Origin of the sequence: Duganella sp. (assembly GCF_039595735.1) — a bacterium.
Classification (GTDB): Bacteria; Pseudomonadota; Gammaproteobacteria; order Burkholderiales; family Burkholderiaceae_D; genus Rugamonas.
Window position 1 is genome coordinate 788,797 of sequence record NZ_JBCNLB010000001.1, and the last position, 114,298, is coordinate 903,094.

The window sequence follows — 114,298 nt, forward strand, 5'->3', positions numbered from 1 at the left end:
GCGATCGAGATCTGGGTCGACAGGCGCGCGCCCTTGGTGCCGATCGGGTCCTTGATGACCTGCACCGTCAGCACCTGGCCGTCAAACAGGATTTTCTCGATCGGCGTGGGAACGGCGTTGCTGCCGCCGTCATGCGGCCGGGCTTCCCAGATGTCGGCCACGTGCAGGAAGGCCGCACGTTCCAGGCCGATGTCGATAAAGGCCGACTGCATGCCCGGCAGCACGCGCACCACTTTGCCGGAATAGACGTTGCCGGCCAGCCCGCGCGTGAGGGTGCGTTCGATGTGGAGTTCCTGCACGGCGCCCTGCACGATGAGGGCGACGCGGGTTTCCTGCGGCGTGATATTGATCAGGATATCTTCATTCATGCCCCGATCATACACGGGCCTCAAGGGAGCGGCAAACCCGCCTGACGCAACAGTTGCACGGTTTCGTAGATGGGCAGGCCCATGATGCCGGAATGGCTGCCGGAGATGTGCTCGATGAACTGCGCCGCCGGCCCCTGGATGCCGTAGCCGCCGGCCTTGTCGTACGGCTCGGCCGAGGCGCAATACGCCGCAATCGCCGCCGGCGACAGCACGCCAAAGCGCACGTCCGACACCTGCGTGACCTGGCCCGCGAAGTCGGCCGAAGCGACCGCGATGGAAGTCAGCACCTGATGCGTGCGGCCCGACAGCTGCTGCAGCATGGCGCTGGCTTCGGCCGGATTGGCCGGCTTGCCCAGGATGGCGCCATCGATGGTGACGGTGGTGTCGGCCGACAGCACGGGACGCGGCGCCATGCGGCGCCTGGTCACCAGGTCGGAGGCAAATTTGGCTTTTTCCAGCGCCACGCGGGCGACATAGTCGAGCGGCGCTTCGCCGGGCAGCACTTCTTCGGTGACGTCCGGGCCGCGCGGGCCATCGCTGCGCAACAGCAGCAGTTCAAAGTCGATCCCGACCTGGCGCAGCAGCTCGCGCCGCCGCGGGCTTTTCGAGGCGAGGTAAATCTTCTTGTCGACCGGTTTCATATGATTGTTGTTAGACGCGGTGATAAGGGTGGTTCTGGGTAATGGTCCAGGCACGGTACAGCTGTTCGGCCAGCATCACCCGCACCATACCATGCGGCAGGGTCATGCTGGAAATCCGTATCAAACCTTCCGCGCGCGCCTTCAGCGCCGGATCGAGGCCGTCGGCGCCGCCGATCAGGAACGCCGTGTCGCGGCCATCCTGCTGCCACGCCTCCAGCTGCTGCGACAGGCCCACCGAGGTGAGGTCCTTGCCGCGTTCATCGAGGGCGATGATGCGCACCGATTTCGGCAGCGCCGCCTCGATGCGCTCGCGTTCCAGCGCCATCGCGGTGGCGGCGGTCTTGCTGCCGGAACGCTCGACCGGCTTGATTTCCTTCAGCACGATCTTCAGTTCCGGCGGCATGCGCTTCACATACTCGGCATAGCCGGTTTCGATCCAGGCCGGCATCTTGTGGCCGACCGCAGCGATGATCAGCTGCATACGGGATTACTCAGCCGCTTTTTTGATGCGCTTGATGACGGTCTTGACCGGGGCTTCTTCGGCCTTCGGCTTGGCGGCGCGTGGCTTCGGTGCAGCCTTCAGGGCCTTGACGGCGGCCACGGTGGCCTTCGGCGCGGCGACCTTCACCTTCTTGCCGGCTGGGACGGCGGCCGGTTTGTCGGCGGCGGCTTTTTTCACAGCAGGGGCTTTCTTGGCGGCGGCTGGCTTGCGGGCGGCGGTCTTCTTCTCGACCACGGCTTCGGCGGCCACCGCTTTCTTGCCGGCGGCCAGGTGGCTGCTGATCTTCTTCGGTTCGGCTTCTTCCGCTTCCTTGGTGCCCTTGCGCTTGGCGGCGCCCAGTTTCACCGGCTTGTCGCCCCAGATCTCTTCCAGGCGGTAGTAAGCGCGGATCGGCGCCTGCATGATGTGGACAATGATGTCACCCAGGTCGACCAGCACCCATTCACCGGTGTCCTCGCCTTCCATGCCGTAGACTTCACCGCCGGCTTCCTTGACCTTGTCGCGCACCGAGGCGGCCAGCGCCTTGGTCTGACGGTTGGAGGTACCGGAAGCAATCGCGATGCGGTCGAACAGGCTGGTGAGGTGGGTCGTGTCAAACAGGACGATATCTTGGGCCTTAACGTCTTCGAGGGCGTCAACGACCAGGGTTTGCAGTTTTTTGATGTCCATTAGCTTTTGTATAAATGGTGTTGTTCAATATAGTCTAGCACTAGCGGCGGGATAAGCGAGTTTGCCTGCTCCCCCCGTTGTAATGCCGCACGTATCTGGGTGGCGGAGATATCCACCGCGAAGTCCTGTGCCAGATAAGTCAGACCATGCGGCGTGTTGCGGATTTGTTCAGACGTTCCCAAACGGCGGGAAAACGCCTCGGCCACTGCCGGCGGCAAGTCGGCGGTGGCAATGTCATAGCCGGGGCGGGCCGCTACGCAGATATGTGCGTAGTCGAACAGCGCCTGCCATTGATGCCAGGTGTCGAGCCGCTGCAGCTGGTCGGCGCCCATCAGGAAGGCCACCGAGGCTTGCGGCCCCAATTCGTCGCGCACATTGCGCAGCGTATCGATGGTGTAGGTCGGCAGCCCCTGGGCGCCGCGCGCGATTTCCTGCATGTCCACCGCCACGCTGAACGGCTGGCCGGCAAAGGCCAGCGCCACCATGTCGGCGCGCTGCTGCGACGAGGCTTTCAGCGAGGCTTTCTGCCACGGCAGTCCGGTCGGGATCACGCGCAACTGGTCAACTTGCAGCAGATTGGCGAAGTATTCGCCCAACGCGACATGACCTAGATGCACCGGATCGTAGCTGCCTCCCAGCAGTGCGATGCGGTAGGCCATCGTCACGCGGCGAGCCAGTCGCGATGCGGCAGGAAGTCGGCATACAGCGCCGCTTCCGGCGAGCCGTCCTCCGGCTCCCAGCGATAGCGCCATTTGACGATGGGCGGCATCGACATCAGGATCGCTTCGGTGCGGCCGCCGGACTGCAGGCCAAACAGCGTGCCGCGGTCGAATACCAGATTGAATTCGACATAGCGGCCGCGCCGGTAAGCCTGGAAGTCGCGTTCGCGCTCGCCGTACGGCGTGTCCTTGCGCGACTTCAGGATGGGCAGGTAAGCCTTGAGGAAGGCGTCGCCGACGCTTTGCGTCATGGCGAAGCTTTGCTCGAAGCTTTCGGCGTTGTAGTCATCAAAGAAGATGCCGCCAACGCCGCGCGCTTCCTGGCGGTGCTTCAGGTAGAAATACTCGTCGCACCATTTTTTAAATCGGCCATGCAGGTCCGCGCCAAACGGGGCGAGGGCGTCATGGCAGGTCTGGTGGAAGTGTTTGACGTCTTCCTTGTCGCCGTAATACGGCGTCAGGTCCATGCCGCCGCCGAACCACCATACCGGCTCGCCGGCCGCGTTGGTGGTGCTGAAGAAGCGCACGTTCATGTGCACGGTCGGCGCGTAAGGATTGCGCGGATGGATCACCAGCGAAACGCCCATGGCTTCCCATGGATTGCCGCCGATGTCCGGGCGGTGCGCCGACGCCGATGGCGGCAGCCTGGCGCCCAGCACGTGCGAGAAGTTCACTCCGCCGCGCTCGATCACATTGCCTTCTTCGACCAGGCGCGAAATCCCGCCGCCGCCTTCGGCGCGCTGCCACTCATCGCGCAGGAAGGCTTTGCCGTCAACGGCTTCCAACGCTTGCACGATGTTGTTCTGCAGGTCGAGCAGCCAGGCTTTGACTGCTGCGGGATTCGGTGCGGACGACATCTTAGTGTTTCAGACCGCGCCAGCCGATATCACGGCGGCACTGCATGCCTTCAAAGCTGATCTGGTCGACCGCTTCGTAAGCTTGTTTCTGCGCCAGCTTGATGCTGTCGCCCAGGCCGACCACGCACAGCACGCGGCCGCCGGTCACCTGCAGCTGGCCGTTCACGTCGGCGGTGCCGGCGTGGAAGGTCACCGATTCCGGCGTTTCGGCCGGGATGCCTTCGATCACGGCGCCTTTCAGCGGGGCGTCCGGATAGCCGGCGGCGGCCAGCACCACGCCCACGGCGGTGCGGCGGTCCCATTCCAGTTCCACCTGATCCAGCGTGCCGTTGACGGCGTGTTCCATCACGTTCACCAGATCGGTCTTCAGGCGCGACATGATAGGCTGGGTTTCAGGATCGCCCATGCGGCAGTTGAATTCCAGCGTGCGCGGATTGCCCTGGGCGTCGATCATCAGGCCGGCGTACAGGAAGCCGGTGAAGACAATGCCGTCCTTGGCCATGCCGGCGATGGTCGGGTTGATGATCTCGCGCATCACGCGGGCGTGCATGGCAGGCGTCACGATCGGGGCCGGCGAGTAGGCGCCCATGCCGCCGGTGTTCGGGCCTTCGTCGTTGTCTTTCAGGCGCTTGTGATCCTGGCTGGTGGCCAGCGGCAGGATGTTTTTGCCGTCGCACATGACGATGAAGCTGGCCTCTTCGCCGGCCAGGAATTCTTCGATCACGATGCGCGCGCCGGCGTCGCCGAAGCGGTTATCGGCCAGCATGTCGTCCACCGCGCGGTGCGCTTCTTCCAGCGACATGGCGACCACCACGCCTTTGCCGGCGGCCAGGCCGTCGGCCTTGATGACGATCGGCGCGCCGTTGGCGTCGATGTAGGCGTGGGCTTGCGCCACGTCCGAGAAGGTCTGGTATTTGGCAGTCGGGATGCCGTGGCGCTGCATGAAGGCCTTGGCGAAGTCCTTCGACGATTCCAGCTGCGCCGCTTCCTTGGTCGGGCCGAATACTTTCAGGCCGCGCGCGCGGAACAGGTTGACGATGCCGCCGGCCAGCGGGGTCTCAGGACCCACCACGGTCAGGCTGATGCCTTCGCTCTCGACGAAGTTGGCCAGCTCGTGCAGGTCGGTGATGTTGACGTTGACCAGGCGCGCGTCGCGCGCGGTGCCGCCGTTACCCGGGGCCACGTACACCATCTGAATGCGCTCGGATTGCGCCAGTTTCCATGCCAGCGCGTGTTCACGGCCGCCGGAGCCGACTACCAAAATTTTCATAAGTCCTCAGTCTTCGATTTCTACGTTCGAATACACTTCCTGCACGTCGTCCAGTGCTTCCAGCGCGTCCAGCAGTTTTTGCATCTTGATCGCGTTGTCGCCGGTGACGGAAGTGACGGCGTCCGGCTTCATGATGATCTCGGCCACTTCGGCCTTGAAGCCCTTGGCTTCCAGTGCGTCTTTCACGCCGGCGAAATCGTGCGGGCCGCAGATGACTTCAATGCCGCCTTCTTCGTCGGTGACCACGTCTTCGGCGCCGGCTTCCAGCGCGGCTTCCATCAGCGCGTCCTCATTGGTGCCCGGTGCGAACAGGAACTGGCCGCAGTGCTTGAACATGAAGGCCACCGAGCCTTCGGTGCCCATGTTGCCGCCGTTTTTGTTGAAGGCGTTGCGGACTTCGGCCACGGTGCGCACGCGATTGTCGGTCATGCAGTCGACGATGATGGCCGCGCCGCCGATGCCATAGCCTTCGTAGCGGACTTCCTCGTAGTTGGCGCCATCCTCGCCGCCGGTGCCGCGGGTGATCGCGCGCTGCACGTTATCCTTCGGCATATTGGCGTCGGCCGCCTTGTCCATGGCCAGGCGCAGGCGCGGATTGGCCGTCGGGTCGCCGCCGCCCATGCGGGCAGCCACGGTGATTTCCTTGATCAGGCGCGTCCAGATTTTGCCGCGTTTCGCGTCGGTTGCTGCCTTTTTGTGCTTAATGTTGGCCCATTTGCTGTGTCCAGCCATGTTCGGTCTTCCTTCGGCGGTATTTCGTTTGGTGATCGGTGGTGTGCGGTGAGGGCGGTATTCTAGCATAAGAGGCTAGCCAGAAACCGTCGCCCCGGCCCCACGGTTCCGCTAGAGGCCGCGCTCCACTTTTTGTAGGGATGCTGTCATATCCTGCTGCTAGGGTTGACTTTTTTGACACTATTTTGCAGCGGGAGTGAACATGGATCGTCGGCAGTTTCTGAAATTCGGCAGCTTTATCACGGTATCGGTGGCTTCGGGCGCGGGCCTGAGCGCCTGCGGCGGCAGCGATGGCGCCCCGGGCAGCGCGCTGCCGCCGGCCAGCGGCGCGTGGAAGTTCCCGCAAAGCGTGGCCTCGGGCGATCCGCGCGCCGACAGCATCCTGCTGTGGACCCGCGCCGTGCCGGCATCGGCCGATAATGTGGCGGCGGTGGCCGCCGGCGCCGATGCTTCGATCCGTTTGGTTGTGACGTCGGCCGACAACAGCAAGGCGCTGGGCAGCAACGCGGCGCTGAGCGGTACCACCGTGGCCGACGTCACCCTGCCGCTGCAGGCGCAGTACGACAACACCGTACGTCACAAGCTGACCGGTTTGTCGGCTGCCACCACCTACTACTATCAGTTCATTGCCGGCGACAACCGCTCCAACGTCGGCCGCTTCAAGACCGCGCCGGGCGCCGACGCGGACGTGGCGCAGCTGCAATTCGTCTACATGACCTGCCAGGACTGGAGCGTCAACCACTGGGGCGCGATGACCACCATCGCCGCCGAGAACCTGGATTTCATCGTCCACCTGGGCGACTACATCTACGAGACCGTGGGCGAGGACTTCCAGCTGGGCGCAGTGGAAAGCCGGCACGATGCGCTGGTGCTGCCGGACGGCGTGTTCAAGAACGGCACCTCGGGCGCGAAGTACGCCAACACGCTGGCCGACTACCGCTACCTGTACAAGAAGTACCGCACCGACGCGCGCCTGCAGGCGCTGCATGAACGCTTCGCCTTCATCGCCATCTGGGACGATCACGAGTTTTCGGACGATGCGTGGCAGGATGCGCAGACCTACGACGGCTCGTTCAACGCCGACGGCTCGGATCTGCACCAGACCGCGCGCCGCCGCAACGCCAATCAGGCCTGGTTTGAATTCATGCCGGCCGATGTTTCGCTGGAAGCGGCCAACACCACCTTCCAGAACATCAAGATCTACCGCGACTTCCAGTTCGGGAAGCTGATGCAGCTGGTGATGACGGACGAGCGCCTGTACCGCTCCGACCACGTGATTCCTGAATCGTCGGTCAATCCGGCCACCGGCAAGCCGCTGGGGCGCATCGGCTCGCGCTACCTGGTGCCGCAGGATCTGTTCAACAGCGTGGAGGCGCAGAAGATGGCCGGCGCCAAGACCATCGGCCTCGATCCGCTGACCACCGCCACCATCCTTGGCAACCCCCAGCGCCAGTGGTGGATGGACAAGATGAAGTCCGCCACCGCGACCTGGAAAGTGTGGGGCAACGAAGTGTCGCTGCTGCGCATGGGCCTCAACGGCGTGGACGCCGTGGCGACCTTGCTGGCGTTGGCCGCCGTCCCGACGCTGGCGGCGTCGGTCGGCAGCACGGCGGCTGCGGCGGGCGCCAACTTCGCCGTGGCCGGTGCGATTGTGGCCGGCGCTACGGCCGGCGCATCAGCCGCCATCGCGCAGGCCGGCGCCACGGCCATTGCCACCACCGCTGCGGGCGGCGGCGCGGCGGACGCGCAGGCTGCGGCGGGCATCAAAGCCGGCCTGACGGCGGCGCAAGCGGCGATCGCGGTGGCCACGCTGACAAAAGTCGGCGCGGCGGCGGGTGCAGGGCAGAGCGGCGCGGCGCTGGCCGCCGTGGCGGCACAAACCATCGCCTTCGGCTACATCAAACCGGACGTGCAGGCCAGGAAAAGCGAATCGGCCTTCGTGGCGGCGTCTGGCAAGAAGGAAGCGCTGGCGGCGTTCTTCACGCGCTTCCTGCTCAACTGCGACCAGTGGGACGGCTACAACAGCGAGCGCAAAGCGCTGATGTCGCACCTGAAGACCAACAACGTCAGCAACGTGGTGGCGATTACCGGCGATATCCACTCCTTCTTCGCCGGCACGGTGAATGATGATTTTGACGCGGCCGGCGGCGGCACGCCGGTGATGGTGGATCTGGTCTCGGCCGGCATCAGCTCCGACTCGTTCTTCAGCTACCTGCGCGACGCGGCGGCCCTGCTGGGCGACATCGGCACGCTGGTGTCCTACCCGCTGGCGGTGCCGGTGCCGGGTATGGGCACGGTCAACCTGAGCTTCAACCTGCTGGACTACACCATGGGCAAAGCCGCGCCGACGCTGGCCTCGCTGGCCGAGCAAACCCGCGTGCAGCTGCGCGGCGCGCTGGCGGCCAAAGGCGTACCCGAGGCGCAACTGGAAGCGACGGTCGGCGCCGTCCTGACCGGCCTGCAGGCCAACAGCGACTTCAACACCAGCCTGCTGGCCCTGGCGCAGCAACTGGCCGGTCTGGGCAACAATCCCTGGCTCAAGCACCTGAACACCGATGCCCAAGGCTACACGCTGGTCACGCTCACCCCCGGCAAGCTGACCGCCCAGTTCCGCCAGGTGAACAAACTGGTCGCCGGTGCAGTCCCCGCCACCATCGTAGCCCGCACCGCCACCGCCACGGTGTCGGCCGGTACGCCATCCGTGACCATCAGCTGACTTTTACCCCGTACGCGACGTTGGCTCACCAGCGCCGCGTCATAAGGGGTTGACACCGCAGGGGGCAGACCCTGCTTTGCCGGGGGAGGGCTCAGCAGCCATTCGCTTTTGCCCGTACAATCTCGGGTATGGACAAAAGCACCACACCAACGCGTGCCGCCTTTCTGAGCGGCCTCGGGATCGCCATCGGCGGTTCGGTTTTGTTTTCCACCAAGGCCATCGTCGCCAAGCTGCTGTACCGCTACCATATCGATGCCGTCACCCTGATCGCGTTCCGCATGCTGTTCTCGCTGCCGGTGTTTGCCGCCGTCGCCCTGTGGAAGATGCGCACCGCGGCGCCGCTCACCACCAACGACCGCTGGCGCATCCTCGGCCTCGGCCTGGTCGGCTACTACCTGTCCAGCTTTCTCGATTTCCTCGGCCTGCAATACATCTCGGTCGGCCTGGAACGCCTGATCCTGTTCCTGACGCCCACCTTTGTGCTGCTGATCAGCTCCACCTTCCTCAAACAGCACATCAGCCGCAAGCAGTGGATGGCGCTGCTCATTTCCTACCTCGGCATCGTGCTGGTGTTCGTGCACGATCTGCAGGGCGGCAGCAATGTCGTGCTCGGCGCCGCGCTGGTCACCGGCTCGGCCGCCGCCTATGCCGCCTATCTGCTGCTGTCCGGCGAAATGGTAAAACGATTAGGCTCAATACGGCTGGTGTCGTACGCCATGTGCGTCTCCACCGTCGCCTGCGTGGGCCAGTTCTTCCTGCTGCGGCCAGCCTCCGGCTTGCTGCAGCCGCTGCCGGTGTATGGCCTGTCGCTGGTCAACGGCATCCTGTGCACGGTGGCGCCGGTGTTCATGACCATGATCGCGGTCGAGCGCATTGGCGCCGGCACGGCCTCGCAGGCTGGTATGATCGGCCCCGTTTCAACGCTGTTTTTGGGCGCGCTGCTGCTGGGCGAGCCCGTCACCTCCTGGCAGCTGGGCGGCACCGCCCTGGTCCTGTCAGGGATTTATCTGCTGTCCAAAAAATAGGATCAAGACATGAAGACCCGCATTGCCCTGATTGCTCACGATAAGAAAAAAGACGACATGATCGCCCTGGCCAGCGAATACAAGGCCTACCTCTCGACCTGCCAGCTGGTCGCCACCGGCACCACCGGCGGCCGCTTGATCAATGAAGTGGGCCTGACGGTCGACCGCAAGCACTCAGGCCCGTTCGGCGGCGATTTGCAGATCGGCTCCCTGCTGGTGGAAGGCGAAATCGACGTGGTGATCTTCCTGCGCGACCCGATGACCCCGCAGCCGCACGAACCGGACATCAACGCCCTGGTCCGCGCCTGCGACGTGCACAATACGCCGTGCGCGACCAACGTGGCGTCGGCACATCTGGTACTGTCTCAGCTTCAGCAACGCGCAGCCCAATAAAGGAGAACGACGATGGTCAAGGCGATCCGCATGAGCCGCACAGGCGGCCCCGAGGTGATGGAACTGGTGGAGGTGGACCTGCCGCCGCCCGGCCCCGGGGAAGTGCGGATGCGCCATGCAGCCATCGGCCTCAATTACATCGACGTCTACCACCGCACCGGCCTGTATCCGCAACCACTGCCCGGCGCACTGGGCGTGGAAGGCGCCGGCGTGGTGGAAGAGGTGGGCGAGGGCGTGACCGGGTTCCAGCCCGGCGACCGGGTGGCCTACGGCGGCCGTCCGCTCGGCGCCTACGCGGAAGCGCGCAACATCCCGGCCTCGCAAATCCTGCTGCTGCCCAAGCAGATTGAATTCGACACCGCCGCCGCCATGATGCTGCAAGGCCTGACGGTGCAATACCTGTTCCACCGCACCGTGCCGCTGAAAGCCGGCGACACCGTGCTGTTCCACGCCGCCGCCGGCGGTGTCGGCCTGATCGCCTGCCAGTGGGCGCGGGTGATGGGCGTGAACCTGATCGGCACCGTGGGCTCGGACGAGAAAGCCGCGCTGGCGATTGAAAACGGCGCCACCCACGTCATCAACTACAACAAGGAAAACTTCACCGAGCGGGTGAAGCAACTGACCGATGGCAAAGGCGTTTCGGTGGTGTACGACTCGATCGGCAAGGACACTTTCACCGGCTCGCTCGACTGCCTGCAGCCGCTGGGCATGATGGTCAGCTTCGGCAATGCCTCCGGCCCGGTGCCGCCGTTCGGCCTGAACGAACTGGCCAGCCGCGGCTCGCTGTTCATCACCCGGCCTTCGCTGATGGCCTACATGGCCAAGCGGGAAGACCTGGAGGCGTCGGCCAAGTCGCTGTTCGGGGTGGTCAGCAGCGGCGAGGTCAAGATCGACATCCGCCAGCGCTACGCCCTGGCAGACGTGCGGCAGGCTCACATCGACCTCGAAGCGCGCAAGACCACCGGCTCCAGCATTCTGCTGCCATGAACGAGCCGCGGGATTACGACGCCGAGGAGCGCGAGGACGGGGATTTTTCCGACATGCTGAGCGAGATGCGCATCCTGCTGCCGGGGGCGCAGATGCTGTCGGCGTTCCTGGTGATCCTGCCGTTCAACTCGGGCTTCTCGCAGATTGTGCATCTGGAAAAGCAGCTGTTCCTGGCCACCTTTTTCTTTGCGCTGACCAGCCTGGTACTGCTGAGCGCGCCGGCCATTCAGCATCGCCTGATGCGCCCGCTGAAAGACCGCGTGCGCTTCAAGCGCGTAGCCACGCGCCAGATCGTCGCCGGCGCGTTTTCGCTGGCGATCGCCCTGGTGCTGGGAACCTTGCTGGTGATTTCGGAGGTGTTTGGCACCACCATCGGCCTGATCATGGCGGTGGTGATGGCGGTGTTGATCCTGTGCGCTTGGTGGCTGCTGCCGATGTGGCTGAAGCGCGCCATGCGTGATTCCGGCGAAAGCAGGGATCCTTAGAAAGCACGCGTTAACATGCGTGCCGGCGTTCTATGGATTCCGGCCTGCGCCGGAATGACGGTCAGTTGGCTTTGGGGGCGGGGGCGGCGGCCTGCATCGTTTCCGTCTTCGGCTCGATGGTGATGTCGATGGTGCGCGGCACGCCGTTCTGGCCGGGGAAGCCGGTGAACGCGCTTTGCACCAGGGCTGGCATCACATGCGGCGTGGCTTGCACGCTGCTGGTGTTTTGCACGGTGACGTCATACAGCTTGCGACCGGAGGTGCTGTTGATGGTCACGCGCAACTGGCGCTGATACTGATGCTTGACGCGCTCTTCCACGCGAGTCGGGCCATAGAAGAATGGATCGTAGAAGAACGGACGATAGGCCCAGCGCGAGTAGCCCCAGCCATAACGACCATAGTAACGGCCATAGTACGGACCACCCCAGTACGGACCCATGAACGGGTCTTCCGTCTGCAGCACCCGCACCGGATGATCAATGGTGAAGAACTTCATACCAACCAGCAATTTCGGCTGTTGGTTGTCGCTCACCTGGTGGAAGCCCAGCTTGCTCAGCTCATTGGCGACCAGCACCTGGTAGTTGCGGTATTCCAGCGTATCGTCGGCGCCTTGCGGTGCTTCAAACGCGTAAGCCTTGTCCTGAATATCGGCCGGCCAGTCGTTGAAGGCGGTCACGTTGCTGCTGATGGTGGTGGCGCAGCCGCTCAGCAGCAGAACAGCGGCTGTGGCCAGGGTGGCGAGATATTTCATGATGACCTCTCAGGTAAGACGGTATTTTCCAGAGCTAAGTTTAGGATGCTCACTTGGACCTTGCATGATTATTACAGAATGTTACCGCATCGTGGAAAGCGGCAACTTACAAGTCGGTAACACTGGCCGAAATGACAATTCCGCGCCTCGGCCGACGCCGGTATTGGTAAAATAAGCCTTTGCCTCCGTCCACTCAGAGCCGACCAATGCGCACAGACAGCAGCCCCACGACGATATACCGCAAAGATTACACCCCGCCTGCCTACTTGGTGGACACCGTAGAACTGGGCTTCGACCTGGCCCCGGCGCGCACCGTGGTGGCCAACCGCATCACGCTGCGCCAGAATCCGGACGCCGCCAGCCACGACATCGTGCTGCACGGCGAAGAGATCGAGCTGGTGCAGTTGCGCCTGAACGGCCAGCAGCTGGGCGAGGGCGACTACGAGCTCAGCCACGCCACCCTGACCATCCGCAACACACCGGCCGAGGTGGTGCTGGAAATCGAAACCACCTGCGCACCGGTGGAAAACACCACGCTGTCCGGCCTCTACGTTTCCAACGGCAATTTCTTCACCCAGTGCGAAGCCGAAGGCTTCCGCCGCATCACCTTCTTCCCGGATCGCCCGGATGTGATGGCCAAGTACACCGTGATGCTGCGCGCCGACAAGGCCGCCTATCCGGTGCTGCTGTCCAACGGCAACCTGGTGGAGCAGGGCGACCTCGGTGACGGCCGCCACTACGCCAAGTGGGAAGATCCGTTCAAGAAACCTTCCTACCTGTTTGCATTGGTAGCTGCCAAATTGGTGTGCCAGGAGGAGAATTTCAAGCTGGCCGATGGCCGCGACGTGCTGCTGCAGGTGTGGGTGGAAGAGGGCAACCTCGACAAGACCGACTACGCCATGCAGTCGCTCAAGAATTCGATCCGCTGGGACGAGCAGCGCTTTGGCCTGGAGCTGGACCTGGACCGCTTCATGATCGTTGCCGTGGGCGACTTCAACATGGGCGCGATGGAAAACAAGGGCTTGAACATCTTCAACACCAAGTTTGTGCTGGCCAATCCACGCACCGCCACCGACATCGACTACGCCGGCATTGAAGCCGTGGTCGGCCACGAATACTTCCACAACTGGACCGGCAACCGCGTCACCTGCCGCGACTGGTTCCAGCTGTCGCTGAAAGAAGGCCTGACCGTGTTCCGCGACCAGGAATTCAGCGCCGACATGATCGGCACCGACAGCGGCCGCGCCGTCACCCGCATTGACCAGGTGCGCACCCTGCGCCAGGCCCAGTTCCCGGAAGACGCCGGCCCGATGTCGCACCCGGTGCGGCCCGACTCCTTCGTCGAGATCAACAACTTCTACACAGTGACCGTGTACGAAAAAGGCGCGGAAGTGGTGCGCATGTACCAGACCCTGCTGGGCCGTGACGGCTTCCGCAAAGGCATGGACCTGTACTTCGACCGCCACGACGGCCAGGCCGTCACCTGCGACGACTTCCGCGCCGCCATGGCCGACGCCAACGGCCGCGACCTGACCCAGTTCGAACGCTGGTACTCGCAAGCCGGCACGCCGGTGGTGACCGCGCGCACCCGCTACGACGCCGTCAAGCGCAACTTCGACATCATCCTGTCGCAGCGCGGCCAGCCGGAGCAGCAGCCGTTCCACATCCCGGTGGCGGTGGGCCTGCTGGGCGCCAACGGCAAGGATCTGCCGCTGACGCTGGAAAACGGCAAGCACGACAAAGGCGCCACCACGGTGGTGCTGGAGCTGACCGAACAGGAGCAAATCTTCCGCTTCCGCAATGTCGACGAACGTCCGACCCCATCCATCCTGCGCGACTTCTCGGCGCCGGTGATCCTGGAATACGATTACACCGACGACGAACTGCTGCACCTGTTCAGCCACGACAGCGATCCGGTCAACCGCTGGGAGGCCGGCCAGCGCCTGGCCATGGAGCGCCTGCTCAAGCTGACCAAGCAGGTGGCCGCGCACGGCGCCGCCAACCTCAAGCTCGACAACACCTTCATCGACGCCATGCGCGCCGTGCTGACCGACGAAGCGCTGGACGCGGCCTTCCGCGAACTGGCGCTGATCCTGCCATCGGAAACCATTATTGCCGAGCAGATGGACGTGGTCGATCCGCAAGCCATCCATGCCGCGCGCCAGTTCATGCGCCGCACCATCGGCGCCGCGCTCAAGGATGAGCTGCTGGCGCAATACCACGCCAACCAGACGCCCGGCGACTACAGCCCGGACGCGCTGTCGGCCGGCAAGCGCGCGCTGAAAAACCTGTGCCTGTCCTACCTGATGGTGGCGCCGGAACTGGCCGAGCTCAAGCTCGCGCAACAGCAGTTTGAAAACGCCTCCAACATGACCGACCGCTCGGCCGCGCTGGTGTCCATGATCCACAGCGGCGCCGAAACCGGCCCGTACCTGAAAGCCTTCTACGACGACTTCGCCAACGAAGCGCTGGTGATCGACAAATGGTTCGCCATGCAGGCCTCGGCGCCGACCACCAACGTGGCGGCGGTGCGCAAGCTGATGCAGCATCCGGCCTTCACGCTGAAAACGCCAAACCGCGCGCGGGCGCTGATCTTCAACTTCACCAGCGCCAACCCGTCGCAATTCCATGCGGCCGATGGCAGCGCCTATGAATTCTGGGCCGAATACGTGATCAAGCTCGATGCGATCAACCCGCAAGTGGCAGCGCGCCTGGCGCGCGCCATGGACCGCTGGCGCCGTTATGCGCCGGCGCTGCAGGCCAAGATGAAACAGGCACTGGAAAAAGTCGCCAAGCGCAAGCTGTCGAATGACGTTTCCGAAGTCATCACGAAGGCTCTCGCCAACTAATTACAATCAACCAAGGGTACACATGAAACGAGTCAGTCTTACGCAATACCTGGTGGAAGAGCAGCGCCTCCACAACAACATTCCGGCAGAGCTGCGCCTGCTGATTGAAGTTGTCGCGCGCGCCTGCAAAACCATCAGCCACTCGGTCGGCAAAGGCGCGCTGGGCGAAGTGCTCGGCTCCGCCGACACCGAAAACGTGCAAGGTGAAGTGCAGAAAAAGCTGGACATCATCTCCAACGAAATCCTGCTGGAAGCGAACGAATGGGGCGGCCACCTGGCGGCCATGGCATCGGAAGAAATGGAGTCCATCCACCCGATTCCGAACCGCTATCCAAAAGGCGAATACATGCTGCTGTTCGATCCACTGGACGGCTCGTCCAACATCGACGTCAACGTCTCGATCGGCACCATCTTCTCCGTGTTGAAAGCGCCGGAAGGCATGGGGCAGCCGAGCGAAGCGGACTTCATGCAGGCCGGCTCCAAACAGGTCGCCGCCGGCTACGCCGTGTACGGCCCGCAGACCATGCTGGTGCTCACCACCGGCAACGGCGTCAACTGCTTCACCCTGGACCGTGAGATGGGTTCGTGGGTGCTGACCCAGCGTGGCATGCAGATCCCGGCCAAGACCAAGGAATTCGCGATCAACATGTCGAACCAGCGTCACTGGCATCCGCCGGTGCAGCGCTACATCAGCGAACTGCTGGCTGGCGACACCGGCCCGCGCGGCACCAACTTCAACATGCGCTGGATCGCCTCGATGGTGGCGGACGTGCACCGCATCCTGAACCGCGGCGGCATCTTCATGTACCCAGCCGACCTGCGCGACACCTCGGTGCCAGGCAAACTGCGCCTGATGTACGAAGCCAACCCGATGGCCTTCATCGTTGAGCAGGCGGGTGGTGCGGCGACCGATGGCAAGCAGCGCATCCTCGACATCCAGCCGACCAAGCTGCACCAGCGCGTGCCGGTATTCCTGGGCTCGCGGGACGAGGTGGCGGTGGTGACCGCTTACCACCAGGAAGCCTAATCCGCAGAAAGCAATGTGAAAATTGCAACTAGACCAAAAATTATGGTTTTAGGGCTGGTTGCAGTGAAGGTTCTTTGTTAGAATGCGGGTCGTCGCCGCTGTAGCTCAGTCGGTAGAGCAGCGCATTCGTAATGCGAAGGTCACCAGTTCGATTCCGGTCAGCGGCACCAGAACTCAGCATTAAGCAGTTTCAAAAAATCTCAAAACCCGCTTTTCTCATAGGAGAAGCGGGTTTTTTGTTGTCTGCGCAAATTTGAGGACGCGCCGATGCATGTAAGCTGCTGAGGGCCAGCATCGTTCCCAAGCCGAAGAAGAAAGCGGAACGTGCCCTCTGCTACGCGCTTGGCATCTTCGTCGATGAGCGTCGCACGCGAAAGCGGCATAGCTACAACACTTCACGTTGGCGCGTCGGAGGGTGTACAGGATCGTTTTGATTTTCCATCTTTTCGCTCAAATTTTTCAGATGTTCACGTTTCGTGAATACTTTTAATTCTTGAATATTCTGGCGGATCTTCATGGAATATAAAAATTCACGGAGCGTGAACTTGAAGAAAATTGAATGAGCAACGATCACTATTTGACGCAATCAAAAGGGATAAAAGAATTGCTGCTGGCGTTATCGCTGAAAGCGCTAGCTGAAATCACACCGCTGTACGCCTCAATCATTGACTACCAGCCGCAGCGCGGACCAAGCTACCAAGCAGATGCCGCCATAGAACTCCATTCTGAAGATAAAACTTTTCGATATCTTGTCGAATGCAAAACCAAGGTTGATCGACGAGCTGTACTTGACCAGATCAACGAACGCCAACGAAGGATGGTCGAGCCGCTTCTCTTGGTGACAGACTACCTGAGCAGGGATCTCGCCAATCACTGCCGCTCCATTGGCCTGCAATTCATCGATACGCATGGCAATGCATTTCTCCGTGTTCCAGGCCTCTTTGTCTTTGTGGCTGGTGAGAAGCGTCAGACGACGCACCACTTCTCAAAGCCAGCTAAAGGTCTAACCGGTCAGGCCGCCCTGCGCGTCGTACTCGCTCTGCTCACGCAACCAGAGCTTTTGAGGGCGCCATTCAAGGAAATTGCCAACTGGGCGGGCGTTGCCGCAGGATCGGCATATAACGTTGTAGACGATCTGGAGCAACGCGGCTACGTGTCCAACTCAAAGTCTGGCCGGCGTGTATTAGAGCGTGATCGACTCATCGACGAATGGATAGCCAACTATCCTACCGCTCTTCGCACAAAACTCAACAGCCGTCGCTTTCGCCCACAAGACCCCTTCTGGTGGGAGCGCTTTGCCTTGGACCCCAAGCAAGCATCGTGGGGCGCAGAAGTCGCGGCAGCCAAGATGCTCACACATCTAAAGCCTTCGACCCAGACTATCTACGTCGCCCCGGCGGCAATGTCAGAGGTCATAGACGCATTGGTGAAGCTCGCGCGACTCAGGCCGGATCCATATGGTAGTGTCGAACTGCTTGAGAGATTCTGGTCGCCGGCAATCGAAATTGAGCCTGGGCTCGCTCCTCCCTTGGTTGTCTACTCTGACCTCTTGGCCATGCTTGAACCCAGAGCCAAAAATACCGCATCCTTGATTTGGGAGAAATACTATGGCTCTGCGAACCATTCCACATGATCGCCCCATCGATCCGATCACGATAGAGATTCTGAAAGAGGTGGCCACCGTTGCTGGACGCCGAGGCATCGACCATTTGGTTACTGCGAACCTACACTGACGCTGGGAACGGCGATCGTGTCTACGAAATTGATGGGGTAGTACAGGCCGCTGACTACGACCCAGATATCGCCGGGGGATACCTGCTTGCCCTCGACATGCGCCGGCTGGCTAGCGAAGATACTCTTAATCAGCTGAGGAAAATCCTCAATGAAGACCTTAACAAGCTGGCGACTGAAATGATGAGGGCGCAGCGCCACGCGGAAAATGTACAAGAACTGGTGACAACTTACCTACAACTTCTTCTGCGTGGACTAAGCTAAGCAGGATACATCCTTGAACACTAGCTGCCAGGCTGACCTCTACAGCAAGATAATCAATCCCGCCAGACCAATAATCAGCCCCGCCTTGGTGACCTGATAGGCGGTCTTATTCCAGGCCTTGTAGCGGCGCCGGTACCGCCCCATGACGTAGGAGATCGTAAACAGTTTGCTGATCAGGCCGACCTGGTCACCGGTTTCGTTCGGGGAACTGGCAGCCGTCATGAGTGTACGCCCCAGCCAGCGGTTGACCGCCTGCGCCCAGCGAAAACGCATCGGCCGTTCTATATCGCAGAACAGGATCACGCGGTTGGTCTCGCTGCCGTTGATGGCCCAGTGGATATAAGTTTCGTCAAAGATCACGCTCTGGCCATCGCGCCAGCTATGGCGCTGGCCATCGACTTCGATGAAGCAGCGGTCGTCGTTCGGCGTCACCAGGCCGAGGTGATAGCGCAGCGAGCCGGCATAGGGGTCGCGGTGCGGGTTGAGCTTGGCGCCGGGCGGCAGCTCGGCAAACATCGCTGCCTTGACGGACGGAATACCGCGCAGCAGTGCCACCGTCTGCGGGCACAGGCGCTCCGCGGACGGGTGGCCGGCACCGTACCACTTGAGGTAGAACCGCTTCCAGCCGGTTTTAAAGAAAGAATTAAAACCGGCATCGTTGTTCTGCTCGGCTGCCTTGATTTTTTGCAGCGCCAGCAGGTTCAGCGCCTCGTCCCGGATGACTTGCCAGTTCTGCTGCAGCGGCGCCAGATCCGTCCAGGGCTCTGGCGGCAGAAACGGCTTCGACGGCACCCGCGACAATAGCTGCATGAACAGGTTAATCGGCGCCATGAACGACGAGTGATCGAACAACTGCCGCATAAAAGGCAGACGCACTTTGCCGCGAAAATGGACGTGCAAAATGCAAATTAGCAGGAAACCCACTGCGACATACTTCATAACTGATACTCCCAAAACCGCGCTCGCAGACATTGATGAATTGTTCATTGTACTGTCGTTCGCCGATGGGCGCAGCGCCCCCTTTGGATGAGCCTAATCGCTGGAGGGGAGGGCGTTGCGTTTTTGGTCCTGGTATCAGAGAAATAGGCGGTTTTCCTCCAGGCGTCATGCCGGCTTGGCTTTCCTGGTCAGCAGCGTGGCTGCTGTGAGGGCGCCGAGGATGCCCAAGGCCCACGCCGCGGTGCTGCCGGAGAAGCCGACGGCGGTGTCGATCGCCAGCTTGCCGGCCTTGGGACCGACCAGTTCGATTCGGCGCCTGGTCATTTCCGCCCCCAGCTCGCTTAGCCGGTCCTTGCTCAGCAGGCGCTCCGCGTGCGGCAGCAGCACGGTTTCTTCGTCGGCCACGTGATGGATGACGTCGCGCATCAATTCTTGCAACAGCTGATCGTGGCGCACGTCGCCTGGCGGCGTGGCGCGCAGTTCGCTGATGAGGCGGCGCATTTCATTGTGTTCAGGAACGCTCTTGAGCAGCACCGGCTCGCCGTTATCGATGCTGCGCATGGCGGGGTAGAAGATTTCTTCCTCCAGCGTGGCGTGGATTTCCAGGGCGCTGGCAATGGTGTCGGCCAGCGCTTTCTTGACTTTGGGCGTGGCACCGACAGTGTATTGGTGGAAAGTGACCAGCACGTGCGAGTGGTCGAAGCGGATCATGTCGGTAATGGTCGGGCTGAGCTTTTTGAGCGCAAACATACGAATCTCCTGGCGGGTTGACTGCTGGGAGTTCCATCTTATCGGCGCCGCCCGCCGGCTCGCGTAGGAGGACGCCGATTTGTTTGTCAGACCGCGACGCGTGTGCCGTTCGACAGGCCCGCCAGCTCCCGCGCGCGCAGACATTGCTGGGAGCCGGCCTCGCATTCGCGGCAGGTGCTGGAGCGCAGGGGGTAGATGTTGCAGCTGACCGAGCTGCCGACTTCGCCATCCAGGCAGGCGCAGCGGACCGGCGTTTGCAGCGTGCCTTTCATCGCCACGTGGTAGGGTGAGATCGGCGTGACCAATTCTTGCGGCACGCTGCCCTCGGGATGCAGCGTGGTCTCGCTCCAGTAAAAACTGACTCTGAATACGGCACAGCACGCACCGCAGGATTGGCAGTCTAGCGACATGGATAGGCGTGAATATCTTCGACGCCTGGGATTCTACAATTATTTGCGCAAGCGATCCATCAGCGGCCACAGGGTCAGTGTGGCGGCCACGGCGATGGCGCTGCCGAGCAGGTTGTTCTCCAGCCGCGCCAGGGCGTAGTTGTATTCGATTGCCGGCATCGCATAGTCGGCCACCAGCACGAACGATGGCGTGAGGAAGGCGACAAACACGCTGTAACCTACCGGACGCAGGGCCATCGTCAAGCCGATCAGCGGGAACACGGCCAGGGCGATTTCCAGCGGCGTTTGCGCCAGCGCGCCGATGGCGACGGCAATCAGGGTGCCGATCACGGTGCCGACTGCGCGCTCAAGGCTGCGCGGCAGCGTGCCGGCCGCCGACGGTTGCAGGATCAGCAGCACGGCCATTGTGGCCCAGTAGCCGCAAGGCAGTTCCAGCTTGTGCACCGCCAGGTAAGCCGCCGTGGTGGCGATGCCGAGGCGCAGGGCGAAGTGCACGCCGTCGCTGCTCAGGGAGGCGTGTGCGCGCAGTTGCTGCAGGGCCGTGCGTACGCTGTGGCTTGCCGCTTGGTGCCAGTGATTGTTGTGACGTTCAGGCGCGGCCGGGCGCAGCTGCCAGATGGCCATGCTCAGCGTGGTGGCGAACAGGCAGCCCAGCAGGTACAGGCCAAGGTAGGCGTAGCCGCCGGCGCCGCCCGCCGTTGGATGGTCGACCATCACCACGCAGGCGGTGGCGGCCAGGATGGCCACCTGATACGGCGCGTCGCCCCAGATGCGCGTCAGGCCAGCCATGGTGACGAAGCCGAGGATAGTCAGCGCACCGGCGGTGGCGCCAAAGCCGGCCGCGTAAGTGGTCAGCAAACCGCCCAGCGTGGACAACATGGTGAACGACAGCATCGACGCCAGCCGGCTGCGGCTGCCGTGCGGCGCGGTGGCGAGCGAGGTCCAGAAGGCGCCGATGGCGGCCCAGGAGAAATCCGGCACATGCAGCATGCAGCCCACCAGCAACATCAGGGCGGAGGCCGAGGCGGCGCGCATGCCGTCCATCAGGTTGGCTTTGGCGGCGGTGGTGGTGAGCAGTGTCTTGAACATGATGATGACAGTTTAAGAAAGCACGGCCGCTGAATCCAATATTTCGTGGTAGTCTCTTTAAGACGAAAAAGATATCGAAAACTGCTTCGATTGCGGTTTTTTTAAATGAGAGGATCAGCATGGAATTTCGCCAGTTGCGCTATTTCCTGGCGGTGGCAGAGCATCTGCACTTCACGGTGGCGGCGGAGCGGCTGGGCATCGCGCAGCCGCCTTTGAGCCAGCAGATCATCAAGCTGGAAAGGGAGATCGGCACCAAGCTGTTTGTACGCCATCCGCGCCGGGTGGAGCTGACCGAGGCCGGCGTGATTTTCCGCGAGCGCGCGCAGCGTGTGCTGGACGACGCCAACGACGCGCTGGAACACGTGAAGATGGCGGCGCGTGGCGAGAGCGGCAATCTGTCGATCGGCTTTGCCGGGTCGACGGTGTTTCATCCGGCGGTGGCGCGGCTGCTGCGCAAGTTCCGCGAAGCGTATCCGGGCGTGAAGATCCGCACGGAGGAAAGCAACAGCGTGGCGCTGCTCGGCAAACTGGCGGACGCGCAGGTCGATTGCGCCATGGTGCGTTTGCCGCTCGATTGTGGTGAGATGAAGGTGACGCCGCTGGTGCAGGAGAAGATGATCGCGGTGCTGCCGACAGGTCATGCGCTGGGCCGCCGCCGCAATATCGACCTGAAGCAGCTGGCCGGCGATCCCTTCATCCTGTATCCGCGCGCGATCAATCCCGAACTGCATGACGCCATTATCAGCGCCTGTCGCGTGGCGGGCTTCTCGCCCAAGATCGAGATGGAGTCGCCGCAGATTTCGTCCAGCGTGAATATGGCGGCGGCCGGCTTCGGCGTGGCCATCATTCCGGAATCGATCGCGCAGTTCCAGGTGGAGGGGGTGACCTACCAGGACATCAGCAACAAGGATCTGGGCACGGCGATTGCTTTGATTACGCGGCCGCGCGAAAAGTCGGTGACGGTGAATCATTTCACCGATCTGGTGCGGCATTTCCATCGGCGCTGAACACATTAGGGGAGTGGATGCATGAATGAATACCAGGCGAACCGGCGCAAGCTACTGGGCGCGGCGGCGGGATTGACGGCGCTGGCGGCGCCCGGCGCGTTTGCCGCGCCGGCCAGCGATGCGGACTGGGAGCGCATCGCGCAGAGCTATGACGTGGCCAGTGACTTCATCAATCTGGAGAACGGTTACTATGGCGTCATGGCGCGGCCGGTGGCGGAGGCGTTCAAGCGCAACATCGATTATCTGAACCGTTACAGTTCTTTCCATCTGCGCCGGCAGTTCGACAATGACGGCATGGAGCAGATCCGCGCGCAACTGGCGCGGCACACCGGCGTGCCGGCCGACGAACTGGCGATCACGCGCGGCGCCACCGAGTCGCTGCAAAACCTGATCTGCAATTACCGCCTGCTGAAGCGGGGCGACACCATCATGTACTGCAATCTGGATTACGACGCCATGCAGTATGCGATGAACGATCTGGCGCAGCGCCATGGCGCCAGCGTGGCGCTGGTGCAGATGCCGGAGCCGGTGTCGCGCCAGGCCGCCATCGACGTGTATGAAAAGGCGATGCGCCAGCATCCGCGCACCCGGCTGCTGCTGCTCACCCACGTCAACCATCGCACCGGTTTCGTGCTGCCGGCGGCGGAGATCATCAAGGTCGCCAGGTCGCGCGGGATCGATGTGATTGTCGATGTGGCGCAATCGTGGGGGCAGCTGGATTACAAACTGCCGGATCTGGGCGCGGATTTTGTCGGCGCCAATTTGCACAAGTGGGTCGGCGCGCCTTTAGGTACGGGCTTCCTGCACATCCGCAAGGAGCGGTTGGATGCGATCGGGGTGGAGCGCGGCGATGAGGACTATGCGGCCAGCGACATCCGCTCGCGCGTGCATTCAGGGACGGTGAATTCGGCGGCGCTGATGACGATACCTGCGGCGCTCAAACTGCATGAAGAAATCGGCGTCGCCAATCGCGGCCGCCGCTTGCGTGAGCTGCGCGACTACTGGGTGCACCGCGTGCGCGACCTGCCTAACATCCAGATACTCACCCCGGATGATGCCGGCAGCTACGGCGCGGTGACTTCCTTCCGGCTGCTCGGGCAGACCTCGCCGGAGGCCAACGTGGCGCTGGTGAACCGCCTGATGGAGCACTACGGCATCTTCACCGTGATGCGCAAAGGCCCGGTCGGCGGCGCCTGCATCCGCGTCACCCCCGGCCTGTTCACCCGCACCACCGACCTTGACAAACTGGTCGCCGCTCTGCGCGACCTCGCCGCCGGCTAGCTTCAGTAATCCGCCAGCCTGGCGCGGTCGACTTCGACCAGTTGGTCCAGGCGCAGGGCTTCGCCGGTGCTGAGGGTGAGGTAGTCGGCACCGTCTTTGGCAAAGACGTCGGTGATGACGGCGCGGCGGGTTTGCAGCTGGCCATCGGCATCGCGGAACTGGATGTCGGTGGCCTGCCGCCTGGTGGCGTGCACTTCCAGCAGGTCATGGAAGTCGCAGCTGATGGGTTGGTAGTCCTTGGTCATGAGGTCCTCTTACTGATGAGTAGTGCGCGGCGATATTGCCAGATGATGTAAATTAATTTTATAACATCATTGAAGGGGTATGTGCCGATGAAATATCACACCACCGTGGCAGCCATGATGCTGGCTGCCTTGCTGGCCGCTTGCCACAAGAAAGAAAAGGTCGAGGAACCCGCACCTGCAGCCGCCCCGGCCACCGCCACGCCGGCGCCGCCAGCCGATCCCGCCACGCTGACGCCCGAGCAGCAAAAGCAGGCGGAGAAGAAAGCCTTGCTTGATTACGGCGTCATGGAAGACAAGTACATCAATGATCCACGCGCCCAGTGGGCTACGGACGCCAAGGCCAGCTCGGTGTTTGGCGACGAGAACGGCCGCAAGCCAAGCGATTCCAATCTGCCGGCCCGGGCCACCGGACCCGCCGATGGCAATCAGTGGACCAACAACAGCACCGACAGGGGCTTTGACTGGCTGGAGCTTAGCTATGCCACGCCGGTCAACGCCACCGAGGTGCGCGTGGTGATCGGCGGCGGCCAGGGTGTGGAGGCCATCAACAAGGTGGAACTGCAGGACACCGACGACAAATGGCACACCGTGTGGGAAGGTCTGAATGACGTCAAGCGCGACCAGCGCGGCAACCGCACCTGGTTCGTGCGCAGCTTCGACAAAACCGCCTACAAGGCCAAGGGCGTGAAGATCACTTTTGCCAATAATGTGCAGCGTGATTACAAAGTGGTTGATGCGGTGCAGCTGGTCGGCGACAAGTAAGCGCGTTATGATCGCAGCATGAACAAGAAATTGCTTGCCGTCACCGCCGGTGCCGTGGCGTTTGCCGCGCTTAATCTCGGCAGCCGTGCCGCCCAGTCCGGGCCGGTGTCCATTCCGCTACAGGCACTGGTCACTCCCGCCACCTGTCTGCAGCCGCAATGGCCGGCCGAGGCGCGCCGCTACGAAATCGAAGGGGTGACCACCATTCGCTTCGAGATCGGCGCCGATGGCAAGGTTGTCCGGCCCGTCATTGCGCGCAGCAGCGGCTGGCGGATCCTCGATGACGCGGCAATCCACAGCATTGCGCAATGCCAGTTCCAGCCCAACCTGGACGCTGCGCGCGAGGGCACGGCGTTCCCGCTGCAATATGTCTGGAAGCTCGATGGGGCAGCGCCGTCGCGCCCGCTGCTGGTAGACGGCAGCTGTCAGCCGTCTGAGCGCTTCAGCGCCTTCCGCGAAGCCGATCCACGCCCGAGCGGCAAGGATGGCATCCTGCTGCGCTTCCTGCTTAACGCCGAAGGGGTGCCGGTGCGGGTGGTGGCCGAAGCCGGCGGCCAGCCGCCAGAGCTGGCCGCGCAGGCGGCTGCCTATGTGCAAACTTGTCGCTTCGCTTACGATCCGGCGCGCACCGGCGAGCGCACCGATACCGCCTACGGCCGGGTATTGCTGCAACCCTGATGTGTAAATCCAACGCTGCATGCCGATTTTTCGGTGTTGGCGTACAAAAACACCGGCCTCTTCGGTAAAATTGGAATTGCTTTACAGAAATCAATTCCTCACCCGGTGACGCTCAACCTTCGCGCACCCGTCCCCTGCAGCCCCGCTCCTTGCTGCCTCATATCCAGCTGGTCTTTCACGTTGCCGTAGGCGACGCTGCATCCGGCGACATCGTTGCAAGGTAGTGTCATGAACCGAATTTTCAGCATTGTGTGGAATGCCGCCCAAGGTGTGTGGCAGGTTTGTTCGGAACTGGGCGGCACGCGTGGCAAGGCCACTAGCAGCCGCGCGCTGCGCCGTGCCATGCTGGCCGCTGCCGCGGCGATGACGCAGGCAATGGTGTGTGCCGCGGACTTACCCACCGGCGGGGTGGTCACCGCCGGCCAGGCCAGCATCGCGCAGCTGGGGAATAGCATGACCATCAACCAGTCGGGCGCCAGGGCGGCCATCGACTGGAACAGTTTTTCCATCGGCAAGGGCAATACGGTGCAGTTTGTGCAGCCATCGGCCAGCGCGGTGGCGCTGAACCGCGTGGTGGGCAGCGATGTGTCGCAGATTCAGGGGGCACTCAAGGCCAATGGCCAGGTGTTCCTGCTCAATCCTAACGGCGTGCTGTTTTCGCCAAGCGCGCAGGTGGAGGTGGGCGGCTTGCTGGCGTCGACACTGGCGCTGAGCAATCAGGATTTCATGGCCGGTAACTATCGCCTGCAGGGCGCCAGTGCCAACGCGGTCATCAACCAGGGCAATATCCGCGCTGCGGCAGGCGGTACGGTGGCGCTGGTGGCGGCGCGCATCATCAATAGCGGCGAGATCTCGGCCGAGCGCGGCAATGCGCTGCTGGGTGCCGGCAGCGAGGTGCAGCTGGACCTGGGCGGTCCGGTCAAGCTGCAGGTGCAGCGCGCTGCCCTGGATGCGCTGATCGAGAACAGCGGCGCGGTGCGCGCCGATGGCGGTCATGTGCTGATGAGCGCAAGGGCCGCCGGCGATCTGGTGAGCACGGTCATCAACAATACCGGCGTCGTGCAGGCCCGCACGCTGGCCACCGGCGAACAAGGCCAGATCCTGCTGCTGGGCGATATGCACAACGGCCGCGTGGACGTGGCCGGTACGCTGGACGCCAGCGCCGCACACGGTGGCGACGGCGGCTTCATCGAGACCTCGGCCGCCGAAGTCGCCACCTCGCGCGTGTTGCGCGTGGATGCCGGCTCGGTGCAGGGCCAAGGCGGCCACTGGCTGATCGATCCCTATGACTACACCATCAACGCCACGGCCGCCGGCAATATCAACAGCGCCCTCAACGCGGGCACCAGCGTGACGGTCACCACGCAATCGAACAACACCAGCTATGGCGCGACCGCCAGCGGCACCGGGAACATTACCGTGGCCAGCGCCATCACCAAGACCGCCGGCGGCGCGGCCACGCTGACCCTGCGTGCTGATCGCAGCATTACTGTCAACAGCGATATCAGCGCCAGCGCGGGCAAGCTGGGCATCACGCTGAGCGCGGCCAACGCGGCGGGCGCCACCGCCGGCGGCGTGGATATCAACGCCAACCTGAATTCCAACGGCGGCAATATCCTGATCGGCGGCGCCAATGGCACCACCACCAATGGCATTGGCTATGCGCTCAACCATGGGGCCGGCACCGCCGCCGTGATCGTCGAAGCCAACAAAAGCATTCTGTCGAATGGCGGCAATATCGTCATCAATGGCAAGTCGCTGACCGGCTCGAACAGCGGCAGCTATTCCGGCGTGAGCGGCGGGGTGTACATCAAGTCGGGTGCCACCATTTTGTCCGGCACCGGCAATTTGTTCATCACCGGCGAGAGTACCGGCGGTGTGAAGACGTTTGGCGTCGGTTTTGAAGGCAATTCCGGCACCCTGACCACAGTGGGCAGCGCCACCGGCGGCGGCGCCATGCTGCTGAATGCGGTGAACTCCACTGCGGGCTACAGTGCGTCCGTACGCGATGAGGGCGCGATTGGCCTGGTGTCGTACGGCAGCCGCGCGCGCATTGCATTCCAGGGGCCGTCGGTGGCGGCCTGGCTGGTGTTTGTGAATGGCGCACCGCAGTTGTCGGCTTATACCCAGGCGCCGCAGTTGAGCGACTGCGCCTCGCCGTATCCGAATTGCGGCACGCTGGTGATTCCCGGTTCAAACAACAGCTATCTGTACGCGACATATCAGGCGGTCAGCATGTCGACCCAGCCTATTTATGTGATTCAGAGCGGCGCCGGCAGCAAGACGTATGACGGCAGCAATGTTGCCACCGGCTTGAGCTTTACCACGCTGGGCGGGCCGGGCGGCTTTGCGGTGTCCTCGTTGTCGCCATCGGTCAGCTATACCACGACCAGCAAGAACGCCGGCAGTTATGCCAGCCTGACGCCTGGCGCTTCCAATCCGTCCAGCTATGTGAATGGCGGCACCACCTATGCGGTCGGTTATTTCAATACTGGCAGCTATACCATTACGCCGAAGACTTTGACACCGCTCGCCACCAGCAAGGTGTATGACGGTACCACCACCGCAGCGGTGAGCGCCAGTGGTGTCGTGTCAGGTGACTCGGTCACGCTGAGCGGCAGCGGCGCGTTCGGCAGCAAGAATGTCGGTAACTATACGGTCAATATCAGCGGTATTACGCTGGGTGGTGCGGATGCCGCCAACTACACGCTGTCCAGCAGCAGCGCCAGCGCGGCGGCCAGCATCGCGCCGCGCACGGTCACGCTCAATGCCAGCAAGACCTATGACGGGGCGGCGGATTTGAGTGGCGTGGTCACTCTGGGTAATCTGGTCGCGGGCGAGGATTTGTCGTACAGCGGCGCGACTGCTAATAGTGCTCACGTGAGCGGGGCCAGCTATGTGAGCGCGATTACGCTGGCTGATGGCGCCAGCGGACTGGCGGCCAATTACGCCTTGCCAGGTTTGTCCGCTTCCAGCGCCAGCAATGTGGCGTCGGTAACGCCCAAGGCGTTGACCTTGACCGGCATGACGGCTGGCGACAAGACCTATGACGGTAATACGACTGCGGTGTTGAGTGGCGGTTCCTTGACTGGCCTGGTGGGTTCCGAGAGTGTGAGCTTCTCCGGACAGACTGGTACGTTTTCGGATAAAAATGCGGGAGCTGGCAAGGCGGTGAGCGTGTCCGGTCTGGCGCTGGTCGACGGTACTGGCCTGGCTTCGGATTACAGTGTCGCCAATCCGGTTGGGGTGACGGCAGCCATTACGCCGCGTGCGGTGACGGTGTCCGGCATCACGGCGACTGACAAGGCATATGATGGTAGCGCCACTGCACCGCTGGATACCAGCGGCGTGGTGCTGGCGAATCTGGTGAGCGGTGATCATGTGAGCGTGAGTGCTACTGGCGCGTATGCGGATGCGAATGCTGCGAGCGGCAAGCTGGCCACCATCAGCAGCACGTATGGTGGTGCGGATGCCGGCAATTATGTGTTCACGGACCAGGCGAGTGTGCTTGGGAATATTACGCAGAAGTTGTTGAGCGTGGTTGGTTTGGCGGCTGCGAACAAGGTGGAAGATGGCACCACGACGGCGACCTTGACCAGCGGCGGCACGGTGAGCGGGATTGGTGCGGATGATGTGCATCTCGACAGCAGCGCTGCGTCGGCTGATTTTGTGCAGAGTACCGCAGGGACGGCGGTTACTGTTAATGTGACCGGGCTGGCGCTGACTGGGAATGATGCGCATAACTACAGTATTGCAGGGACTGCGGTGACCAGCGCGGATATTACTGCGGCCACGCCAACCCCGACGCCAACGCCGACGCCAACGCCAACCCCGACGCCAACGCCGACGCCGACGCCAACGCCAACGCCAACGCCAACGCCAACGCCAACGCCAACGCCAACGCCAACGCCAACGCCAACGCCAACGCCAACGCCAACGCCAACGCCAACGCCGACGCCAACGCCGACACCAACGCCGACGCCGACGCCGACGCCGACGCCGACGCCAACGCCGACACCAGCGCCAACGCCAACGCCAACGCCAACGCCAACGCCAACGCCGGCCCCGACGCCAACGCCAGCGCCAGCGCCGGCACCAACGCCAACGCCAACGCCAACGCCAACGTCAACGCCGACGCCAGCGCCGACGCCGGCACCAACGCCAGCACCAACGCCAGCACCGACGCCGGCACCGACGCCAGCGCCAGCGCCAGCGCCAGCGCCGGCTCCGACGCCAGCGCCAACGCCGGAACCAACGCCAGCGCCAGCGCCGGCTCCAACGCCAACGCCAACGCCAACGCCAACGCCAACGCCAACGCCAACGCCAACGCCAACGCCGGTCCTGTCGGCACAGCCGTCGCCGTTGCCGGCCGCGGTCTCGGCGCAAGCCGCGACTCCTATCGTGCAAGGTGGGATAGCACCGGCGTTGCCGTCACTGAGCGTAGGGGGGCTGAACTACACCGCCGTTGGCGACACCGCTGACACGGCGGGCACTGGCAACAGCAACCGCCTGCCTGCCACGCAGGCGCTGACTGCCGGCCGTGACGTCAAGTTCCTGAGCGTATTCGTGGTGTCCGGCGGCATCCAGATGCCACGCGCCGCCGCCCCTGACATCAGCACGGCATCTGTAGCGACAACCGACAACAAGTAACGCTACAATTCATTCCTATCAGACAGCGTTGAAAGCCGACATGAAACCAGCTTTGACTTTTCTGACTACCGCCACCGCGCTCTGCATCGTCAACCCGGTGCAAGCGCAACAGCGTCCCGACGCTGGCCAGCTGTTACAGGAAAACGGCCCGCGCGCCTTGCGCGAGCCCGTCCCTGCAGCGGCGCTGCCGCTCACCACCCCGACGCCGCCACCGCAAGTAGCGCCCGGCGGCGTAACGGTCACGCTGAAACAGATTGCCATCACCGGCAACACCTTGATTTCGCAGGACGAACTGCTGCGCGCCTTGGGCCAGGTGCAGGGCAAGACCTATGACTTCGCCGGCCTGAACGCGCTGGCAGATAGCATCTCAAACCACTACCGCGCCGCCGGCTACCCGTTTGCGCGCGCTTACCTGCCGCAGCAGGACCTGCAGCAAGGCAGTTTGCGTATCGAAGTGCTGGAAGGCCGCTACGGCCAAATTACCGCGCACGGCGATCCCGGCTTGAGCGCACCGGGCCAGCGCTTCCTCTCGCCACTGAAATCCGGCAGCGTGATTGAAAGCAGCGCCCTGGAACGCGTCACCCTCATCCTGGACGACCAACCCGGTATCAAAAGCATCCCGGTGGTGCGCCCTGGCCGCGACGTGGGCACCGGTGACCTTGCCGTCGAAATACAGCGCGACCACCGCTATGCCGGCGAGATTGGCATCGACAACGACGGCAACCGCTACACCGGCCGCAACCGCGTGCACGTCAACCTCGACATCGACAGTCCGCTCACGCTGGGCGACCAACTGGTCATGCAAGGCATGTACACTGACGAGCAAATGTGGTTTGGTGCGGTGAGCTACGCGTTGCCGCTGAACGCCCACGGGCTGCGTGGCCGGATCGGCTACACCCATTCCTACTATGCGCTGGCCGACAGTTTTGCCGCGCTGGACGCCACCGGCACCGCCGATGTAAGCAGCGCTGGCCTCAGTTACCCGCTGGTGCGCTCGCAGCGCTACAACCTGACCCTGTCCGGTACGCTCGAACACAAGCGCCTGCACGACCGCCAGGGCGCCACCGATAGCCGCAGCGACAAGTCCAGCAACAGCTTGCCGCTGACGCTCAACTTCGATGTGCGTGACACCCTGCTGCGCGGCGGCGTGACCTACGGCGCCGTCAGCTGGACGCCCGGCCGCCTTCAGCTGGATGCCGACCTGGCGCCGTCCGATGCGCTCAGTGCCCGCACGGCAGGCCACTTTTCCAAATGGAACCTGGACCTGGCGCGCATCCAGGCGCTCACCTCCAGCCTGGATCTGTATGGTCGTGTATCGGCCCAACGGGCCAGCAAGAACCTGGATTCATCGCAAAAATTCGGTCTGGGAGGGCGCAATGGCGTGCGTGCCTATCCGAGCGGAGAGGGCTATGGCGACAGCGGCGCGCTGGCGCAGGTCGAACTGCGTTATGCCGCTGGCGCCTTCGTCCCCTATGTGTTCTTTGACGCCGGCCGCGTCACCATCAACCGCGCACCGTGGACTGGCGACGCCAACCACCGCACGCTGGCGGGCGGTGGCGCCGGGCTGCGGTATGCCAGCCGCGTCATCAGCGCGTCGGTCTTGCTGGCATGGCGCACGCACGGCGGGGCGCCGCGTTCGGAGCCGCAGGACGGCCAGCCCATGGTCTGGGTCAACGCCGCCTACCAGTTCTGAAGGGACTAGCGCAAGTCGGCCGCGCGGCGCTTGTCCGGTTCGCTCAAGACGCGGGCGATCACCGGCAGCGGCACGCCGGCATCCATGAGAAACTCGGCCGCCGCTTCGCGGCCTTTTTCTTCTGCCATGGCAATACCGGCGTTGACTGCGACCGCTTTCACGCGGTCGGGACGGGTGCGTCGTTCGATCATATGCCACCTCCTGTCTGATCCACGACAGTATCATACCTGCCTACGAGGCGGCGGCTGCGATCAGTTGTTCGCGTTTTTCCATGGCGTTGCGCACGGCCGCCAGGATGCGGTCGAGGTTGGCTGGTTTGATGACGTGCTCGTCAAAGCCGGTGTCGATGACGCGCTGGCGGGTGAGCACATCGCCCCAGGCGGTGAAGGCGATCAGCGCCACCTGGTCGAAATCAGGCACGGCGCGCAGGGCCGCCGCCACCTGGTAGCCGTCCATGCCGGGCATGCCCAGGTCGAGCAGGATGGCGTTTGGCTGGAAGGTGCGCGCCGCTTCCAGACCGGGCAGGCCGGCATAGGCGACAGCGGTTTGATAGCCGTGCAGTTCCAGCAGCTCGGCGGAAATGTCGGCTGCTTCGGTGTTGTCATCGACAACGAGAATACGTTTGTTGGTGGTCTGGTCCATAATATGGAACGAAGTAATAACGTGACGTTCGGCTGGGTCCAGGCCGGAATGAGGTGACGCGGCAGGGAAAGGGCACGCGAGCAGGAAATCAGAAATTTCCCATACTCAATTATAGTGGGATTTTTCCGGCTTGCTTGAAGAAATCTGCTGTTGTCTCCAAATTGCCTACAGACATTTAAAAAAGGAAGCGACGATGACCACCACCACCGAGAAGGCCATCCTGGCCGGCGGCTGTTTCTGGGGCATGCAAGACCTGATCCGCAAGATGCCGGGCGTGAAGAGCACGCGCGTGGGTTACAGCGGCGGCGATGTGCCGAATGCCACCTACCGCAATCATGGCACCCATGCCGAGGCGATCGAGATCGCATTCGATCCGGCGCAGCTGAGCTACCGCAAAATCCTGGAATTTTTCTTCCAGATCCACGATCCGACCACCCGCAACCGCCAGGGCAACGACATCGGCAGCAGCTATCGTTCAGCCATTTTTTATGCCAATGAGCAACAAAAAGCCACGGCGGAAGACACCATTGCCGACGTCAATGCCTCCGGCCTGTGGCCCGGCAAAGTGGTGACGGAACTGGCCCCGGCCGGCCCGTTCTGGGAGGCCGAACCGGAGCATCAGGACTATCTGGAGCGCATTCCCAACGGCTATACCTGCCATTATGTGCGTCCGGACTGGGTGCTGCCCAAGCGTTAAAACCGTTCCAAAACAGTGACTTAGCAAACGGAAGGTATTCGGAAGGTAAGTTTTGCATGGCACGCCTAAAGTGAAGGCCTTGTTACCGCTTTCACGTTAGGAATGCCATGAGCCAGTTATTTGCCGCCGTCTACGAAATCTCCAGCGCCACGGTCGGCCGCCCGTCTTTGCGCCTGAACCTGGTGGTCAATCGCGACAATGCCAGCGTGCTGGGCGCCGCCACGCTGGAGACGGTCACCGGCGATGTCTACGAAATGCCGGTGCGCGGCCATCACATGGAAATCGAGGGCGACGAGCCGCTGCAAGCCATCGTGCTGGCTGGCACGCCGCCCGTGTTTTCTGTCCTGGACGAACAACCGTCATCTTTCCAGATGTTAATGGTTTTGCCTACCGCATGGAAAGAAGGCCAGGCTTGCTACAAGATGAGTTTTGGCAAGTTGTACCCGCGCGTGATCGACGTCCGCGACGGCCGGGCGCGCGCCGTGCTGCCGGAGGCCGCTTACTAGGGGCGTGGCCTCTCCTGTACACTAGGGGCATGTCAACCTGGTGTGAAGGATGGAAAGCCCATGAATGCCGTGCCGCAAGTGGAAATCGATGATTCATGGCGTGGCTGGATTGCCGAGAACCTGATACTGGGCGCCGCCCCGCAAACGTTGCTCGGCGTCATGGTGCAATCCGGCATTGCGGAGCGAACGGCGCGGGTGGAGCTGGAGGCGGCCGCGCGCAGTCCTTACCTGCGCGGCGCCGCGCGCATGCACAACCGGGTGGCCAAACGCGATTGGCTGCTGGGCATCGCGTCACGGCTGAACAAGCTGGCGCCGGCCACTGTGCCGCGCCGCCAGGGGCTGTCGGGCACGGTTTTCCTTGAAGAACATTACACCCGCAACCTGCCGGTCATCATCACCGGCATGCTGGACGATTGCCCGGCGCGCGCGAAGTGGACTTTTGATTACCTCTCTGCGCAACTTGGGGAGCGCGAGGTGGAGGTGCAGTTCGGCCGCAACGCCGATCCGGACTACGAGCTGAACAGCGCCACCCACAAGCGCCGCATGCTGTTTGGCGACTACGTGGCGATGGTGCGCGATGCCGGCGTCACCAATGATTTCTACATGACCGCCAATAACGACGGTCAGAACAAAACGGCACTGGCGGAGTTGATGCGCGACCTGCCGCCGCTGGATGACTATCTGCAGCCGGGCAGCAGCGGCTTTTTCTGGTTTGGCCCGGCCGGTACGGTCACGCCGTTCCATCACGACCTGACCAACAACTTCATGATCCAGATCGCCGGCCGCAAGCGGGTGCGCATGATCGCGCCGTGCGAGACGCCCAAGCTGTACAACCATCGCCACTGCTTTACGCCAGTGGATGGCCGCAACATCGACCTGCAGCGCTTCCCGCTGATGGCGGACGTGCCAGTGATCGAGTGCGTGCTGGAGCCGGGCGAGATCCTGTTCCTGCCGGTGGGCTGGTGGCATTTTGTCGAGGCGCTGGACGTGACCATTACCATCTCCACCACCCACTTCAAGTGGGACAACGATTTCTATAGCTGGTATCCGCACAACCGCGAGTTCTGAGTTCCCCATGCCCCTGCATTATTTGCGGACCTACGCCAGCCCCCAGCGCAGCGACATCAGCAATCGCCGCCTGGGCCGCTCGCTGGCCTTCGTGGCCGGCGCGGTGAACGCCGGCGGCTTTTTCGCGGTGGGACAGTACACCTCCCACATGTCGGGCGTGGTGTCGGCGCTGGCGGACAATCTGGTGCTGGGCGAGACGGCGCTGCTGCTGGCCGGACTGGCGTCGCTGGGGGCGTTCTTCTGCGGCGCCGCCACCTCGGCGGTGCTGATCAACTGGGGACGGCGGCGCGAGGCGCACAGCCGCTACGCGCTGCCGCTGTTGCTGGAGGCCGCGCTGCTGCTGGCGTTCGGCTTGCTGGGCGTGCAGGTGGCGGAGCAGGGGCACCTGACCGCCATTGTCGCGCTGCTGTGTTTTGTCATGGGGCTGCAAAATGCCATCATCACCAAGGCTTCGCGCGCTGAAATCCGCACCACCCACGTGACCGGACTGGTGACCGACATCGGCATCGAGCTGGGCAAGCTGTGTTACTGGAATCGCGACCCGGCCGCCGGCCGCGTGACGGCGGATCGTCAGCGGCTGGCGCTGCTTGGCTCGCTGCTGGCGATGTTTTTCATCGGCGGCCTGGCTGGCGCGCTTGGTTTCAAGTACCTTGGGTTCGTGACCTGCGTGCCGCTGGCGCTGGTCCTGCTGCTGCTGGCCATCGTGCCGCTGGCGGACGACCTGCGCGCCGCGCGCCAGGCGGCGCGCGGCTGATGCGCGCTTAGTAGCTGGTCAGCGGCGAAGGCTGGCCGCCCTTGAAGGTGAAGATGGTGACCGGCGACTGCTTCATGTCGCCCTTGGCGTCAAACGCGTAGGTGCCGGCCACGCCCTGGTACGAGCCGGCGCTGATCACGGCCTGCACTTTTTGCGCGTCGATGGTGTTCGCCTTTTGCATGGCCTGGGCGTACATCATCACGGCGTCGTAGTAGGCGGCGGCGTAGACGTCGGCGTCCTGCTTGAAGCGGGCCTTGAACTTGGCTTTGAAGGCCGGGCCGGTGGAGGCTTTGTCGAGGATGGCGCCGCCCTGCGAGCACAGGACGTTGTCGCCCACGGCGTCGCCCCCCAGCTTGCCCATTTCGGCGGTGCAGATGGTGTCGCCGCCCAGCAGCTTGGCGTTGATGCCCAGCTGTTTCATCTGGCGTGCCATCGGCGCGGCCTGCGGCGCGTAGCCGCCGAAGAAGATGGCTTCCACTTTCCTGGTTTTCAGCTTGGTCAGGATGGCGGTGAAGTCGAACGCCTTATCGTTGGTGAATTCGTGACCGGCCACGGTCATGCCGGCGGCTTTGGCCTGCTTCTTGAATTCTTCGGCCACGCCCTGGCCGAAGGCGGTGCGGTCGTCGATCACGGCGACGTTTTTCAGTTTCAGTTCCTTGGCCGCGTACAGCGCCATCTTGGAGCCCAGTTGGGTGTCGCTGGCGTTCACGCGGAACAGGCCTTTGTAGCCTTGCTGGGTGAGCTTGGGATTGGTGGCCACGGTGGCAATCAGGGCGCCGGCGTCATTGTAGGCGCGCGAGGCCGGGATGGCGACGCCCGAGTTGTACGGGCCGACCACGTAGCGCACGCCGGCGTCGATCAGTTTCTGCGCGGCGGCCACGCCGGCTTTCGGGTCGCCCTGGTCGTCTTCCGACAGCAGTTCGAATTTCAGCTTCTTGCCGCCGACGGTGATCGGCTTGGCATTGAGTTCCTCCACCGCCAGGCGCGCGCCGCTTTCGTTGTCCTTGCCGGAGAAGGACTGGGAGCCGGACAGCGGGCCGCTATGGCCGATCTTGACGACGGTGTCTTGCGCGTGGGCGCCAAAGGCGGTCAGCAGCGCGAGGGCGGCGGCGGTATGCTTCAATTTCATGCGATCTCCTGATTCGTACAGCGGTTTTGATTAGTCCGGTGATTATCGCCAAAAACGCAAAATATTATCGTGCGAGTTAGGGCCATAAACGGGTCTGCCTCAGAATTTAATTCGGTGGGCGCTGCTGGATGCGGGCCAGCGCGGCGTTGATGCCGTCGTCCTTGTGGCGGGCGACGGCGAAAAACACGCCGGAGTCGGTGGCCAGCGGCTTGGGCAGCACGGTGAAGCCGGCGTTGGCGGCGGCGCCGATGCTGCGCAGGCGCGGCGCCATGAAGGCGTTGATTTCAGCTTCGACGTCGCGCGCGCTCTGGAGGCTGGGCTGGAACAGCAGCACGGCGTCGACGCGCTTGAGCATCAGGCGGGTGAGGCGGGTGCCGCGCGAGGCGATGTCTTCGTCGGTACGGAACAATTTGCGGGCGCGGGCGCGATCGACTTCCTCGCCGTAGTGGTAGCCGCGCACCAGGCCGATCGATTTGCCGCGCAGGTCGTCGATGTGGTTGAAGTGGAAGGTGGTGTCGCTGCGGGTGACGATCCACAGGTTGTTGTAGGCGGCGACGTCGGAGTAGCGCGGGGCGTGCAGGCGGTCGGCGCTTTTGGGCAGGCCGAAGATGATGCCGGCGCCTTCGATGGCGTAGCGTTCGGCGCGCGCCCAGGGGTACATATGGAGTTCGAAGGTGACGCCCAGTTCGCGCTCAAGGGCGTCCAGCAGCTTGCGCTTGATGGGGCTGAGGGGTTTGGGCTTGCCTTGTTCGTCGAGCGTGTCGCCTATGATCAAGGGGATGGTTTGCGGGCCGGCGATGGCGCGTGGCGCGGCGGCCCAGCAGAGCAGGGCGGTGAGCAGGATGCAGGTGATGAGGTGGCGCAGCGGCGGCGTGGAGATCGGCATGTCCCCGATTATTGCAGAAAATGCCGGGCGTGCAGAAAAAGCGGCCGGGCGGCGCGGCACCTGCCCGCCGCGCCATCTGCGCGCCCTGGCGGGCGGGGAATGCCTGCGGCCCCATGCGCATCGGCGCAGGCGCCACGGCACGGTGCAGGCGGTGGGTGTCTGTGGCCCCATGCGCAGCGGCGCGGGCGCCACGGCACGGTGCAGGCGGTGGATTGTCTGTGGCCCATGCGCAATGGCGCGGGCGCCACGGCACGGTGCAGGCGGTGGGTGATTGTCGCGCCATCCCCGCATTGGCGGGTGCGGGGAGGCGCGAGGTCGGCGGCCCGCGCCGGCAGCGGGCTTATGGCGTGTTGCCGATGGTGCGGGTCGGGGCGGCGGCGTTCACTGCGCCGACAGGCGGAATGACGGCGTTGGCCGGTTGTGCGGCGCGGGCATTGGTGCCTGCCACATCGTTGATGTTGTAGGCGGCAATAGCGGCTGCCAGTGCAGGATTGGCGCGCAGCGGATCGGTCGGCGCGTTGGCGGCATTGCGCGCGGCGGCCGCCTGAGCCGCACTGACCTGTTCGGCCGCTGCAGCCTGCTGTGCGGCGGCCGCCTGTTGTGCGGCATTGGCTGCCGCCGCTGCCTGCTGGGCTGCCGTGGCGGCAGCGGCATTGGCAGCTGCCAGACTGGATGCGGTCTCGCGTGCAGCAGCAGCTTGTTGCGCGGCGACCGTGGCAGCGGTGGTGGCCGCATCGGCGGTGCCGGCATTGTTCTGCGCGGCGCGGGCTTGCGCCGCAGCCGCGTTGGCGGCGGCGTTCTGTGCGGCCATGGCGTCGGCGGCGTTCTGGGCTGCTTGCGCCTGCACGGCTGCGGCCTGTGCGGCGGAGTTGGCAATGGCCACTTGCGCGGCGGCGCTCTGTGCCGCCTCGGCCCGTTGCGCGGCGCTGGCGTTGGCGGGGATGACCACGCTTTGCGCGGCATTTTGCGCCGCCACCGCCTGCTGCTGCGCGACCTGCGCGGCGACGTTGGCGGCGTTCACGGTGCTGGTGGCCTGCTGTCGCGCAGTCTGCGCTTGCGCGGTGGCCTGCGCCTGCTCGGCGGCCGACTGCGCGTTGTTGGCTTCCTGCGCCTCGGCGTTGGCATCCTGCTGCTCGGCATTGGCTTGTTGCGCCTGCTGTGTCTGGGCGGCGGCGGTTTGCTGGGCCTGCTGCGTGGCCGATTGCGTATCCGTGGCCTGCTGCGCTTGTTGAGCGGCGGCGGCTTCCCGCGCCTGCTCGGCTGCCGCCTGATTGGCCGCCAGCGTCTGCTGCAGGGAAGCCACTTGCGCGGCCTGCGCCTGCTGGAAGTTCTGCAGCTGACCCGCAGCGGCCTGCCGCTGCGCTTGTTGCGCCGCCTGCGTCTGCTCAAGTTGCGCCTGCTGATCCAGCGCAGCCTGCGCCTGCTGCGAAGTTTGTGCTTGTTGCGCTGTCTGCGCCTGCTGGGCGGCCTGCGCTTGTTGAGCGTTCTGAGCCTGCTGCGCAGCTTGTACCTGCTGCGCAGCTTGTACCTGCTGCGCAGTCTGGGCCTGCTGAGCGGCCTGTGCCTGTTGCGCGGCCAGGGCCTGCTGAGCGGTCTGCGCTTGTTGCGCGGTCTGGGCCTGCTGGGTGGCTTGTGCTTGTTGTGCTGTCTGGGCCTGCTGGGCGGCTTGTGCTTGTTGTGCAGTCTGCGCCTGCTGAGCGGCTTGCGCTTGTTGCGCGGCCTGTGCTTGCAGGGCTGCCCGGGCCTGCTGCGCTGTCAGCGTCTGTTGTGCCTGAAACGCCGCCTGCAATTGCTGCGCATTTTGCGTCTGTTGGAAGTTGCCGCGCTGTAGCTGCTGGTTCAATGCCGCCTGATTCTGCTGCGCCACCTGCTGGTTGCCTTGCTGCGCCAATTGCTGATTCACAATGGGCGACGGAATCTGCTGTTGCTGCGCATTGTTGGCCTGCTCCAGCTGTGCGCGCTGCGCCGCCAGCCGGTCGGCTGCTGTTGCCGGCAAGGGATTCTGCGCCAGGTTATCCAGCGCCGCCCGCGCCAGATCGAGCCGCGCGTTGGCGACCAGATCCTCCTGCGTCAACGCCGGCTGCTGCTCCGGATTCAGCCCCGGAATCTGCGAACTGCCGGCAGAACTCAACTGCTCCGCGAAATCGGTAGCAATCTGCCGGAAGGTATTGAGCGTATTCTGCAGCGTCGACGTGGTCTGCTCATTATTCGTATTGACCGCCGCGCGCAGCACCTCCGGCTCCAGCGACAACCCGCCCGTCAAGTCCGACAATAGCGGCGGCTGCAAAGTCACGCCCAGCTGTGCCAGATTCTGCGCCTGCGAATTGCCGCCATCATTATTGGACTGGTTCAAACTGCTGACCAGATTGTTGAGCAAGGAAGCCTGCTGTGCCGCCGCCTGGTCGAAGTCTACCGACGGCAGCAGATTGAACGCATCCACCACATCCTGCACCGCGGCATTCACCGTATCGGCGCGCTGCGCCGGCGTTCCCTGCGTCGCGGACAACTGCTCTTGTGCATTGTTAACTGATAACAGGAAACTCGCCACCGGCGATAAATCCACCTGGACGGACCCGGCCACTGGCGCATCGGTTGCCGTGCCCACCGCGCTGATGCCGGCGTTATTCACCGCCGACGTTTCTGTCGTCCGCCCCACCGGTTGCAATTCCGGCGCCGCGGACGAGGTCAAGGATGAGATAGGAAACATGCCGCTCTCCAAAGAAGATATGGGTCACCTATAGCATGCGCCGCAAGGGCGGCCGCGTCCGTGTGCCAGTTCACATAGCGGAGCATTTTTATCATTGTTAGCTTCCGCACGGTCAAGCGCGCCTGATGGGCCTATTGTCGCAGTTCCTACCCTGTACACACAACGAGAGGATCCCATCATGGAAAACAGCATCGACAACAAACTCGACACCAAAATCAACAACACCCGCGACGGTGTTACCCAGGTCGGCAAGGATCTGCGCGCTGACGCCCACGCCACCATCGACAAAATCGCCGAGCAAGTACCGCCGGCCACCGACCGCCTGAAAGCGCAAGCACACACCGGCGTCGACAAAGTCGCCGACGGCGTGGAAAGCACCTCCGAGCGCCTGGCCGCACGCGGCAAGCAACTGGCCGCCAGCTGCCGCAACCTGACCGAATCGAGCCGCGAACATGTGCGCGCCAGCCCTGTGATCTCGGTGCTGGTGGCTGCTGCCGCCGGCTATGGCATCTCCAAGCTGCTGGGCGCCCGCAGCAGCAAATAATCTTCCCCGCCCGGCCCACAGCGCTGCCGGGCGAACGGCAGCACCGCAGGCCGGGCGCCGTTCGTCTATAGCGTCTAGAGGATATCCATGGCAACCAAGAAGAAATCGCCGGCCTCCGTCATGGGGGCCGGTTCCGTATTGAGCAGCGTTTCGGGACCATCGTCGGCAACCGCGCCGGACAGCCTGGGCGGCGCCAGCCCGCAGGAGCAGGTCTTGCTCGACAAGGTGGAAGGCGGCCAGCAGCTGGCGGCCGGCATGCCGTTCAACGCCAACAAGGAAGGCGAACATGGCGAGGCCGCGCGCACGCCGCAACCGGGCCGCACCTGTCCGGTGCCGCATCCCGCCGCCACCGGCAGCACCGCCAGCGAAAATAACGCCTCGCCCAAGGTGGGCAATGGCGCGCCGCCAGCCGGCATCTGCCCGGCCGGCCACCTGGACCGCGTGCGCGCCGATGGCGGCGGGCAGCGCCTGACCACCAACCAGGGCGTGCCGATTGCGGACAACCAGAATTCGCTCAAGGTCGGCCTGCGCGGCCCGACCGCCATGGAAGACTTCATCCTGCGTGAAAAGCTCACGCACTTCGATCACGAGCGCATCCCCGAGCGCGTGGTGCACGCACGCGGCTCGGCGGCGCACGGCTACTTTGAAAGCTATCAGGACCTGAGCGCGCTGACGCGGGCCGCGCCGTTTGCCGCCGCCGGCAAGCGCACGCCGGTGTTCGTGCGCTTCTCCACCGTGGCCGGCGAGCGCGGTTCGGCCGACACCGTGCGGGATGTGCGCGGCTTCGCCGTCAAGTTCTACACCGATGAAGGCAACTGGGACCTGGTCGGCAATAACATGCCGGTGTTCTTCATCCAGGATGCGATGAAATTCCCGGACCTGGTGCACGCGGTGAAACCAGAGCCGCACCACGCCATGCCGCAGGCATCGAGCGCGCACGACACCTTCTGGGACTTCGTTTCGCTGATGCCGGAATCGACCCATATGCTGATGTGGCAGATGTCCGACCGCGCCATCCCGCGCAGCTACCGCAGCATGCAGGGCTTTGGCGTGCACACCTTCCGGCTGGTGAACGCGCAGGGCGAATCGGTGTTCTGCAAATTCCACTGGAATCCGGTGGCGGGCACGCACTCGCTGGTGTGGGATGAGGCGGCGCGCATCGTCGGCGCCGATCCGGACTTCCACCGGCGCGATTTGTGGGAGGCCATCGAGGCGGGCGCCTATCCCGAGTGGGAGCTGGGCCTGCAGGTGTTTACCGAAGAAGAGGCGGAGTCCTTCCCGTTCGACGTGCTCGATCCGACCAAGATCGTGCCGGAAGAACTGGTGCCGGTGCGTGTGGTCGGCAAGATGACGCTGAACCGCAATCCGGACAACTTCTTTGCCGAGACCGAGCAGGTGGCGTTCTGCACCGCGCATATCGTGCCGGGCATCGATTTCACCAACGACCCGCTGCTGCAAGGACGCATCCACTCCTACCTGGATACGCAGATCAGCCGCCTCGGTGGACCCAACTTCCACGAGATTCCGGTCAACGCGCCGCTGGCGCCGGTGCACAACAACCAGCGCGACGGCATGCATCGCCAGGCCGTGCATCGCGGCCGCGTTTCTTATGAACCGAATTCGCTGGGCGGCGGTTGCCCGTTCCAGGCCGGCATGGCCGGCTTCACCACCACCTTCCACCAGCATCCGCAGCCGCCGGAAGACAAGGTGCGCGGCAAGCCGGAACTGTTCGCCGAACACTATGCGCAGGCGCGTCTGTTCTGGATCAGCCAGACCCCGGCCGAGCAGGCCCACATCGTCAACGCCTTCCGCTTTGAACTGAGCCGGGTGCAGACAGCGGCAGTGCGCGTGCGCCTGCTGTCGATGCTGGCCAATGTCGATCCGATCCTGGTGGAAGGCGTGGCGCAGGGACTGGGACTGGAGGTGCCGCAAGCGATGCCGCTGGCGACCGCTGCGCCGTCGCCGCATTACGCGCCGTCGCCGGCACTGTCGCTGCAGGCGCGGCCTGGTGAAATCGGCATCAAGACGCGCAAGGTGGCGATCCTGGCCGCTCACGGCGTGGATGCGCTCAGCCTGAAGACGGTGTATGCCGACCTGCTGGCCGCCGGCGCAGTGCCGCGCGTGGTGGCGCCGCAGCTGGGACAACTGGTGGCCGCCGACGGCAGCCGGGTGGATGTCGAGATTCCCATCGATGCCGGGCCGGCCGTGTTATACGACGCGGTGATCGTGGCCGATGGCGCGGCCAGCGCGGCGATGCTGAGCGGCGACTCCGACGCGCGTGAATTCGTGCGCCTGCAATACCGTCACTGCAAGCCGATCCTCGCGCTGGGAGCCGGCAAGGACTTGCTGACGGCGGCCGGCGTGCCGTCGACGCTGCAGGATGGCTCGCCCGATCCGGCCCTGTGGCAGGCGGCGACCGGCGCCCTGGATGGCGCGCTGGCCGAATTCAAGCAGGCTTTGGCCAGCCATCGTGACTTCCGCCGCGAAACCGACGCCGCGCCGCTGTAACCCCGCCCTATACCATTGAAGTATTCAACAATGGGGAGCATAGTGATATGCTCCCCATAACGCTTTTCGTCTCCTCCTCCAAAAGAAAGAATCAGGACACCTGACGCATGGACGTTTACGCCCCCCAAGTCTGGCAACCGCACGAGCGTCCAACCCTGCCGGGATCGCCGTCCAATCCGCATCATCCGTTTGAAAAACGCGTCGCCTTCCTGATCGTGGGCTTCATCGTGGCGATTACCGGCGGCCTGGGAAATGCGCTGGTGTCGGTCAATCTGCCGTACCTGCAAGGATCGCTTGGCGTGTACTCGGCCGAGATCCAGTGGCTGCCGGCGGCCTATGTGATGGCGAATGTCTCCATGAACCTGTTGCTGGTCAAATTCCGCCAGCAGTATGGACTGCGGCTGTTCACGGAACTGTTTCTGGTGCTGTACGCGGTGGCCACGGTGGCGCACTTGTTCGTGCACGGACTGGGATCGGCCATCGCGGTGCGCGCGGCGCACGGCATGAGCGGCGCGGCGCTGACCACCTTGGGCCTGTATTACACGCTGCAGGCTTTCCCGGCCGAGCACCGGCTCAAGGGCGCGGTGCTGGGCATCGGCTTTTCGCAACTGGCGACGCCGATGGCGCGCCTGTTCTCGTCGGAGCTGATGGAGATCGCGGAATGGCGCGGGCTGTATTTCTTCGAGCTGGGGCTGGCGCTGGTGTCGCTGGCTTGCGTGCTGTTTTTGAAGCTGCCGCACGGTGATCGCGTCAAGGCGTTCGAGAAGATGGACTTTGTCACCTTCGGCCTGTTCGCGCCGGGCGTGGCGTTGTTGTCGGCGGTGCTGGCGCTGGGGCGCACGGTGTGGTGGCTGGAATCGCGCTGGCTGGGCTATTGTCTGGCCGGCGCCATCGTGCTGATTACGGCGGCGCTGGCGATCGAACATAATCGCGCGCGCCCGCTGCTCAATACGCGCTGGCTCAGTAACGGCAATATCGCGCGGCTGGCGTTGTCGGTGCTGCTGATCCGCGTGGTGCAGTCGGAGGCCAGCGGCACGGTGGGCTTCCTGCAGGCGCTGGGTTTGAACAATGACCAGATGCTGACGCTGTGGTGGATTGTGATGTTGGGCGCCATCACTGGCATGGTGGTCAGTGCGATGACGATCACGCCGGCGCGGGTGCCGGGCCAGCTGATTTTTTCGCTGGCGGTGATGGCGCTGGGGGCGTATCTGGATTCGGATGCGACCAATCTCACGCGGCCGTCGGATCTGTATGTGTCGCAGTTCCTGCTGGGCTTTGGCGGCGCGCTGTTTGTGGGGCCGACGTTTATCTCGGGTTTTGGCGCGGTGATTGCGGCGCCGAATAATCTGATCAGCTTCTCCGTCATGTTCAGCATTACGCAAACGCTGGGCAGCTTGCTGGGCACGGCCTTGACCGGCACCTTCCAGGTGTGGCGCGAGAAGTATCACTCCAGCATTCTGGTCGAGCATCTGACCCTGCTCGATCCGCAGGTGGCGGCGCGTATCCAGTCCGGCGGGCTGGCGTCGCTGGGCGGCGTGGCGACGCGCGAAGCCAATATCCTTGCGTACAACGATGTGTTCCTGGCGATCACGGTGCTGGCGTTGCTGACCATGGCGTGGCTGCTGGCGCGCTATCTGTGGACGATATGCGTGGTGTGCCAGCCGAAGGCCGCACACAATGCCCAGACCGGCATGGCCAATGTCTCTCTTAACAATTCGGGATCTCGCTGAATATGGCAAACAACAATACTCCAGACAATGCGTCTTCATCCGAGAGCCGCGTAGCGGCGGTGGCTGCGGCTGCCGCGGCAGCGGCGGTTGCAGCGGCAGCACCCACCGCTCCGGCGCCGGACCGGCGCGCGCAGATTGTTTCGGCGCTGCTGTTTTCGCTGGTGGCGCTGGTGGGCGTGTTGATCGTGCTGTATGCGTGGCGTCTGCCGCCGTTCAGCAGCGCGATCGTCTCGACCGAGAATGCGCTGGTACGCGGGCAGGTGACCTTGATCGGTACGCAGTTGCCCGGTTATGTGGTGGATGTGAAGGTGCAGGACTTTCAGTACGTGAAGCAGGGCGATTTGCTGGCGCAGATCGATGACCGCATTTATCAGCAGCGCTATGAGCAGGCGGTGGCGCAGCTGGCGGCGCAGAAGGCGGCACTGGATAACTGGGCGCAGGCGCATCGGACGGCGGAAGCGGGTGTGGTGCTGAATCAGGCCACGCTGGCGAATGCGGAGGCGCAGGCGGCGAAGTCGGTGGCGGATTTGAAGCGGGTCGATTCACTGGCGGCGGACGGTTCGCTGTCCTTGCGCGAGCAGGATTCGTCGCGGGCGGCACGGGCGCAGACGGCAGCTGCGGTGTCGCAGGCGCGTGCGAGTCTGGAGATCGCAAAGCAGCAGGTGCGTACGGTGGCGGTGAACAAGCAGTCGCTGGAGGCGGCAGTGGCGTCGGCGGAAGCGGCGTTGAAGGCGGCCAAGGTGGATCTGGATAATACGCGCATCACGGCGCCTGAGGATGGTCAGCTGGGACAGGTCACAGTGCGCAAGGGCGCGTACGTGAACACTGGCGCGCAGTTGATGGGATTGGTGCCGAAGCAGCTGTGGGTGATCGCCAATCTGAAAGAGACGCAAATGAACAACGTGCAGGTAGGGCAGCCGGCCACTTTCAAGGTTGATGCGCTGGATGGCGCGCAGCTGACCGGCGTGGTGGAGCGGATCTCGCCGGCCACCGGCTCGGAGTTCAGCGTGCTGCCGGCGGATAATGCGACCGGCAATTATGTGAAGATCGCGCAGCGCATACCGGTCCGGATTCGCATCGATCCAGGACAGGCCAAAGCCCGGCGCCTGGCGCCCGGCATGTCGGTTATCGTCAGCATCGACACCTCGGTGCAGGTGCGCGAGACCAGCCAGCAGCCGGCCGTCGCGGGAGCGAAGCCATGATGTGGCGCGGCAGCGCGGCGAATGATGCGCCGGCCGATGACGCCCGCCAGCCACCCGTCCGGCGGGCCGGCGCAGCGGCGCTGGCCGATATGCGGTTTGCGCCCCCATGGCGCGCCGCTGCAGCGGCGATCGCCGCCGCGTCGCTGCTGGCGGGATGTGCGGCGACGGTGACGCCGCCGCCGGCTTCGACTTTGCAGACGCCGGCCACCTGGCGTACTGCTGTGGATGGGAAGAGCAGCGGACCAGTGGCGCGCGAGTGGTGGCAGAGTTTTGGCGATCCGCTGCTGACGGCGCTGGTCAATAAGGCATTGGAGAACAATGGCGACCTGCGCATCGCCCGCGCGCGTGTGGCGCAATATCGCGCGCAAGTCGGCGTCACCGCTGCCGGCCAGAAGGCCAACGTCATCGTCGATACCGCGCCGACGCGCACCCGCCAGCTGGCCTACAACGGCGTGCCTTACGTGACCAACGTCTACCAGGCCGAATTCCAGGCCAGCTATGAGGTCGACATGTGGGGGCGGCTGGCCACGCTGACCGACGCCGCTACCGCCACCTACCAATCCGAACAAGCCAATGCCGACGCCGCGGCGCTGTCGATCGCCGCCACCGTGGCATCCGGCTATCTCAACCTGCGCGGGCTCGATGCGCAACTGGCGCTGACCGAAGCCACCCTCAAGCTGCGCGAGGAATCCGCGCGCCTGGCGAAGAAGCAATTTGAAGTCGGCTACAGTTCGCGGCTTGAGTGGCTGCAGGCGCAAGCCGAATACCAGACCACCGCCGAACAGGTCCCGCAACTGCAGCGCGCCATCTTCGAGCAGGAAAACGCACTGTCCATCCTCGCCGGCGGCAATCCCGGCCCGATCGCGCGCGGCGTCGAACTGGCGCAACTGGAAGCGCCCGCCGTGCCGGCAGGCCTGCCGTCCGAACTGCTGCGCCGCCGTCCGGACATCGCCCGCGCCGAATACAATCTGGTCGCCATCAACGCCAGCCTGCAAGCCACGCGCGACCAGTTGCTGCCGTCCTTCAAGCTGACCGCGGTAGGCGGCGTGCAAAATCTGAAATGGCATGACTTCGTGAACGCGCCCACTGCGCTGTGGCGGCTGACCGGTGCCGTTGCCGCTCCCGTATTCGAAGGCGGCCGCGCGCAGCATCAAACCGACGCGGTGGCGGCGCAGCGCGACCAGGCCATTTATGCGTATGAAAATGCGGTGCGCACCGCGTTTGCGGAAACCGACAACAGCCTTGGCGCCATCGTGCGCCTGAGAGAACAGGCAGTGCAGATCGACGCGCGCCGCGCCACGGCGGCCGAGACGCTGCGCATCGCGCACAACCGCTATCGCAACGGCTACGCTTCGTATCTGGAGGAGCTGGACGCCCAACGCACGCTGTTCACAGCGGACGTCGGGCGCTTGCAGTTGAAGACGCGGATACTGGTCGCTTCAGTGGACCTGTACCGCGTGATGGGCGGCGGCTGGACTAAGCCTTGACCGGAATGCAGAGTTCCGACGAGAACTCGCCGGTGACCGGGTCCATGGCGTAATCGGCCGGATAGCGCTCAAAGCACACGCCGGCATCGGCTTTGCCTTCGGCGTGCAGCTGACCGAAGAACTCACCCCAGGCCGCCGGCACCTGATCAGCGGTGCCCTTGAACTGCGCCACCGCATAGCGGCCGGCCGGAATGCTGCCCAGCTGCGCCGGCGGCTTGACCTCGTAGTCGGCCGACACTTCGACGCAGGCGTCGTAGCGGCACTCGCTGGCCGGCGTGGTGGATGGATCATCCTGCGCCACGCCGTACGTCACCTTGTTCACCAGGCCGTAAGCCTTCTGCCACGGCGTGAACACCTCTTTCCAGAATTCGCCGATGCCGGCGCCGAATGGGCCTTTGTAGCGCAGGTAAGCCACGCGGACTTCAGGCAGTTCTTTTATCTCGTATTTCATGCAGGTCTCCTTGTTTAGCTGGCGGCTGTTTGCGCAGCTTGCGCATCATGCGCCTCATCCAATGTTCCAGATCGTCGACATAGGTGAACACCGCCGGCACCACCAGCAGGCTCAGAAGCGTCGAGGTGATCAGGCCGCCGATCACAGTGATGGCCATCGGCGAGCGGAAGCTTGGATCAGCGCCCCAGCCCAGGGCCAGCGGCATCATGCCGGCGCCCATGGCGATGGTGGTCATCAGGATCGGACGGCTGCGCTTGTGGCAGGCATCCACCAGCGCCTCGAAACGTCCCATGCCATCCCGTCGCGCAAGAATAGCATAATCAACTAACAAGATTGAGTTTTTGGTCACGATACCCATCAGCATGATCAGGCCGATCATGGATGGCATCGACAGCGCGCTGTTGGTCACCAGCAGCGCCACGAACGCGCCGCCGATCGACAGCGGCAGCGCCGCCAGAATCGTCGCCGGCTGCATGAAGTCCTTGAACAGCAGGACCAGTACGCAGTAGATGCACAACACGCCGATCAGCATGGCGATGCCGAAGCTGGCGAACAGCGCGGCCATCTCCTGGGTGTCGCCCAGTTCCGCGATCTTCACCGACGGCGGCAGGTTTTTCAGCGACGGCAGCGCGCGCGCTTCCTCGTTCACCTCACCCAGCGCGCGCTTGCCCAGCTCCACTTCCAGCGTGACGTTGCGGCTGCGGTTCAGGCGATTGATCTGCGCCGGGCCGCTTTCCATGGTGATCTCTGCGACAGTGGCCAGCAGCACCGGGCCGTTCTTGCCCGGCACCGTCAGGCGGCCGATGGCGTCCAGATCGGCGCGCACGGCGTCCGGCAGCTTGACGCGGATCGGCACCTGGCGTTCCGGCAGGTTCATCTTGGTCAGATCGGTGTCGTAGTCGCCGGCGGTGGCCACGCGCACGGTCTGGCCGATGGAGGCTGCGGTCACGCCCAGATCCGCCGCCTTGGCGAAGTCCGGCTTGACGATGATTTCCGGACGCACCAGCGAGGCGGTCGAGCGCACATTGCCGACGCCTTGCAGCGTGCGCAGTTCGCGCTCGGCTTTTTGCGCGGCTTCCTTCAGCGCCACCGGATCTTCGGAGCGCAGCACCAGCTGCATCTTGACGCCGTTGTCCGGCGGACCGACCTTGAAGCGGGCGCCGGGTATGGCATCCAGCTTGTGGCGCAGGGTTTCTTCGATGTCGGCCATCGATTCCTTGCGGTCGGTGCGGTGCACGGTGGTCAGCGTCAGCACGGCGCTGCGCGCTTCCGCTGCGGCGCCCGGTGCGAAGGCGTCGCCGCTGGAGCCGCCGCCGATGGAGCTGAACACCGATTTGATGCCTTTGACTTCCATCGCAGCCTGGCGTGCGCGTTCAGCGATCACGCTGGTTTCGGCCAGGGTGGAACCAGGCGGCAGTTCCAGGTTGATCTGGGTCTGCGCGCGGTCGGCGGCAGGCACGAAGCCAGTCGGCAGCAGGCCGACCAGCATGATCGAGCAGACGAAGAACACGCCGGCCGCAATCGCCGTAACCAGGCGGTTTTTCAGGCACCAGCGCATGACGGCGATGTAACGCGCCATGATCGGGCCATCTTTTTCTTCCTTGTGCACGGCCGGCTTGAGGATGTAAGCGGCCATCATGGGCGTCAGCAGACGCGCCACCACCAGCGATGCCAGCACCGCGATCACGGCGGTCCAGCCGAACTGTTTGAAGAACAGGCCGGGGATGCCGCTCATGAAGGCGGTCGGCAGGAACACGGCCACCAGCGCGAAGGTGGTGGCGATCACCGCCATGCCGATTTCGTCGGCCGCTTCCATGGCCGCTTCCATCGGCGTTTTGCCCATGCGCAGGTGGCGCTCGATGTTCTCGATTTCGACGATGGCGTCGTCCACCAGCACGCCCACCACCAGGGCCAGCGACAGCAGGGTCACGGTGTTCAGGGTGTAGCCAAACAGGTAGATGCCGAGGAAAGCCGGCAGCACCGACAGCGGCAGCGCGGCGGCGGCCACCACGGTGGCGCGCCAGTCGCGCAGGAACCACCACACCACCAGCACCGCCAGGATGGCGCCTTCGTACAGCAGCTCCATCGAGCCTTCGAAGTTTTCTTCGACCGGATGGGCGTTGTCGATGACTTGTTTCAGCTCGATCTTTGGATTGGCTTTTTGCAGTTCTTCGATGGCGGCGCGGGCGCCTTTGGCGACGTCGGTTTCGCTGGCGCCCTTGGTGCGGAACACTTCAAAGCCGATCACCGGTTTGCCGTCCTGCAGGGCGATGGCGCGCGGCTCGGAGACGGTGTCGGTGACGGTGGCCACCTGGTCGAGACGCACGCGGCGGCCGTCCGGCAGCGGCAGGTCGATGGCGGCCAGTTCGGCGGCCGTCTTGACGGTGGCGATGGTGCGCACCGATTGTTCGGCGCCGCTGACGTCACCGCGTCCGCCCGGCGCTTCCTTCTGCACCAGGCGCAGTTGGCGCGAGACGTCCAGCGCGGAGACGCGCAAGGCGGCCATGCGGGCGTCGTCCAGTTCCACGCGGATTTCGCGGTACACGCCGCCCACGCGTTTGACCGCGCCCACGCCATGCACGGCCAGCAGGCGTTTGGCGACGGTGTTGTCGACGAACCAGCTGACTTCCTGCGCGTCCATTTTTTCGCCGGGACCGGCCGCTGCGGCGGCGGTGAAGGTCAGCACCACGCGGCCGGCGGTGGAGGCCTTGGTGACGCTCGGGTCGCGCAGTTCGGCCGGCATGTCGGCCTTGACGCGGGCCACGGCATCGCGCACGTCATTCACCGCGTCGGAGATGTTTTTCTCCAGGATGAATTCGACGGTGGTGGTGGAGACGCCATCGAGCACGGTGGTGTAGATGTTCTTCACGCCTTGCAGGGTGGCGACCGAGTCTTCGATCTTGCGCGAGACTTCGGTTTCCAGCTGCGCCGGCGCGCTGCCGTCCAGCGTGGCGGTGACGGTCACGATGGGCAGTTCGATGTCCGGGAAGTCCTGCACCGGATTGGCTTTGTAGGCCATGAAGCCCGCCAGCGACAGCAATGCAAACAGCATGATCGCCGGAATCGGGTTTTTGATGGAGAGGGCGGAGAAGTTCATTGCGCTTCCTTATTTGGCGCTGGCGAGGGTGTCGCTCACGATGTGTACCAGGTCGCCGTCGTTGAGGAAGCCGGCGCCGCGCACCACGACTTGCGTGTCGGCAGTCAGGCCGCCCAGCACTTCGATGCGGTCGCCCAGGCGGCGGCCCGGCTGCACCTTGATCTGGCTGACGTGTTTGTCGGCGTTGAGGCGGAACACGAAGCTGAAGCCGTCGCGCACCACGATGGCCTGCTGCGGCACGGTCATGGCGGAGGAGGCGCCCAGTTCAAACTGGCCGCTGGCGAACATGCCGGCCTTGAACGGCGCGTCCTTGCTGCCGGCGTTGAGCGGCAGGTCGACGTAGACCAGGGCGGAGCGGGTTTGCGGATCGACCGTCGGCGCGACCATGCGCACCTTGCCGGTGACTTCGCTGCCGTTGGCGGCTTTGACGGTGGCGCTGAGGCCGGGCTTGATGTTGCGCAGGTCGGCGGCCACCACTTCGGCGCGCCATTCCAGGCGGCCCTGGCGGATCATGCGGAACAGTTCCGTGCCGGCGTTGGAGACCGCGCCCACGGTGGCGCTGCGGGCCGAGATGACGCCGCTGTCTGGTGCGACCACCCTGGTGTATTTCAGCCGCAGTTGCTGGCTCGCCAGCGCGGCCTTGGCGGAAGCGATGCGGGCATTGGCGGTTTGTTCGGCAGTGTTGTATTGGCTGATCTGCTGCGCGCTCAGGGCGCCGGAGTTTTGCAGCGTGCGCGCGCGGGCGGCGTTGGCGGCTGCGTCGGCGGCGTTGGCCTCGGCTTCGTGCAGGGCAGCTTGTGCCTGCGCCAGGTCGGCGTTGACGGTTTCGGCGGAGAACACGGCCAGCACGTCGCCGGCTTTGACGACGTCGCCGACGTTGACGCGCACTTCGGTCAGGCGCAGGCCGTTCGATTCGCTACTGACGCTGGCTTCCTGCCAGGCGGCGACGTTGCCGTTGGCGGTCAGCTTGATCGGCAGGCTGGCGTTGGAGGGCTTGGTGGTGGTGACGGTGAGGGCGGCTTTTGGCGCTTCGGTTTTTTTCTCGTCGGCCGCTTGCGTGGCCGGGGCGTAGGCGGCGATGCCGGCGGCTGCCACTGCAAAAGCGGCTGCCAGGAAGTAGGCGAGTGGTTTGAGTTTGGTTTTCATAGTTGGCTGCGATAGTTAGTTTGCGGCGATGGCGGCGCGTTGCGGCGTGGCTGTCGATGCGGCGGCGGTGGCAGCGGCTGGCGCCGAGCTTGGTGCCGGCTGCGCGTCGGCGGTGGCGGCTGGCGTGGCGGGCTTCCAACCGCCGCCGGCGGCGCGGTAGAGGGCGACCCAGGCGGCGCTGCGTTCGCGCTGCAGGTTGATGACGGTTTGCTCGGCCGCGAGGCGCGTGCGGCGTGCGTCTTCCAGTTCGAACAGGCTGGCCATGCCGTTTTTGTAGCGGTCTTCGACCGCGATGTAGTTGGCGCGGTAGCCTTCCAGCGAGGTTTGCGCGTCGCCGGCGCGGGCGGCGGTGCTGTCAAGGTTGACCAGCGCCTGTTCGACTTCGCTCACGGCGTTGCGCACGGTGGCGCGGTAGCTGGAGACGGCGGCGTCGTAGCGCGCGCTGGCGGCATCGACGTTGGCGCGGCGGCGGCCGGCGTCGAACACCGGCACCGAGATGGCGACCGGGCCGATGGTCCAGGTGTCGGTTTTGGTGTTGTCGCCGGCGGCGCGGAAGTTGGCCACGCCGACGGAGCCGGACAGCGTCAGGCGCGGATAGCGCTGCGCCTGGGCATTGCCGACATCGGCGCTTGATGCCGCCACTTCACGCTCGGCAGTGAACACGTCCGGACGCTGGCTCAGGATCTGCGCCGGCAGCTCCGCAATCGCCATCGACGGCGCGGCGAAGGCGGCGTAGCCCGCAGCCCCCGGCGCAGCGTTGCCCGTCGCCGCAGCGCCACTCGTTCCGACTGCGCCCGTCGCAGCGCTGCTCGTCGCCGCAGCGCTGTCCGTCCTGACCGCGCCCGTCGCGGCGTTGCTCGCCGCCGCAGCGCCGCCCGTGCCGGCCGCGCCCGTCGCTGCGCGCATGGCGCCTGCATCGACGCCATGTTGACCGGCCGCGCTGATGCCGGCTGCTTGCGCGCTGGCGGCCAGTTTCTGGCGCAGGGCCGGCTCGGTGATCGCGGTCAGCGCCGACAGCACTTTGACGTCGACGTCGCAAGCGGCACGCTGGGCGAGGTAGCGGCTGTTGCCTTCGGCGGCGCTGGCGCGGGCCAGCGACAGGCTGGCGGGCGACTGGAAGCCCGCCTTGGCGCTCAGCTCCGTCAACTTCGCGGTATCGGCGCGCGACCCGGCATCCTGCTGCGCCACCGCCAGCAGCTGCTCGCAAGCGCGCAAGCCGTAATACTGATTCGCCACCTCGGCCGCCACCGACACGCGCGCGTCATGCCATCCCGCATGCGCGCTTTCCAGGCGCGCCTGCGCCGCATCGCGCGCCGCGCGGTTGGCGCCGAACAAATCGATCTCCCACGACGCGTTCAAGGCCGCCTGCGAGGTGGTCCCCATCGGCAGCGCCGACTGCTGGTTGGAGCGATTGACGCTGGCCGCCGCATCCACATTCGGCGCCAGCGCCGCACCGGCCGCCACCCGCTCGGAACGCGACTGTGCGATGCGCGACGCCGCCGACGCCACGGTCGGACTGACCGCCTGCGCCGACTCGATCAGCTCCACCAGCAGCCCGTCGGCCTGCCCGCGCCACCAGGTGGCGAGATCGGCCTGGCTGCCGTTATGCGGCAACGGCGCCTGCCACTGCTGGGGCGCCAGCGAATCCACTTGCTTCGCCGGACCCTGCACAGCGCAGGCGCTCAGCGTCGCCGCGACAGCCAATCCTGTCGCGCGTAAAAAGATACTCATGCTTTCCCTTGTTGAAGTTTGGTTTTTTCTGCATCGACCAAGGCCTCGGCAAACACCGTCAGATGCGACGCCCACTCCGCCACCGCTGCCGGCGACGCCATCATGTGCGGCGTGATCGCCGCCACGATGTCGCGCCCGATCAGCATCTGCACGCACATGGCGGCAATCGCATACGCCAGACGGTGCACGCTGTCGTCCGGTTTCTTCTTGCCCAGGTGACGGCACAGCACGCCCACCAGGGCCATGTGCTCCGGCTTGATGTTGTTCTCGATTTCCTGCTGCCAGATGCCGGTCGGCTCCAGCATCTCGCGGTAGAACAGGCGCAGCATCACGTCCGCATCGCCGCCGGCCAACAGCGGCTCGATCATCTGCCGGTAGTAGCCTTGCAGCGATTCGCGCAGCGTGAAGTGCGGCTGGTCGAACATGGCAATGTTGTTCTCGACCGGGGTGCAGATGGCCGTGAAGCAGGCCTGGTACAAGCCGGCCTTGTCGCCAAAGTAGTAGCTGATCGCCGCCACGTTGGCATTGGCCGCCTGCGCGATCTCGCGCGTCGAGGTCTTGGAAAATCCCTGTTCACCGAACAGGCGCATGGCCGCTTGCAGCAAGCGCTCGCGCGATTGCTCCCCGTCCGAACGTGGCTTGCGCGCATCTTCGGCTGGCTGGCTGGAGTCGTGATGGAGTGGTTTAGCGTTCATGGCCGGCATTACATCACATAATTCAAACAAATGATATAACTAAATCAGTCGTTTAATTTATTGGTGAATGGTTTTGTCCTGGTGTAGACGTGCGCCGGCCTGCAATATTGCAGCATTTGAAAATTTTTTTTAGCAGGGGAGGGGAATCAGGCCAGACGGGCAGCCTGGGGCGGCAGGATATCCTCGCCGTACACGCTGAGGCGATTGCGGCCGTGGCGCTTGGCGTGGTACAGGGCCTGATCGGCGCGGCGCAGGGCTTCGTCCCATTGCAGGTCGTCCGCCAGGCAGGCGGCCATGCCCAGGCTGACGGTCAGCGTCAGGCGCTGACCGTCCACCAGCAGCGGGGTGTTTTCGATCAGCGCGCGCAGGCGTTCTCCGATCAGGCGCGCTTCGCCGTCGCCAGTGATCAGCACCGCAAATTCCTCGCCGCCGATGCGGAAGCGCGCGTCGTAGCCGCGCAGCGCCTGCGCCGCGACATTGGTTACGTGACGGATGGCGGCATCGCCGGCGGCATGGCCATGCTGGTCGTTGATGGACTTGAAGTGGTCAATGTCAAAGGTGAGGAAGTGCAGCGCCTCGCCGCTGCGGCGATGGCGCTGGAACTCGCGCTCGGCCATGTCGAGCAGCGCGCGGCGGTTGAACCAGCCGGTCAGGCTGTCGGTCAGCGAGGCGCTGCGCAGCGCCAGTTCCTGATGGCGGATGACGATCAGCGCGCAGCACATGGTGGACAGCGACAGGAAGGTCAGCACCGCCACCGAGCCGGCGGTCTGCCAGATCTGGTTGCCGAGGAAGGTCAGCTGCACCGGCTGGCCGAGCGCCAGGAACACGGCGCGCAGGGTCATCTGCGTCATGAAGGCCGCTTCCACCAGCAGCAGTGGCAGATAGGAGTCGCGCATCGCGCGCTGCGGCTGGCGCGCCAGCAGCCACACCACGCTGGCGTTGATGCCGGCCACGAACGGCGTCAGCATGATCAGGCGGCTGGCCACCGGGCCGTGGGCGAAGCTGGTGGTGTGCAGCAGCAGGATGGCGGCAGCCAGGCCGGCCAGCCAGTCGTAGCGCGGGCGCAGGCCCAGATGGCGGCGCACGCCGGCCAGGATCAGGTAGTGGCCGCCGATGTAGAACACGTTGGCGATGCCGGGCGCCACCAGGAACGGCAGCTTGGCGTGCATGGCCAGCAGGGCGACGGCGTTGGACGCAAGAAAGGACAGTCCGGCCGCTGACCAGTCCAGCAGGCAGGGTGTGCGCCGGCTGGCGCGATGCAGGAGATACATCGTGGCCGCCATGATGGTGCTTGCCAGCGCCGACACGATGACCAAGGTGAAGGAGTCCATGCCCGCCAGTATAAATGTTTGCGGCTCGGAAAATATCACCAATTCTCACGGCGCCGCCGGCGGCAAAAAAAAACCCGCGACCACACGGTGCGGGTTGAATTCCAATGTTCAGCGAACGGTTGGAGGAGACAGTTCCTACTATACGCCTCTTTATGTTGCGCCGCAATACCGTAGAACTACGTTGTTTATCCCTCTATAGTGGTAGATTTTTCAGCAAAGCCTGCTGCAAACGCACATGCTTTCAAGTAACTAGTTACGCGGCAGGGCCAGGGTGAAGGTGCTGCCGTGGCCGAAGTCGCTCTTGAAGAACAGCGAGCCGCCCAGCAGGTTGGCCAGGTTCTGGCACAGGTAGAGGCCGAGGCCGGCGCCTTCCGCGTGGCGCGTTGAGGTCGAATCCAGCTGCGAGAACGCCTGGAACAGCTTGGCCTGGTCTTCTTCGCGGATGCCGGCGCCGCTGTCGGCCACCGAGAAGTCGATGATGCTCTTGCCGCCTTCGCCGGGGCGTTCGGTCAGCGTTACGCGCACGGTGCCGGTCTCGGTGAACTTGATGGCGTTGTTGCCGAGATTGAGCAGGATCTGGGTCAGGGCGCGGCGGTCGGTTTCCAGCACGATGTCGGCGCCGGCCAGTTCCATTTCCAGCGTCAGGTTCTTTTGCAGGGCCAGCGGGCGCAGCGTGTCGACCACGTCCTTGACCACTTCCTGGCATTGCACGGTTTCCAGTTCCAGCGTGACCTTGCCAGCCTCGATCTTGGCAACGTCCAGGATGTCGTTGATCAGCGACAGCAGGTGGCGGGCGCTGGTGCGGATGGTGTTGAGCTGCTTGTCCTGTTCCGGCGTCAGCGGGCCGGGCAGCTTCATCAGCAGCGCGCCGGTGAAGCCGATGATGGCGTTGAGCGGCGTGCGCAGCTCGTGCGACATATTGGCGATGAAGGCCGACTTCATGCGGCTGGCCTCGGCCAGCTCCAGGTTCTTCAGGGCGATTTCGCGGTTGATGGTTTCCAGCTCGCCGGCGTGGTGGGCCAGGCGCATATTCAGTTCGATCACCTGGCGCTCGCGCGCCTGCAGCTCGGCATTGACCTGCACCGCCTGCTCGTAGGTGGAGATCAGCAGGTCGAGGATCTGCTGGCGGTCGGCGTTGATGAAGTGCTTCTGCTCGCCCAGGTACAGCGCGATGCCGATCTCCATGTTCTGGTTCTTGCGCAGCTTCTGGTTCATCAGCATGTGGCCGATGCGGTTGAGCAGATAGTCTTCCGCGTACGGCTTGCGGATGAAGTTGTCGGCGCCGCATTCGATGCCGCGGATGATGTCCTTCGGATCCATCAGCGAGGTCACCAGGATGACCGGGATGTCGCGCAGCTCGTCGTCGCTCTTGATGGCGCGGCACAGCGCGTAACCATCCATTTCCGGCATGACGATGTCGGACAGCACCAGGTGCGGCTTGCGTTCGCGGATCGCTTCCAGCGCCAGCCTGCCGTTGGGCGCCACGCGCGCGCCGTAGCGCATCGACTGGATCAGGCGGCGCAGACGTTCGGCCTGGGTGGGGCTGTCCTCGACGATCAGGATTTCGATTTCATCGGGCTGTATTTCGTAGCTGGTGTCCACAGACCACCCTCCTGGTGCATAGTTAGCTGTAGAGACTATATCGGATTAGCCCCTCAAGTGGAAGTTTCCTGTCCCTGGAAGGCGCCGGCGCGCCAGGTCAGGACCAGCGTGTCGCGGTGGCCGTGCGCCGCCAGCGGCTGGATCGGCGTGGATTCATGGATGACAGTCGCATCGTCCAGCAACAGCAGGGTCCACGGTTCGGTCATGGTGAAACGTTTGCCGTTCGGGCCATCGGCCTCGAACACGCGGGTTTCGCCACCCTTGATGCCGTCGCGCGCGATCAACAGCACGGCCACGAAATCGACGCCGTCGCGGTGCGCGCCCTCCGGCGTGGGGCGGCCGATGCCGTCGGTGGTGTCGATGCGGAACTGGTGCGCCTCGACATACCACGGTGCGCTGTGGCCGCGCGCCGCGCTGCACAGCTGGCCAATGGCGGTGATCAGCGCCGCCCAGGCCGGCTGCGCCACGGTGGCCGGCAGCACCGGCTCGAACAGGCGGTGCATGCCGCCGTGCAGGGCGTTGTATTCCAGCGGCTGCCAGTGGGCGCGGTGCGCGGTCTGGCTCAGCTGTTGCCCGGTCTGCACGAAGCAGGAATGGCGGCGGCGGCGGTAGCGGCCGCCGTCCTTCAGGTAATTGTCCAGTTCCAGCGTGTCCCAGCTGGGAATCAGGGCATTCAGCGCGGCCAGCGGCACGTCCGCCAGCGCGGCCACGTCCTGCGGCTGCAGCAGCGCATAGCCGTCCTGCCGCAGCGCGGCGGCGGCAGCGGCCAGCGGCGTGTAAAGAGGTGTTGTCATGATCTTAAGCGGCCGAAGCCATCAGGCTGGCGCGCAGTTCGTCGAGTTGTTGTTTCATGCCCACCACCTGGTCCAGCGTGCACTGGGTGGCTTGCAGGATGGACGGCGGCAGCTTGGCGGCCTCGTGGCGCAGGGCGTCGCCGCGTGGGGTCAGCTTGATGATGACCTGGCGCTCGTCGTTGGCGGCGCGGGTGCGGGTCAGCAGCTCGGCCGCTTCCATGCGCTTGAGCAGCGGCGTCAGCGTGGCGGAATCGAGGAACAGGCGTTCGCCCACTTCCGAGACGGTGAGTTCGTTTTTCTCCCACAGCACCATCATCACGAGGTACTGGGAATAGGTCAGCCCGAGGCCGCGCAACAGCTTGCGGTACAGCTTGCTCATCGCCAGCGATGTCGAATACAGGGCGAAGCAAAGCTGGGCGTCCAGCTGCGGGACGGCGGCGGGGGATTGGGTGTGCGTTTCCATGTCCTCAGTATAGATAGTGTGCTATATAATTGCAAGCTAGGCGGGGAAAAATAGTTTTGGCGGGCAATTCCGCTCGGTTATGATGGTGGTGAGAATACACGGGGAGTGGCGGCAGATGAATGTCAAAAAGGCCATCGTACTGATCGTCGATGAAGCTACGGACAAGCTGATCCAGATGAACGGCATGCTGGAGGATCAGTACGAGATCCGACTGGCCAACAGCGGCCGCGCCGCACTGGACATCATGCAGCATGTGCCGCGTCCGCACCTGGTGGTGGCCGATGCCGACCTGCCCGGCATCGATGGCTACAGCCTCTGCCAGCAACTCAAGTCCAGTCCGGACACCGCCGACATTCCTGTGATTTTGCTGCAACGCGCGGCCGACGCGCAGCGCGCACTGGACGCCTGCGCCGCCGACGTGGTGCCCAAGCCGGTGGTGGCCGCAGTGTTGCGCGCGCGCGTCGATACCCATCTGCAGCTGCGCCACTCGCGCGAGCTGCTCAAGCAGCAGCGCAATCTGCTGGAGCATGTGGTGGAAGAGGTCACGCTGGAGCTGAGCCAGATGCTGGACGCGATGATCTGGGCCATGGCCTCGCTGGCGGAAACGCGCGAGTACGAAACCGCCAACCACCTGCGCCGCGTGCAGCACTACATTGCCGCGCTGGCGCGCCAGCTGCAGCACCACAAGCGCTTCGAGGAAGAGCTGAGCGACGCCAATATCAAGGCGTTGTTCAAGGCGGCGCCGCTGCACGATATCGGCAAGGTGTCGATCCCGGACGCCATCCTGCTCAAGCCGGACCGCCTGACCGACGACGAATTCGCCATCATGAAACAGCACACCGTGTACGGCCGCGACGCCATCGTCAACGTCGAGAATGCGCTGGGCTATACCAACACCTTCCTGCGCTACGCGCGCGAGATCACTTACTCGCACCAGGAGAAGTATGACGGCTCGGGTTATCCGCAGGGACTGGCCGGCGACGCCATCCCGATGTCGGCGCGCCTGATGGCGGTGGCCGACGTGTACGATGCGCTGATTTCCAAGCGCGTCTACAAGCCCGCGTTCACCCACGAAACCGCGATGGAGATGATACGGCAGGGCAGCGGCGAGCACTTCGATCCCGATGTGGTTGACGCCATGCTGACGGTGGAGGAAGAGTTCATGGCCATCGCCGAACGCTACAGCGATCCGGTTGCCTGATCATGACGCGCGGGCGCGGCTACCTGGCTTTCTTTGTCGGGATCTGCCTGACAGCCTGGACCTGCTATTTCGTGATCGAAGAGCAGCAAAAGATGCAGGTGCGCGCCAGCTTCCAGCACGACACCGAGAAAGTGGCGCGCGATACCCAGAACCGCCTGCAAATCTACTTCGACACCCTGCACGGCATGAAGGGCCTGTATGCGGTCAACGACAGCATCGACCGGCTGCACTTCCACCGCTTTATCGAAGAGTTGAAAGTGGACCGGCGCTATCCCGGTTTCCAGGCGCTGCAATTCGTGCGCATGGTGCCGGAGGCGCAGCTGCCGGCGTTTGTCGAACGCGTCAGGCGCGACACGGCGCTGGAGCCGGAGGGCTACCCCAACTTCCATGTGCACCCGGCCAGCCGCCGCGCGGTGCATTACATCATTGAATACACCGAACCGCTGAAGGGCAACGAGAATGCCTTTGGCCTCGACCTGTCGGCGTTGCCGCCGCACCTGAAGGCGCTGGAACTGGGGCGCGACAGCGGCGAGATCGTCGCCACCGAGCGCATTACGCTGGTGCAGGACGCCAGCGGCGAACCGGGTTTCGTGGCGCGCGCGCCGGTGTACCGCAACGGCATGCCGCTGGAGACCACGGCGCAGCGGCGCGAGGCGCTGGTCGGTTTCGTGGCGATCGTGTTCCGCGTGAATACGCTGATGCGCGAAGTGATCGACAGCGCGCTGCTGGAGCACCTGCATGTGCGGATCGAGGATGGCGGCTTCCAGAACGGCCGGGCGCCGGCGCCCGGCGTCGACACGCTGCTGTATGACAGCGACGGCCGCGTCGAAGGCCATCAGGAGCGCGCCGATGTGGTGCCGGGACTGGCCACCAGCACGGTGATGCCGGTCGGGCAGCGCAACTGGATCATCAAGTTCGAGGGCCGCTCCGGCGGGCGTTATGGCCGCTCGCAGCTGCCGGTGCTGTTGATCGCCATCGTCGGCGTGATCATCAGCGCGCTGATTGCCCTGCTGCTGGTGGCCAACCGGCGCGAGTCGGACGCGCGCCATGGGCTGGAGTTCAGCCTGAAGGAACTGGAGCTGCAGAAGAATAACGTGGAGATGGCGCGCAACGATCTGGCACGCGTGGTGGCCACGCTCAAGCAGGCGCAAAGCAATCTGCAGACGTCGGAGAAGATGGCGTCGCTGGGGGCGCTGGTGGCCGGCGTGGCGCACGAACTGAATACGCCGATCGGCAACAGCCTGCTGACCGCCAGCGCGCTGGGCGACATGGTGCGCGATTTCGAACGCCGGCTGAAGGAGGACGGCGGCCTGAAACGGTCGGCGCTGGAGAACCATCTGAACGATGCGCGCAAGGCGTGCGACATCATGAACAGTTCATTGACACGGGCGGCGGACCTGATCACTTCCTTCAAGCAGGTGGCGGTGGACCAGGCCAGCGGCCAGCGGCGCCGCTTCCGCCTGGACGAGGTGGTGCACGATACCCTGGCCACGTACGCCGCGCAGCTGCGGCGCGCTTCCTGCACGGTGACGGTGGATGTGCCGGCCGACATTGTGTTTGATTCCTATCCCGGCAGCTTGAGCCAGGTGATCAGCAACCTGATTGGCAACGCGCTGCTGCACGGCTTTGATGGGCGCGAGAGCGGCGCCCTGGCCATCATCGCGCGGCGCGAGGGGCCGGATCTGGCCATGATGCAGCTGAAGGATAACGGCATCGGCATGACCGACGTGGTGCTGCACAAAATCTTCGATCCCTTCTTCACCACCAAGATGGGGCAGGGCGGTTCCGGGCTGGGGATGAATATCGTTTATAACATTGTGACCGGCGTCCTGAAAGGCACCATCCGCGTCGAGTCGGTGCCGGCGGAAGGCACCAGCGTGACGCTGGTGCTGCCGCTCTGGCTGGAAGAGGAAGCGCTTCAGGCGTAGCGCTGGCGCAGCAGTGCCAGCATGGCCACGTTCAGTTCCCACGCGTTCGATACTTCCTTCTGGGTGTAAGGCAAGGTTTGCGTGTATGGCACCGGGCCGAATTCCGGCGTCAGCGTCATGCGCCGGGCACCGGCGGCCTTGCGCAGGCGGATCACTTCATCCCACCACGACAGGTGCGCTTCCAGGGCGGCCTGCGCTTCCGGCGCGCGGAAGTCGGCCACCTGCGGCCCCTGGGCGTGACCCACGCGGGCGTGGATGTGGCGCACCTGCGGCAGGGTTTGGGCCAGCGTCTGCGGCTGGTCTTCCAGCAGCGATTCGCAGGCGCAGCACCAGTGCGACAGGTCGGCGGTCAGTTCCAGTGCCGGCATCTGCCGCAGGTAGGGCAGCAACAGCATCGGATGGCCGCTGAAGCGGCTGCGATGGATCTCGTGGTAGATCGGCACGCCGTGCTGACGCGAGATGTCGGCCGCCAGTTCCAGCAGTTCGCGGTTTTGCTCAGGCGTGAAGTAGTCCTTGCCGGTGTGCGAGTTGACGTGCAGCGGCCTGGCGGCGCAGGCGTTGTGCAGCAGTTCGGCCAGCGCTTGCTTGTGCGGTTCAAACGTCGGGTGGAACACCGTCTCCCATTGGGCCACGATCAGGCCCAGGCCGGCGTCGGCGATCTGGCGCGTCCATGCGTCGCGTTCCACGGTGTCCAGCGGCAGCGACATTTCAATGCCGTCGAAGCCGGCCGCTTTCACGCGTTCGATGAAGACAGGCGCCGGCAGTTCGTTATTGCCCCATTGGGCGGCGAAGATTTGAATCTGCATTAGAGGAAGCCTCGCACCGGCAGCTTGTCGTCGCGCTGGATCCAGTTCTGCGGCGAGTAGCGGGTGGCGCCGTCGGTCACGTGCAGGGTGTAGGCGTGGCGCGACACGGGCGAGCGGTTAGGGGCGCTGTAGTGCGGCAGCAGGCCGTGGAAGCATACCAGGCTGCCGGCCTTGCATTCGAGCGGCACGGCGGTGCTGTTGTCCGGCCATGGCATGTCGCTGAGTTTTTCCATGCGCACGTTGTCGCCGTTGCGCAGGAAGCGTTCGCGCATCGGGCCGCGGTGGCCGCCCGGTTCGGCCCACATGCAGCCGTTGTCCAGGGTGGCGTCTTCCAGCGCGAACCAGAAGGTGGTGACGCTGACCGGATCGGTGTCGAAGTAGGTGGCGTCCTGGTGCCAGCGCACTTCGCCGCCGATGCCGGGCTGCTTGAAGATGTACATCGATTGCCACACTTTCGGATCGGACAGGCCGATTTCGCGCGCCAGCTCTTCCAGGCGGGCGTCGGCGGTGAAGGCGCGGAAGGCCGGGTCGAGGTCGTGCATGGCGTGGCCGATCTTGTTGATCGACAGCGACTTGGCCTGTTTCAGCTGGCCGTCGGGGCCGAAAGCTTCTTCTTCAAAGAAGCAGCGGATGGTGTTGTCCGAACCGAGGAAGTAATCGTCGGTGGTCTTTTCCTGTTCGATGGTGCTGAAAATACCGGACTGGGCGGCCGGATCGAAATCGTTGACAATCTCGGCGGCGCGGGCCCGCAGCCGGGCGATTTCCTCGGCGGTCTTGAAACCGGGGATGACGATGAAACCGTCGCGTTGATATTGTTGTTTTTGTGCTTCTGTCAGCATTTTCAGCTCCATCCGGGATAATCGATGACTGCCATTGTATAGGACATGCGCATGGAAAAAGGTTGACACATTGTCGCCAGAATGAAGACAATGGCCGCATGGATCAGTTACGGGCAATGGAAATATTTGTCGAGGTGGCAAGGTTGCGCAGTTTTAGCGAGGCCGGGCGCCGCCTCGGGCTGACGCGCGCCATGGTCAGCAAGCACATCCTGCAACTGGAGGACAAGCTGCAGGCGCGACTGCTGCACCGCTCGACGCGGGAAGTCAGCCTGACCGACGTCGGCCAGGCCTATCTGGCGCCGTGCATGGCGACGGTGGCGCAGGCGCAGGAAGCGGCGCGGGTGGTGGCGCAGGCCGGGGATGATCTGGCCGGGCCGCTGCGGATACAGGCGCCGTCCAGTTTTGGCAGCGAGTGGCTGGCCGGCGCGGTGGCGCAGTTCGCGCTGCAGCATCCGCTGCTGGAGCCGCTGTTGTACGTGGACGACGCGCTGCTCGATCCGATCGAGCATGGTTTTGATCTGACCATACGGGTGGGCGGCATTCCGGACGTGCACGCGCTGGCCATACGGCCGCTGGCGCCATGCCGCGGCGTGTTGTGCGCCTCGCCGGGCTATCTGGAACGGCACGGCGTGCCGCGCACGCCGCAGGATCTGCAGCAGCACCGCTGCCTGCACTTCAGCCACCTGACCGACGGCACCCAATGGCATTTCAGGCGCGGCGATGAGCAGCAATCGGTACGCGTGCCGGCCGCGTTCACCGCCAACAACGGCCTGGTGCTGCAACAAGCCGCGCAGCGCGGGCTGGGCATCGTCTACAACACCACCTTCCTGGCCTGGCGCAGCCTGAAAGAGGGCACCCTGGTGCCGGTCCTGAGCGACTGGGAACTGCCGCTGAATTACCTGAGCGCCTTGTATCCCGCCAGCCGCCAGCCCTCTCCCAAAGTGCGCGCCCTGATCGACTTCCTGATCGCCACATACCACCCGGTGCCGCCGTGGGACCGCGAACTTGATGCTGCCGGCTTGCTTTAAATCTGCCAGGCGCCGTCGCGGTACACGCGCTGGTCGTCCAGATAGACGCCTTCGGTGACGGCGAAGACGTCGATGTGGTAGCGGGCGTCCTTGCGTCTCAGTTGCGGCTTGGTGTAGACGCCGTGCTTGGCGCCCAGCGACAGGTGGATGCCGCACATGCGCTCATAGGTGCCGATGTCGTCCACCATGCAGTCGCGCGAGAAGGCGCGGTTCATGCCGAAGCCCAGTTCGCGCAACCACACTTCGCCTTCATGCTCGCGGATGATGTACAGCATGTTTTCAAACTCCGGCGTGCTGTTTTCCGTGCCCACCACGCGGCCTTTGTCGACAATGATGGTGATCGGCGTTGCTGGACGGTTGACCAGGAATCTGGTGTCCCCAAACACGAAGATGCGCGCCCGCCCGCTCACCGCTTCCAGGTCCTGCGCTTCGGTGAAGACTTCGCCCAGCGGGAACTGGCCGCCGATATTATTCATGCCGCTGTAGTCGCCGATATTCAGCTTGGCCGATTCAAACGGCGAGGCAAACACCAGCCGCGCGCCATTGCCGCTGTCTACCGCGCCATGGCGCGCGCTGTCGATGCGCGCTTTCAGCGCGTGGCCGACGCCGCGATAATAGGCGGGGTCGTAGGCCAGCGAATCGATGTAGTGCAAGCCTTGCTCGCCCGCCATGCGCGACAGGTGCACGTGCTCGATCACTTTCAGCCCGCGCTTGAACAACTCGATGCGGATGCGGTAAGCGTCCATGCGGAAGCTGGTCGATTGCACCAGCACCACCAGGTCGCCGGCCTGCAGCCGTTCAAAGATGCCCAGGATGACGTCCGGCGTGGTGCTGTCGAAATCGATGAACTGCGCTTCCGGCACCACGCGGCGATAAGCCGCGGTCAGCACGCGATTCAGCTCGGTGCGGGTGTCGTAGACGATCAGCGCGGCGTGCGCGGCGCGGTGTTCGATGGCGTGGGTCAGCGTGTCGCGCAGATTGCGTTCGGCGCTATCGACCGCGGAGGGGGGCAGGGTGGACGTCATGATGCGTGGTTCAGATGGATCAGCCCGCATTATAAGGGCTGGCCCGCCTGCGCTTTCTCCTTGTAATGCCCGGAAGTGCGATATAGAATTAAAAAATAGCCTACCAGCAACTTCACGGCGATAACAACAGGAAGCAAGATGACCGTATTAATGGGACAGGATTTGCCGCTGGAGCGACCCGATGCCACCGGGCGCGCAGCGTTGTTCGTGCCGACCGCCGCCATCAAGGGCGACGTGCTGGACGCCGTGCGCATGGGGGCGGCGATTGTCGGTTATGGCAATCATGACCGAACCTTAACCATCTACTACGAGAGCAACCGCTTCAACGAGCCTAACCTCGTCAAGTGGGAGCAGAAGGCGCGCAAGGCGTTCGAACGGCTGGCGGAAAATCTGCCGACCGTGTCCAAGATGATCAGCAAGCCGGATAATTTCGAGCAGGTGGGCTACATCAGCAACAAGGGCATCCTGATCCGCCGCATGGAAAAACTGCGCAACTGGCTGGAAAAATCCGACGCCCTCGACAGCGCGCCGGCATCGGAGCAGATCGACTTCGCGCCGCCGCCCCCGCCCAAGAAAATCGTTGCCGAATAAGCAGTGCGCTGCGCTTTCCCGCGCCGTTGTATGCTCCTGGAAAGAACCCATTCTTTCAGGAGATAATTATGCGTTATATCGCGGTAATGGTGGCGGCGCTGGCGCTGCTGGGCGCCTGCCAGAAAAAGGATGATCCGAGCGAGGCCGGTCCGGCTGAACGCGCCGGCCGCAAGATCGACCAGGCCACCGAACAGGCTGGCCAGAAGCTCGATAACGCTGCCCAGCAAGCCAGCCAGCAGCTCAATGATGCGGCCAGGGAAACCAGCCAGCGCCTCGATCAGGCCAGCGACAAGGCCAGCGAAAAACTCAACGAAGCCACCAAGGAAGCCGGCCGCAAGCTGGAACAGGCCGGCGAGAAGATGCAATCGGCCGCCGAGGAGCGCGAAGCCAAGAAGTAATCAGTGCTTTTGCGCGGCTTGCTTGATGGAGACCACATTGGTGTGCTCGGTCGGCGTGGTGGGATGGGTGCCGGGATCGCCGCCCAGCACCACGCTCAGGTCGACAAAGCCGGCGCGCCAGGCGCGCTCCAGATCCTGTTCGATCGCTTCCATCGACGTCAGGTGGAAATTCTCGAAGCCGCGCACGCCGTAGGCGCGGTTGCGGCCGTGCGCCTTGGCCAGATACAGCGCCATGTCGACCAGGTTGACCGCGCGCTCCCACGGCAGCGGCTCACTGCCCGGCGCCAGCGGGAACGGCGAGAAGCCGACCGAGACATTCACTGAAATCTCGTGCTCCTGGTACTTGAGCGATTGCGACGAAATGCTCAACAGGATGCGGCGCGCGATTTCATCCACGCCATGACGCGGGATGGCCGGCAGGAAGGCCAGGAATTCCTCGCCGCCCCAGCGCACGATCATGTCGGTTTCGCGCAGCGCGACGCGCAAGTTCTCGGCGATCATCTTCAGCACGGCGTCGCCGGCGGCGTGGCCGTAGTTGTCGTTGATATGCTTGAAGTGGTCGACGTCCAGCAGGAACAGGGCGCCGACGATGTCGTCCTGCCGCTCCCTGGCATTCAGACTGCGCATGAAGTCCTGGAAGTGGCGGCGGTTGTACAAGGAGGTCAGCGGGTCGAGCGTGGACTGCGCCTTCAGTTCCAGATTCTTCACTTCCAGCTGCGCGTTGGTGTGGCGCACCTTGCGGTACAACAGGCCGACCACGGCGGCAGCCAGCGCAAACACCAGGGCCAGCAGCCACCACACGCGCTGCTGCAGGCGGCGGTTGTCGATCTCCGCGCCTTTCACCTGATTCTCGCGGCTCAGCAGCTCGATCTGGCGCTGTTTTTTCTCGGTCTCGTATTTTTCCTGCAGCTCCAGCATGGCTTGCTGACGGCGCTTTTCAAACAGCTCGTCGGAAATGGCGCGCTCGCGGTGATAAGCCTGCACCGCGCCGGCCATGTCGCCGGCGCGCTCCAGCGCTTCGCCATATTCGCGCAGGGCCGCTTGCAGATCCGGCTTGTTGTTTTCCTGTTCATAGCGCGCCAGTCCCAGCTCATACTGCTTCTTGCCCTCGGCAATGCGGCCCATGCCGAGGTAGGCCTGGGCGATGTTCAGGCGCGCGGTGGCTTCGACCGATTTGTCGTTGGTCAGCTGGGTCGAGCGCAGCGACTCCTGCGCGTACTGGGCCGCGCGCGCGTAGTCGTGTTCTTTCAGGTAGCTGTCCGACAGGTTGACCAGGGTAACGCCGACCATGCGTTCCGCGCCCATCTTGCGCTCGATCTCCAGGCTTTGCAGCAGCGCGCGCAAGGCGCGTTTCGGCTGGCCGGAGTCGATCGCCAGCGCGTACTCGGTGTTGCGTGCCATCGACATGCGGCCCGGCGAATTGAGCTTCTCGGTTTCCGCCAGCAGCTCGTCCAGGGTTTCGGAGGCGTTGGCATACTCCTTCATCTGCACGTGCAGCTTGGCCAGCGCGTTGAGCGCCGCCACCAGGCTCAGTGCGTCGCCGTTGGGCGGGCGTGCCATGTCCACCGCGCGCTGCAGCTTGACCAGCGCGGCGGGGAAGTTGCCCTGCTCGGCGTAGGTCTGGCCGGCGGTGATGGTGGCCTGCACCTTGAGCGGATTGTCGTTGGTGGTGAGCGCCAGCTTTTCAGCGTCAAAGGCGAGGCGGTGCGCGGCATCGACTTCGGCCTGCGCGAACAAGACGTAGACCTTGGCCAGCATGCCCTTGGCGATGATGGCATTGTCGTGCAGCGATTTGCCGAAGGAGATGACCTGTTCGGCCGCGTCCAGGGCGACGTCGTTTTGCCCCAGCCGCATGCGGGTGGCGCTCATCTGGGTCAGGAATTCGGCGCGGGTGTAGGAGGGCGCGGCGGCCAGCTCGGGTTGCAGTTTTTGCAGCTGGGCCAGCGCCTTGTCGGGCACGAAGCGGCTTTGCTCGCGGATTTCCAGGATGCGTTCATCCAGCGTGGCCTGGCCCAGCGCCAACGCTGGCAGCAACGCAACAGCTGCAATCAGGGCCCGCCGTTTCATGTGCCGCCATCCACCATTTCTCGATCCCGCCAACTTGATGCCCCCGCGCGCTTGCACCGCAATGTCTAGACAATTATATGCTTGTTGCAAGCGAGAAAGCCTCAAGATAGTCGAATAATTCGCGAAAATCGCACAGTTTTTGGCGGCCTAGGCCGCCAATTGTTGCAAAAGATATAGGCGTTGATACAAGCCGCCGTTTATCTGCATCAGCTGCTCGTGCGGGCCGGTTTCCGCGATGCGGCCGTGATTCAGCACGATGATGCGGCTGGCGTCGCGGATGGTGGACAGGCGGTGCGCGATGGCGATCACCGTCACCTTGCCGCGCAGTTCATCCAGCGCGGTCTGCACGATCTGCTCGGTTTGCGAATCGATGTGCGAGGTCGCTTCATCGAGCAGCAAAATGCGCGGCGTGCCGGCCAGCGCGCGGGCGATGGCGATCAGCTGCTTCTGCCCGACCGACAGGCGCGAGCCGCCTTCGCCCAGCGGCGTGTCATAACCCTGTTCCAGCGCCGAGATGAAATCGTGCGCATGGGCGGCGCGGGCGGCGGCTTCAATCTGCTCCTGCGTCAGGCCGCGGCCCATGTCGATGTTCTCGCGCGCGGAGGCGGCCAGCAGGAACGGGTCTTGCGGCACCAGGCCCACTTCGGCGCGGAAGCGTTCATTGTCGATGGCGTCCAGCGGCAGGCCGTGCATCAGGATGCTGCCGTGCGGCGCCGGATAAAAGCGCAGCAGCAGCGACAGCAGGGTGGACTTGCCGCTGCCGGTGTGGCCGACGATGCCGACGAAATCGCCCTGCGCGATTTCCAGCGACAGATCGTGCAGCACCGGCTGGCCTGGGTTGTAGGCGAAGTTGAGGTGGCGGATGGCGACCGCCGGCAGATGGCCGTCGTTGGCGGCGGCCGCGCGCGGGGCGGCCTGCTGCGCGTGCTCCTGCGCAGCGCCTTCATCCAGCAGCGTCGCCACGCGCGCGGTGGCCACCACCGATTGCTGCAACTGGCTGAACTGCATGGTGATCTGGATCAGCGGCTCGATCACGCGCGCCAGGTAGCTGATGAAGGCGTACAGCACGCCGACCTCGGTGGCGGTCATCTCGCGGTGGCCGAACATGAAAATCACGGCGCCCAGCAGGATGATGTTGAACAGATCCAGCGCGGGGCGCAGCAGCCAGGCGTTGGCGCGCAGCTCGGCCAGGCGCGCGGTGTAGTGATCCTGATTGGTGGTGGCGAAGCGCTGGCCGAAGCGGGCCTCGGCGTTGCTGGCCTGGAGCACGCTCATGCCGCCGATCGATTCCGCCATCTGGCCATTGATCTCGCTGCGCAGCGCGCGGGCGCGGGTGACGGCCGGCGCGCTCCAGCGCTGATACAGCCAGACGATCAGCAGTACGGCCGGCAGCAGGGCCAGCACGATCAGCATCAGGCGCCAGTCCAGCCAGGCCATGGCGCACACGGTGCCGATCAGGACGATGGTCGAATCGAGCATCACGAACAGCACCTGGATGTACAGGTTCTTGACCGCCTCGGTATCGTTGGTGACGCGCGACACCAGCTGGCCGGTGATGGCGCGGTCGAAGAAGGACATCGGCAGCAGCAGCACGTGGGTGTACACCATCTCGCGCAGGCGCATCACCGAGCGCATGGCCAGGCCGGACAGGCGCACCAGCTGCAGATAGCGCAAGCCGCTGGCGATCCAGCCGGTCAGCACCACGCCGGCCAGCAGGCCGGCCATGCGCGGCCAGTCCAGATGGTGCGGCAGCAGGTGTTCATCGATCAGCGCCTTGCCCATGATGGGGCCAAGCACCTCCAGCAGCGCGGCGGCGATCAGCCATAGCACGGCCCAGGACAAGTGATGCTGGTCGGGCAGGGCGGCGCGGCGCAGCAGGGAAATCGCCTGGCGCATCTGGCCGGTGGTGGAGGTGTGGTCAGGCTTCATCGAGACTGGCTTCCAATTGTTGATAGCGCCACTGGCTGGCATACCAGCCGTCCAGTGCAAGCAGTTGTTCGTGATTGCCGGTTTCGGTGATGCGGCCGTCGCGCAGCACGATAATCAGATCGGCGCTGACCACGGAGCTGAGACGATGGCTGGCGATGACCGCGCTGCGGCCCTTGCGTGCTTCGCGCAGTTCTTCCAGGTGCTGCAGGATGCGGGTCTCGGTGCCGGTATCGACCGCCGACAGCGCATCATCGAGCAGCAGCAAATCGTTATCGGCCAACAGCGCGCGGGCGATCGCCACGCGCTGGCGCTGGCCGCCGGACAGCGTGATGCCCTTCTCGCCAACCTGGGTGTCATATCCTTGCGGGAACAGCAGGATATCGTCGTGGATGGCGGCCAGGTTGGCGGCGTGTTCGATCTGTGCGCGCGTGGCGTCCGGCCTGGCCAGCGCGATATTGTCTGCAATCGAGGCCGAGAACAGGAAGGACTCCTGCGGCACCCAACTGATGGCCGCGCGCAGCGCATGCAGCTTGTAGGCATCGAGCGCGTGGCCGCTCCACTGGACGCTGCCGTGTTGCGGCGTCAGTTGGCGCAGCAGCACTCGCAGCAGCGTCGACTTGCCGCTGCCGGTGGGACCGACCAGGCCCAGGGTCTGGCCGGGTTGCAGCGTCAGCGTGATATCGCTGATGGCTGGCGCGGTCTGCCCGGCGTAGGCATAGCTGATGCCGCGCAGCGTCAGCGGGCCGGCCGGCACGGCGCTCAGCGTGCCATGATCGTCAATGGCCAGAGGCGCATCCAGCATGGGATGCAGGCGCTGCCAGGCGGCGCGACCGCGCTCGATCAGCGACAGCACCCAGCCGGCGGCAAACATCGGCCAGATCAGCTGGCCCAGGTACATGGTGAACGCGGTCAGCGCGCCGATGGTCAGCTGATTGTGCCAGACCAGATAGCCGCCGAGGCCCAGCGTCAGGCCGCTGGCGGCGGTCAGCGTCAGGCCGACGGCCGGTTCGTACGCGGCTTCCCACACCTGCGCGCGCAGGCTGGCGTCGGAAGCTTTGGACGCCAGCTCGGAAAACTGCCTGGCGCTGCGCTGTTCCAGGCCAAGGGCGCGCAGCGTGCGCACGCCGGACAAGGTCTCCTGCACGTGGTCATTCAGCGCGCTGAAGCGCTTGAGCGAATCGGTGGAGGCGGTGTGGATATGGCCGGAGATATACCAGAACGCCCAGGCCATCAGCGGGAACGGCAGCAGCGCGATGCAAGCCAGGCGCCAGTCGACGCCAAGCAGCATCACGCCCAGCACCATCACCAGCGTGAGGGCGCCGTCGAAGCCGGCCAGCATCGCCTCGCCGGCGGCCATCTCAATCGCGTCGATATCATTGGTGGCCAGCGCCATCAAATCGCCGGTGCGCTGGCGCTGATAGAAAGCCGGGCCTTGCAGCGTCATGCGCGTGTACAGGCGGGTGCGCAGCGAGACGCCGAGCTGATAGGCGGCGCCGTACAGAATCTGGCGCCAGGCCACGCGCAGGAAATAAATGCCGAAGCCGATCAGCAGCAGCGCGCCGATCTCCATCAGCAGCGCATTGCCGGACAGCGAGTGATTGGCCAGGCCATCGATCATGGCGCCGACCTTGCGCGGCACCCAGATACTGAGCGTGGCCACACCGGCCAGCATGGCGCCGGACAAAATATAGGCGCGGCTGTGCTGGCGGACAAAGCCGCCGATCAGCCGAGAGAGTTTAGACATGTTGCCTCGGGAAAGCGTGTAGCCCGCTAGGATACACAAAAATCGGGGTCAGCTCTGACATTCGGACATTTTGGAACTTTTCAAAATTTAAAAAGTTCCGCAATGTCCGAATGTCAGAGCTGACCCCAAATTTCCCGACGTTATTTTTTGGCTTTGGAGGCGGGTTTGGCCGGTTTGTCTTCCGGCGCCAGGGCGATGGCCTTGGGCGGTACTTCCGGGAACGATGGCTTCACGTCGGCTTTGACTTCGATGAAGCTGTCTTCTTCCGGGATCGGGGCGGCCACCGGTTTCGGCGTTCTCGGCACTTTCGGCGCCGGCGCGGCAGCCGGCTCGTTGGCGGCCACCGCTTCCACCGCCGCGCTCACGGCGGCGGCCAGGGCCGGCGGCGTTTTTTGCGTGGTGGCGGCAGGTTTGGCGGCGGCCAGCTCGGTTACTTGCTTCAGGCTGCTTTGGGCGCTTTTGATCAGTTCGCTCTGGGCGGTCGAGGCGATGCTGTACAGCTCGCGGCCATAGGCCAGCAGGCTGTCGAAGCCGGCCGGCTCGGCCGCGCTGAGGGTGAAGAATTCTTTCGGGTCGGTGGCGGTCAGCAGCTTTTTGGCCGCTGCCGAGGTTTTTTCCACCGAGGCTTTGGTGGTGCTCAGGTTCAGCGCGATGACTTTTTCGGCGCTGCCCACGGCGGTGCTGGCAAGGGTGTTGAGGATCTGGAACTGCGCTTCAAGTTGCGATTTCGTGGCTGCGGAAAACTGTTCGGTGATCGAAGACATGGTTTCTCCTGAAATTATGATGCAACGCAATAAGTCCATTCTAGCGACGATTGTCTGGCTTGGAAAGTTATTTTTTCTACCATGGCGCCTGGACTGCCACAGGCTAAATTAATGCAATGCAACAATTGGTGTATTTTGGTGAAAATGCCTACAATGGTTTTACTTTAAATCAATGGAGTCCTTGATGGATGTCGTGATACGCAACGCCAATCTGGCCGACGGGCAGCACGGAGTCGATGTCGCCATCGAGCAGGGACGCATTGCCGCCGTCGCCCCGCGCCTGCCGCTGCAGGCGGCGCAGGAGATCGACGCCGGCGGCGACCTGCTGAGCGCGCCGTTTGTCGATGCCCACTTTCACATGGATGCCACGCTCAGCTATGGCCTGCCGCGCGTCAATGCGTCCGGCACGCTGCTGGAGGGCATCGCGCTGTGGGGCGAGCTCAAGCCGCATCTTACCCAGCAAGCGCTGATCGAGCGCGCCCTGCAGTACTGCGACTGGGCGGCGGCGCGCGGCCTGCTGGCGATCCGCTCGCATGTGGATGTGTGCGACGATCGTCTGCTGGCGGTGGAGGCGTTGCTGGAAGTTAAGCGGCGGGTGGCGCCGTATCTGGATTTGCAACTGGTGGCGTTCCCGCAGGATGGCGTGCTGCGTGCACCCAACGCTCTCATCAATCTCAAGCGCGCGATCGCCATGGGCGTGGATGTGGTGGGCGGCATTCCGCATTTCGAGCGCACCATGGCCGAGGGCGCGGAATCGGTGCGCATTTTGTGCGAGTTCGCCGCCGATCAGGGCCTGATGGTGGATATGCATTGCGACGAGTCGGACGATCCACTGTCGCGCCATATCGAAACGCTGGCGTATCAGAGCAACCGCCTGGGCCTGCATGGCCGCGTGACCGGTTCCCATCTGACGTCGATGCATTCCATGGATAACTATTACGTCAGCAAGCTGCTGCCGCTGATACGCGAGGCCGGCGTGGCGGCGGTCGCCAATCCGCTGATCAATATCACGCTGCAAGGCCGTCACGATACTTATCCCAAGCGGCGCGGCATGACGCGCGTGCCGGAAATGCTGGCGGCCGGCGTTCCGGTCGCCTTCGGCCACGATTGCGTGATGGATCCGTGGTACAGCCTGGGCTCGGGCGATATGCTGGAAGTGGCGCACATGGGCCTGCATGTGGCGCAGATGACCGGCCAGGACGCCATGCGCGATTGTTTCCGCGCCGTGACCAGTACCCCGGCCGCCATGCTCGGGCTGGAGGGGTACGGCGTGGCGCCAGGCTGTCACGCCGATCTGGTGCTGCTGGACGCGGCCGATCCGGTGGAGGCGATCCGTTTGCGTGCCGCACGGCGCCTGGTGATGCGGCGTGGAAAAATCATCGCGCAGTCGCCGCGCGCGCAGGCGCAGCTGGCGTTGCCGGGGCGGCCGGAGCAGGTGGATTTCCGCTTGGGGCGCTAACTGGACTTGCACCCGGAAATACATGACAATTGAACACTGTTTAATCGGCTTGGAGTTACCTTGAAAGAAATCGCCATCCGACCCGCTACGGAAGCCGACTTCGGCCCCATGTGGGAAATATTTCAGGAACTGATCGCCAGTGGCGATACCTATTATTTTGCCGCCGATACCAGCCGTGAAGATTGCCACGCTTACTGGTTCGGCCCCGGGGTGCAGAGCTATGCCGCCATCCTCAACGGCGAGCGCCTGGTCGGCATGTACCGCCTGATCCCCAACCAGCGCGACCGCGGCGCCCATGTGGCCAACGCTTCCTTCATGGTCAGCCCGGCAGCGCAGGGCGTGGGTGTCGGCAAGCTGCTGGGGGCCGATTGCCTTGAGCGCGCCCGCGCCCAGGGCTATCTGGCAATGCAGTTCAATTACGTGGTCAGCTCGAATATGCCGGCCGTGCTGCTGTGGAAGAAGCTGGGCTTTTCCATCGTTGGCACCTTGCCGCGCGCTTACCGTCATCAATACCTCGGCTACGTGGACGTCTATGTGATGTACCAGTTGCTGGCTGATCCCTCGCACTGGCCGGACGCATGAAAATACTGGACACCCCACGCCTGACCCTGCGCACCATTAACGCTGACGATGCCCTGTTTTACTATGAACTGGTGAACGATCCGACCTGGCTGGAGCACATCGGCGACAAGGGCATCCGCACCGTGGCCGAAGCGCGCACCGCCATCCTGGACGGCCCGTGCGTGATGCAGCAGCGCCTCGGCCATTCCTTGTACGTGATGGAGCGCAAGAGCGATGGCCAGCCGCTGGGCTTGTGCGGCCTGATCAAGCGCGACAGCCTGCCGGAAGTCGATATCGGCTATGCCATCCGCCCCGCCTACTTTGGCCAGGGCTATACTTATGAGGCGGCCTCCGCCGTGGTGGCGTATGCGCGCGACGTGCTGCGCATGCCGCGCCTGATGGGCATCACCAACCCGGCCAATACGGTGTCGATCAATTTGCTGGCCAAGCTGGGCCTGACGTTTGTCGAGCACAAGGTGTTGCCGCCGGATGGCCGGCCTACCAATATTTACCGCATGGAGTTGTTGTAGCGGCGGGAATCCGCGAGAATTTTCGCCGTCCGATATTGGCATTTGTGCGCCGCGCGTGCATGATGGACAAGAGTCCTTGCCAAGGAGGTAACAATGAAACTCGCCAATCTCAAGATCGGCGTCCGTCTGGGGTTGCTGGGCGCGTTCTTTTTTGTCGCGCTGGGCGTGGTGTCCACCGCAGGCTGGCGCGCGCTCGATAACAGCAACCAGCGCAGCGCCGACGCCATGGCGCGCTCGGTCGCCATGAGCCAGGCCATCGACACGGCGCGCAGCGCACAGGTCGAATTCAAGACCCAGGTGCAGGAGTGGAAGAATATCCTGGTCCGCGGCAATGATCCCGCCCAGCTGGAAAAATACAGCAAGGCTTACGTCCAGGGCGGCGAAACTACCCGCGCCGAACTGCATAAGCTGGATGCCTTGCTTGACCAGCTCCAGCTCAGCACGCCGCTGGTGGATGAGGCCATCAAGACCCAGAACGAACTGGTCGCGCGCTATCTGGAGGCACTGAAACAATACGATGCCGCCAATCCCGCGAGCGCGCGGGTGGTGGATACCCTGGTCAAGGGCATGGACCGCGAGCCGACCAGGAAGATCGATGACATCGTCGCCTACATCGGCACCGAGGCCAAGCGGCTGAGCGCGACCATGGCGCAGGAGAACGCCGCCGCGCACCGCGCCGCCATGCTGGCCATGGGCGCGACCCTGCTGATTACGCTGGTGGTGGGCGTGGTGACGGTGGTGTGGCTGATCCGCAGCATCACGCGTCCGCTGGACGAGGCGGTGAGTGTGGCGCAGACCGTCGCCGGCGGCGATCTCAGCAGCGAAGTGCGGGTCAGCAGCAGCGATGAGATCGGTGACCTGCTGGGCGCGCTCAAGGTGATGCAGAATAATCTCAGCAGTATCGTTGGTCAGGTGCGTCACGGCACCGAGACCATCCACGGCGCCACGGTGGAGATCGCGGCCGGCAACCTGGATTTGTCGGGCCGTACCGAGCAGCAGGCCAGTTCGCTGGAAGAAACCGCGGCCGCCATGGTGGAGCTGACCACCACGGTCAAGCAGAATAACGAGAACGCGGCCGAGGCCTGCCGTCTGGCCGACAGCGCCAGCAGCGTCGCGGCCAGGGGCGGCGACGCGGTGGCGCAGATGGTGCGCACCATGGGCGAGATCAACGACAGCTCGCGCAAGATCGTCGATATCATCGGGGTGATCGATGGCATCGCGTTCCAGACCAACATCCTGGCGCTGAACGCGGCGGTGGAAGCGGCGCGCGCCGGCGAACAGGGACGCGGTTTTGCGGTGGTGGCGTCCGAGGTGCGCAACCTGGCGCAGCGCTCGGCGGCGGCCGCGCGCGAGATCAAGGAGCTGATCGGCACCTCGGTCGGCCGGGTCGAGGAGGGCAGCCGTCTGGTCGGGCAGGCCGGCGAGACCATGACCGAGGTGGTGGCCAGTGTGCAGCGCGTGACTTCCATCATCGGTGAAATTTCGGTGGCCAGCGTCGAGCAGCGCGACGGCATCGAGCAGATCAGCATCGCCATCAGCCAGATGGACAGCGTGACGCAGCAGAACGCCGCCCTGGTCGAGGAAGCTGCCGCAGCGGCCGACGCCTTGCAGCAGCAGGCGGCCAGTCTGTCGGAAGCGGTCAGCGTGTTCAAGCTGCAGGAGCAGTCCGGCACGGCCGTGCTGGCACCGCGCAGCCGCGCCCTGCAGCTGACCGGCTGAACTTTTGCCACAGGCCGTTTGATGTGCCTCAAGCCGCCGCGCAAACGGCCTGTGGCGGTTGATCCTATCTAATATCATTCCCTCTTCCGCAGCCCACCCGAACCAAGAGGGACGCATGAACAGCTTATGGCCGATAGCGGCCGGCATGGCGCCATGTTTGCTGGCGCTGGTGTTCGGTCAATGGCAGGCACGCACCCTGCGCGCGCGCTGCGCGCATTTGCAGGCGGCGCTGGCAGCGCAGCGCGACACTGAAATGCGGCTCGATTTCATGGCCCATCATGACAGCCTGACCGGCCTGCCGAACCGGCTGCAATTCCAGCTGCAGCTGGAGCATGGCGTGGCTTATGCGCGCCGCCACGAAAGCCGGCTGGCGGTGCTGTTTGTCGATATCGATCACTTCAAGGCTATCAACGACACGCTGGGTCATGACGCCGGCGACCAGGTGCTGGTGCAGTTTGCCCAGCGCCTGCGCCAATGCGTGCGCGAGGTGGACACGGTGGCGCGGCAGGGCGGCGACGAGTTCATCATCCTGCTGACGGAACTGCGCAGCAGCGCCGACGCGCAGCAGGTGTCGGAAAAGATCATGAAGGCGATTGCCGAGCCGTTCACCATCAATGGCGACGACCTGCCGGTGGCGGCCAGCATCGGCGTGGCGGTGTATCCGGATGATGATGCCGATATCGAGGCGCTGATCGAGAAAGCCGATCTGGCCATGTACGCGGCCAAGCAGCGCGGCAAGGGCGCCAGCCTGCGCTTCCTGCCCAGCATGCAGGCCAAGGCCTATTCCAGCCTGATACTGGAGACGGCGCTGCGTCACGCGCAGGAACACAATGAGTTCATCCTCACCTATCAGCCCAAGCTCCATCTGCGCGAGCAGAAAATCGCCGGGGTAAAGGCGCTGCTGCGCTGGAAGCATCCGGAGCTGGGCCTGGTGATGCCGCTGGATTTTCTGCCGGTGCTGGAGCAGAGCGCCCTGATCCTGCCGGTCGGCGCCTGGGTGATGGCGACCGCCATGGCGCAGGCGCGCCGCTGGCTCGATCGCGGCCATGCGCTGACGGTGGCGGTACATTTGTCGCCGCGCCAGTTCTTCCACAAGGATATGGCGCAGATGTTTGCGGCGGCGCTGGAGAAAGCCGGCGTGCCGGGGCGCTGCATCGAGGTGGAAATCACCGAGGCGATGCTGATCGACCGCAGCCAGAACGCGGAGGAAGTCCTGCATCAGTTCAAGCAGATGGGCGTGCGGATTGCCATCAGTGATTTCGGCACCGGCTATGCCTCGCTCAATTATCTGCGGCGTTTTGCGGTGGATGTGGTAAAGATTGATAAGTCGTTCATCGACGATTTGTCGCGCGGCGGCGCGATGGTCCGGGCGATTATCGAGATGGCGCACTCGTTGAATATGCAGGTGACCGCGGCCGGGGTGGAAACCGACCAGCAACTGGCGCAGCTGTCCGCCATGGGCTGTGATGAGGCGTTTGGTTTTTGTCTCAGCGCGGCGGTGTCGCCGGAGGAAGTGGACGCGCTGCTGGCAGGCCGACAGCAGCGCGCCGAGGCGCTTACTTCCTGAAGAACCAGGTCAGTGGCAGGTGCACGCGCGCCGACCATGATTTCTCGTTATGACTGCCGCCCTCCGCGCGGTAGTACATCAGGTCCTCGTTCAACACGTAGCCTTTGGCCAGCATGGCGTCGCGCATGTTGGTGGTGAAGTCGATGCCATCGCCTTCGGTGCCGGCATCGATGTAGAACTTCACCGGCTGTCGCGGCGGCACATTCTTGCGGAACATCTGGTCGTTCCACCAGAATGAACTCGATACCCCGCCAGCCTTCGAGAACACCTGCGGATACTTCTGCGCGATGTAGACCGAGGCGATGCCGCCCAGCGAGGAGCCCATGATGGCGGTGTTGTCACGATCCGGTTTGGTGCGCAGGTTGGCGTCGGCCCACGGTTTGACGGTATCGACGATGAAGGAAGCGTAGGCGTCAATCTTGCCGCCGCCGTTTTCCTTGTCGCAGCACGGCGTGTATTCAGCGATGCGGTCGGGCGTGTTGTCGATGCCAATCACGATGGCCGGTTCGATCACGCCGGTGGCGATCAGCTTGTCCATGTTGGTGCCGATTTCCCATGCCGTGCCGAAGGCGGCGGTTTTGGGATCGAACAGGTTCTGGCCGTCGTGCATGTAGAGCACCGGATAGCGCTGCTGCGGGTTGTTGTCGTAGCCCGGCGGCAGATAGATGCGCAGCTTGCGGCTGTTGTTCAGCTGCGGCGACGCGAAATTGTCGACGATGCGGAGGGTGCCGGTGGCGACGGCCAGTGCAGGCGCGTCGCTGTCCGGCACCGGCAGCACGCGCACGCCATGGATGTCGAACTTGTTGGATGGCCCTTTCACGCCGCCGGCATCGCTGTAGGTGGCGTTGTTCTTCATGTAGCTCATGTTGTAGAAGTCCTGCAGCTGCAAGGTGTAGCTGCCTGGCGTGAGCCTCGCGCGCAGCGGCGTGGAATACCTGGCGCCTTCCTCGGCCGGGGAGTGCGGCAATTGCATCACGCCGTTGGCGACGATATTGCCGCTGTCGTCTTTCAGGGAGGCCCACTTCACGCCGCCGCTGACGCCCAGGTTGATCTGGTGCGCGGTGTTGCGGTATTTGATTTGCAGCGCGTAGCTGCCTGCGCGTTCGATCCTGATTTGCTGCGTGAGGATGTCGGACGGCGAGGCGCCAAAGTCGACACGGGCGGTATTGATTTCTTCGCCGGCGTTCAGGCAGACCGGCATGCTGTGGTGGCTGCGATTGCCGGATTTGGCGTACACCGCCTCCACCGCGTAGCACAGATTGGCCGCCGCATCGGCGCGACGGTCGGCCCAGGTGCCGGCCGAGATGCGCGGGCCGACCAGCTGGCCGTTGCGGTAGATGTTGTACACGATGCCGCCCGCCGCGCCCGCGCCACCCGTCGTCGCGCCGGCGTCTATCTGCAGCATCGGGTAGCCGTACGGGCCGCGCTCCAGTTTTGCGATGCGCGGCTCGGCCGGGGCGTAGACTGCCGCGTCCTGTACCAGCGGCTTGGCGGTCACGCTGCGCTTGGCCTGCTGGCCGGGCAACAGCTTGCCGAGGCGGATCTCGATCGCGTTGTCATCGCCCAGTGCATTCCATGCCAGCGTTGCGCTGGCTGGCTTGCCGTTCAAGCTGACGCCATCCACCGCATAGTAGCCTTCGCCCTTTGCCGCTGCCGGCAGCAGCACGCGCACCTGCAGGCGCTTGCCGCGCACGCTGAGATTATTGAGCGTGATCGCATCGCTGCCCGCAAACGTCTCGCGCCGCAGCCTGGCGGTGATGAACGGCTTGAGCGTGATGCCATCGTTGGTGGTTTGCACGCCAAATACGCTGCCGACCACCATGCCAAGGTAGCCACCGACAGACCATAACTGACGGCGTGAATTCACCACCGGGCCACTCAGCTTGCCATCGTCCAGCATCGGCTGGCCGGACAGCCATTCCAGATTCTCCATGTTGGACAAATTGGTGGCCGCGCCGCGCATCAGGGTAGCGTAAGCCGCATCGGCCACGGCGACATTGCCGCCTATCGCCGCCGCCTTCAAGCCATACGCCGTCACGAACGGCCACATGGCGCGGTTGTGGTAAACCGCCGTATCGGACTGCTGCGGCCAGATCACTGGCGCGCCGAGCGGTCCATGCGGGTAGTGCGCCAGGACGCTCTGCGCCTGCTTCTGATCCGCGATGCCGGTGACGATGGCCAGCGATTGTCCCAGCCAGTCATACTTGTACATGGCCGCACCATCGAAATGGCCGGCGGTGACGCTGCTGTACATGCCGCTGTCGGCCTGCCAGAAGCGTTTGTTGATCGCGATCTTCAGTTGCGCCGCCCAATCGGCGTAGCGTGCCGCCAACCGCGCATCGCCTTGTTCCCCGGCCAGTTGCGCAGCCAGCGTGAGCGCCTTGTAGTGCGCGGCATTGGTGGACAGCGCCTTGGACGTCGCCATGTAGGACAACTCTCCTGGTATCCACTTGGCGTAGGTTTGCTCGCGCCAGTCGAGGAATGATTCTTCGCCGTTGTACAGGCCATCGGCCGCGTCCCAGATGGCGATGCGGTCGTTCTCCAGCGTGTTGGTCAGGGCGTGCAGCGCCTTCTTCGCAAAGGCCGCGCGTTCAGCTGGCGGCAGCGCTTTCAATGCTTCGTCCGCGCCGAAGGCCCAGGTGACGCGGTCGGTGCTGACCGGCCAGCTGCCGCCGCTCCCGGTATCCTGCACGATCTGGTAGCCATCGCCCACCGCGTGCAGTCCGGCGCTGGTGCCTTCGCGATAGCCGGCCAGTTTGAATTCCAGCGAGTTGCGCGTGCGCTGCGGGTCCAGCATGCCGAGGCCCAGCGACGCCGCATACGACAGATCGCGGGTCCACACGTAGTGCCACAACTCGCCGGTTTCAAAGCACTCGCAGGGGATGGCGTTGCCGCCGTTGTAGCTGCCGTCGCGGATTTCGCTGACGGAGTCCAGTTTCATTTCGTTGCCGGCCAGTGCGAACAAGGCATCGAAGGCGAGGCTGCCGCTGCGGACCGTCGGCAGGGCAGGGGACTCGGTATAGCTGATCTCCTGCTTGCCGCCTTCGCGCACGCGCATGGTGGTCGATTGCGTGTAGCTGCGCAACGCGGCGCCAGCGTCCGGGGTGACGTAGCGCACGGTCTCCTGCTTGCCATCCCAGGTTGGATAGACAGCGCTGGCCGAGCCGGCGGCGGCATAGGCGCCCGGCACGGCGCTCGTGCCCAATGCAAGCAGCAGCGCGGCGCGCAGCGGTGTGATTTGCTTCATCATTCAATCTCCAGTATCAGCGCGGAACGCGCTGGCAGTTTAACTTGTCCATCCAGCGAAACGCGCTGGCCACTGATCACGTCCACGCCGGAGCGCACGCCGCTCAGCATCTCATGGAAGCGCGCCGTGGGCAGCGTGATGTCGGTCTTGTTCTTGTTCAGTGCCACCATCACTTTCTTGCCGCCGCCGTAGCGGAAGTAGACATAGGTGCTTCGTTCCGGCCCGTAGTGCATCAGCTTCCCGTTGTGAATCACAGTCGCGGTCTTGCGCCAGTTGAGCAGCTTGCGCACATAAGCTTGCGCGTCGGCCTGTTGCGGCGTGAGTCCGGCGCCGGTGAACGCATTGACTTTGTCTCCGGCCCAGCCGCCAGGGAAGTCGCGGCGGTACGATGCGTCATCGCGGCCCTTGACGGTGCTGGTCATCTGGATCTCGGTGCCCGAGTAGAACTGCGGTATGCGCGGCATGGTCGATACAAATGCCAGCGCCATGCGGTATAAATCCTGATCCTGTTCCAGCGCGCTGAAGGTGCGCGACAGATCGTGGTTCCCCTCAAAAAGCACCAGGTTGGACGCATCCGGATACAGATAATCCATCGACACCGTTTCGTACAGCGCGTTCAGGCCTTGCTCGCTGTCGTCCGTTGCCACCAGCGCGCGGCGCAGGGCGTCGTTGAGCGGGAAGTCCATCATGCTCGGCATGTGCGAGACGTAGCCGTCAAAGTTCTGCTTCCCTCGCTGCCAGTGCGCCACTACCGGAATCAGCGGACTCCATTCTTCGCCGACCAGATTCAGTTTCGGATATTCGGCCATCACCGCGCCGGACCAGCGGGTGAGGAAAGCGTTGTCGGAGTAGCCGTAGGTATCCACGCGCAGGCCGGACAAGCCCGCATATTCGATCCACCAGATGCTGTTCTGAATCAGGTAGTTGGCCACGAAGGGATTGGCCTGATTCATGTCCGGCATGCCCGGCGAGAACCAGCCCTGCGTGAAATTGCGCTTGTCCTCTTCGGCAGCATACGGGTCCTGCACCGCCACGCGGTGGTGCGCGGTCGGCACGTGCTTGCCCTGGTAAGTCAGCCAGTCCTGCATAGGCATGTCCTGCATCCACCAATGCTTGCTGCCGATGTGGTTGAGAACCACGTCCTGAATGATGCCGATGCCGCGCGCGCTGGCCTGCGCAGACAGATTGCGGTAGGCCTCGTTGCTGCCATAGCGCGGGTCGATGCGATAGTGATCGGTCGCCGCATAGCCGTGATATGAAAATGCCGGCATGTTCGACTCCAGCAACGGCGTGGACCACAACTGGGTAAAGCCCATCCCCGCCACGTAATCCAGATGATCGACGATGCCCTGGATATCGCCGCCATGCCGGCCGCCGCCATCGGCGCGATTCAGCTTGTCCGGATAGCCGGCGACGTTGTCATTGGCCGCATCGCCGTTGGCAAAGCGGTCCGGCATCACCTGGTAAATCACGTCGCCGTTGTGGAAGCCGGCGCGCTGGGCCGAGCCTTTTTCGCGCGCCTGCAACTGGTAGTTGTAGCTGATGCTTTGCGCGCCGCGCTTGAACACCAGCTCCAGCTTGCCCGGCGCTGCTTCCGGCGCGATCTCCAGATCGATGAACAGGTAATTGCGGTTGGCGACGCGCGCGACGCTGGCGATGCGCACACCGGGATAGCTCAGCGCCGGCTCCAGGTCGGCTATCTGCGGCCCGTGCACCATCAATTGCAGCTTGCTGTTGTGCATGCCAACCCACCAGGAGGGCGGGTCCATATGCTCGATGCGGTAATTCTGCGAGGCGGCGCCCGCGAGGGTGGGCAAGAGTGCAGCCAGCAGTACTGCCAGCAGGGATTGGTTCATGAAGTCTCCGATCAGGTAGTCGTACTACACGCCCGTGTTTTTCGCGTATCCGGGCTTAGTGCATTGATTTTAATGGAAAAAGCTTGCGAGGCGATGTCTTGTGCAATCCTGTAGTTCGGTGGGAATTTAGTCCGAATACAGCAATTTCGTCATTTTCCTCCAAATTGCGTTTCAGCATGGAAAGTTGCGTAAATCCGCGCCTTGCAGCTGGGTTGCAAACCGATATTTAGCGACAAAATATCGTGTTTCCCGGCCTAATATTGTAGTTCTACTACAAGTCCTGCCCTGTGTTCGTGTAGCCGAAATACAACGTGATAGCGCTCACCATAGGGCGTAACGGCAGTATAGGGCCTGGTAATCCGTAGTGGCAGGGAAGTTTCATTGACACAGAATCTAGTTTTAGTACAAAATTCTTTCCCAGAACGTCTTTAGAACGTTGTAATTCCTTGGATCCCGTGTAGTTGAGCTCTTTGCGGGACTTATATTTGTGTCATGAGAGGGGACATTAAATGATCTTCGCAAGTAAGCGCACCCACACTGCATTCCCGTTGAAACCAGTTGCCGCAGGCTGCGCCCTGCTGTTCGCCGCCGCCATCCCGGCCCACGCCCAGACCGCTCCTGCCGCGTCGGGTGAAGAAGCCAAAGTCATGTCGGTGACCGTGTCCGGCATCCGCCGCGGTATCGAAGACGCGATCTCGGTCAAGAAAGACGCGAGCTCGATCGTTGAAGCCATTTCCGCCGAAGACATCGGCAAACTGCCGGACGTGTCGATCGCTGAATCGATCTCGCGTCTGCCAGGCCTGGCCGCCCAGCGCGTTGCCGGCCGCGCGCAAGTGATCTCGATCCGCGGCCTGTCGCCAGATTTCGCCACCACTCTGCTGAACGGCCGCGAGCAAGTCTCGACCGGCGACAACCGCAGCGTGGAATTTGACCAGTACCCATCGGAACTGATGGGCGGCGTCACCATCTACAAAACCCCGGACGCCGGCCTGGTCGGCCAGGGCCTGTCGGGCACCATCGACATGCAAACTGTGCGTCCACTGAACTTCAGCGGCCGCACCGTGGCGCTGAATGCCCGCGGCGAGAAAAACTCGCTGGGCAAGATCGCCAATGCCAAGGACACCGGCACCCGCTTCAGCGCCAGCTACATCGACCAGTTCGCCAACCGCACGATCGGTATCGCGCTGGGCTACGCCCGCCTGGAAACCCCGATCCTGTCGAATGAGACCGGCCTGTACGAGCCATGGAAGCGTGACGACCGTGCCGGCCTGCCTTCCGGCACCTTCGCTTCCGACGGCATCAAGGCCGTGGCCCGCAGCGGCCGCAACGAGCGCGATGGCCTGATGGGCGTGCTGCAATACCGTCCGAACAAGCAATGGACCAGCATTGTCGACGTGTATGCGTCGCGCTTCAAGGCCGAAGAAACCGCCAACCAGATCGAGATCAACCTGGGCGGCTGGAATGGCGGCTATGAGCCAACCGTGAACTACAACCCGGTGACCACTGCCAACGGCACCATCACCGGCGGCACCATCAACAATGTGTATCCGCTGGTGCGCGGCATGTACAGCAAGCGCAAGGATGACATCCGCGCCGCCGGCTGGAGCAATGAAGTCAAGCTGGACGGCTGGTCGCTGTTCGCCGACCTGAACTACTCGAAGGCGACCCGCGACGAGCTGAGCCTGGAAAACAACCTGCAGCTGAGCAATGCCGCCGACGGTCCGGCGCTGGACTCGGTCAAGCTGGCTTATGGCAACGGCGGCTTCTCGCAGATGACTCCTGGCCTGAACTACAACAACCCGAACGCCCTGTACGTGCGTAACACCATCTACGGTTCCGGCTACGGCAAGACCCCGAGCGTGGAAGATGAGCTGAAAGGCTTCAAGCTGACCGCCAATATTCACTCGTGGGGCGCGCTGGAAAAAGCCTTCTCCAGCTTCGACATCGGCGCCAACTACAGCGACCGTACCAAGAACAAGCACCAGCCTGAAGGCAACATCAACCTGAAAGGTTCGCCTACCCTGATTTCGTCCGACCTGTTCTACCAGTCGGCCGACCTGGGCTTTGCCGGCGCCGGTTCGATCCCAACCTGGAACGTGCCAGCCGTGGTGGCCAAGTACATGACCTTCGCGCCAAGCGATACCGCCGGCTACCTGATCGCCAAGACCTGGGAAGTGAGCGAGAAAGTCACCACCGGTTTCGCCAAGGCCAACATCGAAGCTGAACTGGGCGATGTCAGCCTGCGCGGTAACGTGGGCGTGCAAGTGCAGCGCACCGATCAGTCGTCGGCTTCGCGCTGGTATGACAACACCACTGGCGCGGTCAAGCCTGTCAACGACGGCAAGAAGTACACCGACGTACTGCCGAGCATGAACCTGGCGTTCGGCCTGGACGATCAGCAAACCGTGCGCGTGGCGCTGGCCAAGCAACTGGCCCGCCCACGTGTGGACCAGCTGCGTTCGGCGCTGGACTTCGGCATCGACACCACCAAGCGTGAGCCAGGCGGCAGCGGCGGTAACGCCCGTCTGGACCCATGGCGCGCCAAGGCCTTCGACATCTCGTACGAGATGTACTTCGACAAGAAGGCATACTTCGCTGTGGCGGGCTTCTTCAAGAAGCTGGACACCTACATCTTCACCCAGACCAAGTCGTATGACTTCGCGGCCTATGTGCCGCCAGGTTCGGTGGGTAACGGTGCCGGCTTCCCGCTGCACACCACCATCGGCAACTACACCGCGCCATACAACGGCAACGGCGGCAACCTGAAAGGTCTGGAACTGTCGGGTTCGCTGCCGCTGAATATGCTGAGCAAGTCGCTGGACGGCTTCGGCGTGAGCGCCAGCACCACCTACACCGACAGCAAGATCACGATCGAAGATCCAAGCGGCAGCATCGGTCAGCACATCCCGCTGCCGGGCTTGTCGAAGCGCGTGACCAACCTGACCGCGTACTACGAGAAAAACGGCTTCGAAACCCGTATCTCGCAGCGCCGCCGTTCCGACTTCGTGGGTGAGATCGGCAACTTCGCCAACGACCGCGCACTGCGCTACGTCGTGGGTGAAAACGTGATCGACTTCCAGGTGGGTTACACCTTCAACACCGGCAGCCTGAAAGGCCTGGGTCTGCTGCTGCAGGTGAACAACCTGCGCAACGCCGCCTACGAAACCTACAACGGCGATCGCAACCAGCAGCTGGAATACCAGAAGTACGGCCGCACCGTGCTGGCTGGCGTGAACTACAAGTTCTAAGCTGACTTAGCTCCAGACAAAAATGGCGTCCCGCGGGACGCCATTTTTTTTTACTGCCTGCGGTTTACTTCTTCTCGGCGGCAGCGAAGGCGGCGTTTTGCTGGTCCAGCCAGGTCTTAAGCGGTGCGAAGTATTCGAGCAGCGCATTGCCGTCGATTTTGTCTTCGCCCGAGATGGCTTTCAGCGCTTCCGGCCATGGCTTGCTGGCGCCCATGGCCAGCATCTGCTGCAGCTTGGCGCCGGCTTTGGCGTTGCCGTACACCGAGCAGCGGTTCAGCGGGCCGGTGTAGCCGGCTTCGCGGCACAACGCGCGGTGGAACTGGAATTGCAGCATGTCGGCCAGGAAGTAGCGCGCGTAGGGCACGTCGGCCGCCACATGGTACTTGGCGCCGGCGTCAAAGCCGGTGATGCCCTGGGCTTCGACCGGGCGTTTCATGCCCATGTACTGCTCGCGCAGCTGCCACCAGCTCTTGTCGTAATCGGCTGGTTTGGTTTTGCCCGAGTAGACGTCCCAGCGCCATTTGTCGACCGTATAGGCGAACGGCAGGATGGTGACCTTGCTCAGCGCGCGCTCCAGCAGTTGCGGAATGTCGGCGGTGACGTCCGGCTCCTGATCCATCAGGCCGATCTGCTTCAGGTAAGCCGGCGTGATCGACAGCGCCACGGTGTCGCCGATGGCTTCGTGGAAGCCGTCGTTGGCGCCGTTGCGGAACAGGAAGGGCTGCCTGGTGTAGCCGAGGAAGTAGTAGACGTGGCCCAGTTCATGGTGGATCACGGTGAAGTCTTCGGCGGTCGGCGTGATGCACATCTTGATGCGCACGTCGTCCTTTTCGTTGATCGGCCAGGCGGAGGCGTGGCACACCACGTCACGGTCGCGCGGCTTGGTCAGCAGCGAGCGCTCCCAGAACGATTCCGGCAGTTTCTGCATGCCCAGCGAGGTGTAGAAGCCTTCGGCATATTTGGTCATCTGTTTGGCATCGGTCTTGCGTTCTTCCAGCACCTTGGTCAGGTCGAAGCTCTTGGTGTCGCCGGCCGGTTTCAGGATCGGGTACAGATTGGTCCAGGTCTGGCTCCACATATTGCCGAACAGGTGGGACGGGATCGGGCCGGTCAGCGGCACCACGTCCGGGCCGTAGGTGGCACGCAGCTTGTAGCGGGTGTAGGTGTGCAGCGCATCGTACAGCGGCTTCACTTGCTGCCACAGGCGTTCCATCTCGGCGGCGAAGGCTTCCGGCGGCATGTCGTACTGCGAGCGCCACATCACGCCGGTGTCGGCAAAGCCCATTTGTTTGGCGCCCTTGTTGGACAGGGCAACGTATTCGACGTACTTGTCCTTGTAGTTCGGGGCCTGGGCGTGCCAGCCGGTCCACATCTCTTTCAGCCTGGCTTCGTCGCGGCTGTTGGCCAGGACTTTTTCCATTTCGCCCAGCGCCATGCAGTTGTCCTTGGTCGGGCAGTATTTGGCTTTGCCGTAGGCGCCGTTCAGGGCGGCCTGCAGGGCGGCGTATTGTTCGCGCTCCTTTGGATCGGCAAACACCACGGTCTGCTGCAGCAGCATCAGTTTGCGGGTGGCTTCCGGCGACAGTTTCAGGCCGTTGAAACGGCGCGCGCCGATGGCGGCTTCGCCGGAGGCGCTCAGATAGCGCTCGGCAAAGTAGGCGGCGATGCCTTCGGTGTCGTCGGTGATGAAGTTGGAACCGACCCAGGCGGCGCGGGCTTGTTCGTTGTTGAGTTTATTCAGCCTGGCTTCGGTGTCGGCTAAAAAGCGTTCCGCTTCGGCGGCGGTGGGTTTGGCGGCGGGTGCGGCCAGCGCGGTGGCGCTGACGGCTGCGAAGGCGGTAGCCAGCAGCGTGCTGATAATTTTTGGTGTCACAGACATCTCCCTTGGTCTCTTGTCTTGGTCACCGGACCGGTTGGTCCGATGGGCGACAATCATACACGAGGGCGATCTGCGGTCTGCCTCTCTCAACTCACAGGCTGCCGCGGAGTAGTTGGATATACGCAGGGCTTGCGGAGATATCGTTGTGGCTGGCGCCAGGTACGATGGCGAGTCTGGCGACGCCGTTTGCGAAGTGGGTGTGCAGGGCGCGTGTGCTGGCTGCGGGGATGACTTCGTCGTGTTCCGCCATCAGCAGCAGCGTTGGCGCGGAAATCTTGCTGGCGTACCGCCACGATTCGAATCTGTCGCGCAAGAGCCAGCGAACGGGAAAATAACGGAACTGCTGGCCCGCCAGTTCCAGAATGCTGTTGTAGGGCGTGACCAGAATCAGGCGCGCCGCTGGTCGCTGGCTGGCCAACTGCACCGCCACACCGCTGCCAAGACTGCGCCCGATGATGGTGATGTTCTTGTGCGCCTTCCAGACCTCATCAAACAGCAGCTTTGCATCGGCAACCAGCGCCGCTTCGGATGGGCTGCCGGTGCTTCCGCCATAGCTCCGATAGTGCATCAGATAGAGCGCCCGATCAGGAAAGGCTGCGCTCAAATCCGGCAGGCTGTCAGTGACGTCTTCCGCATTGCCGCCGAAGTAGATGACCGCATCGCCGCCATCCCGCAGCCGGGTCGTGACCAGCACTTGCGCGCCATCTGCTTGCAGCTTGAGCGTTGGTCTGTCCGCCCTCGCGCCAGGCTGCGGAAAGTAGATGAAGGAGCGCTGAACGAAATACAGCACGGCACACAGGCCGGCATAGACGATCAGTGCAAGAATCAGCAGTGCGATTAATTTACGCGGCATGATCCTGCGCCAGGTCGTGGCGCAACCGTTCAAAGGCGGCATCGCCGTGTGCGTCGAGTCCTGTGAATGTCCAGCCGGTGGCGGAGTAGAAGCCTTGCGCGCGTGTGCCGGCGCCGGTGGTCAGGTACAGGCGGCTCAGGCCCTGGGAGAACAGCCACGCGATCATCGGCTCTTGCACTTTGCGGCCATAGCCCCTGCCTTCGTAATCCTGGTGAACAAATACAGCCCAGATATTTCCGGTCCGATGTTCACCAATCGCGAACGCCACGATGACGCCTTCCTCTTCAAGCACCCAGCCGCGACCGATGGTTTCCAGATAGGGGAGGTAGCTCTCCTCATTGATTCTGGTATGGACGGACAGCTTGTTTTCGCGAACCGCCTTGCGTACTCTGTGCATGGCGGGTATGTCTTCACGAACTGCCTGGCGAACGATGATCTTCATGTCAGGAGATCATAGCATGATGTCCACTGAGCGGTTGGCGGCGTCGCTGGCCGGCAGGTCCACCGTCAGCTGAAAGGTTTTGTCGTCCCATCCAAACACTGCGACCTTGCCGTCCACGCGTACCGATGATGGTGGCGCGGTGACGGTGTGGACCGTCAGGGTGATGCCGCGGTCAGGGCGCTGGTACTGTTTGCCGACCTCCGAATTCACCTGCAGCGACAGGGCTTTGCCCTGCAACTTGCTGGTGAAGTGCAGCAGTTCGTACTTGCCTTGTTCGTAGGCTTGCGCGGTCAGGCCGTCGTCATCGTACATTTTTCCGCTGCTGGCGCGCACCGAGGCGTCGTGCCAGTAATGCAGCTCGATGTGTCTGGTGTTGTAGTCGCGCGTGGTCTGCACGACTTTCGCCATCGGCACGAAGGCGCCGGCGCGCACGTAGACCGGCACATGATCGGCGGCCAGTTCGATCGAACGCGTGGCGCCGCCGGACTGCTTTTCGCCGGTGTAGAAGTCGAACCACGCGCTGCGCGCAGGGAAGTAGACGTCGGCCCTGGTCTGGCCCTGCTTCAGCACCGGCGTGACCAGGAAGTCCTTGCCCCACAAGTAGGTCGACGACATCGCGCGTACCTTGGCGTTGCCCGGCTCTTCGTAAAGCATGGGACGCATCAGCGGCAAGCCTTGCTGATTATTCTCGAAGCCCAGCGTGTAGTTGTACGGCAGCATGCGGTAGCGCAGGCGGATCGCTTCGCGCGCGAGGGCCTTGGTGCGCTGTTCGCGATACACCGGCTCCGACGGCACTTCTTCCTGCGCGTGCGGACGGAACACCGGCTGGAACACGCCGTACTGCAGCCAGCGCGTGTACAGCTCATTGTCCAGCACCGGATTGGCGAAGCCACCCAGGTCGGAGTGCATATAGCCCACGCCCTGCATGCCCATCTGCAGTGAAATCTCCGGCTGCGATTGCAATCCGCCCCAGCCGCGATCGACGTCGCCCGACCACGGAATGATGCCGTAGCGCTGCGTGCCCGAGTAGCCGGAGCGCATCAGGATGAACGGACGCTCGGCCGGGAAGTCCTGCTGATAGCCTTCCGCCACCAGGCGCGCCCACTGGTGGCCGTAGATGTTGTGTACCTGATCGGCCATGCCGGTGGCGTGGCGCGTTTCGGTCGGATGCATCTCGGGCTCGCCCAGATCGCCCCACACGCCGGTGACGCCTTGCTGGCGCAGGCCTTTGTAGATATCCCAGTACCAGTCCTTGCCCTGCTTGCTGAAGATGTCGATGATGCCGGTGTGGCCGAAGAAGAAGTCATAGGTCATCGGCTTGCCATCCGGTCCGGTGGCCAGCACTTGCTTGTCCACGGCTTCCTGCCAGCGCCTGGAGGTGTCGACTACAAACGGCTCTGTAATCACCACCGTCTGCACGCCCTTGGACTTGAAGTCGGCAATCATGCCTTCCGGATTGGGGAAGCTGTCCTTGTCCCACGCCAGATTGCCCATGGTGCCTTTGACTTCCTTGCCGAACCAGTACAGGTCAAACACCACCGCATCCAGCGGGATGTCTTCAGCGATGAATTTGTTGACCGTGTCGACCGCTTCCTTCTCGTTGTGATAACCGAAGCGCATGGCGAAGTTGCCGAAAGCCCAGCGCGGCGGCAATGGCTGCTTGCCGGTCAGGCTGGTGTAGTTGCCGACCACGTCTTCCCAGGTATCGCCGGCGATCACCTGATAGGTCTTGCGGCCGCCGATCGCTTCGTAGGTCAGGCTGTTGTTCTTCTTGCTGTCGAAATCGAGGTAGCCGGTTTGCGGATTGTCGAAGTGGATGGCGTACATTTTGGACGACAGCGCGATAGGCATGGTGTAGCCCATCAGCTCCGAGCGGTCGCCATAACCGTAGTTGGCCTTGTTGTACAAGGTGAAGCGATGGCCGCGACGGTCCATGCCCACCGCGCGCGAACCCGCGCCGTACAAGGCTTCGTTCTTGTCGAGCGCGAACTCAATCGCTTCCAGCGTGCGTGCTTCGCCCTTGTTGATGTCCTTGCTGCCTTTGGCCACGTCGTCCTGGACGTGAATGTAGCCGCGCTTCTCCGCTACCAGCGGCTTGCCCTTGTAGGCGTAGGCGATGCGGAACGGCGATTTGCTAATGGTGACGGTGATGCCGGATGTGGCATATTCATAGCTGCCGCCTTTTTGCTTCAGGGTGGCTTTCACCTCGGCCGGCGCCAGCACCACGGCGTGCGACGAAGGATCGACGCTTTCGCCCTTCGGCACAAACGTGGTTTCGACGATGCCGGTGGAATAGGGCTTGATCAGGTAGGCGCCATCGCTGGTGCGCACTTCAAGGTGGTTGTCGCGCCGAGTGATGCCGTCAAACTTGCGGTCGGCGTTCTGGGCGGCGGCCTGGCCGGCCAGCAGGGACAGGGCGGTCAGTGTTGCAAAGGAGTTAATTGTCATGAACTTGGTCTCAGTGTCGTCTTCGGTTTTGTTGTTTGGCTACATTTGACACCATAGCCGGGCCGCTGGATAGGCTTTTATCTTTATTTTACAAGGAAGTTCTTTCATTTGACACGTCGGGAGTGGCGTGTTATTTTCCTACAAATTTTAAAATTCGGGACGCGCAGCATGCAATCTTCCAGTAATAAGCCCATTCTGTCGTTCTGGCAGCTGTGGAACATGAGCCTCGGCTTCTTCGGCATTCAATTTGGCTTCGCGCTGCAAAATGCCAACGTCAGCCGGATTTTCTCCACGCTGGGCGCCAATCCCGATGACTTGTCCCTGTTCTGGCTGGCCGCGCCAGTCACTGGCCTGCTGGTCCAGCCGATCATCGGCTACCTGAGCGACAACACCTGGCACCCGACCTGGGGCCGCCGCCGCCCATTCTTCTTCATCGGCGCGCTGCTGGCGTCGATCGCGCTGTTCCTGATGCCGAATTCCTCCTCGCTGTGGATGGCGGTGATCGTCCTGTGGCTGCTGGATGGCGCCATCAACGTGTCGATGGAACCGTTCCGCGCCTTCGTCGGCGACAAGCTTGGGCCGTCGCAGCAGACCGCCGGCTTCGCGATGCAGACCTTCTTCATCGGCTGGGGCGCGGTGATCGCCTCGCTGCTGCCGACCATCTTCACCCACATGGGCGTGAGCAATGTGCCGGTCGGCGGCGGCATTCCGGACACCGTGCGTTATTCGTTCTACGCCGGCGGCGCGGTATACTTCCTGGCCGTGCTGTGGACCGTGCTGACCGCGAAAGAGCTGCCGCCGGAAGACCTGGATGCGTTCCGCGCCCATCAGCAGCGCAGCAAGGGTTTGGGCCACGCGCTGGCCGAGATTTTCAGCGGCTTCACCAAAATGCCGAAGACCATGGTGCAGCTGGCAGTGGTGCAGTTCTTCACCTGGATTGCGCTGTTCGCGATGTGGATCTATACCACCAACGCCGTGGCGGAAAACGTGTTCGGCACCACCGACGCGCAATCGGCCGCCTTCCAGGAAGCCGGCAATCACGTCGGCGTGATGTTTGCCGTGTATGGCGGCGTGTCGGCGCTGGCGGCGTTCATCCTGCCGGTCTTTGCGCGCCACACCAGCCGCAAGGTCGTGCACCTGACCTGCCTGGTGATCGGCGGCCTGAGCCTGTTCAGCATCTACGGCATCCGTGATCTCGACACGCTGTTCGTGCCGATGATCGGCGTCGGCATCGCCTGGGCCAGCATTCTGACCATGCCGTATGCGATCCTGGCCGGCGCGCTGCCTGCCAACCGCATGGGCTATTTCATGGGCCTGTTCAACTTCTTCATCGTCATCCCGCAGATCGTCAGCGGCCTGGTGCTGGGCTTTGTGACCAAGCACTGGTTTGAGGGCCATTCGGTGAAAACCCTGATGCTGGGTGGCGTTTGCATGGTGGTGGCCGGTGTGCTGACCCTCATAGTGCGCGACGAGGCGGACCCCGTATGATGTAATATTGTTCGCGAGACAAGAATCTGGGTCTGTCACCAACTTTTTTTGGAGCGAACATGAGCATCACCACCGTCAGCACCACCCCCTTCCCCGGCCAGCGGCCGGGCACTTCCGGCCTGCGCAAGAAAGTCACGGTTTTTCAGCAGGCCCGCTATCTTGAAAATTTCGTGCAAAGCGTGTTCGACACGCTGGGCGATTGCAGCGGCAAGACGCTGGTGCTCGGCGGCGACGGCCGCTATCACAACCGCGTGGCGGTGCAGACCATCCTGCGCATGGCGGCGGCGCACGGTTTCGCCAAAGTGCTGGTGGGGCAGGGCGGCATCCTGTCCACCCCGGCGGTCAGCTGCGTGATCCGCAAGCGCGCGGCGCTGGGCGGCATCGTGCTGTCGGCCAGCCATAATCCGGGCGGCCCCGATGGCGACTTCGGCATCAAGTACAACATCGCCAACGGCGGCCCGGCGCCGGAAAGCGTGACCGAAGCGATCTACCACCACACCGAAACCATCAAGCAGTACCGCATCAGCGATGCCGCCGACATCGACCTGAATCGCCTTGGCGCCACCCGCATCGAGGACATGGACGTGGAGGTGATCGACCCGGTGGCCGATTATGCGGAACTGATGCAGCAGCTGTTCGATTTCGATGCCATCCGCAAGCTGTTCGCGGGCGGCTTCCGCATGTGCTTTGACGGCATGCACGCGGTCTCCGGGCCGTACGCCAAGGCCATCATCGAGGGCCAGCTGGGCGCACCTGCCGGCACCGTGATCAATGCCGTGCCGCTGGAAGACTTTGGCGGCCACCATCCGGACCCGAACCCGGTCAACGCCGCGCAGCTGATCGAGATCATGGCCGGCGATGACGCGCCGGACTTCGGCGCCGCCTCCGACGGCGACGGCGACCGCAACATGATCCTCGGCCGCAAATTCGACGTCACGCCATCCGACAGCCTGGCGGTGCTGGCGGCGCATGCGACCGTAGCGCCGGGCTACCGCGCCGGCCTGAAAGGCATCGCCCGTTCGATGCCTACTTCGCAGGCTGCCGACCGCGTGGCCGAAGCGCTGGGCATCCCGGCCTTTGAAACGCCGACCGGCTGGAAGTTCTTCGGCAATCTGCTGGATGCCGGCAAGGCCACCCTGTGCGGCGAAGAGAGCTACGGCACCGGCTCGGACCACATCCGCGAAAAAGACGGCCTGTGGGCCGTGCTGTTCTGGCTTAACCTGCTGGCCGCCAGCGGCAAGTCGGTGGAGCAGCTGGTCAGCGAGCACTGGGCGCGCTTCGGCCGCAACTACTATTCGCGCCACGATTACGAAGCGGTGGAAACTCACGCCGCCAATGAACTCATGGCTTCCCTGCGCATCAAGCTGGCCACGATGGCGGGCCAGGATCTGGGCCACTATGTGGTGTCGTTTGCCGACGATTTTGAATACACCGATCCGATCGACGGTTCGGTGTCGAAGCAGCAGGGCGTGCGCATCGTGATGACCAATGGCTCGCGCATCGTGTTCCGGCTGTCCGGCACCGGCACCGAGGGCGCAACCCTGCGCGTTTACCTTGAGCGTTATGAATCCGATCCGAAGTACCACCACCTGCCAACGCAACAGGCTCTCTCGGCATTGATACTGATTGCCGAACAAGTAGCGGGCATTGCCAACTGGACTGGCCGCGCCCACCCCACCGTCACCACATAACGATAAGGACGACAGCATGAAATTGACGACACTCGCATTAACCCTGGCTCTCGGCGCGACAACGGCGCTGGCCGCTGAAAAGCCCAAGCCATTTTTGTGGGAGAACGCGACAGTCTATTTCCTGCTGACGGATCGCTTCAACAACGCCTTCACCGGCAATGACCTGGCCTATGACCGCCGCGCGGATGCGGCACCGCTGCGCGGCTACATGGGCGGCGACCTGGCCGGCATCATCAACAAGATCAACGAGGGCTATTTCGACTCGCTGGGCGTGACCGCCATCTGGATCACGCCGCCGGTGGAGCAGATCCACGATGGCACCGATGAAGGCACCGGGCGTTCGTATGGCTTCCACGGCTACTGGGCCTCCGACTTCACCACCGTGGATGCCAACATCGGCACCGAGAACGACTTCCGCAACCTGGTGGATGCGGCGCATGCGCGCGGCATTCGCGTGGTGCTGGACGTGGTGATGAATCAGACCGGGCCGGTAACGGATATCGATCCGGTGTGGCCGAAGGACTGGGTACGCACCGGCCCTGTGTGCACCTACAAGGACGCCAAGACCTTCGTCGACTGCACGCTGGTGAAAAACCTGCCGGACTTCCTGACCAACAGCGACACGCCGGTGGAGCTGCCCGAGCGCCTGATGGCCAAGTGGCAGCGCGAAGGGCGTTTTGAGGAAGAGATCAAGAGCCTGAACGAGTTCTTCGCCCGCACCGGCTATCCGCGCGCACCGCGCTACTACCTGATCAAGTGGCACACCGACTGGATCCGCAAATACGGCGTGGATGGCTTCCGTGCCGACACCGTCAAGCACGTCGAGCCGAAAGTGTGGAAGGAACTGCTGAAGGAGGCGTCCATCGCCTACGAGGACTGGAAGAAGGCCAACCCTGAGAAAAAGCTCAGCGACGATAAATTCTTCTCGGTGGCGGAGGTCTACAACTACAACATCGCGGAAGGGCAGTCGCACCATCTGGGCGGCGGCTCGTACGCCAATTACTACCAGTCCGGCTTTAACAGCATGATCAACTTCGGCCTGGTGCACGATGCGAAGAAGGATTATGAGTCCATCTTCAGCAGCTACTCCAGCGCGCTGCATGGCGGCCCGCTGACCGGCTACTCGGTGCTGAACTATCTGGATTCGCACGACGATGGCGCGCCGTTCGACGCCGCGCGCAAGAAGCCATTTGAAAGCGCCACCAAGCTGCTGCTGGCGCCGGGCGCAGCGCAGATATACTACGGCGATGAAACCGCGCGCAAGCTCGATATCGCGGAAGCGGTGGGGGACGCCAAGCTGCGCTCCTTCATGAACTGGAATGAGCTGGAGCAGAACGTGGAGCGCGACGGCTACAAGATCGCCGACGTGCGCGCGCACTGGGCCAAACTTGGCCTGTTCCGCAAGGCCCACGTCGCGGTCGGCGCCGGCGTGCACCAGCAGCTGTCGGCCAAGCCCTACGTTTTCAAGCGCACCTACGAAAAGGATGGCTTGCGCGACAAAGTGGTGGTGGCGCTGGACCTGCCGACCAACAAGCCGAGCACCATCAAGCTGCACGGCGTATTCGCCAATGGCCAGCGCGTGAAGGACTACTACAGCGGTAAAACCGCGGTGGTGAAGGGCGACAGCGTCAACTTCGGCACCCGCAACGCCGTGGTGCTGATCGGGCAGGAATAGTTGACAAACGCCTGTGCCTCCAGCGGCGCCGCGAACAGGTAGTCCTGCACTTCTTCGCAGCCTGCGCGTCGCAGGAAGTCCAGCACGGCGTTGTTCTCCGCCCCCTTTTGGCTAAAGTGCTAGTTGGCGGTGATGGTGACGGTAGAGGAGACGCTATCGAGTTTGCCGTCGTTGACGATCAGCGTCGCCACATAGGCGCCGGGGACGTCGGCAAAGAATGTGGGCGTGGCGACGTGATAGTTGAGCAGCGTGGCGGCGCTGCCGGCAGGCCTGGACAGCGTCCACGAATACAGCACGATGTCCTGGTCGGCATCGGTGCCGCTGCCGGCCAGCCTGACGGAGGTGCCGGCGGCCACGGTCTGCGCCGGGCCGGCGTTGGCCACCGGCGCGTGGTTGGCCTGCGGCTGGTCGTTACCGCCGCCGCAGGCGCTGAGCATCAGCAGGATCGTGATGAATGATTTTCGCATCCATCAATTTTCAACGAAAACGACCGCGCTGCGTGGCGGGATGGTGAAGGTTCCGCTGATTTTGTCGTACTTGGCTTCCGAGGCCACGCGTTTGTCCGCTGCGGTCATGCCGGTGTGGACAGGATGCAGCTTGTACTTGCGGTTTTTCTCTTCATCGGCGGTGACGCGCTGGGTTACCTTGTCGACGTTGATCAGGTAGGTGACGGTCTTGAAGCGCGCGCCGGCGTAGCCTTTGCCGTCGATATGCGCGGCGAGCACGGTCGGCACCTGCGATGGGCCGGTGTTGAAGAAGCGCAGGCGCTGCCTGATGTCTTCCGAAGTGCGCAGGCGGAACAGCGTGCTGCTGGAGCGGATCGCCAGCAGGTCGCGGAAGGCATCGCGCGCGTAGGCGATGTCCTCCGGCGCCGGCTTGATGGCGGCGTTGCGCAGCAGAGGCTTGAGCAGGGCGTAGTCCTTGCCGTTGTCTGCAGCCGGCGGCAGGCCGGTGCCGTAGTAGTTGTCCTGGTAGCTCCAGTCCAGGCGATTGAACCAGTCGCCCGATTCAAAGCTGTTGCGGTCCAGCGACTTGGAACGCAGCATGTCGAAGCCGGCGTGGAAGTAAGCCACGCCCTGGCTGAAGGCGTTGATGGCGGCACCCAGCATTTGTACTTGCGCGCGCTCGCGTGCGCTGGTGGCTTGCGGCAGCTTGAAGGCGTTGATGTCGTACAGGGTCTGGTTGTCGTGGTTCTCGACGTAGTTGACGGTTTCACCCGGTTCGCTGGCGTAGCCGGCCGGCTGGTTGCCGCCATAGACGATGTCCTGCAGCTTGACGGTGCTGCCGTCCGCAATCGTCAGCGGATAACTGCGGATGGTGCCGGCCAGGCCGACCCTGACCATGTCGGCGGCGTTCAGCAAGTCGCTGGCCGGGCGCTGGCCGGCTTGTTCGTTGGCGTCATAGACCAGGCCATTGATGTAGCCCTGCTGGGTGATCAGTTGCGTGCCGCTGTCGCCGGCGCCGCCGCCACGCACGGCGTCGCGCGCGCGGTCGCTGAAGGTGCCGATGCCGCTGCCGTTGAGCGATAGCTGCGATGCTTGCACGAAGCGCGCGCCGTCGGCCACCTCACCGAAGTTCCAGCCTTCGCCAATCAGGTTGATCTTCTTGCCTACGCGGACCTGGATCTGTTCCATCGCCGCGCGCGGCTGATGGCCCATCAGGTCGAAGCGGAACGAATCGATCTTGTACTGTTTGGCCCACAACGCCACCGAGTCCGCCATCAGCTTGCCCATCATGAGGTTTTCGGTGGCGGTGTTGTCGCAGCAGGTGGAGCGTTCAATGGCGCCCTTGGCGTTGAGGCGGTGGTAGTAGCCCGGCACCACGCGGTCCAGCACCGACTTCTCATTCTGGCCGGCGATGTAGGTATGGTTGTAGACCACGTCCATGCCCACACGCAGGCCGGCCCTGTGCAGCGCCTGCACCATCTGGCGGAATTCGATGATGCGTTTGGCGCCATCGGCGGGGGCGGTGCTGTAGCTGCCTTCGGGGGCGTTGTAGTGGAATGGATCGTAGCCCCAGTTATAGCAGTCCTTGAGCTTGACCTTTTCCACCGCCGCTTGCTGCACATCGCTGTCCGCTTCCGCCACCGCGATTTCCGGATCGACGCAGCCTTGCTCCGGCACGCTGCCAATGTCATACACCGGCAGCAGGTGGATGTCGGTGACGCCGGCCTTGCTCAGCGCGGCCAGATGCTTCATGCCGTTGGATTTGGTCTCGGTGAAGGCGCTGTACTTGCCGCGGTTGGCGGCGCTGACTGTGCTGTCGTTGATCGAGAAATCGCGCACGTGCAGTTCGTACACCGTCATGTCGGTCTGCGCCGCGACGCGGTTGGGCGATGGCGTGCTGTCCCAGCCGGCCGGCTTCAGCTTTGCGGAATTCAGGTTGGCGACGTAGCTGCGGGTGGAATCGGTGGTCAGGCTGATGGAGTAGGGATCGGTGACCAGGTTGCGGACCACGCCGGCCGTTGGCGTTACCACGTCCACCAGATATTGGTAGTACTGGCCTGGCGCGCGGGCGGTCCAGATGCCGGTGCTGTCATCGCGCTGCATCGGCGTGATGGCGTTGGCCTTGCCGCTGCCGCTGGCGTAAGTGCACAGCGCGACGTTTTGCGCGCTCGGCGCCCACAATTTGAAGCCTGCGTCGCGCGCGCCGGCGGTGACGCCGAGGTCATTCACCTTGGCTGCGGCGGCGTAGACATCGTCCAGGGCGCCGGCGATTTGCAGCGACGTCACATCGAGTACCTTGCCGTCTTCCGCTTCATGCACCAGCAGCACTTGCCGGGTCAGCAGACGCGCGGCATCGGCCACGCTGAACACCACGCCGTCGCCTACAAACTTGAAGCGCTGCGCGACATCGGCTGGCACGCTGCCATTAAAGCGTGACAGCGTGATCACGCCATCTTCGCCGGTGACGCGCGCACCGGGAGCGGCGCGCAGCAGGGCGGTGGAAGAATAGTACAGCTTGAAAATGCCGCTTTCGGCGTCGATGCCGGGCCACTTGATCAGCTGACGGTTAAGCCAATAAGCGCGCGCATCGAAGGCGGGGGCGGCGTGCAGCGTGGTGGCGAAGGCGCCGTCGCAATCGGCCAGCGTGGGCGCCGCCGAAGCAGCCAAAGAACACAGCGCCAGCGCGCCTCCCAAACCGACCATCGCCACGCGCTTACCATCCATATTTCGCCTCCAAAATAGTAGGCGGCTATGGTACTCCAGAATCTGTCGTTTTGATACTGCTCTGTAGAGTTTGCGACCACTCAAGAATGACCCACCGCTCCAGCGTCAGCATGGATGATATGGAGGGTGCTATTGTGTGCAAAAACCTTAAAAATGCGAATAATATCCCTCGTGGGCATCGTGCGGACTGCGAGAAAGAATGGTTGGCGGCTCGCATCCATTGTCGGGTCTTAATCTATGATCAGATGCAGCAGCGTGCGGGGCGGCGTAAGAAGGTCTACTGCCGGGGTGACAGGCGGCTACACGGATGTTGAGGAGTGTGCCCGTGGATTGGTAGGTCAAGCATGCGGCGGCGACAGGGTCAAATGATGACAAGGCATTGCTATGAATTTTGAACGATCACGGTCAGATCATGAGCTTGAGATAATCTTGAGGACGGCGTACGATCTTGCGCTAAAGAGTCGAGTCACTGAGGCGCTGGCTTTGTGTAACTGGCTGATTGAGGAACCCTCGACGTCTATTGCCGGGCATCGCCAGCGGGCTGCAGTGTTTGAGTACCAAGGGAGCGTATCGGATGCGATAAGCGACATGGAATTTGTCACTTCGCATGATGCCGACGAGCCAGCAGATTTCCATGCACTTGGCATTTTGTACTTCACACTGGGTGAAATGGCGAAGGCAGAAGCGGCGTTCACTACGTCACTTAAGCTGAGTAACGCTGTTCTCAACACGCATTATAAGAATTCATGCCATCTCTTCCGTGCAGCGGCAAGATTAAAGCGCGCACATTACCAAGAGGCGCTCGCGGATGCGCAATCATTACCGGATCAATATTCAACATACATGCCCGGAATGGGTGTGCGGTCCAAGGAGCATATTATTGTTGAGGTGGAGCGGGAGTTGAGTCGAATACCGAAGTCGCGTCCCAATCTGAATCGCCGTGGGCGATGAGTCTGGTAGAGGGAACTTGCCTGTCTTGCCGGTGCGCCTGGCCAAATCCTTCAAGCGCTGTTCGGTTGCGGAATCGAGCTCAAATGAAATGGCCATGGCTGCCCCGCTTTGGCTACGCGGTTTTACGATAATTATCCACCATCTTGTAGCGCAGCGCGTAGAGGGCGAAGATGGCGGCGACGACTGCGGCGAAGGCGGCGAAGAAGAACATCTGGAAGGCGATCGGACTCAAGCCGCTGTTGGCGATCCAGCCGCTCACCACGTCGTTCTTCACGCCGGCGTTCACGATCAGCACCCACAGGTTGCCGACGGTGACGGCCAGGTACCAGAAGCTCAGGATAATGCCTTTCATCGCGGCCGGCGCCTGGCTGTAGGCGAACTCCAGGCCGGTCGCGGAAACCAGCACTTCGCCCAGCGTCAGCAGCGCGTATGGCAGCAGCTGCCACAGGATGGAGACGTGGTCGCCGCCGTCCATCCACAGCTGGATCATGCCGATCACCACCCAGGCGGATGCCGAGAACGCGATGCCCATGCCCATGCGCCGCAGCGGTGTCGGCGTGATGCCGAGCATGCGCATCAGCGGGAACAGGGCCAGGTTGTTGAACGGGATGAGCAGCATCACCAGAATCGGATTCACCGCCTGCATCTGCGCCGGCAGCAGTTTGAATTCCCAGCCAAAGACCGACAGCAGCGGACTGTCCATCGAGTTGGCCTGCACGATCCAGGTCGAGGCCTTCTGGTCGAACAGGGACCAGAACGGCGTGATCATGGCGAATACGATCAGGATGCGCAGCACGGCGCGCACGCCTTCCACCGCTTCATCGGTATGTTTGCCGCGCGCGCGCTCCAGTTGCAGCGAGATGCCGATGCCGCCAAACGCCAGCAGCAGCACCAGCGCCGTGCAGGCGGCAATCACGAAACCCCACGATGGCGTCATGCACAGCGAGATCAGCGCGCCGACCGCGCCGGCGCCGGCCACCATCAGGCCGGGGCGGGATTGACCGTCCACGCGCGCCAGCAGGGCAGTGCGCGCCACGCTGCTGAACGAATCCGGATTCGGCGCGGCCGGCGGCACGTGCACATACTTTTTGCGGCCCATCCAGAACACCAGGGTGGCGATCGCCATCAGGATGCCGGGAATGCCGAACGCCACCGCCGGGCCGTAGTCGCGCAGGAACACCGGCATCAGCAGCGAGGCAAAGAAGGAGCCGAAGTTGATGATCCAGTAGAAGGCGTCAAACACCACCTTGGCGCGGTTCTTGTTGGTCTGGTCGAACTGGTCGCCGACAAACGCCACCACCAGCGGCTTGATGCCGCCCGAGCCGAACGCGATCAGTGCCAGCCCCAGGTAGAAGCCTTCCAGATTGTGCTCGAAAATCGCCAGGCAGGCATGCCCGGCCACGTAGATCAGGCTGAACCAGAACACCGTCTTGTACTTGCCCCAGAAGCGGTCGGCAATCCAGCCGCCCAGCAGCGGGAAGAAGTACACGCCGATCACGAAGGTGTGGAATACGTGCTTGGCTTCCGCCGCGCGATCGCCGACCGGAATGAACAGCAGCAGGGTGCTCAGCAGGAAGGGCGTGAGGATGTTGCGCATGCCGTAAAAGCTGAAACGCTCGCAACCTTCGTTCGCGATGATGTAGGGAATTTGCCGGGGCATCGGCCCGTTGCCGGTGATATTGCTCACTAGTCTGCTCCTGTAGTGTGTAGTTTGACTACTATTTTTTATCTCAAGTATCTCGGTTGAAATACTTAAGCTATTGTTTTTTAACGATTATTTGTGATATTCGTTAAGCTGCTGCCTGATTGAAAAATCTGATTTCGTGATGTATATTCTCTACAAAAAACAATCCCACCAGACAGCCAACCCCGGATTCTCTTATGACTAAGCAACTTACTCAAGTGTCGCCGCACTCCCCAGACTGGTATCGCGAAGCAATCATCTACCAGGTTTACCCGCGCAGCTACATGGATAGCAACGGCGACGGGGTCGGAGATCTGCCGGGGATCACGGCAAAGCTGGACTATATCGCATCGCTGGGCGTGGACATCGTCTGGATTTCCCCGTTCTTCAAGTCGCCGATGAAGGACTTCGGCTACGACATTTCGGACTACTGCGACGTCGATCCGCTGTTCGGCACCCTGGCCGACTTCGACGCCCTGATCGCCAAGGCGCACAGCCTCGGCCTGAAAATCATGATCGACCAGGTGATGGCTCACACGGCCGAACAACACCCCTGGTTCAAGGAGAGCCGCTCCAGTCGCGACAATCCCAAAGCCGACTGGTATGTCTGGTCCGATCCGGCGCCGGACGGCAATCCACCGAATAACTGGATGTCGGTGTTCGGCGGCTCGGCGTGGCAGTGGGACACCCGCCGCCGTCAGTACTACATGCACAACTTCCTGGTCAGCCAGCCGCAGCTCAACTTCCACAATCCGGCAGTGCAGCAGGCCCACCTGGACGCCTTGCGCTTCTGGCTGGAGCGTGGCGTGGACGGCATCCGCCTGGACGCCTGCAACTTCCACTTCCACGACCTGGAACTGCGCAGCAATCCGCCGGCCACCGTGCGCGATACCGCCACCGTGTCGGACGTCAACCCCTACGGCATGCAGGCCCACATCTACGATAAGACCCGCCCGGAGAACCTGCCGTTCCTGCAAAAACTGCGCGCGCTGCTGAATGAATACCAGGCCGTGTCGATCGGTGAAGTCGGCGCCGACGATTCGCTGGCCGTGATGGCCGAGTACACTGCCGGCGGCGACAAGCTGCAGATGGCCTACAGCTTCAACCTGCTGGTGCCGCAATGCTCCTCGCACTACATCCGCAAGCAGGTGGAAGCGTTTGAAGCGCGCGTGAAGGGCGGCTGGGCCTCGTGGTCGGTCGGCAATCACGACGTGCAGCGTGTGGCGACCCGCTGGGGCGGCCCGACCGCGCCGCAGGCCTTCGCCAAGCTGGTGCTGGCGATGCAGCTGTCGCTGAAAGGCACGCCGTGCCTGTATCAGGGGGACGAGCTGGCGTTTGCCGAAGCCGACGTGCCGTTCGAGCTGCTGCAAGACCCGTATGGCATCACCTTCTGGCCGGAATTCAAGGGCCGTGATGGCTGCCGCACGCCGATCGCCTGGTCGGGTGAAGCCAATGGCGGCTTCACCAGCGGCAAGCCATGGCTGCCGGTGTCGCCGGACCACCTGGCCAAGGCGGCCTCGGTGCAGGAGCAGGACCCGGCATCGTCGCTGGCTTTCACCCGCGCCTTCATCGCCTGGCGCCGCCAGCATCCGCAGCTGCTGCGTGGCGATATTGCTTTCTTCGATACGCAAGACCAGGTGCTGGCCCTGCGCCGCGACCTGGAAGGCGAGCGCAGCATCCTGGCCGTGTTCAACCTGAGCGGCGAGGCCCAGACCGTGGACCTGCCGCAAAGCGCCGGCGCCGAGCAGCTGCAAGGCTACGGTTTGCCGGGCGCGGCGGCCGGCGGCAAGGTCACGCTGCCAGCCTACGGCGCCTGGTTCGGCTACGTACAATAAACGTCATTCCGGCGCAGGCCGGAATCCATAGGCCGCCGGCTTGCCAGCTCAGTATGGATTCCGGCCTGCGCCGGAATGACATAGTGGTAACTCAACATTTCAGGTATGCTTCCGCCAACTGTTTTGACTGAAACGACGATGAAACAAGCTGAAGTGGATCAAAAACTGAATCGTACCGCCTTTGCCGACGGCCCGCGCCTGCTGGCCGACATCGGCGCCACCCATGCGCGGTTTGCCCTGCAAACCGCACCCGGCGAGTTCCGCGCCGTGCGGGTGCTGAAGTGCGACGACTTCCCTGATATCGTGGCCATGCTGCGGTCGTATCTGGCCGACCACACGGGCGTCAACCTGAACCACGCCGCGCTGGCGGTGGCCAACCCGGTCAGCGGCGACTACGTCCGCATGACCAACCGCGCCTGGGAATTCTCCACCGACGAGGTGCGTCGCGCGCTGGGCCTGCACACGCTGCTGGTGGTGAACGACTTCACCGCGCTGGCGATGTCGCTGCCGGGTCTGAAGCCGGCCGACCTGATGCAGGTGGGCGGCGGCAAGCCGGCCTCGAATTCCGTGATCGGCGTGCTGGGGCCGGGCACCGGCCTCGGCGTGTCGGGCGTGATCCCGACCGTCGACGGCTTCGTCACGCTGGGCTCGGAGGGCGGCCACACCAACTTCGCCCCGGCCGACGAGCGCGAATACGCCATCCTGCAGTACGCCTGGCAGACCTGGTCGCACGTTTCGACCGAGCGTCTGATTTCCGGCCCCGGCATGGAAATCATCTACCGTGCCATCGCCAAGCGCAACGGCCGTCAGGTGCGCGACCTGACGTCGCAAGAGATCATCTCCGGCGCCTTGACCGACAAAGACCCGCTGTGCCTGGAAGTGCTGGAATGCTTCTGCGCCATGCTGGGCGGCGCCACCGCCAACCTGGCCGTGACGCTGGGTGCGTTTGGCGGCATGTTCATCGGCGGCGGCATCGTGCCGCGCCTGGGCGACTGGTTCACCACCTCGCCGTTCCGCGCGCGCTTTGAAGCCAAGGGCCGTTTCACCAGCTACCTGGCCGAGATTCCGACCTACGTGATCACCACGCCGAATCCGGCGTTCTACGGGGTGGCGACGATCCTGTCCGAGCACCTGCGCGGCCGCAGCGGCGCCAACACCCTGATGGAGCGCGTGCAGCATCTGCAGCATGAGCTGACCCCGGCCGAGCAGCGCGTGGCGCAGCTGGTGCTGGAACAGCCGCGCCTGGTGCTGAACGAGCCGATTGCCGACATCGCGCGCCTGGCGGAAGTCAGCCAGCCGACCGTGATCCGCTTCTGCCGTTCGCTGGGCTTCCTTGGCCTGGCCGACTTCAAGCTGAAATTCGCCAGCAGCCTGACCGGCGCGATTCCGGTGCGGCACAGCCAGGTGCGCGTCAGCGACAGCACGCACGACCTGAGCGCCAAGGTGATCGACAACACCGTGTCCGCGATTTTGAAATTCCGCGACCAGCTGGACGTGCGTTCGCTGGACAAGGCGATCGCGCTGGTGGCCAAGGCCAAGCGTGTCGAGTTCTACGCCATGGGCAATTCGCGCGTGGTGGCCCTGGACGGCCAGCACAAATTCTTCCGTTTCCGCATTCCGACCTCGGCGTATGGCGACTCGCACCTGCTGACGCTGGCGGCCGAGCTGCTGAAGCCGGGCGATGTGGTGATTGCCATTTCCAACTCGGGCAAGCTGCCGGATCTGCTGTCGGCGGTGGACGCGGCGCGGGCGGCGGGGGCGGACGTCATCGCCATCACTGCCAGCAACTCGCCGCTGGCGAAGAAGGCCAGCGTCTGCCTGACGGTGGACCATACGGAAGACAGCACCACCTTCCTGTCGATGATCTCGCGGATTTTGCAGTTGCTGCTGATCGACATCCTGTCGGTGGGCATTTCGCTGGACGCCCAGAACTCGCGCCTGGTGGTCGAACACAAAACCGGCGACGCCGCCGAAAACCGCCGCCTGCTGATCTCCCACCTCGATGGCTAAACTCCGGGGTCAGGTCCGCCATTTCTACACGAGCCCAGCTGTAGGCGCGCCTACAGCTGGGCTCGTGTAGAAATGGCGGACCTGACCCCGGAGTTACAAATCGATACTTGAACTTGGTTCGCAATGGGTTAAGATATATCTTAATAAGTTATATCTTAAGGAGTTCATCATGCGCGGACCTAAAATGTTCGACGCTGGCGCCATGCGCTACGTCGTCTTGCAACTGATCGCGGAAAAGCCGCGTCACGGTTACGACATCATCAAGGAGCTGGAGCAGCGCTCGGGCGGCGGTTATTCGCCCAGCCCCGGTGCCATTTATCCGCTGCTGTCGATGTTGCTGGATATGGGCCACGTGGTGGCTTCGGCCGACGGCAATAAGAAGCTGCACACCATCACCCCGGAAGGCGAGGCTTTCCTGGCCGGGAACCGGCAGTTCGTCGATGCCATCCTGGCCCGCATGGCCGATGCCGACGAGCACCGCGAAGGCCTGCGCGCCGCCATGCACGAGCTGAAACACGCCGCCATCGAACAGGCCCGCGCCAGCAATCACAGCCACGAAAAAATCGAGCAAATCCGCGCCATCCTGCGCCAGGCCGTTGCCGATATTAATGCCTTATGAGTGCCGAACTGACCCCGGCGCGCGAGCGCATCGTGCTGTGGCTGCTGGCGCTGACGCAGTTCACCGTCATCATGGATTTCATGGTGATGATGCCGCTGGCGCCGCAGCTGATGCAGGCCTTCCACATCGAACCGGCCGCCGTGTCCGGCGCGGTATCGGCCTATGCCTGGTGCGCCGGCCTGTCCGGCCTGGCCGCCGCCATGTATATCGACCGCTTCGACCGCCGCAAGCTGCTGCTGACGGTATTTGCGCTGTTTACCCTGTCCAATCTGGCCTGCGCCGCTGCCCCCAACTTCCATGTGCTGGTGCTGTCGCGCGCATTTGCCGGCCTGACCGGCGGCATTCTGGGCGCCATCGTCATGGCCATCATTGGCGATCTGATCCCGGCGCACCGGCGCGGCGCCGCCACCGGCGTGGTGATGACTTCGTTCGCCATGGCCTCGGTGGCCGGCGTGCCGACCGGGGTGATGCTGGCCGCCCACTATGGCTGGGCGTCGCCGTTCTACATTCTGGTGGTGTGCTCGCTGCCGATCCTGCTGCTGGCCGCGCGCATCCTGCCGGCGCTGGACAGCCACCTGCCCAACCGCGTGCCGCTGTCGGCCATGGTGCCCAACCTGATCGCGCTGTACAAGGAACCGATGCACCTCAAGGCCTTCCTGCTGTCGGTGGTGAATATGATGACCGGCATGATGGTGATTCCCTTCATTTCGCCGGTATTGGTCAGCAATGTCGGCCTGCAGCCGGCGCAGATCACCTACGTCTACCTGGCCGGCGGCCTGGCGACGTTTTTCACCGCGCGCCTGATCGGCAAGTGGGCGGACCGCTACGGCGCGCAGAAGGTGTACCGCATCGTCTCGCTGCTGTTCATCCTGCCGGTGCTGTTCATCACCCATATCCCGGCGATGCCGCTGGTCGGCGTGATGCTGTTCTTCCCGTTCTTCATGGTGCTGGCCTCGGGCCGCAACATTCCGATGCAGGCGCTGATGACCACGGTGCCGGACCCCGGCCGGCGCGGCGCCTTCCTCAGTGCCAACGCGGCCATCCAGCAGGTCGGCACCGGCCTCGGCGCCTTGCTGGGCGGACTGACCTTGCATACGGAAGTGTCGGGCCACATCAGCGGTTACGGCCTGAACGGCTGGATCGCGGCCGGCATGGCCGTGCTGACGGTGCTGTGGGTGGGACAGGTGCGCGGCGCCGCGTTCAAGGCGGCGCCGGTGGGCGAAGCCAAGCCGGCCTAGTTGTCGATGGCGGTGCGCTTGGCCGGATGCTTTTCACGCCGCCAGCGCGCCAGGCTGATGACTTCGTCGTTGGTGGCGTCTTCCACCAGGATTTCATCATCGCTGGACGAGACCAGGAAGCTTTCCCAGCGCAGCGCCGACTCGGCGCTGTTTTCCACGTAGCTGAACTGCCAGTAGCTCTTGCCGTTCAGCTTGCGCGGCATCGGATCATATTCCAGCAGGCCGCCATGGGCCTTGCCGCCTGAATTCTTTTCAATCAGCGCCGACCAGGCTTGCAGTTCCGGCAAGGCCATCAGGGCGGCCGCGCCTTGTTCCTTGGTGCGGATGGGTTTGGGTTCGGCCGGCGGCGCCGGGTCCTTGATCTCCGCCGCGCGGTGCGGCGCGGCGGCCGGAGCCGGCTTGGCGGCCGAAGCGGCCTTGCCGGCGCTGGCCGACGCCGCCACAGGCACTTTGACCGTCACCTGCGATTCGGCCGATGGCGAGGCGAACCAGACGGCCAAACCCAGCGCAATGACCGTCGTCGCGACACCGGCGATGATCAGTTTGCGGGAGGACTGCTTGCTTAATTCCATGGGGGAGAATAGCTGAGACATTTTATTGTCGGCCATACTAAACCAAAGGCATCTCAGGGGCAACTTTTTGGCAGGATTCCGCGCGCCGCCTATACTATTTTGGTATTACTCTGGCGAGATAATTCATTGGCTGTTGAGGTGGCTTTTTCGTAACATCGATGCAGCATGAGTAAAGGAACCGCTGAGTGAACAAGCAAATTTTGGGGATAGACTGGGGCACGAGCAATCGCCGCGCCTACCTGATAGATCAACACGGCGCTTGCCTGGCTGAGCATGAAGACGGCCAGGGCATGCTGGCCGTGGGCGGGCGCGACAAGTTTGGCGCCTCGCTGGCCGGCGTGCTGGACGCCATGCAGTTGCCGGACGAGGTGCCGGTCATCATGTCCGGCATGGTGGGCAGCGCCTCGGGCTGGCAGGAAGTCAGCTACCTGGACGCCTCGGTGCCGCTGGAAGAGTTGCCGCGGCATCTGGCCGCCGTCACCGATCCGGCCTGGGCCGGCCGCGCCACCATCGTGCCGGGCTATGTCTACCGCAACGGTGCTGTGGCCGATGTCATGCGCGGCGAGGAAACCCAGCTGCTGGGCGCGGTGCTGCAAGGCCATCGCGACGGCTGGCTGGTGCTGCCGGGCACCCACAGCAAGTGGGTGCTGCTGCGCGACGGCGTGATCCAGTCGTTTGCCACCTATATGACCGGCGAGCTGTTCGCCATGCTGTCCAAGGGCGGCACGCTGTCCGCCATGATGGGCGGCGATAGCGCCAACGCCGAGGGCTTTGCCACCGGCCTCAACCAGGCGGCCCAACATGAGCCGCTGTCGAATTCGCTGTTCCGCGTGCGCGCCGGTGTGGTGTCGCGCGCGGCGCCGGCCGAGCAGGCGGCGGCCACCGTCAGCGGCCTGCTGATCGGTGCCGAGTTTGCCGCTGCCGCACGCGCGGCCGAAGGGCAGAGCATTGCCGTGATCGGTTCGCCGGCGCTGGCGGCACGCTATGCTGTGGCCGCCAGGCATGTCGGCTTGAACTGCGCCGTGCTCGACCCACATCAGGTGTATTGCACCGCCGTTTCCCAATTCCTCAAGGCTTAATCATGACCACTCCATCCCATCCAACCACGCCGCTGGTGGCCATCCTGCGCGGCCTGAACCCTGCCGAGGCGGTCGATGTCGCCAAGGTGCTGCACGCGGCCGGCTTCCGCGCGCTGGAAGTGCCGCTCAACCGTCCCGGCGCGATCGAGGCGATTGCCGCCATCGTCCAGCTGAACCTGCCGGATACGCTGGTCGGCGGCGGCACCATGCTGAATGTCGAGCACGTGGAAGCCGTGCATGCCGCCGGCGGCCGTCTGCTGGTGTCGCCCAACTGCGTGCCGGCGGTGATCCGCCGCGCCGCCGACCTGGGCATGTATTGCGCGCCGGGCGTGGCCACCCCGACCGAAGCGTTTGCCGCGCTGGACGCCGGCGCCCACGCGCTGAAAATCTTCCCGGCCGAGTCGGTCGGCCATGGCGGCATCAAGGCGCTGAAGAGCGTGCTGCCGGCCGGAACGCCGGTGTGGCCGGTGGGCGGCGTGTCGCCGGACACCATGGCGGCGTGGGTGAAGGCCGGCGCCACCGGCTTCGGCATCGGCGGCAATCTGTACACCCCGGGCGTGACGCTGGAGCAATTGAAGGAACGCGCAGAGAGCTTCGTCGCCACCTGGCGCGCTTTGGCCGTATAAAGGGAAATCAAAACGATGAGCAAACATGACGTGCAGTGCCTGTGGGACGTGGGGGCGCAACTGGGCGAGGGCCCGCTGTGGGTGGCGGAACAAAACCGCCTGTACTTTGTCGACCTGAAAAACCAGACCCTGCACGCGCAGGACGTGGTGTCCGGTCAGCGCCGCAGCTGGACCATGCCGGACTACATCTGCTGGCTGATCGCGCGCCGCGACGGCGACGGCTTCATGGCCGGCCTGCGCGACGGCATCGCCCGCGTGTGGCTGGAGCCGGAGCTGCGCGTCGAGTATCTGCACCGTCCTTTCCCGGAAGGCAGCGGCCTGCGCATGAATGACGCCAAGGTCGACAGTGCCGGCCGGATCTGGGCCGGTTCCATGCACAATACCGATTACGCGCAAGCCATCGGCACCTTGTTCCGCCTGGACACCGACCACTCGCTGCACGCGATGGACGATGGCTATCATATCTGCAACGGTCCGACCTTCAGCCTGGACGGCGCCACCATGTACCACACCGACAGCTATGAAGGCCGCACCTACGCCTATCCGCTGGCCGCCGACGGCACGCTGGGCGAGCCGCGCGTGTGGCGCCAGTTTGGCGAAGGTGAAGGTTCGCCGGATGGCATGACGGTCGATAGCGAAGGCTGCGTGTGGATCGCGCAGTGGGGCGGCAGCCGCGTGTGCCGCTATGCGCCGTCGGGCGAGCTGCTGGAGACCATCGCCGTGCCGGTGCGCAATCCCGCCTCCTGCACTTTTGGCGGCGCCGATCTGAAAACCCTCTACATCACCACCGCGCGCGAAGACAACACGCCGGAGCAGCTGGCAGCCCATCCGCTGACCGGCGCCGTGTTTGCCGTGCGGGTTGACGTCGCCGGCGTGCCTGCCGCCCGCTTCGGCTAACAGACATCTCTGCTGTACCCCGCTGTAGCAATATGCCGCGTGTAGCGGCAGGGATGTGTTCATCCCTTTAAAAACTAAAACACTGGAGACGATATGACGTTGAAAGCATTGCTGTTTGCAGCATGCGGGCTGGCGTTCGCCCTGTCCGCGCGCAGCGCCACCTTTGCCAATGGCGCCGATGTCAGCTGGGTCAGCCAGCAGGAGGCGAGCGGCTACGCGTTCTACAACAGCAGCGCGGTGAAAACCGATCCGTTTGTGCTGCTGAAAAACCTGCAGGTAAATGCGATCCGCCTGCGCGTGTGGGTCAATCCGGGCGGCGGCTGGAACGATGGCGCCGACGTGCTGTACAAGGCCAGGCGCGCCGCCGCGCAAGGGCAGCGCATCCTGATCGATTTCCACTACAGCGACAGCTGGGCCGATCCCGGTCAGCAGACCAAGCCGGCGGCCTGGGCCAGCCACACGCTGACGCAGCTGAACAGCGACGTCTATTCGCACACCTACGGCATCCTGAATTACCTGAAGACCAACGGCATCACGGTCGAGTGGGTCCAGGTCGGCAACGAGATCAATAGCGGCATGCTGTGGCCGGAAGGCAAGACCACCAGCTTCAGCAACCTGGCCGGGCTGATCAACAACGGCTACAACGCGGCCAAGGCGGTGTACCCGAATGCCAAGGTGATCCTGCATCTGGCGAACGGTTACGACAACGCCGTGTTCCGCTGGTTCTTCGATGGTGTGAAAGGGGCGGGCGCCAAGTGGGATGTGATCGGCATGTCGCATTATCCGCCGGCGTCGGACTGGGCCAACTACAACAACAAAATCTCCACCAATATGTGGGATATGGTGTCGCGCTACGCCAAGCCGGTGATGGTGACCGAGGTCGGCATGGACTGGACCCAGGCCGCCACCTCGAAAGCCATGCTGGCCGACCTGCTCAACAAAACCAAGGCGCTGGGCTCGAACGGCCTGGGCGTGTTCTACTGGGAGCCGCAGGCCTATCCGGGCTGGCAGGGTTACACCATGGGCGCCATGGACGCCAGCGGCAAGTTCACGGCGGCGCTGGATCCGTTCTAAGCCGCTTGCGGGATTCGGCGGATCGGGAGAAAATGCCGCCATGCTGAATTCCGCCCTCAAATACCTGCATCTTTCACCTTCCAGCGCCATGCCGGCGCTGGAAGGCATGCGTCAATTTAAAACGGTGATTGTCATCGAAGCCGATGTGCATGAAACCATGATGTGGGACGTCAGCCGCTGGCTGATCGCATCCGGCTGCCTGTACGCGCTGGCGTGGGGCAAGGATTGCGACCAGTGGCGCGAGGCGATCGACGATGCGGCGCAGGAAGCAGTCAATTACGAAGACGTGCCGGAGGCGAAGAAAGTCTTCGTTACCGCGCATGAGGATGAAGAGCTGGAAGAAGCCTTCTGGTTCGCCCGCCACCGCGCCATCCATCCCGCGCACGACCTCAACACCACCCTCATCCTCCACCTGGCCGACGCCCCGCGCCGCGACGAGCTGGAATCAGCCTATCACGACGCCTGAGCTCAGCTCTGCGGCATGGCCACGCTGAGAGCCCAGTTGGTGCCGAAGCGGTCGGTCAGCATGCCGAACAGCGGCGTCCATTGAGCTGGCGCCAGCGGGACGGTGATGGTGGCGCCGTTGGCGATCTTGTCCCAGTAGGCGCTGACCTGTTCCGCCGTTTCGGTTTCCAGCGCAACCAGGAAGGCATTCTGGCCCGGATGGTAAGGCGTTGCCGAGGGCACGTCGTAAGCCATGACGCGGAAGCCATTGTCGGCCGCCACCTGGCCCCAGATCAGCTGATCCGCCTCGGCTTCGTTGCTGACCTGGCCGAAATCCTTGTAGCTCATCGCCATCACTTCGCCGCCAAACACGGACTGGTAGAAGTTGAGCGCATCGCGCGCCTGGCCGCGGAAGTTGAGGTGGGCTACAGCGCTGACAGTGTTCGGTTTCATTGA

94 protein-coding genes and 1 tRNA gene (1 of these 95 cut by a window edge) are annotated in these 114,298 nt (G+C 63.6%); 49 read left to right on the top strand and 46 right to left on the bottom strand.

All coding sequences use genetic code 11. The features are described from left to right. The 8 genes in view from rng to ABDW57_RS03710 are tightly spaced (at most 20 nt apart) and all read right to left on the bottom strand, a layout consistent with a single transcriptional unit that may run on beyond the window. Window positions 1–368 carry the 5' portion of a ribonuclease G gene (gene rng, locus ABDW57_RS03675; protein ID WP_343728848.1) on the bottom strand. 1,099 nt of this gene lie to the left of the window's left edge, so 368 of the gene's 1,467 nt are visible here — the first part of the coding sequence; the start codon lies at window positions 366–368; its stop codon lies off the left edge, out of view. 20 nt (window positions 369–388) lie between these two features. Next, window positions 389–1,009 (bottom strand): nucleoside triphosphate pyrophosphatase, encoded by a 621-nt coding sequence (locus ABDW57_RS03680; protein ID WP_343728849.1) that lies wholly within the window; start codon window positions 1,007–1,009, stop codon window positions 389–391. Between the two features lie 10 nt (window positions 1,010–1,019). Beyond that, a complete protein-coding gene (gene rlmH, locus ABDW57_RS03685; RefSeq protein WP_072789839.1) occupies window positions 1,020–1,490 on the bottom strand; it encodes a 23S rRNA (pseudouridine(1915)-N(3))-methyltransferase RlmH in 471 nt (156 codons plus the stop codon). Window positions 1,491–1,496: 6 nt separating this feature from the next. Beyond that, entirely contained in the window at window positions 1,497–2,180 is a 684-nt protein-coding gene (rsfS, locus tag ABDW57_RS03690; RefSeq protein WP_343728850.1) for a ribosome silencing factor, read from the bottom strand. Then, a complete protein-coding gene (locus tag ABDW57_RS03695; protein ID WP_343729109.1) occupies window positions 2,180–2,839 on the bottom strand; it encodes a nicotinate-nucleotide adenylyltransferase in 660 nt (219 codons plus the stop codon). Before ABDW57_RS03695 ends, rsfS begins: the two co-directional genes overlap by 1 nt. Window positions 2,840–2,841: 2 nt before the next feature. Continuing rightward, window positions 2,842–3,756 (bottom strand): oxygen-dependent coproporphyrinogen oxidase, encoded by a 915-nt coding sequence (gene hemF, locus ABDW57_RS03700; RefSeq protein WP_343728851.1) that lies wholly within the window; start codon window positions 3,754–3,756, stop codon window positions 2,842–2,844. A gap of 1 nt (window position 3,757) precedes the next feature. Then, entirely contained in the window at window positions 3,758–5,026 is a 1,269-nt protein-coding gene (gene purD / locus ABDW57_RS03705; RefSeq protein WP_343728852.1) for a phosphoribosylamine--glycine ligase, read from the bottom strand. 6 nt (window positions 5,027–5,032) lie between these two features. Then, the gene (locus ABDW57_RS03710; RefSeq protein ID WP_343728853.1) at window positions 5,033–5,758 is read right to left on the bottom strand and encodes a YebC/PmpR family DNA-binding transcriptional regulator; all 726 of its coding nucleotides are present in this window, start codon (window positions 5,756–5,758) and stop codon (window positions 5,033–5,035) included. A 202-nt stretch (window positions 5,759–5,960) separates the two neighbouring features. Here ABDW57_RS03710 and ABDW57_RS03715 point away from each other — a divergent pair, with 202 nt between their 5' ends. The 5 genes from ABDW57_RS03715 to ABDW57_RS03735 all read left to right on the top strand — a co-directional run bounded on the left by ABDW57_RS03715 (window position 5,961) and on the right by ABDW57_RS03735 (window position 11,364). Next, complete coding sequence (locus tag ABDW57_RS03715; RefSeq protein WP_343728854.1) at window positions 5,961–8,474, top strand: alkaline phosphatase D family protein; 2,514 nt, start codon at window positions 5,961–5,963, stop codon at window positions 8,472–8,474. Window positions 8,475–8,602: 128 nt separating this feature from the next. Continuing rightward, a complete protein-coding gene (locus ABDW57_RS03720) occupies window positions 8,603–9,499 on the top strand; it encodes a DMT family transporter (protein ID WP_343728855.1) in 897 nt (298 codons plus the stop codon). A gap of 9 nt (window positions 9,500–9,508) precedes the next feature. Then, complete coding sequence (locus ABDW57_RS03725) at window positions 9,509–9,892, top strand: methylglyoxal synthase (RefSeq protein ID WP_343728856.1); 384 nt, start codon at window positions 9,509–9,511, stop codon at window positions 9,890–9,892. 12 nt (window positions 9,893–9,904) lie between these two features. Continuing rightward, complete coding sequence (locus ABDW57_RS03730) at window positions 9,905–10,879, top strand: quinone oxidoreductase (protein WP_343728857.1); 975 nt, start codon at window positions 9,905–9,907, stop codon at window positions 10,877–10,879. After that, entirely contained in the window at window positions 10,876–11,364 is a 489-nt protein-coding gene (locus ABDW57_RS03735; RefSeq protein ID WP_343728858.1) for a DUF6328 family protein, read from the top strand. The genes ABDW57_RS03730 and ABDW57_RS03735 overlap by 4 nt, the downstream gene beginning before the upstream one ends. Window positions 11,365–11,425: 61 nt before the next feature. Here ABDW57_RS03735 and ABDW57_RS03740 read toward each other — a convergent pair whose 3' ends face one another. Continuing rightward, on the bottom strand, window positions 11,426–12,115 hold the full coding sequence (locus ABDW57_RS03740) for a DUF4136 domain-containing protein (RefSeq protein WP_343728859.1): 690 nt from the start codon (window positions 12,113–12,115) through the stop codon (window positions 11,426–11,428). A gap of 206 nt (window positions 12,116–12,321) precedes the next feature. Between ABDW57_RS03740 and pepN the strand changes: the two genes are divergently transcribed. The 5 genes from pepN (at window position 12,322) to ABDW57_RS03765 (ending at window position 17,986) form a co-directional block, all read left to right on the top strand. Beyond that, the gene (gene pepN, locus ABDW57_RS03745) at window positions 12,322–14,964 is read left to right on the top strand and encodes an aminopeptidase N (RefSeq protein ID WP_343728860.1); all 2,643 of its coding nucleotides are present in this window, start codon (window positions 12,322–12,324) and stop codon (window positions 14,962–14,964) included. Window positions 14,965–14,986: 22 nt separating this feature from the next. Further along, window positions 14,987–15,991 carry a class 1 fructose-bisphosphatase gene (locus tag ABDW57_RS03750; RefSeq protein WP_343728861.1) on the top strand — a complete coding sequence of 335 codons (1,005 nt, stop codon included), beginning with the start codon at window positions 14,987–14,989 and terminating at the stop codon, window positions 15,989–15,991. A gap of 94 nt (window positions 15,992–16,085) precedes the next feature. After that, window positions 16,086–16,161: transfer RNA gene (locus tag ABDW57_RS03755), tRNA-Thr, on the top strand. 389 nt (window positions 16,162–16,550) lie between these two features. After that, window positions 16,551–17,624, top strand: a complete 1,074-nt coding sequence (locus tag ABDW57_RS03760) for a type IV toxin-antitoxin system AbiEi family antitoxin (RefSeq protein ID WP_343728862.1) — start codon at window positions 16,551–16,553, stop codon at window positions 17,622–17,624. 50 nt (window positions 17,625–17,674) lie between these two features. After that, window positions 17,675–17,986: a hypothetical protein gene (locus tag ABDW57_RS03765; RefSeq protein ID WP_343728863.1), complete on the top strand. Its 312-nt coding sequence runs from the start codon at window positions 17,675–17,677 to the stop codon at window positions 17,984–17,986. A gap of 39 nt (window positions 17,987–18,025) precedes the next feature. Here ABDW57_RS03765 and lpxO read toward each other — a convergent pair whose 3' ends face one another. The 4 genes from lpxO to ABDW57_RS03785 all read right to left on the bottom strand — a co-directional run bounded on the left by lpxO (window position 18,026) and on the right by ABDW57_RS03785 (window position 21,174). After that, window positions 18,026–18,925, bottom strand: a complete 900-nt coding sequence (gene lpxO / locus ABDW57_RS03770) for a lipid A hydroxylase LpxO (RefSeq protein ID WP_343728864.1) — start codon at window positions 18,923–18,925, stop codon at window positions 18,026–18,028. A gap of 165 nt (window positions 18,926–19,090) precedes the next feature. Next, the gene (locus ABDW57_RS03775; RefSeq protein WP_343728865.1) at window positions 19,091–19,675 is read right to left on the bottom strand and encodes a hemerythrin domain-containing protein; all 585 of its coding nucleotides are present in this window, start codon (window positions 19,673–19,675) and stop codon (window positions 19,091–19,093) included. A gap of 86 nt (window positions 19,676–19,761) precedes the next feature. Further along, window positions 19,762–20,085 (bottom strand): YkgJ family cysteine cluster protein, encoded by a 324-nt coding sequence (locus tag ABDW57_RS03780; protein WP_343728866.1) that lies wholly within the window; start codon window positions 20,083–20,085, stop codon window positions 19,762–19,764. Window positions 20,086–20,124: 39 nt separating this feature from the next. Continuing rightward, window positions 20,125–21,174, bottom strand: coding sequence for an FUSC family protein (locus ABDW57_RS03785; protein WP_343728867.1), 1,050 nt, complete (start codon window positions 21,172–21,174; stop codon window positions 20,125–20,127). A gap of 119 nt (window positions 21,175–21,293) precedes the next feature. Between ABDW57_RS03785 and ABDW57_RS03790 the strand changes: the two genes are divergently transcribed. Then, window positions 21,294–22,181, top strand: a complete 888-nt coding sequence (locus tag ABDW57_RS03790; protein ID WP_343728868.1) for a LysR family transcriptional regulator — start codon at window positions 21,294–21,296, stop codon at window positions 22,179–22,181. Between the two features lie 21 nt (window positions 22,182–22,202). After that, a complete protein-coding gene (locus ABDW57_RS03795; protein ID WP_343728869.1) occupies window positions 22,203–23,462 on the top strand; it encodes an aminotransferase class V-fold PLP-dependent enzyme in 1,260 nt (419 codons plus the stop codon). Between the two features lie 2 nt (window positions 23,463–23,464). On the opposite strand, the gene ABDW57_RS03800 is transcribed toward ABDW57_RS03795, so the two are convergent. Further along, window positions 23,465–23,707 carry a hypothetical protein gene (locus tag ABDW57_RS03800; RefSeq protein WP_343728870.1) on the bottom strand — a complete coding sequence of 81 codons (243 nt, stop codon included), beginning with the start codon at window positions 23,705–23,707 and terminating at the stop codon, window positions 23,465–23,467. Window positions 23,708–23,794: 87 nt separating this feature from the next. Between ABDW57_RS03800 and ABDW57_RS03805 the strand changes: the two genes are divergently transcribed. The 4 genes from ABDW57_RS03805 to ABDW57_RS03820 all read left to right on the top strand — a co-directional run bounded on the left by ABDW57_RS03805 (window position 23,795) and on the right by ABDW57_RS03820 (window position 31,490). Continuing rightward, complete coding sequence (locus ABDW57_RS03805) at window positions 23,795–24,469, top strand: hypothetical protein (protein WP_343728871.1); 675 nt, start codon at window positions 23,795–23,797, stop codon at window positions 24,467–24,469. 18 nt (window positions 24,470–24,487) lie between these two features. Continuing rightward, entirely contained in the window at window positions 24,488–25,147 is a 660-nt protein-coding gene (locus ABDW57_RS03810) for an energy transducer TonB (RefSeq protein WP_343728872.1), read from the top strand. Between the two features lie 228 nt (window positions 25,148–25,375). Beyond that, window positions 25,376–29,797 carry a YDG domain-containing protein gene (locus ABDW57_RS03815; RefSeq protein ID WP_343728873.1) on the top strand — a complete coding sequence of 1,474 codons (4,422 nt, stop codon included), beginning with the start codon at window positions 25,376–25,378 and terminating at the stop codon, window positions 29,795–29,797. A 40-nt stretch (window positions 29,798–29,837) separates the two neighbouring features. Continuing rightward, entirely contained in the window at window positions 29,838–31,490 is a 1,653-nt protein-coding gene (locus ABDW57_RS03820; protein ID WP_343728874.1) for a ShlB/FhaC/HecB family hemolysin secretion/activation protein, read from the top strand. Window positions 31,491–31,495: 5 nt separating this feature from the next. Here the strand turns inward: ABDW57_RS03820 and ABDW57_RS03825 are convergent, their stop codons facing one another. Both ABDW57_RS03825 and ABDW57_RS03830 read right to left on the bottom strand, forming a co-directional pair. Next, window positions 31,496–31,681 carry a hypothetical protein gene (locus tag ABDW57_RS03825; RefSeq protein WP_343728875.1) on the bottom strand — a complete coding sequence of 62 codons (186 nt, stop codon included), beginning with the start codon at window positions 31,679–31,681 and terminating at the stop codon, window positions 31,496–31,498. 40 nt (window positions 31,682–31,721) lie between these two features. Further along, window positions 31,722–32,132, bottom strand: coding sequence for a response regulator (locus ABDW57_RS03830; protein ID WP_343728876.1), 411 nt, complete (start codon window positions 32,130–32,132; stop codon window positions 31,722–31,724). Between the two features lie 193 nt (window positions 32,133–32,325). Here ABDW57_RS03830 and msrA point away from each other — a divergent pair, with 193 nt between their 5' ends. The 4 genes from msrA (at window position 32,326) to ABDW57_RS03850 (ending at window position 35,157) form a co-directional block, all read left to right on the top strand. Then, entirely contained in the window at window positions 32,326–32,829 is a 504-nt protein-coding gene (gene msrA, locus ABDW57_RS03835; protein WP_343728877.1) for a peptide-methionine (S)-S-oxide reductase MsrA, read from the top strand. A gap of 107 nt (window positions 32,830–32,936) precedes the next feature. Continuing rightward, window positions 32,937–33,335 (top strand): DUF1842 domain-containing protein, encoded by a 399-nt coding sequence (locus ABDW57_RS03840; RefSeq protein WP_343728878.1) that lies wholly within the window; start codon window positions 32,937–32,939, stop codon window positions 33,333–33,335. Between the two features lie 60 nt (window positions 33,336–33,395). Beyond that, window positions 33,396–34,403 carry a cupin-like domain-containing protein gene (locus ABDW57_RS03845; protein ID WP_343728879.1) on the top strand — a complete coding sequence of 336 codons (1,008 nt, stop codon included), beginning with the start codon at window positions 33,396–33,398 and terminating at the stop codon, window positions 34,401–34,403. Between the two features lie 7 nt (window positions 34,404–34,410). Next, window positions 34,411–35,157, top strand: a complete 747-nt coding sequence (locus tag ABDW57_RS03850) for a YoaK family protein (RefSeq protein WP_343728880.1) — start codon at window positions 34,411–34,413, stop codon at window positions 35,155–35,157. A gap of 7 nt (window positions 35,158–35,164) precedes the next feature. Here ABDW57_RS03850 and ABDW57_RS03855 read toward each other — a convergent pair whose 3' ends face one another. The 3 genes from ABDW57_RS03855 to ABDW57_RS03865 form a co-directional block, all read right to left on the bottom strand. After that, window positions 35,165–36,286, bottom strand: coding sequence for a branched-chain amino acid ABC transporter substrate-binding protein (locus tag ABDW57_RS03855; RefSeq protein WP_343728881.1), 1,122 nt, complete (start codon window positions 36,284–36,286; stop codon window positions 35,165–35,167). 106 nt (window positions 36,287–36,392) lie between these two features. After that, window positions 36,393–37,172, bottom strand: a complete 780-nt coding sequence (locus ABDW57_RS03860) for a transporter substrate-binding domain-containing protein (RefSeq protein WP_343728882.1) — start codon at window positions 37,170–37,172, stop codon at window positions 36,393–36,395. 340 nt (window positions 37,173–37,512) lie between these two features. Beyond that, window positions 37,513–39,879 carry a hypothetical protein gene (locus ABDW57_RS03865; protein ID WP_343728883.1) on the bottom strand — a complete coding sequence of 789 codons (2,367 nt, stop codon included), beginning with the start codon at window positions 39,877–39,879 and terminating at the stop codon, window positions 37,513–37,515. 178 nt (window positions 39,880–40,057) lie between these two features. On the opposite strand from ABDW57_RS03865, the gene ABDW57_RS03870 reads away from it, so the two are divergent. From ABDW57_RS03870 to ABDW57_RS03890, 5 genes are all read left to right on the top strand, one after another. Further along, window positions 40,058–40,423 carry a hypothetical protein gene (locus tag ABDW57_RS03870; RefSeq protein ID WP_343728884.1) on the top strand — a complete coding sequence of 122 codons (366 nt, stop codon included), beginning with the start codon at window positions 40,058–40,060 and terminating at the stop codon, window positions 40,421–40,423. A gap of 87 nt (window positions 40,424–40,510) precedes the next feature. Then, window positions 40,511–42,931: a catalase gene (locus tag ABDW57_RS03875; RefSeq protein WP_343728885.1), complete on the top strand. Its 2,421-nt coding sequence runs from the start codon at window positions 40,511–40,513 to the stop codon at window positions 42,929–42,931. A 107-nt stretch (window positions 42,932–43,038) separates the two neighbouring features. Then, window positions 43,039–44,661 carry an MFS transporter gene (locus tag ABDW57_RS03880; protein WP_343728886.1) on the top strand — a complete coding sequence of 541 codons (1,623 nt, stop codon included), beginning with the start codon at window positions 43,039–43,041 and terminating at the stop codon, window positions 44,659–44,661. 2 nt (window positions 44,662–44,663) lie between these two features. Then, a complete protein-coding gene (locus ABDW57_RS03885) occupies window positions 44,664–45,863 on the top strand; it encodes an HlyD family secretion protein (RefSeq protein WP_343728887.1) in 1,200 nt (399 codons plus the stop codon). Continuing rightward, on the top strand, window positions 45,860–47,350 hold the full coding sequence (locus tag ABDW57_RS03890) for an efflux transporter outer membrane subunit (protein WP_343728888.1): 1,491 nt from the start codon (window positions 45,860–45,862) through the stop codon (window positions 47,348–47,350). Before ABDW57_RS03885 ends, ABDW57_RS03890 begins: the two co-directional genes overlap by 4 nt. Here the strand turns inward: ABDW57_RS03890 and ABDW57_RS03895 are convergent. From ABDW57_RS03895 to ABDW57_RS03935, 9 genes are all read right to left on the bottom strand, one after another. Further along, window positions 47,340–47,801, bottom strand: coding sequence for a GyrI-like domain-containing protein (locus ABDW57_RS03895; RefSeq protein ID WP_343728889.1), 462 nt, complete (start codon window positions 47,799–47,801; stop codon window positions 47,340–47,342). The two genes, ABDW57_RS03890 and ABDW57_RS03895, sit on opposite strands and share 11 nt — an antisense overlap. After that, entirely contained in the window at window positions 47,773–50,898 is a 3,126-nt protein-coding gene (locus ABDW57_RS03900) for an efflux RND transporter permease subunit (protein ID WP_343728890.1), read from the bottom strand. Before ABDW57_RS03900 ends, ABDW57_RS03895 begins: the two co-directional genes overlap by 29 nt. Before the next feature lie 9 nt (window positions 50,899–50,907). Then, the gene (locus ABDW57_RS03905) at window positions 50,908–52,044 is read right to left on the bottom strand and encodes an efflux RND transporter periplasmic adaptor subunit (RefSeq protein WP_343728891.1); all 1,137 of its coding nucleotides are present in this window, start codon (window positions 52,042–52,044) and stop codon (window positions 50,908–50,910) included. Window positions 52,045–52,059: 15 nt separating this feature from the next. After that, window positions 52,060–53,775: a TolC family protein gene (locus tag ABDW57_RS03910; RefSeq protein ID WP_343728892.1), complete on the bottom strand. Its 1,716-nt coding sequence runs from the start codon at window positions 53,773–53,775 to the stop codon at window positions 52,060–52,062. Continuing rightward, window positions 53,772–54,470 carry a CerR family C-terminal domain-containing protein gene (locus ABDW57_RS03915; protein WP_343728893.1) on the bottom strand — a complete coding sequence of 233 codons (699 nt, stop codon included), beginning with the start codon at window positions 54,468–54,470 and terminating at the stop codon, window positions 53,772–53,774. The genes ABDW57_RS03910 and ABDW57_RS03915 overlap by 4 nt, the downstream gene beginning before the upstream one ends. A 146-nt stretch (window positions 54,471–54,616) precedes the next feature. Next, on the bottom strand, window positions 54,617–55,801 hold the full coding sequence (locus ABDW57_RS03920) for a GGDEF domain-containing protein (protein ID WP_343728894.1): 1,185 nt from the start codon (window positions 55,799–55,801) through the stop codon (window positions 54,617–54,619). 249 nt (window positions 55,802–56,050) lie between these two features. After that, entirely contained in the window at window positions 56,051–57,403 is a 1,353-nt protein-coding gene (locus tag ABDW57_RS03925) for a response regulator (RefSeq protein WP_343728895.1), read from the bottom strand. A 53-nt stretch (window positions 57,404–57,456) separates the two neighbouring features. Further along, complete coding sequence (locus tag ABDW57_RS03930) at window positions 57,457–58,197, bottom strand: 2OG-Fe dioxygenase family protein (protein WP_343728896.1); 741 nt, start codon at window positions 58,195–58,197, stop codon at window positions 57,457–57,459. A 4-nt stretch (window positions 58,198–58,201) separates the two neighbouring features. Continuing rightward, entirely contained in the window at window positions 58,202–58,660 is a 459-nt protein-coding gene (locus ABDW57_RS03935; RefSeq protein ID WP_343728897.1) for a MarR family transcriptional regulator, read from the bottom strand. Window positions 58,661–58,775: 115 nt separating this feature from the next. Between ABDW57_RS03935 and ABDW57_RS03940 the strand changes: the two genes are divergently transcribed. Both ABDW57_RS03940 and ABDW57_RS03945 read left to right on the top strand, forming a co-directional pair. After that, window positions 58,776–59,861 carry an HD domain-containing phosphohydrolase gene (locus ABDW57_RS03940; protein WP_343728898.1) on the top strand — a complete coding sequence of 362 codons (1,086 nt, stop codon included), beginning with the start codon at window positions 58,776–58,778 and terminating at the stop codon, window positions 59,859–59,861. 2 nt (window positions 59,862–59,863) lie between these two features. Continuing rightward, window positions 59,864–61,789, top strand: coding sequence for a CHASE domain-containing protein (locus ABDW57_RS03945; RefSeq protein ID WP_343728899.1), 1,926 nt, complete (start codon window positions 59,864–59,866; stop codon window positions 61,787–61,789). Here the strand turns inward: ABDW57_RS03945 and ABDW57_RS03950 are convergent. Both ABDW57_RS03950 and ABDW57_RS03955 read right to left on the bottom strand, forming a co-directional pair. Further along, window positions 61,780–62,595, bottom strand: coding sequence for a TIM barrel protein (locus ABDW57_RS03950; protein ID WP_343728900.1), 816 nt, complete (start codon window positions 62,593–62,595; stop codon window positions 61,780–61,782). The genes ABDW57_RS03945 and ABDW57_RS03950 overlap by 10 nt on opposite strands. Continuing rightward, a complete protein-coding gene (locus ABDW57_RS03955) occupies window positions 62,595–63,434 on the bottom strand; it encodes a phytanoyl-CoA dioxygenase family protein (RefSeq protein WP_343728901.1) in 840 nt (279 codons plus the stop codon). The genes ABDW57_RS03950 and ABDW57_RS03955 overlap by 1 nt, the downstream gene beginning before the upstream one ends. A gap of 116 nt (window positions 63,435–63,550) precedes the next feature. On the opposite strand from ABDW57_RS03955, the gene ABDW57_RS03960 reads away from it, so the two are divergent. After that, entirely contained in the window at window positions 63,551–64,462 is a 912-nt protein-coding gene (locus ABDW57_RS03960) for a LysR family transcriptional regulator (RefSeq protein WP_343728902.1), read from the top strand. Here the strand turns inward: ABDW57_RS03960 and ABDW57_RS03965 are convergent. Beyond that, window positions 64,459–65,487 carry a hypothetical protein gene (locus ABDW57_RS03965; RefSeq protein WP_343728903.1) on the bottom strand — a complete coding sequence of 343 codons (1,029 nt, stop codon included), beginning with the start codon at window positions 65,485–65,487 and terminating at the stop codon, window positions 64,459–64,461. The genes ABDW57_RS03960 and ABDW57_RS03965 overlap by 4 nt on opposite strands. A gap of 138 nt (window positions 65,488–65,625) precedes the next feature. On the opposite strand from ABDW57_RS03965, the gene ABDW57_RS03970 reads away from it, so the two are divergent. Together ABDW57_RS03970 and ABDW57_RS03975 are read left to right on the top strand one after the other, a co-directional pair. Further along, a complete protein-coding gene (locus ABDW57_RS03970) occupies window positions 65,626–66,078 on the top strand; it encodes a hypothetical protein (protein ID WP_343728904.1) in 453 nt (150 codons plus the stop codon). Between the two features lie 68 nt (window positions 66,079–66,146). Then, the gene (locus ABDW57_RS03975; protein ID WP_343728905.1) at window positions 66,147–66,476 is read left to right on the top strand and encodes an apolipophorin; all 330 of its coding nucleotides are present in this window, start codon (window positions 66,147–66,149) and stop codon (window positions 66,474–66,476) included. Here ABDW57_RS03975 and ABDW57_RS03980 read toward each other — a convergent pair whose 3' ends face one another. The 4 genes from ABDW57_RS03980 to ABDW57_RS03995 all read right to left on the bottom strand — a co-directional run bounded on the left by ABDW57_RS03980 (window position 66,477) and on the right by ABDW57_RS03995 (window position 72,980). Beyond that, entirely contained in the window at window positions 66,477–68,543 is a 2,067-nt protein-coding gene (locus ABDW57_RS03980) for a diguanylate cyclase (RefSeq protein WP_343728906.1), read from the bottom strand. It lies immediately after the preceding gene. A gap of 147 nt (window positions 68,544–68,690) precedes the next feature. Continuing rightward, window positions 68,691–70,472, bottom strand: coding sequence for an ABC transporter transmembrane domain-containing protein (locus ABDW57_RS03985; protein WP_343728907.1), 1,782 nt, complete (start codon window positions 70,470–70,472; stop codon window positions 68,691–68,693). Continuing rightward, window positions 70,462–72,216, bottom strand: a complete 1,755-nt coding sequence (locus ABDW57_RS03990) for an ABC transporter transmembrane domain-containing protein (RefSeq protein ID WP_343728908.1) — start codon at window positions 72,214–72,216, stop codon at window positions 70,462–70,464. Before ABDW57_RS03990 ends, ABDW57_RS03985 begins: the two co-directional genes overlap by 11 nt. Before the next feature lie 140 nt (window positions 72,217–72,356). Further along, window positions 72,357–72,980 (bottom strand): phasin family protein, encoded by a 624-nt coding sequence (locus ABDW57_RS03995; RefSeq protein WP_343728909.1) that lies wholly within the window; start codon window positions 72,978–72,980, stop codon window positions 72,357–72,359. A 184-nt stretch (window positions 72,981–73,164) separates the two neighbouring features. Here ABDW57_RS03995 and ABDW57_RS04000 point away from each other — a divergent pair, with 184 nt between their 5' ends. The 5 genes from ABDW57_RS04000 to ABDW57_RS04020 all read left to right on the top strand — a co-directional run bounded on the left by ABDW57_RS04000 (window position 73,165) and on the right by ABDW57_RS04020 (window position 78,816). Then, entirely contained in the window at window positions 73,165–74,439 is a 1,275-nt protein-coding gene (locus ABDW57_RS04000) for an amidohydrolase family protein (RefSeq protein WP_343728910.1), read from the top strand. 60 nt (window positions 74,440–74,499) lie between these two features. Continuing rightward, entirely contained in the window at window positions 74,500–75,021 is a 522-nt protein-coding gene (locus ABDW57_RS04005; RefSeq protein WP_343728911.1) for a GNAT family N-acetyltransferase, read from the top strand. Further along, on the top strand, window positions 75,018–75,530 hold the full coding sequence (locus ABDW57_RS04010) for a GNAT family N-acetyltransferase (RefSeq protein ID WP_343728912.1): 513 nt from the start codon (window positions 75,018–75,020) through the stop codon (window positions 75,528–75,530). Before ABDW57_RS04005 ends, ABDW57_RS04010 begins: the two co-directional genes overlap by 4 nt. A gap of 93 nt (window positions 75,531–75,623) precedes the next feature. Next, a complete protein-coding gene (locus ABDW57_RS04015; protein ID WP_343728913.1) occupies window positions 75,624–77,249 on the top strand; it encodes a methyl-accepting chemotaxis protein in 1,626 nt (541 codons plus the stop codon). 115 nt (window positions 77,250–77,364) lie between these two features. After that, on the top strand, window positions 77,365–78,816 hold the full coding sequence (locus tag ABDW57_RS04020; protein ID WP_343728914.1) for an EAL domain-containing protein: 1,452 nt from the start codon (window positions 77,365–77,367) through the stop codon (window positions 78,814–78,816). On the opposite strand, the gene ABDW57_RS04025 is transcribed toward ABDW57_RS04020, so the two are convergent. Then, window positions 78,806–82,066, bottom strand: a complete 3,261-nt coding sequence (locus ABDW57_RS04025; protein ID WP_343728915.1) for an alpha/beta hydrolase-fold protein — start codon at window positions 82,064–82,066, stop codon at window positions 78,806–78,808. The two genes, ABDW57_RS04020 and ABDW57_RS04025, sit on opposite strands and share 11 nt — an antisense overlap. After that, window positions 82,063–83,919, bottom strand: coding sequence for a glycoside hydrolase family 13 protein (locus tag ABDW57_RS04030; protein ID WP_343728916.1), 1,857 nt, complete (start codon window positions 83,917–83,919; stop codon window positions 82,063–82,065). The genes ABDW57_RS04025 and ABDW57_RS04030 overlap by 4 nt, the downstream gene beginning before the upstream one ends. A 509-nt stretch (window positions 83,920–84,428) precedes the next feature. Here ABDW57_RS04030 and ABDW57_RS04035 point away from each other — a divergent pair. Next, window positions 84,429–87,167 carry a TonB-dependent receptor gene (locus ABDW57_RS04035; RefSeq protein WP_343728917.1) on the top strand — a complete coding sequence of 913 codons (2,739 nt, stop codon included), beginning with the start codon at window positions 84,429–84,431 and terminating at the stop codon, window positions 87,165–87,167. Window positions 87,168–87,231: 64 nt separating this feature from the next. Here the strand turns inward: ABDW57_RS04035 and ABDW57_RS04040 are convergent, their stop codons facing one another. The 4 genes from ABDW57_RS04040 to ABDW57_RS04055 all read right to left on the bottom strand — a co-directional run bounded on the left by ABDW57_RS04040 (window position 87,232) and on the right by ABDW57_RS04055 (window position 92,789). Next, window positions 87,232–89,046, bottom strand: a complete 1,815-nt coding sequence (locus ABDW57_RS04040; RefSeq protein ID WP_343728918.1) for a M2 family metallopeptidase — start codon at window positions 89,044–89,046, stop codon at window positions 87,232–87,234. A 91-nt stretch (window positions 89,047–89,137) separates the two neighbouring features. After that, a complete protein-coding gene (locus tag ABDW57_RS04045) occupies window positions 89,138–89,899 on the bottom strand; it encodes a hypothetical protein (protein ID WP_343728919.1) in 762 nt (253 codons plus the stop codon). Beyond that, the gene (locus ABDW57_RS04050; protein ID WP_343728920.1) at window positions 89,889–90,341 is read right to left on the bottom strand and encodes a GNAT family N-acetyltransferase; all 453 of its coding nucleotides are present in this window, start codon (window positions 90,339–90,341) and stop codon (window positions 89,889–89,891) included. Before ABDW57_RS04050 ends, ABDW57_RS04045 begins: the two co-directional genes overlap by 11 nt. A 9-nt stretch (window positions 90,342–90,350) precedes the next feature. After that, the gene (locus ABDW57_RS04055; RefSeq protein WP_343728921.1) at window positions 90,351–92,789 is read right to left on the bottom strand and encodes a TIM-barrel domain-containing protein; all 2,439 of its coding nucleotides are present in this window, start codon (window positions 92,787–92,789) and stop codon (window positions 90,351–90,353) included. Window positions 92,790–92,957: 168 nt separating this feature from the next. Here ABDW57_RS04055 and ABDW57_RS04060 point away from each other — a divergent pair, with 168 nt between their 5' ends. Genes ABDW57_RS04060 through ABDW57_RS04070 form a run of 3 tightly spaced genes read left to right on the top strand, consistent with a single transcriptional unit; the run spans window position 92,958 to window position 97,643 of the window. Next, window positions 92,958–94,277: an MFS transporter gene (locus tag ABDW57_RS04060; RefSeq protein WP_343728922.1), complete on the top strand. Its 1,320-nt coding sequence runs from the start codon at window positions 92,958–92,960 to the stop codon at window positions 94,275–94,277. A 59-nt stretch (window positions 94,278–94,336) separates the two neighbouring features. Further along, entirely contained in the window at window positions 94,337–95,968 is a 1,632-nt protein-coding gene (locus tag ABDW57_RS04065) for an alpha-D-glucose phosphate-specific phosphoglucomutase (RefSeq protein ID WP_343728923.1), read from the top strand. 16 nt (window positions 95,969–95,984) lie between these two features. Further along, window positions 95,985–97,643 carry an alpha-amylase family glycosyl hydrolase gene (locus ABDW57_RS04070; protein ID WP_343728924.1) on the top strand — a complete coding sequence of 553 codons (1,659 nt, stop codon included), beginning with the start codon at window positions 95,985–95,987 and terminating at the stop codon, window positions 97,641–97,643. Window positions 97,644–97,762: 119 nt separating this feature from the next. Here the strand turns inward: ABDW57_RS04070 and ABDW57_RS04075 are convergent, their stop codons facing one another. Together ABDW57_RS04075 and ABDW57_RS04080 are read right to left on the bottom strand one after the other, a co-directional pair. Beyond that, the gene (locus ABDW57_RS04075; RefSeq protein ID WP_343728925.1) at window positions 97,763–98,110 is read right to left on the bottom strand and encodes a PKD domain-containing protein; all 348 of its coding nucleotides are present in this window, start codon (window positions 98,108–98,110) and stop codon (window positions 97,763–97,765) included. A 3-nt stretch (window positions 98,111–98,113) separates the two neighbouring features. Then, complete coding sequence (locus tag ABDW57_RS04080) at window positions 98,114–100,813, bottom strand: alpha-1,6-glucosidase domain-containing protein (RefSeq protein WP_343728926.1); 2,700 nt, start codon at window positions 100,811–100,813, stop codon at window positions 98,114–98,116. Window positions 100,814–101,401: 588 nt separating this feature from the next. On the opposite strand from ABDW57_RS04080, the gene ABDW57_RS04085 reads away from it, so the two are divergent. Then, entirely contained in the window at window positions 101,402–101,764 is a 363-nt protein-coding gene (locus tag ABDW57_RS04085; RefSeq protein ID WP_343728927.1) for a hypothetical protein, read from the top strand. Between the two features lie 112 nt (window positions 101,765–101,876). Here ABDW57_RS04085 and ABDW57_RS04090 read toward each other — a convergent pair whose 3' ends face one another. Next, window positions 101,877–103,424 (bottom strand): oligopeptide:H+ symporter, encoded by a 1,548-nt coding sequence (locus ABDW57_RS04090; protein WP_343729110.1) that lies wholly within the window; start codon window positions 103,422–103,424, stop codon window positions 101,877–101,879. A gap of 221 nt (window positions 103,425–103,645) precedes the next feature. On the opposite strand from ABDW57_RS04090, the gene ABDW57_RS04095 reads away from it, so the two are divergent. The 4 genes from ABDW57_RS04095 to ABDW57_RS04110 all read left to right on the top strand — a co-directional run bounded on the left by ABDW57_RS04095 (window position 103,646) and on the right by ABDW57_RS04110 (window position 109,150). Then, entirely contained in the window at window positions 103,646–105,283 is a 1,638-nt protein-coding gene (locus tag ABDW57_RS04095; RefSeq protein WP_343728928.1) for an alpha-glucosidase family protein, read from the top strand. Window positions 105,284–105,421: 138 nt separating this feature from the next. Next, the gene (locus ABDW57_RS04100) at window positions 105,422–107,293 is read left to right on the top strand and encodes a glucokinase (protein WP_343728929.1); all 1,872 of its coding nucleotides are present in this window, start codon (window positions 105,422–105,424) and stop codon (window positions 107,291–107,293) included. Between the two features lie 169 nt (window positions 107,294–107,462). After that, window positions 107,463–107,912 (top strand): PadR family transcriptional regulator, encoded by a 450-nt coding sequence (locus ABDW57_RS04105; protein WP_343728930.1) that lies wholly within the window; start codon window positions 107,463–107,465, stop codon window positions 107,910–107,912. Then, on the top strand, window positions 107,909–109,150 hold the full coding sequence (locus ABDW57_RS04110; RefSeq protein ID WP_343728931.1) for an MFS transporter: 1,242 nt from the start codon (window positions 107,909–107,911) through the stop codon (window positions 109,148–109,150). The genes ABDW57_RS04105 and ABDW57_RS04110 overlap by 4 nt, the downstream gene beginning before the upstream one ends. Here ABDW57_RS04110 and ABDW57_RS04115 read toward each other — a convergent pair. Continuing rightward, on the bottom strand, window positions 109,147–109,743 hold the full coding sequence (locus tag ABDW57_RS04115) for a hypothetical protein (protein WP_343728932.1): 597 nt from the start codon (window positions 109,741–109,743) through the stop codon (window positions 109,147–109,149). The two genes, ABDW57_RS04110 and ABDW57_RS04115, sit on opposite strands and share 4 nt — an antisense overlap. 164 nt (window positions 109,744–109,907) lie before the next feature. Here ABDW57_RS04115 and ABDW57_RS04120 point away from each other — a divergent pair, with 164 nt between their 5' ends. The 5 genes from ABDW57_RS04120 (at window position 109,908) to ABDW57_RS04140 (ending at window position 113,864) form a co-directional block, all read left to right on the top strand. Then, on the top strand, window positions 109,908–110,801 hold the full coding sequence (locus ABDW57_RS04120; protein ID WP_343728933.1) for a 2-dehydro-3-deoxygalactonokinase: 894 nt from the start codon (window positions 109,908–109,910) through the stop codon (window positions 110,799–110,801). Window positions 110,802–110,803: 2 nt separating this feature from the next. Further along, window positions 110,804–111,427, top strand: a complete 624-nt coding sequence (locus ABDW57_RS04125) for a 2-dehydro-3-deoxy-6-phosphogalactonate aldolase (protein ID WP_343728934.1) — start codon at window positions 110,804–110,806, stop codon at window positions 111,425–111,427. Window positions 111,428–111,442: 15 nt separating this feature from the next. Further along, window positions 111,443–112,324: an SMP-30/gluconolactonase/LRE family protein gene (locus tag ABDW57_RS04130; protein WP_343728935.1), complete on the top strand. Its 882-nt coding sequence runs from the start codon at window positions 111,443–111,445 to the stop codon at window positions 112,322–112,324. Window positions 112,325–112,417: 93 nt separating this feature from the next. Then, a complete protein-coding gene (locus ABDW57_RS04135) occupies window positions 112,418–113,398 on the top strand; it encodes a glycosyl hydrolase 53 family protein (protein WP_343728936.1) in 981 nt (326 codons plus the stop codon). A gap of 40 nt (window positions 113,399–113,438) precedes the next feature. Continuing rightward, window positions 113,439–113,864, top strand: coding sequence for a hypothetical protein (locus ABDW57_RS04140; RefSeq protein ID WP_343728937.1), 426 nt, complete (start codon window positions 113,439–113,441; stop codon window positions 113,862–113,864). 2 nt (window positions 113,865–113,866) lie between these two features. On the opposite strand, the gene ABDW57_RS04145 is transcribed toward ABDW57_RS04140, so the two are convergent. Further along, window positions 113,867–114,295 carry a VOC family protein gene (locus ABDW57_RS04145; protein WP_343728938.1) on the bottom strand — a complete coding sequence of 143 codons (429 nt, stop codon included), beginning with the start codon at window positions 114,293–114,295 and terminating at the stop codon, window positions 113,867–113,869. Window positions 114,296–114,298 lie beyond the last annotated feature (3 nt).

Coding starts and splice junctions, on each gene's coding strand:
- ABDW57_RS03680 (WP_343728849.1), bottom strand. CDS start 1,009: ATGAAACCGGTCGACAAGAAGATTTACCTCGCCTCGAAAAGCCCGCGG.
- rlmH (WP_072789839.1), bottom strand. CDS start 1,490: ATGCAGCTGATCATCGCTGCGGTCGGCCACAAGATGCCGGCCTGGATC.
- rsfS (WP_343728850.1), bottom strand. CDS start 2,180: ATGGACATCAAAAAACTGCAAACCCTGGTCGTTGACGCCCTCGAAGAC.
- ABDW57_RS03695 (WP_343729109.1), bottom strand. CDS start 2,839: ATGGCCTACCGCATCGCACTGCTGGGAGGCAGCTACGATCCGGTGCAT.
- hemF (WP_343728851.1), bottom strand. CDS start 3,756: ATGTCGTCCGCACCGAATCCCGCAGCAGTCAAAGCCTGGCTGCTCGAC.
- purD (WP_343728852.1), bottom strand. CDS start 5,026: ATGAAAATTTTGGTAGTCGGCTCCGGCGGCCGTGAACACGCGCTGGCA.
- ABDW57_RS03710 (WP_343728853.1), bottom strand. CDS start 5,758: ATGGCTGGACACAGCAAATGGGCCAACATTAAGCACAAAAAGGCAGCA.
- ABDW57_RS03715 (WP_343728854.1), top strand. CDS start 5,961: ATGGATCGTCGGCAGTTTCTGAAATTCGGCAGCTTTATCACGGTATCG.
- ABDW57_RS03720 (WP_343728855.1), top strand. CDS start 8,603: ATGGACAAAAGCACCACACCAACGCGTGCCGCCTTTCTGAGCGGCCTC.
- ABDW57_RS03725 (WP_343728856.1), top strand. CDS start 9,509: ATGAAGACCCGCATTGCCCTGATTGCTCACGATAAGAAAAAAGACGAC.
- ABDW57_RS03730 (WP_343728857.1), top strand. CDS start 9,905: ATGGTCAAGGCGATCCGCATGAGCCGCACAGGCGGCCCCGAGGTGATG.
- ABDW57_RS03735 (WP_343728858.1), top strand. CDS start 10,876: ATGAACGAGCCGCGGGATTACGACGCCGAGGAGCGCGAGGACGGGGAT.
- ABDW57_RS03740 (WP_343728859.1), bottom strand. CDS start 12,115: ATGAAATATCTCGCCACCCTGGCCACAGCCGCTGTTCTGCTGCTGAGC.
- pepN (WP_343728860.1), top strand. CDS start 12,322: ATGCGCACAGACAGCAGCCCCACGACGATATACCGCAAAGATTACACC.
- ABDW57_RS03750 (WP_343728861.1), top strand. CDS start 14,987: ATGAAACGAGTCAGTCTTACGCAATACCTGGTGGAAGAGCAGCGCCTC.
- ABDW57_RS03760 (WP_343728862.1), top strand. CDS start 16,551: ATGAGCAACGATCACTATTTGACGCAATCAAAAGGGATAAAAGAATTG.
- lpxO (WP_343728864.1), bottom strand. CDS start 18,925: ATGAAGTATGTCGCAGTGGGTTTCCTGCTAATTTGCATTTTGCACGTC.
- ABDW57_RS03775 (WP_343728865.1), bottom strand. CDS start 19,675: ATGTTTGCGCTCAAAAAGCTCAGCCCGACCATTACCGACATGATCCGC.
- ABDW57_RS03780 (WP_343728866.1), bottom strand. CDS start 20,085: ATGTCGCTAGACTGCCAATCCTGCGGTGCGTGCTGTGCCGTATTCAGA.
- ABDW57_RS03785 (WP_343728867.1), bottom strand. CDS start 21,174: ATGTTCAAGACACTGCTCACCACCACCGCCGCCAAAGCCAACCTGATG.
- ABDW57_RS03790 (WP_343728868.1), top strand. CDS start 21,294: ATGGAATTTCGCCAGTTGCGCTATTTCCTGGCGGTGGCAGAGCATCTG.
- ABDW57_RS03795 (WP_343728869.1), top strand. CDS start 22,203: ATGAATGAATACCAGGCGAACCGGCGCAAGCTACTGGGCGCGGCGGCG.
- ABDW57_RS03800 (WP_343728870.1), bottom strand. CDS start 23,707: ATGACCAAGGACTACCAACCCATCAGCTGCGACTTCCATGACCTGCTG.
- ABDW57_RS03805 (WP_343728871.1), top strand. CDS start 23,795: ATGAAATATCACACCACCGTGGCAGCCATGATGCTGGCTGCCTTGCTG.
- ABDW57_RS03810 (WP_343728872.1), top strand. CDS start 24,488: ATGAACAAGAAATTGCTTGCCGTCACCGCCGGTGCCGTGGCGTTTGCC.
- ABDW57_RS03815 (WP_343728873.1), top strand. CDS start 25,376: ATGAACCGAATTTTCAGCATTGTGTGGAATGCCGCCCAAGGTGTGTGG.
- ABDW57_RS03820 (WP_343728874.1), top strand. CDS start 29,838: ATGAAACCAGCTTTGACTTTTCTGACTACCGCCACCGCGCTCTGCATC.
- ABDW57_RS03825 (WP_343728875.1), bottom strand. CDS start 31,681: ATGATCGAACGACGCACCCGTCCCGACCGCGTGAAAGCGGTCGCAGTC.
- ABDW57_RS03830 (WP_343728876.1), bottom strand. CDS start 32,132: ATGGACCAGACCACCAACAAACGTATTCTCGTTGTCGATGACAACACC.
- msrA (WP_343728877.1), top strand. CDS start 32,326: ATGACCACCACCACCGAGAAGGCCATCCTGGCCGGCGGCTGTTTCTGG.
- ABDW57_RS03840 (WP_343728878.1), top strand. CDS start 32,937: ATGAGCCAGTTATTTGCCGCCGTCTACGAAATCTCCAGCGCCACGGTC.
- ABDW57_RS03845 (WP_343728879.1), top strand. CDS start 33,396: ATGAATGCCGTGCCGCAAGTGGAAATCGATGATTCATGGCGTGGCTGG.
- ABDW57_RS03850 (WP_343728880.1), top strand. CDS start 34,411: ATGCCCCTGCATTATTTGCGGACCTACGCCAGCCCCCAGCGCAGCGAC.
- ABDW57_RS03855 (WP_343728881.1), bottom strand. CDS start 36,286: ATGAAATTGAAGCATACCGCCGCCGCCCTCGCGCTGCTGACCGCCTTT.
- ABDW57_RS03860 (WP_343728882.1), bottom strand. CDS start 37,172: ATGCCGATCTCCACGCCGCCGCTGCGCCACCTCATCACCTGCATCCTG.
- ABDW57_RS03865 (WP_343728883.1), bottom strand. CDS start 39,879: ATGTTTCCTATCTCATCCTTGACCTCGTCCGCGGCGCCGGAATTGCAA.
- ABDW57_RS03870 (WP_343728884.1), top strand. CDS start 40,058: ATGGAAAACAGCATCGACAACAAACTCGACACCAAAATCAACAACACC.
- ABDW57_RS03875 (WP_343728885.1), top strand. CDS start 40,511: ATGGCAACCAAGAAGAAATCGCCGGCCTCCGTCATGGGGGCCGGTTCC.
- ABDW57_RS03880 (WP_343728886.1), top strand. CDS start 43,039: ATGGACGTTTACGCCCCCCAAGTCTGGCAACCGCACGAGCGTCCAACC.
- ABDW57_RS03885 (WP_343728887.1), top strand. CDS start 44,664: ATGGCAAACAACAATACTCCAGACAATGCGTCTTCATCCGAGAGCCGC.
- ABDW57_RS03890 (WP_343728888.1), top strand. CDS start 45,860: ATGATGTGGCGCGGCAGCGCGGCGAATGATGCGCCGGCCGATGACGCC.
- ABDW57_RS03895 (WP_343728889.1), bottom strand. CDS start 47,801: ATGAAATACGAGATAAAAGAACTGCCTGAAGTCCGCGTGGCTTACCTG.
- ABDW57_RS03900 (WP_343728890.1), bottom strand. CDS start 50,898: ATGAACTTCTCCGCCCTCTCCATCAAAAACCCGATTCCGGCGATCATG.
- ABDW57_RS03905 (WP_343728891.1), bottom strand. CDS start 52,044: ATGAAAACCAAACTCAAACCACTCGCCTACTTCCTGGCAGCCGCTTTT.
- ABDW57_RS03910 (WP_343728892.1), bottom strand. CDS start 53,775: ATGAGTATCTTTTTACGCGCGACAGGATTGGCTGTCGCGGCGACGCTG.
- ABDW57_RS03915 (WP_343728893.1), bottom strand. CDS start 54,470: ATGAACGCTAAACCACTCCATCACGACTCCAGCCAGCCAGCCGAAGAT.
- ABDW57_RS03920 (WP_343728894.1), bottom strand. CDS start 55,801: ATGGACTCCTTCACCTTGGTCATCGTGTCGGCGCTGGCAAGCACCATC.
- ABDW57_RS03930 (WP_343728896.1), bottom strand. CDS start 58,197: ATGACAACACCTCTTTACACGCCGCTGGCCGCTGCCGCCGCCGCGCTG.
- ABDW57_RS03935 (WP_343728897.1), bottom strand. CDS start 58,660: ATGGAAACGCACACCCAATCCCCCGCCGCCGTCCCGCAGCTGGACGCC.
- ABDW57_RS03940 (WP_343728898.1), top strand. CDS start 58,776: ATGAATGTCAAAAAGGCCATCGTACTGATCGTCGATGAAGCTACGGAC.
- ABDW57_RS03945 (WP_343728899.1), top strand. CDS start 59,864: ATGACGCGCGGGCGCGGCTACCTGGCTTTCTTTGTCGGGATCTGCCTG.
- ABDW57_RS03950 (WP_343728900.1), bottom strand. CDS start 62,595: ATGCAGATTCAAATCTTCGCCGCCCAATGGGGCAATAACGAACTGCCG.
- ABDW57_RS03955 (WP_343728901.1), bottom strand. CDS start 63,434: ATGCTGACAGAAGCACAAAAACAACAATATCAACGCGACGGTTTCATC.
- ABDW57_RS03960 (WP_343728902.1), top strand. CDS start 63,551: ATGGAAATATTTGTCGAGGTGGCAAGGTTGCGCAGTTTTAGCGAGGCC.
- ABDW57_RS03965 (WP_343728903.1), bottom strand. CDS start 65,487: ATGACGTCCACCCTGCCCCCCTCCGCGGTCGATAGCGCCGAACGCAAT.
- ABDW57_RS03970 (WP_343728904.1), top strand. CDS start 65,626: ATGACCGTATTAATGGGACAGGATTTGCCGCTGGAGCGACCCGATGCC.
- ABDW57_RS03975 (WP_343728905.1), top strand. CDS start 66,147: ATGCGTTATATCGCGGTAATGGTGGCGGCGCTGGCGCTGCTGGGCGCC.
- ABDW57_RS03980 (WP_343728906.1), bottom strand. CDS start 68,543: ATGAAACGGCGGGCCCTGATTGCAGCTGTTGCGTTGCTGCCAGCGTTG.
- ABDW57_RS03985 (WP_343728907.1), bottom strand. CDS start 70,472: ATGAAGCCTGACCACACCTCCACCACCGGCCAGATGCGCCAGGCGATT.
- ABDW57_RS03990 (WP_343728908.1), bottom strand. CDS start 72,216: ATGTCTAAACTCTCTCGGCTGATCGGCGGCTTTGTCCGCCAGCACAGC.
- ABDW57_RS03995 (WP_343728909.1), bottom strand. CDS start 72,980: ATGTCTTCGATCACCGAACAGTTTTCCGCAGCCACGAAATCGCAACTT.
- ABDW57_RS04000 (WP_343728910.1), top strand. CDS start 73,165: ATGGATGTCGTGATACGCAACGCCAATCTGGCCGACGGGCAGCACGGA.
- ABDW57_RS04010 (WP_343728912.1), top strand. CDS start 75,018: ATGAAAATACTGGACACCCCACGCCTGACCCTGCGCACCATTAACGCT.
- ABDW57_RS04015 (WP_343728913.1), top strand. CDS start 75,624: ATGAAACTCGCCAATCTCAAGATCGGCGTCCGTCTGGGGTTGCTGGGC.
- ABDW57_RS04020 (WP_343728914.1), top strand. CDS start 77,365: ATGAACAGCTTATGGCCGATAGCGGCCGGCATGGCGCCATGTTTGCTG.
- ABDW57_RS04025 (WP_343728915.1), bottom strand. CDS start 82,066: ATGATGAAGCAAATCACACCGCTGCGCGCCGCGCTGCTGCTTGCATTG.
- ABDW57_RS04030 (WP_343728916.1), bottom strand. CDS start 83,919: ATGAACCAATCCCTGCTGGCAGTACTGCTGGCTGCACTCTTGCCCACC.
- ABDW57_RS04035 (WP_343728917.1), top strand. CDS start 84,429: ATGATCTTCGCAAGTAAGCGCACCCACACTGCATTCCCGTTGAAACCA.
- ABDW57_RS04040 (WP_343728918.1), bottom strand. CDS start 89,046: ATGTCTGTGACACCAAAAATTATCAGCACGCTGCTGGCTACCGCCTTC.
- ABDW57_RS04045 (WP_343728919.1), bottom strand. CDS start 89,899: ATGCCGCGTAAATTAATCGCACTGCTGATTCTTGCACTGATCGTCTAT.
- ABDW57_RS04050 (WP_343728920.1), bottom strand. CDS start 90,341: ATGAAGATCATCGTTCGCCAGGCAGTTCGTGAAGACATACCCGCCATG.
- ABDW57_RS04055 (WP_343728921.1), bottom strand. CDS start 92,789: ATGACAATTAACTCCTTTGCAACACTGACCGCCCTGTCCCTGCTGGCC.
- ABDW57_RS04060 (WP_343728922.1), top strand. CDS start 92,958: ATGCAATCTTCCAGTAATAAGCCCATTCTGTCGTTCTGGCAGCTGTGG.
- ABDW57_RS04065 (WP_343728923.1), top strand. CDS start 94,337: ATGAGCATCACCACCGTCAGCACCACCCCCTTCCCCGGCCAGCGGCCG.
- ABDW57_RS04070 (WP_343728924.1), top strand. CDS start 95,985: ATGAAATTGACGACACTCGCATTAACCCTGGCTCTCGGCGCGACAACG.
- ABDW57_RS04075 (WP_343728925.1), bottom strand. CDS start 98,110: ATGCGAAAATCATTCATCACGATCCTGCTGATGCTCAGCGCCTGCGGC.
- ABDW57_RS04080 (WP_343728926.1), bottom strand. CDS start 100,813: ATGGATGGTAAGCGCGTGGCGATGGTCGGTTTGGGAGGCGCGCTGGCG.
- ABDW57_RS04085 (WP_343728927.1), top strand. CDS start 101,402: ATGGAATTTGTCACTTCGCATGATGCCGACGAGCCAGCAGATTTCCAT.
- ABDW57_RS04090 (WP_343729110.1), bottom strand. CDS start 103,424: ATGCCCCGGCAAATTCCCTACATCATCGCGAACGAAGGTTGCGAGCGT.
- ABDW57_RS04095 (WP_343728928.1), top strand. CDS start 103,646: ATGACTAAGCAACTTACTCAAGTGTCGCCGCACTCCCCAGACTGGTAT.
- ABDW57_RS04100 (WP_343728929.1), top strand. CDS start 105,422: ATGAAACAAGCTGAAGTGGATCAAAAACTGAATCGTACCGCCTTTGCC.
- ABDW57_RS04105 (WP_343728930.1), top strand. CDS start 107,463: ATGCGCGGACCTAAAATGTTCGACGCTGGCGCCATGCGCTACGTCGTC.
- ABDW57_RS04110 (WP_343728931.1), top strand. CDS start 107,909: ATGAGTGCCGAACTGACCCCGGCGCGCGAGCGCATCGTGCTGTGGCTG.
- ABDW57_RS04115 (WP_343728932.1), bottom strand. CDS start 109,743: ATGTCTCAGCTATTCTCCCCCATGGAATTAAGCAAGCAGTCCTCCCGC.
- ABDW57_RS04125 (WP_343728934.1), top strand. CDS start 110,804: ATGACCACTCCATCCCATCCAACCACGCCGCTGGTGGCCATCCTGCGC.
- ABDW57_RS04130 (WP_343728935.1), top strand. CDS start 111,443: ATGAGCAAACATGACGTGCAGTGCCTGTGGGACGTGGGGGCGCAACTG.
- ABDW57_RS04135 (WP_343728936.1), top strand. CDS start 112,418: ATGACGTTGAAAGCATTGCTGTTTGCAGCATGCGGGCTGGCGTTCGCC.
- ABDW57_RS04140 (WP_343728937.1), top strand. CDS start 113,439: ATGCTGAATTCCGCCCTCAAATACCTGCATCTTTCACCTTCCAGCGCC.
- ABDW57_RS04145 (WP_343728938.1), bottom strand. CDS start 114,295: ATGAAACCGAACACTGTCAGCGCTGTAGCCCACCTCAACTTCCGCGGC.